Genomic DNA, 112,213 nt, shown 5'->3' on the forward strand with positions numbered 1-112,213 from the left:
GCGGGGTGTGGCCGCCCTGCACCCAGTGCCGGTAGCCGGTGGCACTGCCGCCGTACCACGGGTAGTAGAACAACTGGGTCCGGGACGACAGCGCGGCCGCGTGCGCGACGCCCGGCAAAGTGGCCGCCAGCAGGAGAAGCGCGGCGAAGAACATCGAAATCCGTCGCATGGGGGACCCCTCGGTGGATGCGGAGTGATCCAGACCATACGGACGCGCGCCGAACGAGGGCAAGAGTTCACCGCACATACGCAAACTTGCGTCGGAAACCCACCAATACAGCGAAAACCGCCCCGGGCGCACCCGGGGCGGTTTCCGTTCAGCGGGACTAGCTCACCGAATTGACCAGCACCAGCGAGGAGCCGACCGTGACCCCCGTGTCGGTCTGCACGGTCAGCTGACCGCGCAGGATCCGGCCCGCCGCCGGAGCGGCCGATGCGGTCACCGTCCCCGGCACCGTCCACGAGGTGCCCGACGCCCGCGCCGCGTTCGCGTCGGTCACCGCGACCGAACCGAACGCCGGGTTGGTGAACACGTCGAGGTAGTCGTACTCGGTCGTGCCCGCGGGCACGGCGTACCCGTCGACCAGCGCGACCCAGGTGCCCGCCGCCGGGTTGGCTACGGTCACCGACTCCTCGGAGTCACCGTCCGCGCTCACCGCCGCCTGCACGCAGGAACCGGTCGTGCAGTTGTACAGCACCAGGTCCAGGTCGGCGCCGACGTCGGACGTCTTGCCGATCGTGGCGGTCAGCGACGTCGAGCCCGGCGTCACCGCGATCTGGTACTGCTGCTGCGCGCCCTCGGCGATCGACGGCCGCGAGACCTTCGCGCTGCCCAGCGTGGCGCCGGTCAGCTTGCCGGTGAACGCGCCGAGCGTGTTCTGCACGGTGTAGGACCGCGCGACCGGCTGGCCCAGCGTGGCCGAGGCGATCGTGTCCGGGTTCGGCGTGATCGCCGTGCCCAGCACCGACGCGCTCAGCTTGTACGCCGCATTGTCCACATCGGACGTCCGGCGCGCTTCGACGACGATCTCCCACACACCCGGCAGCGGGTTCGCGAACGTCCGGCTGGTGGGCGTGCCGCCCGGGCAGCCGGCCCCCGCGTCGGGGAGGTAGCAGTACGTCGTCGACGTGCTCGCCTCGGCCGGCACGCCGGTCGGGTCGTAGCGCAGGAACCGCACCTGGCCCTTGCCCGGGGCACCGGCGCCGGCGTCCAGGTCCACCTTCAGCGCGCTGGCGCCCGCGGGCACCCGCACGAAGTAGCTGGTCGCCTGGTTGCGGGCGATCTTGCCGGCCACGTCGACCTGGAAGCCCTTGGCGGCGGTGAACTCCTGCGGCGCGAAGACCGTGTTGAGGGTCTGCACGTCGATGCCGACGGTCAACGGGTTGTCCAGGTTCAGCACCGCCGAGTGGGCGCCCGCCGTCTTCGGGTCGACCTTGACGTCGAACTTCACCGGCGTGTTCAGCGGCAGGACCACTGTGGACTTCGACGAGAACGTGCCGTCGTTGCCGGTCCAGCGCGCGAAGTACGGGACCGGCTGCGCCGAACCCGTGGTGCGGGTGACCGTGTACGTGCGGGTGTAGGACTTGCCCGTGGTCACGCCCTCGCGGTCGTGGATGCCCACGCCGGTGTTCGGGGTGGCCAGCAGGCCCGACAGCGCGGTGTGCACCTCGACCGACGTCGAAACGGTGTCCGGCTTCGGGTTGAGCGACAGCGCGACGAACGCGGCCGGGACGTTGAACAGGCCCGCGCCCTGGGCGTAGGCGCCGATGCCCGGCACGAACCGCGCGGTCGACTTGATGGCCGAGCGCAGCTGCGCGACCGGCGGCCGCTGGCCCTTGTGCGTCGCCTTGTACGCGCTCACCAGCAGTGCCGCCGCGCCGGTCGCCTGCGGCGACGCCATCGACGTGCCCTGCAGCATCGCGTAGCCCGCGGGCAGGCCGTACGTGCCGGCCACCGGGCCTCCCGCTTCCCAGCGCGGAATGGTCGCGATCGCCGCGCCGGGCGCGATGATGTCCGGCTTGAAGCCGCCGTCCTCCCGCGGGCCGCGCGAGGAGAACGGGTGCAGCGACTCGGCGTTCTGGGTGACCGAGCCGTAGTTCGAGAGCCAGGTCTCCTTGGTGATGTACGAGCCGACCGAGATCGCGTCCGTGGCCACCGACGGGTCGCCGACGGTGTTCGCCCCGGCGCCGCTGTTGCCGGCCGAGATGAAGATCTGGACGTTGTACTCGGCGATCGTGCGGTTGTAGAGCTCCGCGCGGGCGTTGTTGCCGTCGTTGAGGGCCGGCAGGCCGCCGATCGAGATGTTGATGACGTCGGCGCCGTGGCTGGCCGCGTAGACGACACCGTCGATCAGGCCCGACGACGTGCAGGCGGTGCCGGTGAGGCAGACCTTGACGGCCAGGAGCTTCGCGCCCGGGGCCGCGCCGTCCATCTTGCCGCCGAAGAGGTCGTTACCGGCGGCGATGCCCGCGACGTGCGAGCCGTGCTCGGCGCCGGCGATGCCGATGCCGACGTAGCCCGGCTTGTCGGTCTGGACCACGAAGGCCATCCGCTCGGCGACGTCGGTCGCCGGGTTGTCCGTGCCGAAGAAGCCGTAGTCGTACTTCTTGGCGTAGTCGGTCATCGGCTTCTCGTCGGTGAAGTCGCCGTTGCCGTTGAGGTCGACCCGGACCTCCTTGGTCGCGCTGTCGAGCAGCACGCCCCACGAGTCGGCGCGGTCGCCGTCGCGGTTGACGTCACCGCCGGTCTCGCTGTCCGCGCCGCCCAGGTCGCCGGCGGTCTCGCTGAAGACGCCGAAGGTGTACGGACCGCCGGTGGCCGGGGCCGTCCAGTTCTTGCCGTTCGCGGTGAAGGCGCCGGTGTAGGTCTGGGTGGACTGCTTGACCCAGGTGCCGTCACCGGAGTTGGTGGCGTTGGCGTTGTACCAGTCGACGATCTTGCGCTCGCCGTGGCTGGTGGTCGCCAGCGCGGGCGAGTCGAGGTCGACGCCGGAGTCGAGCACCGCGACCGTGGTGTCCTTGCCGTCCCAGTTGGGCAGGACCTGGCCGAACTGCGCCGCGTAGGTGTCCCCGGTCGGCAGGTACGGGTTGACGCGCGGGGTGTTCTTGCCCGGGGCCGGCTGCGGCAGCGGGGTGGTCGCGCCGTCGGGCTTCGGGTCGTCGCGGTAGACGAGGCCGTCGACGTCGACGGCGTTGACCGCCTTGAGCTTCGCGGCCTTCTCCGCCTTGTCCGGCGCGATGCTGACCTTGACGTAGTCGAGCTTGGTGTCGGTGGACTGGACGACGCCACCGAGCGCCTTGAGCTGGTCGACGGCCGCGCCGGTCTGGCCCTTCTCCGCCGCGATCAGCAGCGTGACGTCGGGCTTGCCGGCCTTCTCGGCTTCGGCGACGAGCGCGCGGTCGTGCTCGTCGAGGGTCTTGCCGTCGGCCGCGCCCGAAGTCGGCGGGGCGGTCTGGGCGGCGGCCACCGGAACGGCCACGCCGAGGACGGAGGCGCCGAGTGCGGTGGCGAGGACGGTGATCCCGGCCCGCCGTCTCCAGCGCGATCTGAGCTGTGTCACTGAAACGACCCTTCGTGAAGAGATGCGTCCGACAAGAAGACGTCCGAGAAGTACACAACGTGAGATCTTCGGCAGCAATCAGACAGTTAGCCCATCGACCGCAATTGGTTGTGGGCCGAACGGAGCAATGTGATCGCCGGTTAGGCGGCCACCGGAAGCGCTGATTTCCGGTGAAAGGGACTCCTTGCTATACGTGTGTGCAGCGGGCTATATTCACGTGTAGTCAGCTACACGCACGTATAGGACGATCATGAGCACGGAAGACTTCACCGCGCGCGCCCGGATCCGGGACGCCGCCATCCGCCTGTTCACCGAGCGCGGCATGGAGAAGACGTCGATCCTCGACATCGCGGAGGAAGCCGGGGTGTCGGGCGGGCTCATCCGCCACCACTTCGGCTCCAAGGACGGGCTGCGCGAGGCCTGCGACGCGTACGTCTTCGACGAGCTGGTGAAGTTCAAGGAGGACGTGCTGGCGAAGGGCGCCGCGAACCCGGGGTTCCTGCCCGCGTTCGACGCCCGCCAGCTCCTCTACCGCCGGTACATGGGCCGCGCGATGGTCGACGGCTCCGAGGCCGCCGCCGCGCAGTTCGTCGAGATCGTCGACGGCACCGAGCGCTACTTCCGCGAGCAGGGCCTGGACATGCCCGACCCGCGCGGTGTCGCCGCCGCGCTCGCGGCGATGACCGGCGGGCTGATGATCCTGCAGGACCACGTCGCCCGCGCGCTCGGCGAGGAGCCGGGCACGAACGAGGCGATGCTGCGCATGTCCATGGCCGCCGGGCACCTGTTCATGAACCCGCTCGCCACCCCCGAAGTCCTCGAAAAGGCCCGCGAAGCGCTGGCCGCCTACCAACGGAAGGAATGACGATGGCCGAAGCGATCACCGCCGACGGCCTCACCAAGGCGTTCGGTCCGGCGAAGGCCCTCGACGGGCTCGACCTGACCGTCCACACCGGCGAGGTGCACGGGTTCCTCGGACCCAACGGCGCCGGCAAGACCACCACGATCCGCGTCCTGCTGGGGCTGATGCGGGCCGACGGCGGCCGCGCCACCCTGCTCGGCGGCGACCCCTGGACCGACGCCACCGCGCTGCACCGCCGGCTCGCGTACGTCCCCGGCGACGTCACGCTCTGGCCCAACCTCACCGGCGGCGAGGTCATCGACCTGCTCGGCCGGCTGCGCGGCGGGCTCGACGTCAGGCGCCGCGCGGAACTCGTCGAGCGCTTCGACCTCGACCCGCGCAAGAAGGGCCGGACGTACTCGAAGGGCAACCGGCAGAAGGTCGCGCTGGTCGCGGCGCTCGCGTCCGATGTGGAGCTGCTGATCTTCGACGAGCCGACGTCCGGGCTCGACCCGCTGATGGAAGAGGTGTTCCGGCAGGTCGTCGAGGAGGAACGGGAACGCGGCGACCGGACGGTGCTGCTGTCCTCGCACATCCTGTCCGAGGTCGAGGCGCTCTGCGACCGCGTCACGATCATCCGGGCGGGGAAGACCGTCGAGTCCGGGACCCTGGACGAGCTGCGCCACCTGGGCCGGATCACGATCGACGCGTCGCTCGCGCAGGTCCCCGCGGACCTGGCTTCGCTGCCGGGGGTGCACGACCTGAGCTCGTACGGCTCGCACGTCCACCTGTCCGTCGACCAGTCCGCGCTGGACGACGTGATGCGGCACCTGGCCGGCGCCGGGCTGCGGAACCTGGTGACCCGGCCGCCGACGCTCGAGGAGCTGTTCCTGCGCCACTACCGGCACGACGAGCCGGTCGGAGCGGCGCGATGACCGGGACGTGGTCGTTGCTGCGGCTGGTGCTGCGCCGCGACCGGCTGCTGATGCCGCTGTGGATCGCCGGCCTCGCGATCGCGCCGATGGGGTACCTGTCGTCGATCAAGGCGGCCTACCCGGACGCGGCGGCGCGGCAGCACTTCTACGACCTCAACGCGGCCAGCGCGACGTTCGTGGTCCGCAACGGGCCGCTGTACGGCTCGTCGCCCGGCAACCTCCTGGCGTGGCAGTGCGGGTTCGTCCCGGTCGTCGTCGGGCTGATCGCGCTGCTCACGGTGGTCCGGCACACCCGGACCGAGGAGGAGGCCGGTCGTCGGGAGCTGACCGGGGCGACGGTCATCGGCCGGCACGCGGGCTTGGCGGCCGCGGTGATCGCGGCCTGCGGAGCGTGCCTGGTGTTCGGGATCCTGGTCGGGCTCGGCGTCGGCGCGCAGGGCGTCCCGTTCGCCGGGGCGTTCGCCTTGGGGTTCGGGTTTTCCCTGGTGGGCTGGGTGTTCGCCGGGGTCGGCGCGGTCGCGGCCCAGCTGACGTGGGGCGCGAGCGGCGCGCGGGGCATCGGGATCGGCGTGCTGGTGCTGGCGTTCCTGCTGCGGGCCGCGGGCGACAGCGGCCCGGCGGGGTGGCTCGCGTGGCTGTCGCCGATCGGCTGGGCGCACCGGATGCGGCCGTTCGCGGGGGAGCAGTGGTGGGTCTTGCTCTTGGGGGTTTTCGCGACCGGCTTGCTTTCCGTGGCGGCGGTCGCGTTGTCGGCGCGTCGCGACCTCGGCGCGGCGCTGCTCCCGGCCCGGCTGGGGCGTTCCGGCGCGCGGGCGTCGCTGCGGTCGCCGTTGGCGCTGGCGTGGCGGCTGCAGCGGGGGACGCTGCTGGTCTGGACCGTCTGCCTGGCGCTGGTGGGGCTGCTGATGGGCGGGGTCGCGCAGAACGTCGCGGAGATGATGCGCGACAACAAAGCCGTCGCGGACGTGCTGTCCCGGATGGGCGGCGGAGGCGGGGTGATGGACGCGTACCTGGCGGGGACGATGACGCTGTTCGGCCTGGCGGCGGCGGGCTACGCGGTCCAGGCGACGCTGAAGCTGCGCACGGAGGAAGCGGCGGGCCGGGCAGAACCGGTGCTGGCAACGGCGACCGGCCGAATCGGCTGGGCACTCGGGCACCTGGCGATCGCTCTGCTGGGCTCGGCGTTCCTGTTGGCTGTCACCGGTCTGGCAACGGGGCTGGCGTACGGCGCTTCGCTGGTCCCGGCGGCACTGGCCCAGCTGCCGGCGGTGTGGGTGCTGGCAGGGCTGGCGACGTTGCTGATCGGCTTCGTCCCGCGCTTCGCCGCGGCGGCCTGGGGCCTGCTGGGCGCGTTCCTGCTGCTGTCCCTGGTGGGATCGGCTTTGCAGTGGAACGAGGCGGTGCTGGGAATCTCCCCCTTCGCCCATCTGCCACGCCTACCGGGCGGCACGTTCTCGGTGGCGCCAGTGCTTTGGCTGGTCGCGATCGCGCTGGTGGCCGGGATCGGAGGCCTGGCAGCGTTGCGAAGGCGTGACATTCCGGTGGGCTGACAGCCGTGAATGCCACCTCGAGAGGTGGCCTTCACGAACATCGGGCGGCAACCGAGGGAGTCGAACCCTGCGCGGCTTGTGAAGGCGGCGCCCATGGACCGGCCCTGACCCTTCGGCGGGCGACGGCTGCCATCTCTTACAACGGTAGCTAATACCCATCTCATTCCCATCTCACTCTGTGCTTCACCCGGACGAGTCCGCCTGGCAGGGTGGTCCGCATGGATGATCTACTGCTGCGCCGGGTGCGGCCGGGGCTCGGCGGGGAGCTCGCGGACGTCCGGGTCAACGACGGCCGCGTCACGGCGATCACCGAGCCGGGTTCGGCCGGGTTCGCCGCGCGGGTCGTCGACGGGCACGGTGGGACGTTGCTGCCGGGGCTCGTCGACGCGCACGTCCACCTGGTGCAGTGGGCGACTTCCCGCCGCCGGATCCCCTTGGCCGCGGCGCGGTCGGCCGGGGAGGCGATCGAGCTGCTGCTGGCCCACTTGCTGGCGACGCCGGCGCGGCAGTCGGAACTGGTCGTGGGGGCGGGCTTCCGCGACGCGCTCTGGCCGGACAAGCCGCACAAGGACCTGCTGCAGCGGGCGCTGCCCGGCCGGGCGGTGGCGTTGTTCAGCGCGGATCTGCACACGCTGTGGCTGAGCCCGGCGGCGCTGAAGCTGATCGGCCGCGACCACCCGACGGGTGTGCTGCTGGAGAACGACTGCATGAGCGCGACGGCCCAGTTGCCGACGGCCGCGATCGACGTCCAGGACCAGTGGGTGGCGGAGGCGGTGTCCGCGGCGGCCGCGCGCGGGGTGACGCAGATCGTCGACTACGAATACGCGGACACGGTCGCGGACTGGACGCGCCGAGGTGCCCCCGCGGCCCGAATCTCGTGCGTGATCGCGCGGTACCTGCTGGACCAGACCATCGAGCGCGGTCACCGCACGGGCGACGTCCTCCCGGATTCGGACGGGCTGCTGACGGTGGGCCCGTTCAAGCTCTTCGTGGACGGGTCCCTCAACACGCGTACGGCTTATTGCCACGACCCCTACCCCGGCGGGGATTTCCGCGGGCTCCTGGAACTCCCGGTTTCGTCGCTCGTTTCTTTGATGGAACGGGCTTTCGTCCACGGGCTGATCCCCGCGGTCCACGCGATCGGCGACGCGGCCAACACGATCGCGCTGGCCGCGTTCGAGGAGGTCGGCTGTCCCGGCCGGATCGAGCACGCGCAACTGCTCTCGGCTTCCGACGTCAAGCGGTTCGCCGAGCTGGGCGTGATCGCGGCGGTCCAGCCGGCGCACCAGCCGGACGACCGCGACGTCGCCGACCGCCATTGGCACGGGCGGACTTCACGGGCGTTCCCCTACCGCGCACTGCTGGAATCCGGCGCCCGCCTGGAATTCGGGTCGGACGCCCCGGTGGCTCCGCTGGACCCCTGGGACGGCATCGCGTCGGCGGTGTTCCGGACGGACGACGACCGGCCCGCGTGGCACCCGGAGCAGTCCATCCCGTTCCCCGACGCGCTGGCCGCGTCCTCGGGCGGCCGCCGGGGCGTGTCGGTCGGGGACGTGGCGGACTTGATGGTGACGGCGGCGGACCCGTCGGTGCTGTCGGCCGCGGACCTCCGGGCCCTCCCGGTGACGGCGACGATCCTGAACGGCCACGTCACCCACCAGGTCTGACCGGGGCTTGATTTGTCCACCGGACAACGGAAAAGATCTCACCGTGCATGTGACAACGTTGTCAGGAGGACACGGATGAGAGCGCGGACGCGCGTGCTTGCCACCCTGCTCGCCGGGGCCACCGCCGTGGTCCTCGCGACCCCCGCCGAAGCCGCCGGGCCGAGGTTCGCCGACGATCCCACGACCCTCGTCGACACCTCGATCGGCAACAACGGGGACGGCACCACCTTCCCGGGCGCCACCACCCCCTTCGGGATGGTGCAGCTGTCCCCGGACACCCAGCTCAAGAAGTACGCGTCCTACGACTACGCGCAGGACACCACCCTCGGCTTCAGCCACACCCACCTCTCCGGCGTCGGCTGCCAGACGATGGGCAACTTCCGGTTCATGCCGACCACCGGCGCCGTCACGAGCAGCGATCCCGCCCAGTACGGCGCCAAGTTCAGCCACGCCAGTGAGACCCGGCAACCCGGGTACTACGGCGTGAAGCTCGACAACGGCATCGAAGCCGAGTTGACCGCCACCCAGCGCACCGGCCAGCACCGCTACACCTTTCCGGACAAGGCGAGCGAGAACGTCCTCATCGAGGTCGGCGAGAGCAACGGCTACACCTACGCCGGCGACGTCCACGTCGTCGGCGACGACACCGTCGAAGGCTGGCTGCAGGGCGGGAACTTCTGCTGGGAGACGCAGAAGGAGCGCTACAAGGTCTTCTTCAGCGCCAAGTTCGACCGCAAGTTCACGAGCTTCGGCACCTGGACCGACAACAAGCTGACGCCGAACCAGCGTGACGCCAAGCTCGGCGCCCAGCGCACCGGCGCCTGGCTCACCTTCGGCAGCGACAAGAGCCAGGTGGGGGCGTCCGTCGGGCTCTCCTACACCTCGATCGACGGTGCCCGGCTGAACCGCGGCGCCGAGCAGCCCCAGTCGTTCGACAAGGCGCGGAAAGCCGCCCACGACACGTGGGAAGACGAGCTGAACCGCCTGCGCGTCGCCGGCGGGACGGCCGCCGACCAGCGGACCTACTACAGCGCGCTGTACCGGTCGCTGCTGCACCCGTCCGTCGGGTCCGATGTGGACGGTTCCTACCGCGGTTTCGACGATGCCGTCCACCGCAGCCGCGACACGTACTACCAGATGTTCTCGCTGTGGGACACCTACCGGTCGCAGAACCAGCTGGTCGCGCTCCTGCACCCGGACAAGGCCGCGGACATGACCAAGTCGGTCCTGAAGATCTACCAGGACGGCGGCTGGGTCCCGCGCTGGGCGCTGGCCGGCGGCGAGACGAACGTGATGAGCGGCGACCCCGTCACGCCGTGGGTCGTCGACAACTACCGGCGCGGCCTGCTCGACGACCGGACCGCGCGCCGGCTCTTCGACGCGTTGTGGCGCAACGCCAACGAAGTCCCGGCGGACCAGTCGATCTTCCGCGGCCGCGACGGCAACCCGACGTACGTGAAGAACGGCTGGATCGGCTACCAGGACCTGCCGGGCTACACCTACGGCGACACCCGCCAGGCCGGCTCGGCCACCCTCGAGTACGCCCTCGCCGACTGCGCACTGTCCACTATGGCCTCCGGACTGGGCTACCGGGACAAGGCCGCGACGCTTTCCGCCCGCTGCGGCAACTTCGCGAAGCTGTGGGACACCAGCGTCGAATCCCACGGCTTCACCGGCTTCCCGCGCACCCGCGCGGCGGACGGTACCGGCGTCGGCGACCCGGATCCCGCGCAATCGACCGGCTTCCACGAGGGCACGCCGTGGCAGTACCAGTGGCTCGCCCAGCAGGACCCGGCGAAGCTGTTCGGCCTGATGGGCGGCTCGGCGCAGGCCGAAAAGCGGCTTGACACCTTCTTCGACCTGCCGCTGCTGCTCACCGACCCGGCGAAGGCCGCCAAGGACTCCTGGGTCCACGGCGCGTACGACTACCACAACAACTTCGCCTTCAACCCGAACAACGAACCCGACCTGCACGCGCCCTGGATGTACAGCTGGACGGGCGCGCCGTGGAAGACGTCGGCCGTGCTGCGCGCGGCGCGGACGCTCTTCACCGACACGCCTTATGGCATGCCCGGCAACGACGACCTCGGCACCATTTCGTCGTGGCTCGTCTTCGGCATGACGGGCGTCTTCGAAGCCCAGCCCGGCTCCGGGACGTACCTGCTCAGCACGCCGATGTTCGAGAAGGTCGAGATCCGCCCGGCCGGTGGCCGCAAGATCGAGATCGAGGCGCCGGGCGCGAGCGCGTCGAAGCTGCAGTACACAAAGGACGTCCGGATCGGACACCGGACGTACGACCGCAGCTGGATCTCGCATGCGGACCTGCTCCGGGCGGGCAAGATCCGCTTCTCCCTGAGCGACACCCCGACGGCGTGGGGCACTAAGTCGGCCCCACCCGCCATGTGAGCCATGAGGGGCACCTCCACGGCCGTGGAGGTGCCCCTCATGGCTTTCAGGCCCGGCGCAGGGACGGGAGCATCGTGGCCACCCCCAGCGTGGCCACGATCAGCGGGACCACCAGGGCGGCTTGGAGGCCGGTGGTGGCCGTGACCGCGGAGACCACCCCCAAGGTGAGCGCCGGGCCGACCTGGAACGCCGTGTTGACCAGGCCGCCCGCCAAGCCCTGGTCGGCGGCCGGGACGCTGTCCGCCGCGGCCATCGTCAGCGGGCCGTAGGTGAGCGTGAACGCCAGGCCCACCAGCAGGAACGCGGGCAGCATCAATGTCCAGTAGCCGGTCGAGGCGTCCAGGGACAGCAGCAGCGCGTACGCCGCCACCGACGAAGTCAGGCCGGCCAACGCGACGCGTCCCGAGCCGAACCGGCCGACCAGCGGCGCGGCGATCCGCGGCGCCAGCACCGCGACGACCAGCCCGCTCGGGCACACCGCCAGCCCGGTTTCCAGCGCCGACCAGCCGCGGACGTCCTGCAGGTACAGCGTGACGAGGAACAGCGCGCCGACCCAGCCACCCAGCAGTGACATCGCCCCGACGTTCGCCCGCACCAGTGCGCCGGACCGCAGGATCCCGAGCCGCACCAACGGGTTCGCGACCCGGCGTTCGATCGCGGCGAACGCCGTCAGCAGCGCCGCGACGCCCACCAGTGAGCCGAGTGTCCGCACCGACGCCCAGCCCGCGTCCGGCGCCTGGACCAGCGTGAACACCAGGAGCAGCATCGCCGCCGTGACGGTCGCCGACCCCGCGACGTCGAACCCCCGGCCCGGCGCCGGGGCCGAGCGCGGGACGACGGCGAGCGCGCCGGCCAGCGTGGCCAGCGCGACCAGCACCGGCGCGTGGAACACCCACCGCCAGCTGACCTCGGTGAGCAGCCCGCCCGCGACGAGTCCGAGCGAGAACCCGGTGGCGCCGGTCGCGGTGTAGATCGACAGCGCCTTGTTGCGGACGGGTCCTTCGGTGAAGCTCGTCGTGATGATCGAGAAGCCGGCGGGCGCGCTGAAGGCGGCGCTGATCCCGGTGACGAACCGCGCGGCGATCAGCAGCGGGCCGCTGGTGGCGAAGCCGCCGAGCGCGGTCGCGACGGCGAACACCGCCAGCGCGCCGACCAGCATCCGGCGCCGGCCGAGCAGGTCGGCCGCGCGGCCGCCGAGCAGCAGGAACCCGCCGAACCCGAGGACGTACCCGCTGACCACCCACTGCAGGGAGCCGGTGGCCAGGCCGAGTTCGGCGCCGATCGACGGCAGCGCGACGCCCTTCATCGAGACGTCCAGCGCGTCGAGGAACATCGCGCCGCACAGCACGAGCAGCAAGAGCCGGGCGCGCGGCGTGAGGCGGTCGTGGACCGCGGGAGCGGAAATGGTCATCGGAACCCCCAGATGAGTCGGACCGATCGGTCCGGGACCGAACGGTCCGAATCATGACGAGGGTCGGAAGCCGTTGTCAAGCGGGGATTCACGATGTGGACCGTTTGGTCCGGTACGATGGGTTCATGCCGCGCAAGCCGACGCCGGACGCCCGTGAGCGGATCCTCGAGACCGCCACCCGGCTGTTCAACCGCCACGGGGTGCACGCCGTCGGGATGCAGCAGATCATCGACGAGTGCGGCTGCGGCAAGAATCTGCTCTACACCCAGTTCGCCGGCAAGGACGACCTGGTCGTGGCGTACCTGAGGCGCTGCAGCGGCGACTGGGACACGATCGTCGCCGACGCGCGCGCGGCCGCGGGGGACGCCGAGGGGCAGCTGGTGGAGCTGGTGCGCGAGGTGGGCCTGCGGGTGAACGTGCCGGGCACGCGCGGCTGTCCGCTGCGCAACACTTTCGCCGAGTTCCCGGAGCGTGAGCACCCGGCGCACCGCGTGTCGATGGACCACTTCGTGCGGGTGCGGACGCAGCTGCGGGAACTGGCGGCCGAGACGGCGGCGCCGGACGCGCAGCGCCTGGCCGACCGCATCATGTTCATCATCGACGGCCTGTACACGAACGGCCCGATCTTCGGCGAGGAAGGCATGCGGACGGCGGTCGCGTTCGCCGAGGACGTGGTGCGGTCGGAGACCTCAGCGAAGCCGACGAAGAGCCGCTGACCAGGCCTGACGCGAGACGGTGAGCTGACCGGCGGCGGGAGCCTTGCTGTCCCGCACGCCGACGGTGCGCTCGATCGCCACCTCGACGCAGTCGCCCGAATCGCCGCTGTGGGACGACTTGCGCCAGTTCCGGTGCATCCAGGCCCTCCGCTATCTGGTCACCTCCGCGATCAGGCTGCGGGAGGCTTCTTCGCTCAGAGCGCTTCCGGTCACGATTTTAGCAAGGCGGCGGTAGGCGGTGATGTGCCGATCGTCGGAGAGAAAGGCGCTCCCGCCGTGGTGTTCGAGGAAGATGACCGGGGGAAGGTCCTCGTAGTCGTAGATGAGGAAGCTCCCCAGCAGGCCGGGGTGATACCCCTGCCCGGAGGGCAGGATCCGCAGCGAGACGTTCGGCAGCCGGGACATCGCCAGCAGGTGGTCGTACTGGTCGGACATGATGTCCTCGTCCCCGAGCGGCTCGCGGAACGCGGTCTCGTAGATGACCGCGCTCAGCCGGGCCGGGTCGCGGCGGGTGAGGATCTTCTGCCGGTCGAGCCGGACCTTGAGCCGCGCATCGGCCTGTTCGAGGGTGAGGTTCGAATTGCTCAGGAGAGCGCGGGCGTAGTCGGCGGTCTGCAGCAATCCGGGAATGATCCCGAGCGCCCAGTTGGTGACCGTGGTCGCCGACCGTTCGCATTCCAGCAGCCCGCTCAGGGGCTCGGGGATTTCGGGCGAACCGGTCGTGAGCCAGTCCGGCTCGCGTGCGGAGCCCGCCAATTCCAGAAAGTATTTCTGTTTTTCGCCGCGCACTTTGAAGAAACCGAGGATGAGGGCCACGTCCGCCACGGACGGCAGCCTCAGCCCCTTCTCCCACAGTGACAACACTTGCGGCGCGAAGCCGAGTATGCGCGCCAGCTGGCGCAACCCCACTCCGTGCGCTTCGCGCACTTCGCGCAACCCGGCGGCCAACGCGCGTGCGCGCGGCGTGGAAGAAGTCGCTTTCATGGCGTCGATAATACGAACGCCGTCCATCACTCCATCAGCGTGTTGGTGTCTACCGGATCGGACAGATTGAATGGTCCCATGTTGAGGTGGCAGCAAGCGGAGGGAAAGCGCCACGCGCTCGACGGGGTTTTCCCGCCGCGTCCCGAAGAACAGTTCACGACCCTGTGCGGGGAGGAGGTGACCGTCGCGGTGCGCGATGTTCCGCAGCTCGGCGGGCACTGGTTCGACCCGACCTGCGCCGGCTGCCGGGCGGCGTGGCTGGCGCGGTGCTGACCGAGGCTGACCGGGACGTGCGGCTGCTCGACCGCGTCCGGGACCTGCACACGTCGCTCGCGCTGGACGTCGCGTGGCTCGCGCGCACCCTCGACGACGAGGCACCCCGCCCGGACATCCTCCGCGACCTCGGCGAACGGCTCGCCGACCTGGGCGCGGACCTGGTCGCCCGCGCCGACGAGCTGGACGCCCGGGTCCGCGCCACCCTCCCGGACCACGGCTGGCTCCCCGAAGCGGGCGCACGGCGGCGCGCACTGGCCGTCGCCCACCAGGTCGGCCCGCACCCCCTCCGGTGCGGGCCGATCTTCCTGGCCGTCTGCGGCGCGGCGTGCTTCCCGTTCTACGGCACCGACCCGACCGGCCGGACAGCTCGGCACGAACGGTGCGAAAGGTGCCTCCACGTGCGCTGACCTGCCGTTCGTGCTGAGCTGGTGGCATGTCCGACACGAAGACGACCGCGACCGAGAAGTTCTTCCGCGTCGCGATCGCGATCAAGGGCCTCGACGGCGCGCTGCAGGTCGTCGGGGCGTTGATCCTCGCGTTCATCCCCGCCTCGACCGTCAGCGGGTTCACCCACGCGGTCATCACGCGCGACCTGCTGGGTGACCCGTCCGGCACCCTCGCCCGCCACCTCGAATCGGCGACCGAGAACTTCCTCCACGGCGACACGAAGACGTTCGCCGTGGCGTACCTGCTGGCCCACGGCCTGATCAAGCTCGGCCTGGTCTGGGCGCTGGCGCGCAAGATCGTCCGCGCGTACCCGGTCGCGGCGCTGATCCTCGCGGCGTTCGTCGTCTACGAGATCTTCCGGGCCGTCCACACCCACTCGATCGCGCTGCCGTTCTTCGCCGCGCTCGACGTCGTGATCATCGTCCTGGTGCTGCGCGAGTACCGGCAGCTCAAGCGGGACCGCTAGGCGGCGACGGGAAATCGCACCGTCGTGACGGCAGCCTCCAGGGGTTCCACGTAGATGGCGGTCGCGTTGTCCGAGCCCCCACGGGCCAGTGCTGCCTCGACCAGCTCCGCCGCCCCGGTGCCCGGCTGGGCCAGCACCGCGCGGATGCCGCTGCCGGCCAGGGGCTTGTGGACGCCGTCACTGGTCAGCAGCAGGCCCGTGCTCGTCGTCTCCGCCGTGCCGATCTCCTCCGGCTTCGTCGTGCGGACGCTCGTGGTGACGACGTGCTCCATCCGCGGCGTCACCGGCTGGTGGCGGGCGCGGAAGTACTCGGCGAGCGTGTGGTCGGTGGTCAGGCGGCCGAGGGTGGTGCCGTCCCAGGCGTACGCGCGGGCGTCGCCGACCCAGGCGATGCGGTACCCGCCGTGCTCGGCCGGCATGGCGACGACGAGCACGGCGTCCCCGAGCGTCTGCTCGCGCACCGCCTGCTGGGCCGCGAGCACCGCCTCGGCAGGTCCTTTGTGGACCGGAGTGCGCGCGGCGGCCGCGGCGGCGATCCGGGCGGCCCGGGCCGCGGCGGGATCATCGCCGACACCATCGGCGAGCGCGAACACGACGCCGGGCCCACCTGCGGCGGCATAGGCGCCGACGGCATCGGCGTTGAGCGAGCGCGGCCCCTGGGCGCTCGCGGTGTGCCAGCGCGGGTAACCCGGACGTGTCGTGATCATCGCGGCCTCCTCGTCCCCTCTGACCTCCATGATCCGCGCCCAACCTGTGGGCCGTCTGAGACTTTCCTGTGCCGCCGGTGTCGATCCGCGTATCTTGGGAACGGGGTGGGGGACATGGAGTTCCGGATTCTCGGGCCGCTCGCGGTCGCGCGCGCGGACGGGCGGCCGGCCGCGCTCGGCGGCCGCAAACCGCGGACGCTGCTGGCCGCGCTGCTGCTGGCGCGCGGCCGGGTCGTGCCCGACGAACGGCTGATTTCGCTGCTGTGGGAGGGCAACCGGCCGTCGACGGTCGACGCGCAGCTGTGCACGTACGTCTCCCGCCTGCGCAAAGGCCTCGGCGGCCCCGCGCAGCTCGTCCGCTCCGGTGGCGGGTACCTGCTGACGCCCGGCGGGACCGTCGACGCCGAGGAGTTCGAGCGGCTGGCTTCCGTGGGGCACGACGAACTCCGCGCGGGCCGCGCCACCCGGGCGGCGAGCTTGTTCGGCGCCGCGCTGGACCTGTGGCGCGGCCCCGTCCTCGCCGATGTCGCCGAACCGCTCCGCGCCGGGGAATCGGCGCGGTTCGAGGAGCTGCGGCTGGCGGTGCTGGAAGGCCGCATCGAGGCGGACGTGGCAGCGGGCGACCACGTGCGCGCGGTGCCCGACGCGACCGGCCTCGTCCTCGGACACCCGCTGCGGGAACGCGCGCGGGCGCTGCTCATGGCCGCGCTCTGCGCCGGCGGGCGGCCGGCGGACGCCGTCGCCGAGTACCACCGGGGCCGGCGGATCCTCGCCGAGCGGCTGGGGATCGCGCCGGGCCCGGTGCTGCGGGCCGCGTATCAGCGGGTGCTGTCCGGGTAGGGAGTCGCGCGGAAGTCGTGGTCGAGCTCGGCGGGCGACCGCGGCAGCCAGTACCGCGCGAGCGCGCGCACCTGTTCGCGCGGCAGGCCCGGGTTGACGTGCCGGTGATCGGGCCGCGCGATCGACTGCAACGCCCACGCGAACCCGAGCAACGGGTCGATCCGCGCCCACCGGTGCCGGTCGATGCCCAGCAGCATCTGCGCGCGCTGGACGCAGTGCCAGAAGTGGTAGCCCGACGGCGGATCGCCGTCCATCGTGTGCACTTCGGACTCGACGTCGGCCCGTCGCGGGTCGAACAGGATGCCCTGCCCGAAGGCGGCGAAGGCTTTGGTGAGGCCCGCTTCGTCGCCGCGGTAGAAGCGGTCGAAGTTACCGAGCTGCAGGGCCGAAAGCGTCTTCAGCTGAGGTTCGACGGGCTTCATGAACTCGGCGTAGTTGTGCGGGTAATCCGGTTCGAGGCTGAGGGCCCGCCATTTCGCGGGCAGGCCGTCCGGAGCGTTCTGCTGGATGAACGGGAAGAGCACGCCGTAGGCGTCGAGGACTTCCTGGGACGGGTGGTACAGCGCGATTTCGTCGAGCTGGTACCAGAGTTCGTTGGCCTTCCGGTCGCCCAGCATGCCCGGCACCGGTGGCAACGCCGAAGCCTCGGCGGTCCCGCTGAGCAGCCCGGTGCCCGCGACCGCGACGGCCGCCCCCGCCCCGATTCTGAGCAGGCTGCGTCGATCGAGCGTCATGGATTCACCCCCGTCGGCGGCCCCCTGCCGCCGTCGCCCGCCACGGTACGGAAGGTTTCTATACTTTCTCTGTACGCTCGTCCCCGTGAACGATCACCGCGCGCTCGAAAACCTGGTCTACTCCTACGCGTCGCTGGTCGACGCGGGGGACTTCGACGGCGTGGGCGAGCTGTTCGCCGACGGCGCCTTCGTCGGCAGCGGCGGGGTTTTCCGCGGCGCCGAGGTCGCGCGGATGCTGCGCGACACGGTGATCGTGTACGAGGACGGGACCCCGCGCACCAAGCACGTGACGACGAACGTCGCCCTCGAGGTGGCCGGCGACACCGCGTCCGGGCGGGCGTACTTCACGGTGCTGCAGGCGGTGCCCGGGTTGCCGCTGCAGACCATCGCGGCCGGCCGGTACGCGGACCGGTTCACGCGCACCGCCGGCGGGTGGCGATTCACCGAGCGCCGCGCCGCGGTGGATCTCGTCGGGAACGTCGGCCACCACCTGCGGCCCCGGCCGTAACGAGCCGCTGACCTGCGACGATTTCGGTTTAACGACCGAAGGAGCGGCCATGGGCGCAGCGTCGCACGACTCACGGCCGCTGATGGTCTACGGCCTGCGCTTCCCCGGCGCCACAGTGGACGAAGGCGACCTGCTCGCCGTGGTCGAGCTGCAGGCCCAGCTCGGGTCGGCCGTGCGGCTCGTCGAAGCCGAGGCGGTCACCGACAACGAACTGTGCGACGACCTCATCCTGATCGGTGGCAATTCACTCACCGAAAGGGTTCTCGACCGCCTGGACGGCGTGCTCTCGCTCGGGTTCGCCGAGAACGGCTCGTCGGTCTACGACCGCAAGTCCGGCTTCGCGGCCTCGCCGCGCTTCGACGACGCCGGTGAGCCACGCGTCGACTACGGTCTGGTCATCCGCGCGGCGAACCCCTTCGCCCCGGAGACCGCGGAGGTCGTGGTCGTCGCCGGGTGCGGGGGCCACGGGACCGCCGCCGCGGCCGAGGCGTTCGACGAAGCCGAAGCCCTCGGCGGGTACCGGCACTTCGAGGCGCTCGTCGAGACGACCGTCTTCCGCGGTTCGCACCGCGACACGTTCGTCCGCGAAGCGCGCGGGATCGCGTGAAACCGCCCGGGCCTCCGCGAGGAAGCCCGGGCGATGGTCACTTCTGCAGGTCGTAGACCGTCTGGCCGTCGACTGTCGTGGCGGTGAAGTTCGCCGTCACCCACGCGGTGATCTCCGACGAGCCGCCTCCCGGGCCGCTACCGCGGCCGCCGTCGATGTAGTACTCGATCTCGCCGGCCGCGACGTACGCCTTGAACTCGTCGAGCGTCGGCGCCGGGTCGGAGCCGCTCCAGCCGCCGATGCCGATCACGGCCTTGCCACTGGCCAGCTCCAGCGACGCCGCGTTCTGCGAGCCCGTCGTCGCCGCGGCCCACTTCGTCGTCGTCTTCGCCAGCAGTTCGCCGACCGCGTTCGAGGACGACTCGGGGTCGCCGCCGAAGCCGCCGCCCATCGCGCTCGACGTCGGTCCCGAGGTCGGGATCGAGCCGCTGTGCGCGATCGACGCCGTCTCGACGCCGTAGGCCGCCGTCGACACCCCGATCGCAAGCACCACCGCCGCCGCCACGACCGTGGCCGCCTTGCGGACGGTGGGCACGCCCATCACCAGCACCGTCCCGGCGAGGACCCCGAGCACCGCGACGATCCAGCGCAGCGCCGGGAACCAGTCCGGCGTGCGGTCGAGCAGGATGAACGACCACACCGCCGTCGCGACGACCATGCCGGCCAGCGTCGCCCGCGGGCCCGGGTTGGCCCGGCCCTGCCACAGCGCGCGGCCCGAGATCGCGACCAGCGCGGCGATCGCCGGGGCGAGCGCGACCGAGTAGTACGGGTGCACGATGCCGCTCATGTAGCTGAACACCAGCGCAGTGACGACCAGCCAGCCGCCCCACAGCACCAGCGCCAGGCGCGTCCGGTCGGTGCGCGGCGCGCGGCGGGTGAACCACAGCCCGGCGACCAGGCCGATCAGCGCGGCGGGCAGCAGCCACGAGATCTCCGTGCCGAAGCTCGACCCGAACATCCGGAAGAGCCCGGACGCGCCGCCGAAGCCGGTGTTGCCGCCGCCCATGCCGCCGCCACCGCCCGGGCCACCGCCGTCGCCGCCGCCGAAGATGCGCGACAACCCGTTGTAGCCCAACGCGAGTTCGAGCAGGCTGTCCCCTTCGGACCCGCCGATGTAGGGCCGCGACGCCGTCGGCCAGAGGTCGACCAGCGCGATGTACCAGCCCGCCGAGACGACCAGCGCCACGACCGCGCCGCCGAGGTGCAGCAAGCGCTTGCCGAGCGACGTCGGCGCCGCGATCAGGTACACCAGGCCGAACGCCGGCAGCACCAGGAACGCCTGCATCATCTTCGTCAGGAAGCCGAACCCGATCGCGACGCCCGCCAGCGCGAGCCACTTGGGGCTGGCCTTTTCCGTTGCGCGCACGACGAAGTAGGCCCCGGCGACCATGAGGAGCACGAGCAGCGCGTCCGGGTTGTTGAACCGGAACATCAGCGCCGCCACCGGTGTCACGGCCAGCATCGCGCCGGCCATCAGCCCGGCGATCGGGCCGGAGGTCCGTTTCACCGTCAGGTAAAGGATTCCGACGGACGCGACGCCCATCAGCGCCTGCGGGGCGAGCACGGTGAAGCTGGAGAAGCCGAAGATCCGCGCGAAGGCCGTGGCGACCCACAGCGCCGCGGGCGGCTTGTCGACCGTCAGCACGTTGCCCGAGTCGAGCGACCCGAACAGCCACGCCTTCCAGTCCTGCGTCCCGGACTGCACGGCGGCGGCGTAGAAGCTGTTGCCGTAGCCGGAGGCGGTGAGGTTCCAGAAGTAGAGCACGGCGGTCGCGGCCAGCAGCCCGAACACCGACGGGCGGACCCAGCGCGGCGGTGCGTGCGCGCCGGATTCCCTGCGGTGCCGCGGTTCCTGCGTCACGGGGTCGGACAGGACGGCGGTCATCAGAACTCCTTCTGGGTAGCGGCCTGGCGGCGCGGGTTGAAGACCCAGCCGCGCAGGAGCAGGAACCGGAGCACCGTCGCGGCGAGGTTCGCCAGCACGAGCACGGTGATCTCCAGGACCAGGCCGGGGGTGGTGGATCCGTTGAGCAGGGCCAGCGCCCCACTCGTCAGGGCGAGGCCGAGGCCGAAGACGATCAGCCCTTCGAACTGGTGGCGCCCGGCGCCGGAGCGCCCGCGGATGCCGAAGGTGAGCCGCCGGTTCAGCGCGGTGTTCCCGATCGCCGTCACCAGCAGCGAGGTGAAGTTCGCCGCCTGCGCGCCGACGACCGTGCGCAGCAGCAGGAAGAGGACCAGGTAGGCGAGCGTGCTGCTGACGCCGATGGCGGCGAACCGCACGAGCTGCGTCACCAGCCGCGGCGGCACCCCGGGCGCTTCGACGCCGATCGGCTGGCGGCCGAGCTGCTCGCGCAGCCTGCTGATCGGGATCTCGCCGGTGAAGGTGGCCTTCGTGACGCGGGCGATGCCCTTGAGGTCCGCGGTGGCGGTCTTGACGATGTTGACCGACGAGTCGGGGTCGTCGACCCAGTCGACGGGCACCTCGTGGATTCGCAGCCCGGCGCGTTGCGCGAGGACGAGCAGCTCGGTGTCGAAGAACCAGCCGGTGTCCTCGACGTGGGGGAGCAGCTCGCGGGCGACGTCGGCGCGGATGGCCTTGAAGCCGCACTGGGCGTCGCTGAACTTCGCGGCGAGGGTGGACTTGAGGATGAGGTTGTAGGCCCGCGAGATGAACTCGCGCTTCGGCCCCCGCACGACTCGCGCCCCCCGGGCGAGCCTGCTGCCGATGGCGAGGTCCGAGTGCCCCGAGAGCAGCGGGGCGACGAGCGGCCCGAGCGCGGCGAGATCGGTGGAGAGGTCGACGTCCATGTAGGCGAGGACGGCGGCGTCGGAGGCCCGCCAGACGGCGTTGAGCGCGCGGCCGCGGCCTTTTTCGTCGAGGTGGTGGACGGCGACCTCGGGGAACTCGCGGGCGAGTCTTTCCGCCACCCGCAGCGTGGAGTCGGTGCTCGCGTTGTCGGCGACGGTGATCCGGTACGGGTAGGAGACGTGCTCGGCCAGGTGCGCGTGCAGCCGGCGGATGCACGGTTCGAGGTCGGTCTCTTCGTTGTAGACCGGGATGACGACGTCGAGGACGGGCTGCGGGCCGGCCAGATCGACCGGGACGGTCCCGGGCCGTGCTGCGGAGGCGGTGGCTGTCATGCGTACTACGGTCGCGGGCCCCGCTTTGGTGATCGTGTGATCGCCCTGTGCGGTTGCTGTGCGCCGCGCCGGACGGCGGATAAACTGCCGGCGTGGGCCACCGTTCCGCTGATCTTCAGCGCGTACCCGAGTAGTTCGGCCGATGCCGAGTGCGTATCTCCATTCCACATCGACCGCGCCGCGGCCGACAGGTACTGATGTGGTAACGGCCGAGGACGTGGGCGCCGAACTGCGCCGGCTGCGCAAGGCAGCCGGGCAGACGCAGGCGGACGTGGCCAGGAAAGTCGGCGTCAGCCGGGCGAACCTGACCCAGTGGGAGACCGGGCGCTACCTGCCGTCGGCGGAGAACGCCCGGTTGCTCGACGATCACTTCCGCGCGGCGAACGCCCTGGTGGAGCTGGCCGAAGCCGCCCGCTCACCGGCCCCGGCGGCCGCCGGCACCCTGACCACTGCCGGCTCCCTGCTCGAGGTCTTCCGCCGGGCCGGGACCAGTCTCGCCGAGGAGCTGATCCGGGATCCGGACGGCCGCCCCGTCGGCTGGCGGCACAACCTCCAGAAGCGGGGTGCGCACACGACGCTCGCCACCGCCTACGGGATCTCGGCGATGGTCGTGGTAGGCGAGCCCTACATCGACCTACATGCGGTCGTCGAAGATCTCTACGAGAAGCGTTCCGACTTCGGCTGGCGTGGCCGGTCGGAAGGCCGCCGGCCCGAGGTCACGGCCGCGGTCGTGGGCGCCCTGTTCCAGGCCAGCACCGTCCTCACCGCCGAGGACGGGCTGACCTATCTGGAACGCTCACTCGACGAGCGCGCGCGGACGCGACCGTTCCTGCTCGCTGCCGCACTGCGCACCTCGGTCCGGCTCGGGCCGGACGCCCCCCTCACCCGGCGCCTGACCGACGACCTCCTCGCGGCCCGGCTCGACTTCGACGGCGTCCCCCTCTGGGGCGAGAAGAAGGAAGAAGTCCTGTTCTCCCCGGAGCCCTCCACCGCGCACACGGCGAGGGCGGTGGTGGCCCTGCGCGAACTGCTGCGTGCCGGGCGGGGGACCGACGAAGCCCGCGAGGCCGTCGACGTCGGCACCCGGTGGCTCATCGAGCGGGTCCACCCGGACGACGGAGTGTCGGAGGACCTCGCTCTGGCGCAGCCGGGAGGGCGGCCGGACGTGCGGGTCACGATCAAGCACTTCACCTCCGCCTGGGTCCTCCAGGCGCTGGCCGAGGCACCACAAGTGCCGGTGGCCAGGCTGAGCCGCGCGCTGAACTCGTTGTGGGAACGCTACGAACCTTCGCGCGGCCTGTGGGCTTGGGGCAGTGGCGATCTCCCGATCTGGATGACGCTCGACGCCGTGACGGCTCTGCGCGCCGTCGCGTTGGCCTTTCCCGCCCCGCAGTTCCTTCCTCCTGCGTCCGCTGAGTAGTCAGCTGGATCGGCTTCAGTGGTATGGGCTCTTTGAGCTGAACGCGAGTTCGCGAATCGCGCCGAGCGGAATTCCTTCCAGGGTCTGCTCGGTGATTCCAACGTTGCGGAGTACTCGGAAGACGTCGTCTTCGGTCACCTTTTCTTTTTCTGCGGGCAGGCGTATGTCGGTTTTTGCCTTCAGGGTAGGTTTGATGGACTCGAAGCGGATGTCGAAGTTTGCGCGACGTGCGTAGTAGAAGGACAGTTTGTCCTCGCGTCTGGGGAAGATTTCGGCAGGAAAACGCAGGTCCTCGTTCGTCTGAATTACCCAGTCGGATGAGATGTCATAGCGGAACGTGTCGAAGCTGGACTTCAGTCTTATGTCGACGACCAGGAATTCGTGCTGCTGGTGCCAGTAGGCGGCGAAAATCGTCGCAAGGCAGCCGATTTGAACGTGTACTGTCGTCCAGGTTATGTCGGTCGGGCTTTCGCGGCGACGTGAGAGCTTGGCTCGGTAGTCGGCATACTCTTGGCAGCAGTCGATGTTTTGTGGATCCAGTATCTGCAGTTGAACTCGCCAGTGAGCGCCAGTGCTCGTTTCGCGTGCCCGTGCGGCCAGATTGGGCAGTGTCCAAGACCGAGTAAATGAACCGGTGCCACCATCGAACTGCCACATGTTCGTAGTGGTCATTGATTTCTCGAAGGCCTTCTGTTTGTTGGCTGGCGTAGCCAGTAGTAGTCCGGCCGATTCTCGGGTGAGATTGCTTTCGATTCCTTCGACTCCGTCTTTGACTTCTTCTGTCAATCGGGCAATTTTGTCGATGCTCTGATCGTTGATCTCTTGACGCAAGGCTTGTTTAAAATTCGAAAATCCGAGAACGGCCAAAGTTGCGAGAGTTGCGGCGAGGAGTGTTTTCGTGTCGTTCACTACGTCGGTCGCGCCGAGTGCGGCCACTGTCGCGGCCGCGAAGAGAACGACGAGCTGTTCCGGCTCTCGTCGAGCTCCGCGCATCAGTCGAGCTCTTCGGCTGGGAGGAGTTGGCGTGGAGCGTGAGTTGTCGGGGCTCATCGTCATGGTCGCCTCTCGTCGTCGGGATGACAGTCAGTTGGTTGCTTCTCGATGTCCACACTGATGGCCGCTTGACGAAATGCGGGCAGCTGTGGTCCGTGCGGGAAGCGTCGGTTCTGGTCGATGTTGGGGCAGCTATCATGGATGCGCAGCCGGAACGATTCACGCTGAGAGAGTGATCATGGCGAAGAGGTATGACGCTTGCTGTGACAGATGGTGCGGGTGACGGTGTCCGGGTCGCAGCCACACGTAGCGTCCACGCAGGGAGCCGGTCAGCCGGTTGCCGCGGCGCAGAAACGAGTCTCGGATGTGGCCGGTTCGTGGTTCGCGTCCGGTCTTGTCTCCGTGTTGACCGAGGCCGCTCCCGATGTGCCGCAACTAGTTGCGGCTGCTGAGTTGGTGCGAGACGACCCGCACGCCTTCGGCTGCTGGCTGAAGGAGGCAACCCGAGACTCGCGGGAACTGAAGGCAATGGCCGCGCGTTCGTACTGGCATTCCAACGGCTTCGCGAAACTTGTGCTTCATACTTCGGTCGAGCCCGAGTTCAAGATTCGCATGCACGTCTGGCCCAGGTCAGGGGCTTCGAGGCGGGGAGAGCCGAACCCGCACAGTCACCGTTGGGAGTTCGCGTCGACTGTGCTGGCCGGCCGAGGCGTCGTCGTACCTGAGTACCGCGAGGCGTCGGAAGGAGGAGATCTGTTCGGCCGCTATCGCTACGGCACGGACCCGGATGCGCCGGAGGCACTCGTCGCCGACGGGTCCGTCCGGCTGGTCAAGGTCAAGTCGCCACGCGTGTTTCGAGGCGACGTCTACTCGTGTGGCACCGATGTGATCCACACTCTTGAGCCGTTGGGAACGGATTTGACGGCGACGTTAGTCATCCAGGGGTCGCATCGCGAATCAACGACTGTCGTGTTCCGTGCCCGGGGTCGTAGCGGGGAGCAGCCCAACCGTCGGTTGTCGGAAGCGGAGTTCCGGCAGATCGTGGCCGAAGTCGTGACTGAGGTCTGCGGATGTTCCTCTCCTCGATAAACCGGTTCTCGCGCTTTAGGCGCCGCGGTGTCCTGACCGATCGCGCCATCCGGCGCGCTTATGCCGAGGGGGAACTCTTCGTCGAACCGTTCGAGCCGGCCCTGGTCCGCCCGGCCGCGCTCAGCCTTCGGCTCGGTCACGAGGCGTTCTCCCTCGTGACCGAGGGGCCGGTCGACGTCGCGGACCGAGCGACGCACCCCAGCCTGGTGCCGAAGGCCCTGGACGCGAACGGCCGGCTGGCCGTCGAGCCCGGCGAGGTCGTCCTCGCGCCGACACTGGAGAAGATCGGCCTCTCCAAGAATTTGGCCGGTCTCGTCGACGGCACCAGCGATTACGCACGGCTCGGCATCGGTGTCGTGCTGTGCGGTCAAGTGAGCCCCGGGTTCGGCTGGGACACCGGGGCTGTGCTGACTCTGGAAATCGTGAACCACCTGCGGCACCCCGTGCTGCTGTATCCGAGCGCCCGGGTTTGCAACTTGATGCTGTTCGCTTCGACGGGAAGCGAGCGGTTGTACGGCGCCACGCCGCACAACTATTCCGGCGATCACGCGGTCGTGGCGTCCCGATTGGCGGATCATGTCCGGCGCCCCTGAGACTCTCGGCGACCTCGGTGAGCAGCTGATCCAGCGGAAAATCCTCCAGCCGAGGTACGGCGGCACGGAAGGCTTCGGCGACGACAGCGCCTTCCTGGCGCGAATCGAAGCGCCGAGCGAACTCGTCGCGACCACCGACAGCTGCCCGAGTCCCGTGGTCGACCTCCTCGCCGAACCCGACTTCTTCCACGCGGGCTGGCTGCTGGCCACGATCAACCTCTCCGATCTGGCCGCCGCCGGGGCGGAGCCGCTGGGGCTCGTCGTCAACTACACGTTGCCCAAGTCGACCACCGTCCGCGAGTTCGAGCGGCTGCTCGACGGTGTGGACGCCTGCTGCGCCGAGCACCGCACGAAAGTCGTCGGCGGCGATATCCGCGACGGTGCCGCGAAGCAGTTGACGGCGACAGCGATCGGCCGGTGCGCTCCGGGCCGCCGGCTCCGGCGGTCCGGAGCCAAGGCCGGGGACAGCTTGCTGCTGGTCGGTTCCCCGGGCTACCTCTGGGCCGCGGTCCTGCTGGAAACCGGGCGGGCGACTCTGCCCGAGCCGGTGCGGTCCGAGGTGTGGCGCCGGGCGTCCCGCCCGGTGGCGCAACTGGCGGCGGGGCGGCTCCTGGCGGCCACCGGGCACGCGCGGGCCGCGATGGATGTTTCCGATGGCCTGTTCGCCACCGTCCGCACCCTGTGCGAGGCGAACGGGCTCGGTGCGAGGATCACCGGCGACTTCGTGCTCGACGAGCCGGTGGCGGAGGTCGCCGCCCAGTGTGGGCTCCGGCCGTTCGACCTCGCGCAGACGTGGGGCGACTGGGGGCTGGTGGTCGCGGTCCGGGACGCCGGCCAGGCCACGAAGGCGTTGGCCGAAGAAGGCATCCCGGCTCAGGAACTCGGGGTGCTCACCGTGGACCCCGCCATCACGCGGGGAACCGCTCCCTGGCGGGGGATCGCCCAGGAGCGGTTCTCGACGAATTCGTGGCACGGTGGTGAACTGTCCACATTGCTCACCGAGGTGCTCGGCCGCTAGCTGTGTGCCCGCAACGGAACCACGTTGCTCGGCAGGACCGTCCGCTCGCGCGGGGCCTCGGTCGGGCTGATCGTCAGCGTCACCAGGCTCGCGTACTTCGGGTGGCGGTCGACGTACACCTGCGGGACCGCGCACGCCGCCGCGAGGACCGCGCGGTGGCGGTGCAGGTGCTCGAACGCCTCGTGGCCGAACAGCGACACCACGATGTCGCCGCCGCGGGGGCGGGACCACAGGATCGCCGGCCGGCGCCCGCCGGGGAGGCGCAGCAGCGGGAACGCCGCGCGCAGCCGGTGCTGCAGGCGGATCGCGCCGAGCCGGGCCCGCACCTGGCGGCGGCGCAGCAGGGCCACGCCGAGCGCGCCGGCGAGGACCGCCGTCGCCCACAGCGGGCCGGCCCACAGCGCGAACGTCACCAGGGCGTACGGCAGCAGCGTCACCGCCAGGATTTCCCACCGCCAGTGGTAGAGCCGGGCGGGGAACGACGCTTGCCTGCTGGTCATTTCCGTGCTCCTTCCGGTGAACCGGCGGCGCAGGAGGCCGCCGAGGTGGCGCGAGAGGCGTCCGGCGGCGACGCCGAGCACGAGGGCCGCGACGATCACCGTCCCGGACGTCATGTCGGGATCCGGGTCTTCGCGGCGGGCTCGGGCCGGCGGTCGCGGTCCCGGCCGAGCTGCCAGGTCCAGCGCCACGCCGCCCAGATCGCGACGACGGAACCCAGCAGGATCAGCACGAACGCCTGGCCGACGAGCCCGTCGAGCGGCGCGAGCCGCAACAGCACCAGCAGCGCCCACAGCTGGGTCGCGGTGAACGGGATGACGAGCCCGGCCGCGTAGACGCCCCGGCGCCAGCGGCTGCGGCCCGGTGGGTTGGTGTAGGGGTCCATGACAATGCCCTCCTCTGCCCGTGGATCCAGGAAACCTCCGGCTCGCCGCTGCTTCTGTGTCAGCTGACACAGAAGGCGGGATTCAGCTCGCCAGCCGCCGAAGTTCGGCCATGCGGTGGATCGTCACCTGTCTTCTGCCGGTGCTGATGACGCCTTGACGCCGCAGGTCGCGCGTCACGCGTGCCCAGGACTCGCGGGAGATGGCCGCCGTCATCGCCAGTTCGGCCTGGGTGGCCGGGACGGCGATCTCGATGTCCCGGCCGCGCGGCACGCCGTGCTGGACGGCGAGCTGCATCAGCTGCGCGGCCACCCGCCGGGCCGCGGCGCCGCCCCCGAGTTCGAGCCACTGCCGGCCGACCGACCGCAGTCGCGTCGACAGCACCTGCAGCAGCGCCCAGGAGATCCGCGACCGCGTCCGGCACAGCGAGGCGAACCGGTCGCCGGGAACTTCCAGGACTTCGACGTCGTCGAGCGCTTCGACGGTCGCCGAGCGCGGCTGCGCGTCGATCGCGGCCAGCTCGCCGATGACGTCCCCGGTGCCGCGCACCCCCACGACGACCTCGCGCCCGTCCGGCGTCCCGTGCACGATCCGCACGTGCCCGGCCAGCAGCACCACCACGACGCTGGACCGGTCGCCTTCCCGGCAGAGGGTTCCGCCGCGCGGGTAGGACCGCCGCGTCGCGGACTCCGCCAGCACCCGGCGATCGGCCGGCCCCAGCCCGGCCCAGAATCCCGTCGGTTCCACATCCCCACCTCGCTTCCGGTCCCTACGCGGTCAGCCCCTCCTCCGGCGCGCCGGCTTCGGGCGTGTGGAGCCAGCCCCGGAGCCGTTCTTCGCCGATCTTGATGTGGACGGCCTGGGTGAACGCCGTGCGGTCGATGCCGGCGTAGCCGTGCCGCACGACCGCGCGGTGGATCTCCTGGGAAATGGCGAGCGCGAGCGGCCCGGAGGTCTCCTTCAGCCGCCGCTTCAGCTCGGGGGCGTCGAGCAGCCGGCAGGTGATGTCGACGTCTTCGCCGTACAGCCCGCGGCTGTCCCGGTGCACCTCGCCGGCGTGGATCGCGACGCGGAGCCGGAAGGCGAGGTCCGGAAGGTCCTGGGCGTGCTTCTCCAGCAGATCGGCGAGTGCCGGGACGAAGGTGGCGAGCAGCAGCGTCTTGGGCACCTGGTCGAAGGGCCGCACGAGGCACAGCGCGCCGTCGCCGCGGTCGACGAAGGCGTCCCGGTGCTTGCGGCCGATCCCGGCGATCGTGAATGCCTCTTCGAGCAGCTGGTAGAGGACGTTCCGGAGCAGGGCTCGCACCGAGTTCGGGTGTTTGGTCGACCCCTCGATGTCGACCGCCACGATGGCCCGGTGCCGGGGTATGTCCGCTGGAGTACTCATTGGCCCGCTCCTGCCTTCAGGTATGAACTGAAGTTCAGTCAAGTTCACTGTAACGGGTGGAGTACCCTGGAACAACGGGGTTGAAGCGGCGTTACCTGTTCGCTGCGAGGAAGTTTGGGTATGCGTAACGTTTCAGTCTTCGGTTCGACAGGTTGCCCAGTGTGACTTTAGGTCGAGGTAGTACGATCAGCCCACTTTCCGCTCTGCTGAAATTTACTGAAGGGTGGCGGAGGCCGTGTCCCCAGCTGCGCCGCGCGCGCTCGCTCACCGGCTCAAAGAGTTGCGCGAGGAGCAGTGGCCGGCCGCCGGTTTGACGCAGGCCCAGCTGGCCCAGGCTCTCGGCGGTGTGAGCATCTCGCTCATCTCGTCGTGGGAGAACGTCGAGAAGCCGGTTCGTCCGCCCGTCAGGCGGCTCGAGGCCTACGCGACCCTCTTCTCGACGGAACGCTCGCTCGACGAGGGTGTTGTTCAAGTACTCCCGCTTGACGACCTGACGGACGAGGAGCACGTCCGGCGCAAGGAGCTCCTGGAAGAATTGTTGCGGCTTCGCGAGGGCAAGGAGCCCGTCAGGTCGCTGCCGACCGACGTCTGGACGTTCCCCGAGGGGCAGGACGTCGTCATCGTCTGCGCCGAACTACCGCCTGAACTGCGCAGTCACCTGAGTTACGCGGACCCGGAGAGTGCCGACTTCGTCACTCTCTACACTTACGCGGACCCGGATGCCCTGATCGAACTGTACGGGCACATCCGGGCGCGCAATCCCGACAACCGCGTCAGCTTCCACACGACCGAGGAGCTGACGCCCGACGATTACACGACGCACCTGGTACTCCTCGGTGGCGTCGACTGGAACACCGTCACCGCTGCCGTGATCGAGCGGGTGGACTTGCCGGTGGAACAGGTCGTTCGTGCCGAGGACGCCCCGACCAGCGAACCTGGCGGCTTCCGAGTGCAGCGTGACGGCGGGAGCGTGCTCTTCCCGCCACTTCTTGACGACGAAGGTCACCTCATGGAAGACGTCGCACATTTTTACCGGGGCAAAAGTCCCTTCAACCGAAAGCGCACCGTGACCGTATGCAATGGTATGTACGGTCGTGGCACGCTGGGCGCGGTTCGGGCACTCACGGACATCCGTTTCCGTGACCGCAACGAGGCCTACCTGCGAGAGCGCTTCGGCGATGCAGAGGCGTTCAGCATTATCAGCCGGGTGCCAGTGGTCCAGGGGCAGGGCTTGACCCCTGACTGGACCATCGCCGCGAACCGGCTGCACGAATGGCCCGAGGCCGGATGAACGCGCGTCAGCACACCTCGCACAGGGGTCTGCTTACCCCCCTCGACGGTCCCCGTGCCGACGCGTCGATCGACGCGATCATCGTTCCCAACGGCCGGCCGGCCCGATATCTCGAACAGGCGATAACCGCGGCGAAGCGGCAGGAAGCACTGCTGGTCGTGCTGTGCAGCAAGCTGGCGACTGCCTCCAACGCGGCCGTCGAGGCCAGGCGAGCCGGTGCGGAGGTGGTCGCCATCGATACCGACTCGCTCCCTCCCAATCTCGTCCCCCAGCTCGCCACCGACCGGCTGCTCAAGTCCAGCCGGTACAACCGGAATACCGATACCGGCTTCAAACGCAACCTCGGTTTGCTCCTCGCTGTGCTCGCGGGGTGGGAGCGGATTTTTTTCCTCGACGACGACATCGAGCTACCCGAGCCGGAAGATCTGACGAAAGCAGCCGGCCTGCTCGACGATCATTTGCCGATCGTGGGCTTGGCGAATGCGGGGATGCCCGACAACTCGGTCGTCTGCCACGCGCTCCGGGAGGTGGGCGAGGCCCAGGACACCTTCATCGGAGGTGGCGCCCTCGCGGTGGGTGCGGCCGCGTTCGAATCGTTCTTCCCGGACATCTACAACGAAGACTGGTTCTTCCTCCTCGACGGCGTGCGGCTGCGCCCGGCCGCCGTTACGGGTCGGGCGTTCCAGCGGGACTACGACCCGTACCAGAGCGTGGTGCGTGCCCGGGGTGAAGAGCTGGGCGATACGTTGGCCGAAGGGATCTTCGGGTTGCTCGACAGCGGACGTGGGCTGACGGACGCCGGCGAACAGTACTGGGCGGAGTTCCTCCACAATCGCCGCCAGATCATCCGCGACGTGATCAAGCAGGTCCGGGCATCCGCGATCGACCCGGCTCGGCAGATGCGCATGGTGGCCGCTTTGGACGCGGGGTTCCGGCGGAGCCAGCTGATCAGTCCCGAATTCTGCGTACGCTACATCCGTGCGTGGCAGGCGGACTGCGTCCGCTGGGGCGGCCACCTCGACGAATTGCGCCGCCGGCACAGTGGTGGGCCGGGCGTGGAAAAGGCGCTCGCCACCCTGGGGATCGCGCACCTCGCCCAGTGGGGCGTCGACGTCACCGGCGCGACACCTCGATCTTCGGCTCCCCGCGCGGTTCCGGCGTGACCACCGTGAGGTCCTTGACCAGCACGTAGCAGCGTTCCGGGACCTGCAGGACGTTGCCGTTCGGCAGGGTCAGCTGCGCGTAGCAGGTGACCCTGCCGTGGCCCCAGTCCCCGTAGCCGAGGCGGTCGTACAGCCGGGCCGCCGCCGGGTTGTCCGTGCGGACCGCCAGCGCGACCCGCTCGTGGCCCAGGCCGGTCAGGTGCCGCTCCACCGCTTCCACCAGCGCCGCGCCGACGCCCCGGTTGCGCAGTTCGGGGTGAACCTGCAGGTGGGTGAGCAGCGCGACGCCCGGCAGGTGCCGGCGGATCGGCGGCTCTTCGGCTTCTTCGAGCCACAGGTAGACCGCGCCGGCCGGGCGGGCGCCCAGCCACGCGAAGAACAGCACGCCCTGGTCGTTCCGCTGGCGGATCCAGCGATCGATGAGGAATCCGCCGTCGCCGAGGGCCGCGGCGAACGGAAACAGGTCTGCGGAGCGGGCCCGCCCTACGTTGGGCTCGGTCATCTGCAGAAGCCTCCGTCCTCCCGGTACTTCCATAGTGCAGGAGGCGGCCCGGAGTTGACCAGGTCGTGCGGTACTGACCCTGCTTTCGTCGGTTCCCGGTCAGCCGGCGGCGGTGAGGTCGTACACCGTCACGCCGTCCACGGTGGACGACTGGTACGTCGAAGCCACCCACTCGGCGATCCGCTGGGCCGCGTCCGAACCGGTCGAGCCCTGCATCGTCATGCCGTCGCCGAGGAAGTAGTGGATCCGTCCGCTCGCGACGTACTGCTGGAACTGTTCCAGCGTCGGGTACGGGTCCGTCCCGTTGAAACCGCCGACCGCCATGACCGGGGCGCCGCCGGCGAGCTGGTAGCCGGCCGCCGCGTTCGAGAGGACCGTCGCCGCCGTCCAGGTGTACTTCGCCGCGTCCTGCCGGAGCAACGCCGTCAGCTCGGCGCCCGGCAGCGTCGTGCTCAGCAACGAACCGGGGCCGCCGCCGCGACCACCGCCGAAACCACCGCCCCGGAAGCCGCCGCCGAAGCCGGACGAGGGGCCCGCCGACGGGATCGCCCCGCTGTGCGTCGTCGCCGCGGTCGCCAGCGTGTACGCGCCGCTGCCGGACAGCAGCACGACCAGCGCGAAGACGGCCACCAGCGAGGCCGCCCACCGCGTCAGGTGGGCCGCGAAGAACAGCGCCACCGCCGCCAGCAGCCCGCCGACGAGCACTGTCGGCGCCAGCCACGGCTGCCACGACGACCCGGACAGCAGCAGGTACGTCGTCACCGCGGTCAGCGCCACCCCGCCGCTGAGCAGGCCGGACGCCACCGGGCGCGAGCGCAGCAGCCACAGCTGGACCGCCGCCGTGCCCACCAGCGCCGCGATCGCCGGGGCCAGCGCGACCGTGTAGTACGGGTGGATGATCCCGCCCATGTAGCTGAACACCAGCGCCGTCACCAGGAGCCAGCCGCCCCACAGCAGCAGGGCCGCCCGCGACCGGTCGGTGCGCGGCGCCCGGCGCGTGAACCACAGGCCGGCGCCCAGGGCGAGCAGGGCCGCGGGGATCAGCCACGCGATGCCGCCCGCCATCTCGCTCCCGAAGAGCCGCGTCAGGCCGGTCGAACCCCAGCCGCGGCCGCCTCCGCCGCCGACGCTGCCGACCTCGTCGCCGGTGATGCGGCCGAAGCCGTTGTAGCCGAAGACCAGTTCCCACAACGAGTTCGTCTGCGAACCGCCGATGTACGGCCGGTCCGCGGCCGGCCACAGCGCGACGACGACGAGGTACCAGCCCGCCGCGACCACGGTCGCCGCGAACGCGCCGAGCAGGTGCAGCAGCCGCTTGCCGAGCGACACCGGCGCCGCGACGAGGTACGCCACCGCGAACGCGGGCAGCACGAGGAACGCCTGCAGCATCTTCGCGAGAAAGCCGAACCCGACGGCGACACCGGCCAAGGCGAGCCACTTCGGGCTCGCCTTCTCGAGCGCGCGGACCACGCAGTACGCGCCGGCGACCAGGAGCAGCACGAGCAGCGCGTCCGGGTTGTTGAACCGGAACATCAGCGCCGCCGCCGGGGTCAGCGCGAGCACCAGGCCCGCCACCAGCCCGGCGGCCGGGCCGGAGGTCCGCTTGACCGTCGCGTGCAGCAGCCACACCGAACCGACGCCCATCAGCGCCTGCGGCACGAGGACGCTCCACGCGTTGACGCCGAACAGCCGGGCCGACAGGCCCATCACCCAGAGCGCGGCCGGGGTCTTGTCCACGGTGATCGCGTTCGCCGCGTCGCTCGACCCGAAGAACAGCGCCTTCCAGCTCTGCGAACCGGCTTGCGCGGCGGCGGAGTAGAAGGCGTTGGCCCAGCCCGAGGCGCCGAGGCCCCACAGGTAGAGCACCGCGGTGCCGAGCAGCAGCGCGGCCAGCGCCGGCCCGTGCCACGTCCGGCGAGCGGGTACTGCGGGCGTCACAACGGTTTCGCGTGATGCGAGAGCGGTCATGTGATCAGCTTCCGGTTTCCAGCTGGGGCCGGGTTGTGCCGATGCTGTGCACTCGCTGTGCGGGCACGGCCACGGGCAGGCGCACCGCGAACTCCGTCCGGCCGGGGCGGCTGTGCACCTCGATCGTGCCGTGGTGGGCGACCACGACGGCGCACGCGATCGCCAGCCCGAGCCCGGTGCTGCCGGCCGTGCGGGAGCGAGAGGAGTCGCCGCGGGCGAAGCGTTCGAAGACGTCCGGTAGCAGGTCCGGGGCGATGCCGGGACCGTTGTCGGTCACGGTGATCACGGCGCTGCCGTCGGCCGAGCGGGCGAGCGACGTCGCGACCGTCGTGCCGGGCGGGGTGTGCGTGCGCGCGTTGGCCAGCAGGTTCGCCAGGACCTGGTGCAGCCGCTGGACGTCGCCGAGCGCGAGCACCGGGTCCGGGGGCAGTTCCAGCAGCCACCGGTGGTCGCGCCCGGCGACCTGGGCGTCGCCGACGGCGTCGGCGACCAGCCGGGTGAGGTCGACGTCGCGCAGGTCGAGCGGGCGGCCCGCGTCGAGCCGGGCGAGCAGCAGGAGGTCTTCGACGAGCGCGCTCATCCGGACGGCCTCGGACTGGATCCGGCCCATCGAGTGCGCGACGTCGGGGGGCACCAGCGCGCTGCCGCGGGCGGCCAGCTCGGCGTACCCGCGGATCGCGGCCAGCGGCGTCCGCAGCTCGTGGCTGGCGTCGGCGACGAACTGGCGGACGCGCAGCTCGCTGTCGTGCCGGGCTTCTAGGGCTTGGGAGACGTGGCTGAGCATCAGGTTCAGCGCCGAGCCGACCTGGCCGACCTCGGTGCGCGGGTCGGTGTCGGAATCCGGCACACGGATCGACAGCGCCACCTGCCCGCGGTCGAGCGGCAGCTCGGTGACGCGCCCGGCGGTGGCCGCGACTCGCTCGAGCGGCCGCAGCGTCCGGCGGACCGCGAAGGCGCCGAGGAAGGCCGCGCCGAGCACGCCGGCGGCGGCGACACCGAAGAGGATGAGCGCGACGGTGAGCAGCGTGTCGGTGACCGGTTTCATCGGCAGGCCGGTGACCACGACCTCGGACGTCCCGGGCACCCGCAGGGCCATCAGCCGGTACTCGCCGAGGTCGTCGAAGGACACCGTGTGCGGCTTGCCGTCGGTGGGCACCGAAAGCATCACGGCCTGCTGCGCCGCGCTGAGGCTCATGCCCTCGCCGTGCTCGGAGATGCTGTCGTCGTGGACCTTCACCCGCCCGTCGAAGGTGGCGCTCACCGTGCCGACGTTCTGGCCGAGGGGGTGCTCGCCGCCCTGGTCGTCCGGCGGCCCGCCGTCCTGGCGGCCGGGGTTGCTCGCGAAGACCAGCGAGCGCGTCGCCGCGGCGGAGAGCTGCTGGTCGATCTGGCGGGTGAGGAACACGTCGAGCGCGAACTCGCTGACCACCCCGACGATCAGGCACACCACGGTGAGCAGCACGACCATCGACCCGGTCAGCTTCGCGCGCAGCGAAAAGCGCCCCCGGCGGGGGTGCGGTGCAACGGATCGCGCGGCCATGGGTAAAGCGTCCGTCGACGCCGTGTGTGCGGGTTGTGTGCTGCCTGTGAGGCGGCTGTGCGGTGACCGGCCTGTCGCGGAAGTCCGGTTCCTCCGGTCACAGGAACGGCTGACGGCAGGCACAGTCCGCACACAGCCGGTCCCGCCACCGTGGATCGCACACCTCGTTAAGGAGCAACAGATGACGACACCGCAGGCACCGTCCACTCCGGATCAGACGTGGGGCGCGGCCCCCGCCCCGGGCACCCCGCCGCGACCGGCTTGGTCCCCGGGCAAGAAGATCGCGGCGGGCGCCGTCGCGGTCGCCATCGTGGCCGGCGGGGGAGCGGCGATCTGGGCCGCTTCGTCGTCATCCGCGGCGACGGACTCGGCGACCGGCCCGGGCGGGATGCCGGGCGGGATGCAGGGCGGCCTGGGCGGCATGGGTGGCTTGGGGTCGGCGTTGCACGGGGAGTACGTGGCGTCGGACGGAAACGGCGGCTACGTCACGAAGATCACCCAGACCGGCGAGGTGACGGCGCTGAGCGCGACCTCGCTGACGGCGAAGAGCGAGGACGGGTTCTCGAAGACGTACACGATCACCTCGGACCAGGCGACGGGCTTGGCAACGGGCGACACGGTGACGGTGGTGGCCACGGAGTCGGGCGACACGGCAACGGCGACGTCGGTGAGCGACGGCGCCACGGGCGGCCAGGGCCAGCCTCCGGGCGGCGGCCAGGGAACCCCGCCGACCCAGACCGGCTGACGGCGCGGCGGCCCCGGGGTCAGCGGCGGTCGTAGTCGACCGCGACCTCCGGGGTCGTCGCTCGCGCCCGGCACGTCAGGATCCGGTTCGCCGCCACGTCGTCCTCCGTCAGCGCGTAGCGGACGTCCATGTCGACCTGCCCGTGCCGCAGCGTCGCCCGGCACGTCCCGCACGCGCCGCCCGTGCACGAGTACGGCACCTCGAAGCCCGCCCGCATCGCCGCGTCCAGCACCGTTTCGCCGGCTTCCGCGCGGACGCACGTCGTCGTCCCGCCCAGCGTCACCGCCACGTTCGCCGGGGTGCCCGCCGGGTCGCGCAGGGGGGCCGCGCCGCGGAACAGTTCGAAGTGGACGTTCTCCTCGGGGACGTCCGCGTCGGCCAGCGTGCCGCGGACCAGCTCCATCAAGCCGCGCGGGCCGCACAGGAACCACTCGTCGACCTTCGCCGGGTGCAGGCGGTTCTGCAGCAGCGCCCGCAGGCGCGTCCCGTCGAGGCGGCCGCGCTGGTAGCGCTCGTGGGAAATCGCCAGCGCCTCGCCGAGCGTGTCGAACTGGCGGGGCCGGTGCGCGTGCAGGTCCGGGTCGCGCTCGTCGGTCCGGTAGTGGACGACGTGCAGCCGTCCCCCGAACCCCTCGGCGAGCGCGCTCAGCTCCTTCGCGAACAGCGTCGTCGCGCCGGAAGTGTTGACGTACAACAACGTCGCGCGGCTGTGTGGCTCCGCGGACAGCGCGCTGACCACGATGGACAGCACCGGCGTGATGCCGCTGCCCGCCGCCAGCGCGACGTAGTGCGCGGTCCGGGACGGGTCCGGTGTGAGCGTGAACCCTCCGGACGGCGGCAGGACGTCCAGAAAGTCGCCGACGGACAGCGTCGTCGTCGCGAAGCCGGAGAACGCGCCGCCCGGACGGCGTTTCACCGCGATCCGCAGCTCGCCCGCGTCCGCCGGCGCGCAGATCGAGTACGTCCGGCGGACCGGCTGCCCGTCGAGCACCGCGCGGACCGCGACGTGCTGGCCCGGCGTGAACCGGAACTCCTCCGCCAGCTGCGGCGGGACGTAGAAGGTGATCGCGACGGCGTCCGCGGTCAACGGCCGGATCTCGCGGACCCGCAGCCGGTGGAACCGGCTCGGCCCGAGCGGCGGCGAGGCCGGTGCGGGCACGGACACCTCCGGGGAGCAGTCGAGGCCGGCCGCCGCCCGGTACTCCGCCGCAGTCAGGTCCCGGCCGCCGGCGGTGCGGATCGGGACGTCGCGGGCCAGGTACGCCTCGCGGTTCTCCAGCCAGACCCGGCGGTACCGGTGGAACGGGACGGCGGGGTGCAGGTGGTGCACCAGGTGCAGGTTCTGGGCCAGCAGCACTGGCGTGAGCAGCCAGTCGAGGCCGACGCGCACGCGGGTGGCGCCGAACCGGTCCGCGGCGGGCAGGCCGTGGTGCGGCAGCCAGGCGAACGACCACGCGAGCAGGGCCATGCCGAGCCGCTGCGGCAGCAGGTAGACGAACAGCAGCTCGACGCCGTGCCCGGCCGCGATGAGCGCGACCGCCGCCGACAGCGCCGCGGTGAGCACCACCAGCGTCTCGGTCAGCTCGTGCGTGGGCCGCGACCGCAGCCGGGAGAAGTAGCAGCGCGCGTACGCGAAGTCGAGGGTCAGCCAGCGCAGCGGCAGCTGCCAGCGCGGGCCCCGCGACGTCCAGGCGTCCGGGTCGGCGGGCACCGACGCGTTCGTGTGGCGGTGGTGCTCGCCGTGGGCGAACCGCAGCGAGGGGAACGACGCGTACGCCGCGACGAACGGGACGGCCAGCCGGCCGAGCACCTCGTTGACCCAGGTCAGTTTCCCCGCCGAGTGGTGGGCCGACTCGTGCACGACCGTGTACATGGCGAAGGTGACGAAGGTGTTCAGCACGACGGTGACCACCGGCGGCACGAGCCCCGCCAGCAGCAGCCAGGTCGAGGTGATCCCCAGCGCCAGGCCGCCGGCGAAGAGCAGGAGGACGGGCAGGGAGACGGCGGGCAGGCTGATCCGCGGCGCGGGCAAGCCACGGGCGGTCGTCTCACCGATCGCCGGCACGACGGCAGGGCCGTGCTGCTGGGTGAGGGCGACGGGCATCGAGCGGTCTCCTCGGTCGAGAAGCTCCTGGCCAGGCGGGAGTCACCGTAGACAACTGATCGGGGTTTGTAAACGTTACAGCAGAGCCCGAAAAAAGGTGTCGGCCAGCGGGACGCAACCGGCGGGTAAGCTCGCCGTGTGAAGGCGGTCACCCACCCGGCGCCGGCGCGGACCCGGGAGAAGCTGCTGGCCGTGGCGGCCGACGTCATCGAGGCCGACGGCTGGGCCGCCGTCACCATGGGCAAGCTGGCCGCGCGGGTCGGCGTGAGCAGGCAGACCGTCTACAACGAACTGGGCTCCAAGGCCGAGCTGGCCAAGGCGCTGATGCTGCGCGAGACGGACCGCTTCGTCGAGCGCGTGACGGACGACGTCGCGGCGCACCCGGACGATCCGGTCGAGGGCGTGACGGCAGCGTTCCGGCACACGCTCGAAGCGGCCCGGGCGAACCCCCTGCTGGAGATTGCGCTGGGCGTCCAGCAGGGCGGCCGCGACGACTTCCTCCCGCTGCTGACGTCCCAGCCCGAGGCGGTGCTGGGCCGCGCGGTCGACGCGGTCGCGGCGGTCTTCGCCGGTGCTTACCCCAGGGTCCGGCTGACGGCGTCGGAGTGGGCGGTGGCGGTCGAGGCGTTCATGCGGTTGCTGCTGTCGCACCTGGTTCAGCCCAGCGGGTCGGCCGAGCACGCGGTGGGCCAGATGCGCTGGGTGATCGGCCGGATGCTGGGGTAGCGACGCCGTCGGGTGCGCCGGTGACGCCGGTCCGTGCATCGGCCGTGACGCCGCAGGTGGCCCCCGCCCCGGCGGCGCGGGCCACTGGCCTAGACTCGGACGTCCCGGTCTGCAGGTGACCTGGGGCCATTTCCGCAGGATTGTCCTACACAATCGTTACCGCTCGAGGAGAAGACCTTGAAGAGCACCGTCGAGCAGCTGAGCCCGACGCGAGTCAAGATCAATGTCGAGGTGCCGTTCGACGAGTTGAAGCCGAACTTCGACCGCGCCTACCGCAAGATCGCCCAGCAGGTGCGCATCCCGGGCTTCCGGCCCGGCAAGGCGCCCGCTCGCGTCCTGGAAAGCCGGATCGGGCGCGGCCCGGTGCTCGACGAGGTCGTCAACGAGGCCATCCCGGCCAAGTACATCGAGGCCGTTCGCGAGAACGAGGTCCGCACGCTCGGCAACCCCGAGTTCGACGTGACCAAGCTCGAAGACCGCGACGTCCTCGAGTTCACCGCCGAGGTCGACGTGCGCCCGGAGATCGAGCTGCCCGACCTGGACGGCTTCGCGGTCACCGTCGACGACGTCGAGCTGACCGACGCCGAGGTCGACGAGCAGCTCGACGAGCTGCGCGCCCGCTTCGGCACGCTGACCGGCGTCGAGCGCCCGGCCGAGACCGGCGACTTCGTCTCGATCGACCTGTCCGCCACCGTCGACGGCGAGGCCGTCGAGGAGGCGAGCACCACCGGGCTGTCCTACGAGATCGGCTCCGGCCAGCTCGTCGACGGCATCGACGAGGCGATCGTCGGCGCCAACGCCGGCGAGACCAAGACGTTCACCACCCAGCTCGTCGCCGGGGAGCACGCCGGCAAGGACGCCGAGGTGACCGTGACCGTCCAGTCGGTCAAGCAGCGCGAGCTGCCCGAGGCCGACGACGAGTTCGCCCAGATGGCCAGCGAGTTCGACACGATCGAAGAGCTCAAGGGCGACCTGCGCGAGCGCCTGGGCCGCGTCAAGAAGATGCAGCAGGGCGTCCAGGCCCGCGACAAGGTGCTCGACGAGCTCCTGGAGCGCACCGAGGTGCCGATCCCGGAGAAGGTCCTCGACGCCGAGATCGAGAACCGCAAGCACGACGCGATCCACCCGTTCGACCACGACGAGGCCCAGTTCGCGCAGGCCCTCGAGGCCGAAGGCCGCACGCTCGAGGAGTTCGACGCGGAGACCCGCACCGAGTCGGAGAAGGCCGTCCGCACGCAGCTGCTGCTGGACACCATCGCCGACAAGGAAGAGGTGTCGGTCAACGACGGCGAGCTCACCGAGCGGATCATCTACCAGGCCCAGCGCTTCGGGATCAGCCCGGACGAGTACGTCCAGCGCGCCCAGCAGTCCGGCCAGCTGACCGCCATCTACGCCGACGTCCGGCGCGGCAAGGCCCTCGCCTCGGTGGTCCGCAAGACCACCGTGACCGACGGCTCCGGCGCCGAGGTCGACCTCACCGAGCTGTTCGGCTCCGAAGAGCCGGCCGGCGACGAGGCAACCCAGGAGACGCAGGTCACCGACGAGGCGGCGAAGACTCCGGCGGAGTGAAGCTGTGAGCGAACTTGGGCGGTGTCAGGCATTCTGCACCGCCCGAGTTCGTTAGGGTCGGATACAAGATCTCAAGCATCTGAAACGACAGCGGCGGCCGTCAGCACCGGGCCGCCGCCGGCGAAAAGGCAGGCAGACGTGACGCAGCACACGCCCGAGGCGCGGTCCGGCACCGCGGGACTCACCCTCACCGACTCGGTGTTCGAGCGGTTGCTCCAGGAGCGCATCGTCGTCCTCGGTTCCGAGGTCAACGACGAGGTCGCCAACCGGATCACCGCGCAGCTGTTGCTGCTCGACGCCGACGACGCCGAGTCCGACATCCGCTTCTACATCAACTCGCCGGGCGGTTCGGTCACCGCCGGCTTCGCGATCTACGACACCATGCAGCTCATCCGCCCGGACGTCGCGACCTACGCGATGGGCATGGCGGCCTCGATGGGGCAGTTCCTGCTGTCCTCGGGCACGCCGGGCAAGCGCTACGCGCTCCCGCACGCGCGCATCCTGATGCACCAGCCGTCGGCGGGTGTCGGCGGCACGGCGTCGGACATCGCGATCCAGGCCGACCTGTTCAACAAGTGGAAGCAGGAGCTGGCCCGGATCACCGCGGACCAGACCGGCCAGACGGTCGAGCAGATCATCAAGGACGGGGACCGCGACCGCTGGTTCACCGCGCAGGAGGCGAAGGACTACGGGTTCGTGGACCACGTCCTCACCGCCGACATCGCCCGTCCGGGCTCGAACTGAGCGCGAAGCACACAGGAGACTCGATCATGAGCAACTTCCGGCTCCCGGGTGACTTCCAGGCCCCGAGCACGCCCCAGTCGCGGTACATCCTGCCGTCGTACGTGGAGCGGACCAGCTACGGCGTCAAGGAGTCGAACCCGTACAACAAGCTCTACGAAGAGCGGGTCATCTTCCTCGGCGTGCAGGTGGACGACGCGTCGGCCAACGACGTGATGGCCCAGCTGCTGCACCTCGAGCACGAGGACCCGGACCGCGACATCCTGGTCTACATCAACTCGCCGGGTGGCTCCTTCACCTCGCTGATGGCGATCTACGACACCATGCAGTTCGTCCGCCCGGACATCCAGACGTACTGCCTCGGCCAGGCCGCCTCGGCCGCCGCGGTGCTGCTGTCGGCCGGCACGCCGGGCAAGCGCTACGCGCTGCCGAACTCGCGCGTGCTGATCCACCAGCCGGCCACCGAGGGCACCTACGGCCAGGTCTCCGACCTGGAGATCCAGGCGAACGAGATCCAGCGGGTGCGGCGCCAGATGGAGGTCATCCTGGCGAAGCACACTAACAAGGACCCGGACCAGATCCGGACCGACATCGAGCGCGACAAGATCCTGACGGCCGAGGAGGCCAAGGCGTACGGCATCATCGACGAGGTGCTGCCGTACCGGAAGGCGTCGGCTCTGTAGATCCGCCAGGCCGGTGTGTGTCGAGGAGACGACATACACCGGCACTCTGGTTTAGGGTCGTCCTCTGACGTGCTCCCGGCGCCTGTGGGTGTTCCCGCCCACGGCATCGGACGGGTACCGTCAGTGGCAATGCGTGAGGCTCCACTCGGTCGTCCGTGACCGGGGGTCGCACCGTCGCAACACACGTCAGGCGCGCCCACCGCGCGCCGGAGGGGACGAGGTCAACGGCCATGGCACGGATCGGTGACGGCGGAGACCTGCTGAAGTGTTCTTTCTGCGGGAAGAGCCAGAAGCAGGTGAAGAAGCTCATTGCCGGCCCCGGGGTCTACATCTGCGATGAGTGCATCGACCTCTGCAATGAGATCATCGAGGAGGAGCTGGCCGAGGCCGGCGACGTCAAGCTCGACGAGCTGCCCAAGCCCGCCGACATCCACGAGTTCCTCGAGCAGTACATCATCGGTCAGGACGACGCCAAGCGGACGCTCGCGGTAGCGGTCTACAACCACTACAAGCGGATCCAGGCGGACGACAAGGCCGGGCCGAAGGACTCCAAGGAGGAGTCGGTCGAGCTGGCCAAGTCGAACATTCTGATGCTCGGCCCCACCGGGTGCGGCAAGACCTACCTCGCGCAGACGCTGGCGAAGCTGCTCAACGTGCCGTTCGCGATCGCGGACGCCACGGCGCTGACCGAGGCCGGGTACGTCGGCGAGGACGTCGAGAACATCCTGCTCAAGCTCATCCAGGCGGCGGACTACGACGTCAAGCGGGCCGAGACCGGGATCATCTACATCGACGAGGTCGACAAGATCGCCCGGAAGAGCGAAAACCCGTCGATCACGCGGGACGTCTCCGGCGAGGGCGTGCAGCAGGCCCTGCTGAAGATCCTCGAGGGCACCACCGCCTCGGTCCCGCCGCAGGGCGGCCGCAAGCACCCGCACCAGGAGTTCATCCAGATCGACACGACGAACGTGCTGTTCATCGTGGCCGGCGCGTTCGCCGGGCTGGAGAAGATCATCAACGAGCGGGTCGGCAAGCGCGGCCTCGGCTTCGGCGCGGAGATCCGCACCAAGTCCGAGATCGAGGAGAGCGACGTCTTCTCCGACACCATGCCCGAGGACCTGATCAAGTTCGGGCTGATCCCGGAGTTCATCGGCCGGCTCCCGGTCGTGGCGACGGTCAACCACCTGGACAAGGACTCGCTGGTCAACATCCTGACCCAGCCGCGCAACGCCCTGGTGAAGCAGTACAAGAAGCTCTTCGAGATGGACAACGTCGAGCTCGAGTTCACCAAGACCGCGCTCGAGGCCATCGCCGACCAGGCGGTCCTGCGCGGGACCGGTGCCCGCGGGCTGCGCGCCATCATGGAAGAAGTGCTCCAGCCGGTGATGTACGACATCCCGAGCCGCGACGACGTGGCGAAGGTCGTCATCACCGAGCAGACCGTCCGGGAGAACGTGAACCCGACGATCGTCGCCCGGCAGCCGACGCGGCGCACGCGCAGCGAGCGCGGCGAGAAGTCGGCCTGAGGCCGGGCGTCTCCGGGCCGGCCGGCCCGGAGACCCGACAGGAAAGCTGAATGACTGCAGACTCTGTGCCGGTCACCGGTGGGGGCGCCGCCCCCGCCGGTGGCGTGCAGGCACCGCCGCCTCCGGAACCGGCGCCGGTGGCCGCCGGGCCGGCCCTCGGGTTCCGTGAGCTGAGCGAACGCGTCATCGCGTCCGCGGTCGAGCGGTACCCGTGGCTGAACCGGGTGCTGATGGGCGTGCTGGCCGTGTGCGCGGGCTCGTGCGTCGTGGCCGTGGTGTCCCGGCTGTCGCCGTTGCCGCTGATCCCGGTGCCGCTGTTCCTCGTCGCGGGTTACGGCCTCTGGCGGGCCCGTGGCGTGACCGACCGGCGCGCGCTGGGCAACTGGGTGCTGCTGTTCGCCGTCGCGGCCATGGTCGGCTTCTGGCTGATCTCGGTCGTCGGTCGCTGGGTCGAGTAACCCGCCGTTTGAACTCTCCGGGCGCTGGGTAAGACAGTCCCGTGGTAGATGCCCTCAGACCGTTCCGGCATCCCGCACTCTTCTACCGCGGTGACACCGAGTACCTGGACGCTGTCGTTGCGTACTTGCTCGAAGGCCTCGATCGAGGCGAACCCGTGGCCGCCGCCGTGCCCGGGCGCAATCTGCTGCTCATCGAGAAAGCCCTGGAAGACCGCGCCCACGAAGTCCGGCTGACCGACATGTGCCGGGTGGGCCGCAACCCCGGGGCGATCCTGCCGTCGGTCCTGCTCGCCTTCGCCGGCGACCACGCGGGCCCGGTGCGGATCGTGGCGGAGCCGGTGTGGGGTGACCGGACCGGCGCCGAGTACCCGGCGTGCGTGCTGCACGAGGCGCTCCTCAACAACGCGCTGGCGGGCCGCGACCTGGCGGTGCTGTGCCCGTACGACACCGCGGCGCTGCCGCCGGAGGTCCTGGCCGACGCCGAGCGCACCCACCCGGAGGTCTGGGGGCCGGCAGGGCCGTGCACCAGCGCCCGCTTCGACCCCGACGGCGTGCGCGCGGACTTCACGCGGCCGCTGGTCCCGCCGCCGGCCGCGGTCGAGCGGAAGTTCGACATCGGGCAGCTCGCCTCGCTGCGCGGGTTCGCCGAGATCTGGGCCGCCCGCCACGGCTTGCGCCGCCCCCGCCGCGACGACTTCGCGCTGGCGATCGCGGAGCTGACGACGAACAGCGTCCTGTACGGCGGCGGCACGGGGGTGTTGCGCCTGTGGGCGGAAGAGCGCCAGGTGGTGGGCGAGGTGACGGACGCGGGCACGATCACCGAGCCCCTGGCCGGCCGCATCCCCCCGGCGGCGACCACCCCGGGCGGTCGCGGGCTGCTGCTGGTGAACCGGCTGGCGGACCTGGTCCGCACGTACTGGGTCCCGGGCCGCACGACGACCCGGGTCCACTTCAGCTGCTGAGACGCGGGGTCAGTCCTTGCGGGGCACGTGCTTGCCGAGGAAGCTGATCAAGCTCGGCACCACCGTCCGGTTGAACGAGTCGCCGTGCTTGCCGTGGGCCGTGTGGGCCACCGCCGGGTGGGCCGCGTCGATGTAGCGGCGGACTCCCGTGATGAACGGGTCCTCCGTGCCGCACCAGATGCCGTTGGCCACGCTCTTCGTCTCGTCGATGTGGCGCAGCGGGTCCAGGGCCGTCCAGTCGTTGAGGCCGGTGAAGATGTGCCGCTTGGCCATCTCCTGCCAGGACAGGATCAGCGCCGGGGCCAGCGTCGCGACCGCGGCCGGCGGCTGGCGGCGCTCCACCCGGCGGCGCGTGTACACCAGCGCGCCGAACCCGCCCATCGAGACGCCCGTGCAGGCGAACGGCTGCCCGGTGTCGCCGCCGAAGCCGCGGGCCCGCAGCCATTGCGGGACCTCTTCGAGGATCATCGCCATCGGGTCGTCGCCGGGGTGCACCTCGTGCCAGTAGTTGTCGCCGCCGTCGACGGCCACGAAGCCGAACGCCGGGACCGCCTTGCGGGCGACGTCGCTGGCCAGCTGCTTGAGCGTGCCGGTCGGGGCCGCGCTGCGGGCGTTGCCGTGCAGGCCGTGCAGCATGAGCGACATCGGCAGCCCCTTCGGCGGGGTCTTCGACGGCAGGATGAACACCAGGTCGACCATCCGGCCGCGGGCCTGGGAGTAGACGCGCTCGACGCGGGTGCTGCCCAGCTGGGTCGTCGGGTTCGACGACGTCACGCCCAGCGTGCGCTGCAGCGCCTGGCTGAAGGGCAGCTTGCCGGTGGCGGTGCCGAGAGCCAGGCCGCCCACGGCCAGCCCGGACGCGCCCGCGATGAGCACGGACCGGCGCGACAGCCACCGCCGGGCGTCCCGGACCGCGGCCGCCCCGACCGTCTCCGGGATCAAGGGCTCGCCCGGAGGTCGCTCCCCGTTTTCGTCGTTCACCTGTCTCCGTCCCCCGCCTGCTGTTCGTAGGACGCCGCGCACCTGCTCCGCGTTCCCCTCACGTCCCTGCTCGCCGGGTTAGTCGTTCCCACCCTGCCCGGCGTTTCGGTTTCTCGCGCGCCAAGCCGCCTTCGCTGCCTCGGTCGAGCGTTCCGCCTGCTCCACAGTGTCCCCGAGACCCACCGCGAGGGTGATCCCCAGGGGTATCAAAATGTGGTCGATGCCCTGCTCGGCGGCCCCGAAGTGGCCCGAAGCCTCGAGCGTGACGAAGCCGTGCAGCGCGCTCCACAGCTGGGCGGCGGCCTGGTACTTGTCCACGGGCCGGAACCGGCCGGCCTCGATGGCCCGCTCGGTCGCCCGGACGATGTGGTCGAACGCCTCCAGGCCCTCCTGAGCGGCTTCGCGGCCCTCCTCGGTGGTGAGGTCGGACAGCGTCGCCCGTTTGCCGCCGGGCGCGGACTGCCCGAACGTCACCGCGAACAGCTGCGGCTGCTCGGCGACCGCCTGCCGGTAGGTGCGGGCCAGGCTGAAGATGTCGGCGACCGGGTCGTCGGTCTCGCCGACCCCGGCCAGCCACGTGCTCAGCCGCAGGAACCCCGTGCGCGCGACCTCGTCGACCAGCGCGGCCATGCCCCCGAAGTGCGTGTACACGGCCATCGTCGAGACGCCGACCTCCGCCGCCAGCTTGCGGGCCTGCAGGGCTTCGGGGCCGCCCTCGTCGAGCAGCCGGATGGCGGCCCGGACGAGCCGCTCCTTGACGTCGTTCGCGCGCGGTTTGGGGCTCATGCTTGCCAGTATCTCATAACCCTGTTATAAATGGCGTCATAACCGAGTTATGGCAACTCTGGAAGGGTCGGCATGGGCAACAAGTTCCTCGAAGGCAACTTCGCCCCGGTGAGCCGGGAGCACACGATCACCGAGCTGGCCGTCACGGGGGCGATCCCGGACTTCCTCGACGGCCGCTACCTGCGCAACGGGCCCAACCCGCTGTCCGAAGTGGACCCGGCGGCCTACCACTGGTTCATGGGCGACGGCATGGTCCACGGCGTGCGCCTGCGCGACGGCAAGGCCGAGTGGTACCGCAACCGCTGGGTCCGCAACCCGGCCGTCGCGGCGACGCTGAACGGCGAGGACCCGAGCCGCTTCTGCGGGCTCGACGCGCTGGGCGCCAACACCAACGTGATCGGCCACGCCGGCAAGACCCTCGCCCTGGTCGAGGCGGGCGCGCCGATCTACGAGCTGACCGACGAGCTCGACACGGTCGGCCGCTGCGACTTCGAGGGCACGCTGCCCGGCGGCTACACCGCTCACCCCAAGCGCGACCCGCGCACCGGCGAGCTGCACGCCGTCTCGTACTTCTTCGGCATGGGCAACAAGGTCCAGTACTCGGTGATCGACGCGGAAGGCCGCGCGCGCCGCACGGTCGACGTCGAGGTCACCGGGTCGCCGATGATGCACGACTTCTCCCTGACCGAGAAGCACGTCGTGTTCTACGACCTGCCGGTGACGTTCAACGCCGAGATGGCGGTGGCCGCCAGCGTGCCGAGCGCACTGCGGACGCCGGCGAAGCTGGTCGTGTCGGCCATGGTCGGCAAGGTCCGCGTGCCGGACCCGGTGACGGCGATGATGACGCGCAAGATCGGCGCGAACGGCGGCCTGCCCTACCGCTGGGACCCGAAGTACCCGGCGCGGATCGGCGTGATGCCCCGCGAGGGCGGCAACGGCGACGTCCGCTGGTTCGACGTCGAGCCGTGCTACGTCTTCCACCCGCTCAACGCCTACGACGACGGCGACTCGATCGTGCTGGACGTCGTCCGCCACCCGCGGATGTTCGACCGCGAGCTGCACGGCCCGGACGAGGGCGGCCCGACGCTGGACCGCTGGACGGTCGACCTGACCGCGGGCAAGGTCATCGAGGAGCGTCTCGACGACCGCGGCCAGGAGTTCCCGCGCGTGGACGAGCGCCTGGTCGGCCGCAAGCACCGCTACGGCTACTCGATGTCGGCCGACGGCGGCGCGAACCCGGGCGGGTCACTGTTCAAGCACGACTTCCGGACGGGTGGCCGCCAGGAACGCGCGTTCGGAGCGGGACGGCAGCCGGGCGAGTTCGTCTTCGCACCGTCCCATGAGGACGCGGCGGAGGACGACGGCGTGCTGATGGGCTTCGTCTTCGACCCGGCGACCCAGCGCAGCGACCTGACGCTGCTGGACGCGGGCACGCTGGAGACGGTCGCGGCGATCCACCTGCCGGACCGCGTGCCCAACGGCTTCCACGGCAACTGGGTCGAGTCGGCCTAGGTCAGGACGCGGTGGTCGCCGGTGTAGAGGTTCATCGAGTCGCCGCGGAGGAAGCCGATCAGGGTCATCCCGTTCTCCTCCGCCAGCTCGACCGCCAGTGACGACGGTGCCGACACCGCGGCCAGCAACCCGATCCCCGCCATCGCGGCCTTCTGCACCAGCTCGAACGACGCGCGCCCGGACACCAGCAAGCCGTGTCCGGGTGCGGGGATCCGGTTCTCCAGCACCGCCCAGCCCAGCACCTTGTCCACCGCGTTGTGCCGGCCGACGTCCTCGCGGACCACGGCGAGCTCACCGTCCGGGGTGAACAGTCCCGCCGCGTGCAGGCCGCCGGTGCTGGCGAACACCTTCTGCCGGGCGCGCAACGCGTCCGGCAGGCCGGCCAGCGTCTCGCTCTTCACCGCGAAGGCGGCCGAAGCAGGGGAGAAGCGGGTCTTGAGCTTGACCGCGTCGAGCGCCGCCTTGCCGCAGACCCCGCACGACGACGTCGTGTAGAAGTTGCGCTCGACCCCGGTGTCCGGCGGCGGCACGCCGTCGGCGAGCGCGATGTCCAGGACGTTGTAGGTGTTGCGGCCCTGGTCGTCGACGCCGTCGCAGTAGCGGGCGACCGCGATGTCCTCCCGGCCGCCGATCACCCCTTCGGACAGCAGGAAGCCGTGGGCCAGCTCGACGTCGTGCCCGGGCGTGCGCATCGTGACGGCCAGCGCCTTGCCGCCGACGCGCAGCTCCAGGGGTTCTTCGGCGGCCAGCGCGTCGGGGCGGCGCCGGTCTCCGGTCGCGGAGATCCGCCGCACCGGCCTGCGCACGGTCACCCTGCCCATGACCCACACCCTTCTCCGCCGGAAAGTTTGACACCCGCATGGTGCAACACCGGGTATTTAGTAATACATTCCCTCCATCATCCCCACTCTAGGAGAGGGATCCGATGGCTCTCGGTTTCCTGGACCGTTCCCGGATCGTCGCACCACCGGGCTGGACGCGCTGGCTGGTGCCGCCGGCGGCCCTTTCGGTACACCTGTCGATCGGGCAGGCCTACGCGTGGAGCGTCTTCAAGACGCCGCTCGAGAAGACGCTGCACCTCAACGGGACGCAGAGCTCGCTGCCGTTCCAGCTGGGCATCGTCATGCTCGGGCTGTCCGCCGCGTTCGGCGGCACCCTCGTCGAGAAGAACGGCCCGCGCTGGGCGATGTTCGTGTCGATGTGCTGCTTCGCCAGCGGATTCCTCATCTCCGCCCTCGGCGTCGCGACCGGCCAGTTCTGGCTGGTGGTCGTCGGCTACGGCGGGATCGGCGGCATCGGGCTCGGCATCGGCTACATCTCGCCGGTGTCCACGCTCATCAAGTGGTTCCCGGACCGGCCGGGCATGGCCACCGGCATCGCGATCATGGGCTTCGGCGGCGGCGCGCTGATCGCCTCGCCGTGGTCGTCGTCGATGCTCGGCACCGCGCCCACCACGGGCACCATCGCGACGGCGTTCCTCGTCCACGGCATCGTCTACGCCGTGTTCATGTCGATGGGCTGGCTGCTCGTGCGGGTGCCGGCCGACGACTGGAAGCCGGCGGGCTGGGAGCCCAAGACCGACCACGGCCGGGCGATGATCAGCACCGCGAACGTCTCAGCGGCCAACGCCATCAAGACGCCGCAGTTCTGGTGCCTGTGGGTCGTGCTCTGCTTCAACGTCACCGCGGGCATCGGCATCCTGGAGAAGGCGTCGCCGATGATCGTGGACTTCTTCAAGAGCACGTCCACGCCGGTCGGCACGGCCGCGGCGGCCGGGTTCGTCGCGCTGCTGTCACTGTGCAACATGCTCGGCCGGTTCGTCTGGTCGTCCACTTCGGACCTGGTGGGGCGCAAGAACATCTACCGCACCTACCTCGGCGTCGGCGCGGTGCTGTACCTGGTGATCGCGCTGACGCAGAACTCGTCGAAGCTCGTGTTCATCCTGTGCGCGATGGTGATCCTGTCCTTCTACGGCGGCGGGTTCGCGACGGTCCCGGCGTACCTGAAGGACCTCTTCGGCACCTACCAGGTCGGCGCGATCCACGGCCGGCTGCTCACCGCGTGGTCGGTGGCCGGCGTGCTCGGCCCGCTGATCGTCAACCGGATCGCCGACAGCGAGAAGGCGGCGGGCAAGTCCGGCCCGGACCTGTACACGACGTCGTTCTACATCATGATCGGCCTGCTCGTGGTCGGCTTCGTGGCCAACGAGCTGGTCCGCCCGGTCAAGGAGAAGTACCACGAGCCCGTCGCCGCGGGCGCGGCCGCGAGGAGTGAGGCGTGATGACCGAGCCGGCGACGAAACCCAACCGGGTACCGCTGATCGTGCTGGCGTGGGCGTGGGTGGTCCTGCCCTTCGGCTACGGCGTGTACCAGCTGTTCCTGAAGCTGGTGCAGCTCTTCGGCTGAGCCGTGTGACCTGCCTCACCCGTGCAGCGGAGGGCGGCCCGGCGGCGTCGGTAGGGCGTGCACCTACTGGGGAAGATCGCCGTCGCCGGGCTCGCCTTCACGGTCCTGTGCGGGACCGGGTACGGCTACGCGAACCTCCGCGCGCTCGACGACGTCACGCGCGACAGCGTGATCGGCGAAGACGGCACGGCGCCCGGCGAGCAGCCCGCCGACGGGTCGCTCGACATCCTGCTCGTCGGCCGGGACTCCCGGACCGACCAGCAGGAGAACCCGCTCCCCGCGGACGTCCTGCGCGAGCTGCGGGCCGGGGCGAACGGCGACGACCTCACCGACACGCTGATCGTGCTGCGGATCCCGAACGGGACGCACGAGGTGAAAGCGTTTTCCATCCCGCGCGACAGCTATGTGTCGATGCCCGGCGGCAAGGGCAAGATCAACGCCGCGTTCGGCCGCGCGAAGGCCACCGAAGCGAAACGGCAGCGTGACGCGGGGGAGACCGACAAGACCAAGATCACCAAGGCCGCCCTCACTGCCGGGCGGCGCGGGACGCGGCAGGCGGTCGAAGACCTCACCGGCGTCAAGATCGACCACTACGCCGAGGTCAACCTGCTCAGCTTCTACGAGATCAGCAAGGCGGTCGGCGGCGTCGACGTCTGCCTCAAGGAAGCCACGAAGGACCAGAACTCCGGCGCGGACTTCCCCGCCGGGCCGCAGAAGGTCCAGGGCGCCGAGGCGCTGGCCTTCGTCCGGCAGCGCGACGGGCTCCCGGGCACCGACTTCGCCCGCGTCCGGCGCCAGCAGGTGTTCCTCGCCGGGCTGGCGCGGCAGGTGTTGTCGGCGGGGACGCTGACCAGCCCCGGGAAGCTGTCCGACCTCATCGACGCTGTCAAGCGGTCGGTCGTGCTCGACGACTCGTGGAACCTGCTCGACTTCGTCGCCCAGATGCGTGGGGTCAGCGGCGGGGGCATCCGGTTCGAAACGATCCCGGTAGTAAACCGCGACTACCGGTACAACCCGGACAAGCCGAGCGCCACGGCGGTGCAGGTCGACCCGGCCGCCGTGAAAGCCTTCGCGGCGAGCCTCATCGGGACTCCGTCGTCGTCGACGCAGGCCGCCCCGGTCACCGTCGACGTCACCAACGCGAGCCCCAAGGGCGGCCTCGCGGCCCGCGTGTCGGGGTTCCTGGGCGAGCACGGCTTCGCCAAGGGCGCGACCGGGAACGCCGGCGCGCGCCGGACGTCGCTGGTCCGCTTCGGCGCGGACCTCGCGACGCAGGGCGCGGAGGTCGCGAAGCTGCTGGGCGGGCTGGCGACGCAGGAGTCCGCGGCGGTGCCGGCGGGCCACATCGAGGTCGTGCTCGGCACGGTCTACTCCGGACCCGGCACGACCGGCGGGGGCGGCGCCCCGGCCGCCGGTGACGAGCCGATCACGTCCGACGGCGTCGTCTGCGTGAATTGACCGGAGCTTTTCCGCGGGAAACTGCTGAACCCCGGGAAGAATTTGCGCGGATCCGCGCAAGAGCGTTTTCCGCCGACCGGACCACGGCGGACCACGCGGGTGACTGGTCTTGACGCTGCCTCCCTGGTGAGGCAGGGTGCGATGACCGTCGGCGGCAGGCCCGCCGGGCGGACCGGAAAAGATCACCGGACCGGTGACGACCCGGAAAGTCAATTTCCAGAAATACGGAAAGTCCGGAACCTATGCGTATCAGCGTTGCCCGCGGAGGGTGGCTCCTTCCGGTGCTCGCTTCCGCCGTTCTGTGCGCCGGGTGCCAGTCGGCGTCCGCCGCGGCGCACTACCCCGAATCGATCGACGCCTGCAAGCTGCCCGGGCCGAACGCGCACAACCAGCTCGCCCCCGGCACCGTCGAAGTCCCGGCCGCCTCGGTGAAGACCGCCGACGCGAAGGTCATCCCCCAGGACCGCTCGACCGAGGGCAACGACCTCACCAGCTGCAAGCGCGTGTTCGCCCGCGACCTCGGCGGCGGCAAGCCCAACCTGCAGGACTACCGGCTGGTGACGATCGCCGTGGTCCGGTTCACCGACTCCGACGCGGACGACGGAGCGACCAAGGCGAGCCAGCTGCTGACCGACGCGCTCGGCGACCACTCGGGCGTCCGGCTGGCCACCGACGTCGGCGACGAGGCCGGGTTCTCCGAGCAGTGGGCCGCGGTCCGCACGGGCAACGTGGTGCTGGGCATGGCGATCGCCGACGGCGGCACGGAAGCGGCGCTGATCCCCCCGGCGACGCTCGACAACGTCCAGGCGGTGGTCACCGACATGACCAACACCCTGCAGCGCGACTACAAGGGCTGAGGTTCCGCCGGTCGCGAAACCCGCTGACAGCCGCGCGCGGTGCGCGGCATCCTCCCGGAAGATCGGGAGGGGGCCGGGTGACCGGACGACGTGGTGGCCTGTGGCGGCACCGGGACTTCCGCCTGCTGTGGGCGGGCGGGCCGACCGGCAAGCTCGGCAGCTGTGACATCCGGGGCTTCGCCCCGGGCCGGGGGCTCCGCCACCCGGAGCCCCCGAAAGACGTGGTGTCACGACCGTCGCCTTGCCGCTGGTGGCTGTGCTCGTGACGCACGCCGGCCCGTTCACCGTGGGCTTGATCGCGGCCGCGTCCTGGGCGCCGTGTGCTGTTCAGCAGTGCGCCGGGAGATCGCCGACGGCCTGCGGTGGGTGGCCCGTGACCGGAACCTGCGCTCGCTGGCGGTGTTCAGCGCGGTCGCCAACGTCGCGCTGACCGGTTACCAGGCGATCCAGGTCGTCTTCTTCGTGCAGGAGGTGGGCGTTCCGCCCGGCGCCGTGGGCGTCCTGGTGGCGGCTCCGGGGGCCGGCGGGGTCGCCGTCGGCGCGGCGGTGGTGGCCGCGAACGTGCTCGCCGCGGGCTTCCGCCAGACGTACCCGCCGCCGGGCGTGCGCGGCCGGGTCGTCGCGACGAGCAGCCTGCTGGCCAACGGCTCGAGCGCCGCCGGCGCCCTGCTCGCCGGGGCCCTCGGCTCGCTGGCCGGACCGCGCGCGGCGGTGTGGGCGGTCATGGCCGTGCTGGTCGCGGCGACGGGGATCGCCGCCGCCGGTCCGATCCGGACCGGACGCGACCTCCCCGCCGCCGCGACGGAACCGGCTCGTCAGGCCTGAGGCTCGAGGCGCACCACGATCGCCTTCGACACCGGCGTGTTCGACTTCTCGGCCACCGAGTCCAGCGGCACCAGCGCGTTGGCCTCCGGGAAGTACGCCGCCGCGCAGCCCGGGGCCGTCGGGTAGGACACCACGCGGAACGCCGGTGCCCGGCGGTCGCCGTCGCGCCACTCCGAGACCAGGTCGACCAGCGCGCCGTCGGTCAGGCCGAGCGCCGTGATGTCGGCCGGGTTCACCAGCACCACCCGGCGGGCGTTCTCGATGCCGCGGTAGCGGTCGGACAGCCCGTAGATCGTGGTGTTGTACTGGTCGTGGCTGCGCATGGTCTGCAGCAGCAGCCGGCCCTCGGGCACGGCCGGGTACTCCAGTTCGGACACCGTGAAGTTGCCCTTGCCGTTGGCCGTCCCGGTGAACTCCCGCGAATCGCGCGGCGCGTGCGGCAGCACGAACCCGTCCGGCTCGCGGACGCGGCGGTTGTAGTCCTGGCAGCCCGGCACGACCCGGGAGATGCGGTCGCGGATCAGGTCGTAGTCGGTCTCGAACGTCCGCCACGGCACGGCGTGCCCGGCCCCGAACAGCGTCTCGCCCAGCCGGCAGACGATGGCGACCTCCGACAGCAGGTGCTCGCTGGCCGGCTTCAAGCGGCCGCGCGAGGTGTGCACCTGCGACATCGAGTCCTCGACCGTGACGAACTGCTCGCCGCTCGCCTGGACGTCCCGCTCGGTGCGGCCGAGCGTCGGCAGGACCAGCGCGGTGCGGCCGTGCACGACGTGCGACCGGTTCAGCTTCGTCGAGACGTGCACGGTGAGCGAGCACGACTCGAGCGCCTTCTCGGTCGCCTCCGTGTCCGGCGTCGCGGACGCGAAGTTGCCGCCCACGGCGAAGAACACCTTGCCGCGGCCGTCGCGCATCGCCCGGATCGCGTCGACGGTGTCGAAGCCGTGTTCGCGCGGGACCTCGACGCCGAATTCGGCGGCCAGCGCGTCCATGAAGGACTGCGGCATCTTCTCCCAGATGCCCATGGTCCGGTCGCCCTGGACGTTCGAGTGGCCGCGCACCGGGCACAGGCCCGCGCCCGGCTTGCCGATCATCCCGCGCATCAGCGCCAGGTTCGCGATCTCGGAGATGGTCGGGACGGCGTGCTTGTGCTGCGTCAGGCCCATCGCCCAGCAGTAGATCGTCCGCTCCGACGACGCGATCATCCGCGCGACGCGCTCGATCTGCTCGCGCGGCAGCCCGGTGGCGCGCTCGACCTCGGTCCAGTCGATCTCGCGCAGGTGCTTGGCGTAGTCGTCGAAGCCCTCGGTGACGCGCTCGACGAAGTCGCGGTCGACGATCGCGCCGGGCGCCTCCTCGTCCCAGGCCAGCAGCAGGTGCCCGACGGCCTGGAACAGCGCGAGGTCGCCGCCGAGGCGGATCTGCGCGAACTCGTCGGCCAGCGGCGTGCCCTTGCCGACGACGCCGCGGACGTTCTGCGGGTTCTTGAAGCGCATCAGCCCGGCTTCGGGCAGCGGGTTGACGGCGATGATCTTCGCGCCGTTCCCCTTGGCCTCTTCGAGCGCCGAGAGCATCCGCGGGTGGTTGGTGCCCGGGTTCTGCCCGACGACGACGATGAGGTCGGCCTTGTGGATGTCGGCGAGGCTGACCGAGCCCTTGCCGACGCCGGTCGTCGCGGCCAGCGCCGCGCCCGAGGACTCGTGGCACATGTTGGAGCAGTCGGGAAGGTTGTTGGTGCCGAAGGAACGCACCAGGAGCTGGTAGAGGAACGCGGCTTCGTTGCTGGTGCGGCCCGAGGTGTAGAAGATCGCCTCGTTCGGGTCGGTCAGCGCTTTCAGCTCGCCGGCGACCAGCTCGAACGCGTCGGCCCAGGAGATCGGTTCGTAGTGCGTCGCGCCTTCGCGGAGCACGAACGGCTCGGTGATCCGGCCCTGCTGGCCGAGCCAGTAGTCGGTCTTCGACCGGAGGTCCTCGACCGGGTGCTTCGCGAAGAACTCGCGGTCCACGCGCCGTTTCGTGGCTTCCTCGGCGACGGCCTTGGCGCCGTTCTCGCAGAACTCGGCCAGCTTGCGCTTCTCGCCGTCGACCTCGCGCGGTTCCGGCCACGCGCAGCCCGGGCAGTCGAAGCCTTCGCGCTGGTTCAGCAGCCGCAGCGCCTTGACCGTCCGGCCGGTGCCCATCTGCTCGACGCTGCGCGCGAGCGACACGGCCACGCCCGGTATCCCGGCCGCCCAGCCCTTCGGCTTGCCCACCTCGAGGCGGTTCTCGTCGACGTCCTGCACCGGCGCTTCACGGGTCATGCGTTCATCGTGCGCCTCGATGATCCGGAACGCGAACACGGGTCACGCTTCGGCGGCGCGCAGCCCCCGGTCGGCGACGGTGACGACGAGCAGCAGGACGCTGACGACGACCAGCGCGAAAGCCAGCCGGTGCAGCCCGGCCGAGTCCGCGTGCGGGCCATAGCAGAGCGCGATGAGCGTCGACGCCACGATCGCGCCGAAGTACTGCGCCGTGCGGAACAGGCCGCTCGCCGTGCCCATCTGCTCGGCCGGTGCCTCGCGGTAGAGCGTTGTCTGGTTCGCGACGCTGGTCAGCCCCTGTGCCAGCCCGAACAACGCCGCCAGCGCCAGCAGCGCGCCGACCCACGTGCCGTCGTGGACGAGCAGCAGCAGCGCCGAGCCGCCGACCAGGGCCACCGCGACCGTGATCAGCCGCGCGCGGATCCCGGACGCGCGGCCCGAAAACGCGGCCGCGCACATCGCCGTGCCCGACATCGGCAGCAGCATCAGCCCGGCGGCCTCCTCGGACAGCTGCCGCGTCGTCTCGAGCCACTGGACGTAGCCGAACATGATCGCGTAGATGGCCATGAAGCTCAGGGCCTGGCGCAGGTAGGTGCGCAGGATCGCGCGGTTGGCCGCGAGCATCCGCAGGTCGAGGAACGGGTCGTGGCGGCGCAGCTCGACCAGCGTGAACGCGGTGCCGAAGACCGCGACGAGGGCGAGCACCCAGCTGTCGGTGCCGGGGTCCATCAGGAAGAACAGCAGCGCCAGCAGGGTCGCCGAGAACAGCGCGATGCCCAGGACGTCGATCCGCTTCGCCGTGCGCTCGCCGCGGTCGCTCTTCGGCACCCACAGCAGCGCCAGCACCAGCGACAGCCCGGCCAGCGGAATGTTGACGGCGAAGATCGCCGGCCAGCCGAACAGGGCGATCAGCACGCCGCCGAGCGTCGGGCCGATCACCATCACCGTCTGCGCGGACATCGACAGCAGCGCGAGCACGCGGGCCGGCACGCCCTGGCCGGTGGCTTCCGCGTGGTGGCGCAGCACGGCCATCGCGGCCGGGAACCCGGCGCACGTGCCCAGGCCCAGCACGACCCGCACACCCGTCAGCCAGCCGACGGAAATCGGGATCAGGCCGGCGATCCCGGCGATGATCACCAGCGTGGCGCCGCCGAGGAGGACGCGGCGGGCGCCGTAGCGGTCGACGAGCAGGCCGACCACCGGCTGCCCGACCGCGGTGGCCAGGTAGAGCGCCGAGATCAGCCACGCGGTCTGGCCGGGGCCGGCGCCGAAGCTCTGGCCGATCGGCACGAGCGCGACGGCGATGAGGGTGGAGTTGATCGGGTTGAGCACCGCGCCGGCCACCAGCGGGGAGACCAGGCGGGCGCCGAACTTCGCGGGAGCGGTGAGGGTGGTCGTGAGGACTCCTTCTAGTGCTGAGCTACGCGTTGCAAGAGCGGCAGCGCTCGGGTGACGATCTCGAGTTCGGCGGGGGACAGGGCGTCGGCCAGCGCCTGGGCGAGCCACTCCTCGCGGTGCTGGAGGATGCCGCGCACGGTGTCGCGGCCGGCCTCGGACAGGCTGATCACGACGCGGCGCCGGTCGGCCGGGTCGGGGGTGCGGGCGAGGTAGCCGAGCTCGTCGAGGACCCCGAGGGTGGCGGCCATCGACTGCTGCCGCACGTGCTCGGCGGCGGCCAGCTCACCTTGCGTGGCGGGGCCTTCGCGGTGCAGCCGGTTGAGCACGGCGGACTGCGACGGCGTCAGGATCCCGGCGTTGTCGACGTGGCGCAGCCGCCGGTGCAGCTGCGCGACGACGCCGCGGAGCCAGCCGGCGCTTTCGGCCACGTGTGCGGGTACTTCGCCCATGCACACAGGTTAACTGTACAGTCCAGGCTGTGCATCCGGATGTGACGGACTTCTAGTCGTGGCAGCCGTCGAGGGTCGGCACGGGGTACTTCGGGTCGTAGTAGCCGGGCGCGTCCTGGTCCGCGCCGGTGCCCGGACCGGGGGCCGGCGGGTTCGCGTAGCCGGGGGCGAGGAAGCCCTCCCTGGCGGCGGCGCAGCCGACCGACGAGAACGCGCTGTGGACGTTCTCGAGCCAGAGCCCGTTGCTGCTCTTGGCGAAGCTCTTGCCGCTGCGGAGCACGTACGTCTCGTCCACGCGCAGGAAGCTGACGATCTCGTGCGGGCTGGTCAGCCCCTCGGGGTGGACGTTGTCGAAGGCGTAGGCGATGACGTACTTGGCGTCGACGGCCAGCTCCCCGGGCTTGGCGCCGGGGTGCGCGGCGAGGGTGCCGAACGAGCGCGGCCCGGCGTCGAGCAGGTGGTAGCCGTCGGCGATTTCGGTCACGTAGGAGTCGAAGCTCGCGACGTCCTTCGCCGGCTTGCGGGCGAACACCTCGGCCAGGTGCGCGCGCATGTCCGGCGCGACCAGGGCGAGGAAGGCCTTCGGGTCGTGCCCGGTCAGCACCGCGGGATCGAGCCGGGCCGCGGAGATGACCTGCTTGACCTTGGCGTAAGCGTCGGCTTCGGTGGGGCCGGCCGGGGCCGCGGTGATGCCGTCGAGGCCCTTCGGCCAGTTCTGCGCGGGGGTGTCGTTGTACGGCCGGGCCAGGTCGACGTGGGCGTACTGCGGCACGCCCGTCGGGTTCGGGATCTCCGGGACGGCCTCCCGGGCCGGTCCCGATCGCCTGCCGACGTACACGATCGCGGCGGTCGTCACAGCCAGGATCAGCACGAACACACCGAAGATCCACCAGCGCCGCCGGGGTTTCCGCGAGGCGCGTTTCTGCTGCTTGCGGAACTGCCTGCGGTCCTTCTTGGCGCCCAGCCAGGCGTCCGTCTGCGCGTGCTTGCGCCACTCCGGGTCCATCAGGTCCGGGTGGGAATCGAGCAGGTTGTCGTCGTCCACGTGATCTTTCCCCCAAGGTCGATGCCTGAACATCGACGGCGGGGGCCGGGCGTTACGACCCGAAGAAGAGGAACGAGGCTTCGTTGACGCCGACGCCCTGGATCTGGTGCACGACGATGGCCGCTGCGACCAGGACCACGACCAGCAGCAGCGCGAGCACGCCCGGCCACCGGCTGTGCCCGGGCTGCTGGTAGCCGCCCGTGCGGCGCTCGTGTTTCCGCCGCTTCTTGAGCTCCTTCTTCGCGCCCAGCCAGGCGTCCCGCTCGGCGTACTTCTGCCAGTCCGGGTTCATCAGGTCCGGGTGCGTCTCGAGGCGCCGGTCGTCCGGATCCTGCGGCTGCTGAGGCTGTGCCATCCCGAGTGCCTTCCCCCTGGGTGACCCGCCGTGACGGGTTCGTAGACTTGTCCATTGTGACCGAGAACGCTCCGCAGCAGACCACCGACCTTCCGGGTGCCTGGGACCCGGCCGCCGAGGAAGCACCGATGTACGACCGCTGGGTAGCGGCCGGGTACTTCACGGCCGACGCCTCGTCGGGGAAGCCGCCGTTCTCGATCGTACTGCCGCCGCCGAACGTCACCGGTTCGCTGCACATGGGCCACGCCCTCAACCACACCCTGATGGACGCGATGAGCCGCCGCCGTCGCATGCAGGGCTACGAGGTGCTGTGGCTGCCGGGCATGGACCACGCGGGCATCGCGACGCAGAACGTCGTCGAGCGCCAGCTGGCCGGCGAGGGGCTTTCCCGCCACGACCTGGGCCGCGAGAAGTTCGTCGAGCGCGTCTGGGAGTGGAAGGCCGAGTACGGCGGCAAGATCCTCGGCCAGATGAAGCGCCTCGGCGACGGCGTCGACTGGTCGCGCGAGCGCTTCACCATGGACGAGAACCTGTCGAAGGCCGTCCAGACGGTGTTCAAGAACTTCTTCGACGAGGGCCTGATCTACCGCGCCGAGCGGATCATCAACTGGTGCCCGCGCTGCCAGACGGCGCTGTCGGACATCGAGGTCGACCACAACGAAGACGACGGCGAGCTCGTCTCGATCCGCTACGGCGACGGCGCCGACGCGATCGTGGTGGCGACGACCCGCGCGGAGACGATGCTGGGCGACACCGCGGTCGCCGTCCACCCGGACGACGAGCGGTACGCGCACCTGGTCGGCACCGAGGTCGAGCTGCCGCTGACCGGCCGCCGCATCCCGATCGTGGCCGACAAGCACGTCGACCCGGAGTTCGGCACGGGTGCGGTGAAGGTCACCCCGGCGCACGACCCGAACGACTTCGAGATCGGCCGCCGCCACGACCTGCCGATGCTCACGGTGATGAACGAGCGCGCCGAGATCACGGTCCCGGGCCCGTTCCAGGGTCTCGACCGCTTCGAGGCGCGGCCGGCGGTGGTCGCGGCGCTGCGCGAGATGGGCCGGATCGTCGCGGAAAAGCGGCCGTACGTGCACGCGGTCGGGCACTGCTCCCGGTGCGACACGGTCGTCGAGCCGCGGCTGTCGCTGCAGTGGTGGGTCAAGGTCGAGGAGCTGGCCAAGCTGGCCGGCGACGCGGTCCGCGACGGCCGCACCAAGATCCACCCGCCGGAGCTGGGCAAGCGGTACTTCGACTGGGTCGACAACATGCACGACTGGACGATCTCGCGCCAGCTGTGGTGGGGCCACCGCATCCCGGTCTGGTACGGCCCGGACGGTGAAGTGGTGTGCGTCGGCCCGGACGAGCAGCCGCCGTCCGGTGCGGGCTGGACGCAGGACCCGGACGTCCTGGACACGTGGTTCTCGTCGGGCTTGTGGCCGATGTCGACGCTGGGATGGCCTTCGTCTTCCGAAGACCTGGCCAAGTTCTACCCGACCAGCGTGCTCTCGACGGGCTACGACATCCTGTTCTTCTGGGTCGTCCGGATGATGATGTTCGGCGTCCACCAGATGCAGGGGAAGCAGCCGTTCGACCACGTGTACCTGCACGGCCTGATCCGCGACGCGAACGGCAAGAAGATGTCGAAGTCGCGCGGCAACGTGATCGACCCGCTGGAGTGGATGGACGCGTACGGCGCGGACGCGACCAGGTTCACCCTGGCCCGCGGCGCGAACCCGGGCGCGGACATGGCGTTGGCCGACGAGTGGGCGGCGGGGTCGCGCAACTTCTGCACGAAGCTGTGGAACGCGACGAAGTTCGCGATGATGAACGGGGCTTCGGTCGCTTCGCCGTTGCCTGATGCTGCTTCGTTGACGGAGGCGGACCGCTGGATCCTCGGCCGCCTGGGCGCGCTGGTGTCCGAAGTGGACGGCCTGTTCGAGGACTTCCAGTTCGCGAAGGTGGCGGGCGCGCTTTACCAGTTCACGTGGAACGAGCTGTGCGACTGGTACCTGGAGCTGGCGAAGGTCCAGCTGTACCAGGGGGATTCCTCGCGGGTTTCCTCGACTCGCGCTGTCCTCGGGCACGTGCTGGACACGGTGCTGCGGTTGCTGCACCCGTTCATCCCGTTCATCACGGAGAAGCTGTGGACGGCGTTGACGGGCGGTGCGTCGTTGGTCGTCGCCGCTTGGCCCTCGGCTGACGTGTCTTTCTCGGATCCGCTCGCGGACGCCCGAATCGCGGACGTCCAGAAGCTGGTGACGGAGATCCGCCGCTTCCGCGCGGACCAGGGCCTGAAGCCGGGCCAGAAGGTGGCGGCGCGCCTCGCGGGTTACGAGGGCGGCCACGAAGAGGCGGTCCGCTCGCTGGTCCGCCTGACGGCGCCTTCTCCCGAGTTCGCGGCGAGCGCATCGCTCGAGGTGGCCCTGGCCGACGGCGTGGTGACGGTGGAGCTGGACCTGTCGGGCACGGTCGACGTGGCGGCGGAGCGCAAGCGGCTGGAGAAGGACCTGGCGGCGGCGCAGAAGGAGCTGACCCAGACGGAGGGCAAGCTGGGCAACGAGGCGTTCATCGCGAAGGCCCCGGAGCACGTGGTGGACAAGATCAAGACCCGTCGCGAGACGGCGGTGGCGGACATCGACCGCATCACGGCCCGGTTGGCCACCCTGCCGGCTTCCTGAGTCGACGGCGGCGCTTTCCCGTGAAGGTGCCGCCAGGGCAAAGCCCGGTTCCCCCTGCAGGAGGAGCCGGGCTTTGTCGTACCTCTTCGGTAGCGTGGAAAACGGGGGCTGCTCAGCCCGCGTCGATGGTTCGGGCCGCTTCGATCAACGCCACCACCTCCGGGGTCACCCGGCGCTCCGCCGGCGTCGCCAAATACGTCTGCATCCGCGGCGTCGGCTCCCGAAGCGGCCGGAACACCACCCCCGGCACCGGCAGCAAATTGGCGTGCGCCCGGTAGAAGACCGTCCAGTGTGGACGGCCGAACCCCAGCGTCCCCAACGTGTCCTGCGCCGTCGTGAAGTCGGGGCCCAGTACCGGCTCGAACCCCGCCGAACGGCAACACGACACCACCAGCTCGAACAACGGCCGGTTCCGCGAAGGCGGGCTCAACCGAACGGGAAGCGAAGCCAGCGAAGCAAAAGAGACCTCGGCAGAAGAAGCCAAAGGATGCGAAGCAGGCAACGCCACCAAAACCTCGTCCATCCACAAAGGAGTGAAGTCGAGACCGGAAGAGGGCCAAGACCCCCGCACGATGGTCGCGTCCAGGGAACCGTCCCGAACCCGCTCCAACCGCTGGGAAGTCGGCGCATGCACCAACTCCAACGAAACCGAAGGCGCCAGCCGCGCGAACGCCCCCAAGAGGAGATCCAGCCGATCACCCAGCCCCTCGCTGGTCCCGAGCCGGACCGACGAACCGGACGTTCGGAACTCCACCACCGAATCCGCCGCCCGGTCGGCCGCCGACAGCACCGCCCGCGCGTGCGGCGGAAACCGCTGCCCGGCCTCCGACAACACCACCGACCGCGTCGTGCGCAGGAACAGCGCCACCCCCAGCGAACGCTCCAGCCGCCGGACCTGCTGGCTCACCGCCGGCTGGACGATGTGCAGCCGCTCCGCCGCGCGGCCGAAGTGCAGCTCCTCCGCCACCGCCACGAAGTACCTGAGCTGCCGCAGCTCCACCGCTCCCACCCCATTCATCAGCTTTCGTGATGAGTGTACGAGCGGACTGGCCATCGATGACCGCGGAAAAGAGCACCAAGCTCGAGGCATGCCTTACCTGAACGTCAACGACACCCGCCTCTACTACGAAGACGCCGGCACCGGCCCGGCCCTGCTGCTCCTGCACGGCTGGGGCGCCAGCGGCCGCGTCTGGCAGGCCTGCCTGCCCGATCTCGTGCGCGACCACCGCGTCATCACGCTCGATTGGCGCGGTTGCGGCCGCTCGGACCGGCCGCTCGACGGCAACTCCATCGCCGGAGTCGTCGGCGACCTCGCCGCGGTGATCGAAACGCTGGAAGCAGAACCGACTGTCGTCGGTTCCAGCATCGCCGGTGTCTTCGCCACCGAACTCGCCCTCGCCCGGCCCGAACTCGTGCGCCACGCGGTCGCCGTGGACAGTCCCGGGTACTGGCCGAGCACCGGCATGCGCGAAACCGTGCAGGACCTCCTGGCGAAGCTCGTCGACGACCGCTTCGGCACCGTCGCCGGCTGGGTGCCCGGCTGGTTCGGCCCGAAGGCCTCGCCCGCGCTCGTCGACTGGACCGTCCGCCAGCTGCTCGACTCCGGCGTCTACATCGACGCCCACTTCACCGAGATCACCACCTACGACCCGCGGCCCCGGCTGAAGGACCTGAAGGTGCCGATCACCTACCTGCACGGCGAACTGGACACCCAGATCCCCCTCGAAGTCTCACGCGAGTGCGCGGCGGAGACGCCCGGCGCGAAGGTGCGCGTCCTCGAGAACTGCGGCCACATCCCGCACCAGGAAGACCCGCGCGCGTTCACCGCCGCCCTCCGAGAGATCGCCTGAACGATGCCGAAAGTGACGCTCGACGACGCCGTCGTCCACTACGACCGGACCGGCGACGGCCCCGCGCTGCTCCTGCTGCACGGCACCGCCGCCTCCCGCGAGCAATGGGCACCGCTCACCGCACAGGCACGAGACCGAACCGTCCTCGCCCCCGACTTCCCCGGCTCCGGCCTCACCACCGACGACGGCGGGCCGATCACCGTCGAAGCCCTCGCCGCCCAGGCCGAAGCCGTACTCGAGCACGCCGGAGTACGAGAGGCCCAGGTCGTCGGCCACTCGCTCGGCGCGGTCGTGGCGGCCCACCTCGCCGGAACCCGTCCGGACCGGGTCCGGAAAGCGGTCCTGCACGCCGCCTGGCCCGCGACCGACACCCGGCAGGACGCCGAGTTCCGCTACTGGCTGGACCTGCTCGAAACCGGGACCTTCGCCCGCATGCTGCCGCTGATGGCGTTCGGCCCGCGCTACTGGGACCAGGCGACCGCCGAGAGCAACGAACAGCTCGTCAAGACGCTCGAGACGGCGATCCAGCCCGGGACCGCCCGTCAGATCGAGGCCGACCGCATGGTCGACATCCGAAGAGTCCTGCCGGGAATCACCGCGCGCGTCCTGGTCCTCGGCAGCGCGCACGACCGGCTGGTCACGGCGGAGCAGCAGCGTGAGCTGGTCGCCGCGATCCCGGACGCACGCGCCGCCGAGATCGACGCGGGGCACGGTGCCCCGGCCGAGCTGCCGGACGAGTTCGCCCGGCTCGTGCTGGAGTTCCTCAGCGCAACGCCTTGAGCACCACCGCTGCCACGCCCGCCATGCCCGCCTTGAGCGGGTGGTAGGCGGCCGCCTCGAAGATGTTCTGGTCCTTCCCGTTGATCCACGCCGAGCCGCCGCGCGCGCACGCGTCGTGGCCGCGGGACGGGCCGAACGTGTCGACGAACTCCGTCTCGCCGTCCGCGTCCGCCGCGTCCGACAGCGTCAGGTTCAGCTTCTCCTCGACGCTGTTCAGCCACGCGTAGTCGCCGTCGGCGAACGGCAGCACGTCCGGGCAGTACCCCTTCTCCGGCGCGATCCGCGGGTAGCCGACCAGCAGGACCCGCGCCTTCGGCGAACGCTCGTGGATCGTGGCGAGCACCGCCTCGACCCGCGGCCCGATGTTGTCGATCGTCGTCGTGACGGAGTCGCCGAAGTGCTCCTCGCACGGGCTGCCCGTCGGGTCGCTCGCCCGCAGGCCCGGGCACGTCGAGGTCAGGCTGCCGAAGATGCCGTAGTCGTTGCCGCCGATGCCGAGGGTGACGAGGTCGGTGTCGATCCGCAGCGCGCCCAGCTGGGGCGGGTTGGTGCCGTTGAACGGCACGCCCTGCGGCCGGGTCATGTTCGTCGTGTCCGCGCCGGCGCAGCTGACGTCGGTGAACTGCTTCGGGTGCAGCGCCGCGGCCACCACCGACGGGTAGTTCGCCGTCGAGCGGCCGCAGCCCAGCGGGTCGACCCGCTGGACCGGGATGAAGGGCCCGGAGGTGTAGGAGTCGCCGAGGGCGACGTAGCTGCCGATGCTCGCCGCGGAGGCGGCGGTGGCCGACGCCGGCAGCAGGATGGCTGCCGAGACGACGGCGGTGAGCAGCCGGGTGATGCGCATGAAGAAGACCCCGTTCTCGCTGGTGGAAACGCTGCCTCCACATCTAGCGAGCCGCGGGCGGCGACGGGGATGAACTTCACCCCGCAGTGGGGTCACCGTCGCCGTGCTCACGGTAAGTGATCAACGTCCGCCAGAACAGCAACGGCCGGACCGTGCTCCCGGGCAGCAGCCGGGCCGACTCGCGCCGCACTTCGGCGAGCGTCGGGTAGTCGTCGACGACCGGGGCTTTCGGGCCGTCCTCGGCGCCGCCGTTCAGCCGCTCGCCGGCGTAGACGACGAGCCGTGCGAGCGCGTTCACCGGCACCGCCGCCACGGCCCGCGCCCAGTCCACCGGCGTGCTGGGCCTGGCCAGGCCCAGCACCACCAGCACCCCACCCGGCACCAAAGCGCGGCGCAGCTTGGCGAGCGTCTCGAACGGCATGTGGTGCAGCGACGCCAGGCACGAGATGAAGTCGTAGTGAGCCTCGGGCAGGGGATCGGTCGTGACGTCGGCCTGCCGGTAGACGATCTCGCCCGGGCCGGGGGACCCGAGGCCCGCCGCCGCCTCGACCATCGCCGCGGAGACGTCGACCGCCTCCACCGCCATGCCGGTCGCGGCCAGCCGCCGCGCGAAGCGGCCCGTGCCGCACCCGACGTCCAGCGCGATCCCCGGGCCCGGCGGCAGGTGGTCCAGCAGCAGCGGGTGGTAGTGGTCGTTGTGGTTGAACGGCATGCGTCGAGAGTGCCACCGCGCCCGCACGTAGACTCGCAAGGCAAGCCGAAACCCCAGGCCGGAGGAGATTCAGTGCCGCAGGATGAGACAGGTCGCAAGCCGGACCTGTCGGATCTCGACAGCTTCGCGGGCGTCGACGAACTGGGGACGTCGGGGTACGAGGAGTCCGACGACCACGACCCGGAGCTGGACGTCCGCGACACCGCGTTCGAAGCGGGCGGCGGCGCGCGCGGCGGCATCGGCGGCGTCGGCCAGCTGGGCGACAACCTCGCCACCGGCCCGGTGCCCGACCTGACGGTGCCCGAGGACGCCGAGCTGCACGAACTCGACGACCAGGGCGAAGCCGCGGTCTTCGGCGACCCGGACGGGCCCGAAGCGCGGCGCGAGCTGCTGGCCGTCGAGGCCGAGCTGAACCAGCGCTGGCCCGAGACGAAGATCGAGCCGTCGCTGACCCGGATCTCCGCGCTGACGCAGCTGCTGGGCGAGCCGAACAAGGGCTACCCGGTGCTGCACGTCGCCGGCACGAACGGCAAGGGCTCCACGGCCCGGATGATCGACGCGCTGCTGACCCGGATGGGCCTGCGCGTCGGCCGCTACACGAGCCCGCACCTGCAGCTGGTCACCGAGCGGATCGCGCTCGACGGGCAGCCGATCTCCGCCGCGCGCTACGCCGAGCTGTGGCACGACATCGCGCCGTACGTGTCCATGGTGGACGGTGCCGCCGCGGACGGCGTCGCGATGAGCAAGTTCGAGATCCTCACCGGGATGGCGTTCGCCGCGTTCGCCGACGCGCCGGTGGAGGCCGCCGTGCTCGAAGCGGGCCTGGGCGGCGCCTGGGACGCCACGAACGTCGCGGACGCCGACGTCGCGGTCATCACGCCGATCGGCCTCGACCACGTCGAATACCTGGGGCCCGACGCGGTCAGCGCGGCACGCGAAAAGGCGGGCATCATCAAGCCCGGCTCGGTCGCGGTCATCGCCGAGCAGGACCCCGAGGTCCTGAAGGTGCTGCTGGCCCGAGCCGTCGAGGTCGACGCGGCGGTCGCCCGCGCGGGCAGCGAGTTCGGGGTGCTCGAGAAGGAGATCGCCGTCGGCGGGCAGCTGCTCAAGCTGCAGGGCCTCGGCGGGGTCTACGACGACATCTTCCTGCCGCTGCACGGCGCCCACCAGGCCGCGAACGCCGCGCTGGCGCTGGCCGCGGTCGAGGCGTTCTTCGGCGCGGGCAAGGACAAGCAGCTGGTCGTCGAGGCCGTCCGCGAGGCGTTCGCGGAAGTCGAGACGCCGGGGCGGCTCGAGCGGGTCCGGGCCGCGCCGGCGGTCATGATCGACGCCGCGCACAACCCGCACGGCGCCCGCGCGCTGGCCACGACCGTGGCCGAGGAGTTCGCCTTCCGCCGCCTGGTCGCGGTGGTCGGCGTGATGGCCGAGAAGGACGCGCACGGCATCCTCGACGCCCTGGAGCCGGTGGTGTCCGACATCGTCGTGACCCGCAACTCGTCACCGCGCGCGATGCCGCTGGACGAGCTGAACCAGCTGGCGATCTCGATCTTCGGCGAGGAGCGCGTGGTCGCCGAAACCGACCTGGAGACGGCGATCGAGACGGCGATCGCGCTGGTGGAGACCAGCGACGACCCCGAAGAGCCGCTGTCCGGCGGCGGCGTCCTCGTCACCGGCTCGGTCGTCACCGCCGGCGAGGCGCGCACCCTGTTCGGGAAGGAGCCGGCGTGAGCGAGCCGACCGAAGCCCCCAAGCCGAAGGACCCGATGAAGGGCTTCCGCGGTGTGATGTCGGGGACGCTGATCATGGAGGCGATCACGGTCGCCCTCGCGCTGCCGGTCGTCAACAAGCTCGGCGGCGGGATCAGCACGGGCACCGGCTGGACGGTCATCGCGGTGGCGGTCCTGCTGGTCGTGACCTGCGGGTTCGTCAAGCGCCCGTGGGCGGTGCCGGTCATCCTCGGCCTGCAGGTCGTGCTGATCGCGCTGGTGTTCTGGCTGCCTGCGGTCGCCGTGCTGGGCGTGCTGTTCCTGGCGGTCTGGCTGTGGCTGCTGTGGCTGCGCAAGGACGTCGCCCGCCGGATGGCGGCCGGCACCCTGGCGAGCCAGCAGCAGCCCCAGCCCTGACCTCCTACAGGTAGTCGCCGTCCGCGACGTCCTCGAGCAGTGCCGGGTGGCGGGGTGACCAGCCGAGCAGCTCCCGCGTGGCCGCGCTGGAGACAGGCGCGTCGATGCCGTAGGCCCGGGCGATGAACGGGCTGACGAAGTGCCCGGCGGCCTCCTCCGGCGTCAGGGAGACGACGGGCAGGCCGAGACCGCGTCCGATCGTCTCCGCGATGCTTCGGAACGGCACGTTTTCGGCCGTCGCGTGCAGGATGCTGCCCGATGGGGCTTCTTCCAGGGCGAGGCGGAACACGACCGCCGCGTCGAGCCGGTGCACCGCGGGCCAGCGGTTGGCGCCGTCGCCGACGTAGGCCGACTGCCCGGTCTTGCGCGCGGTGTCCACGAGCCAGGCGATGAACCCGTGGTCACCGGGGCCGTGGACGGTCGGGGCGAGCCGGACCACGCTCGCGCGCACGCCCTTCCCGGCGAAGTCCAGGCAGGCCCGTTCGCCGGCGATCCGGAAGGCGGCGAGCCCCGAGGTGTCGGGCTCGTCCCGCTCGGTGGTTTCGCGGCCCGCGGGCATGACCAGCGTGCCGGACGTGCTCACGAACGGCTTGCCCGAACCGGCGAGGACCTGCCCGAGCGTCTCGATCGCGGTGCGGTCGCGGCGCGTCATGTCGGCCAGGTCGGTGAAGTCGCCGCCGAAGGCCATGTGCAGGACGCCGTCGGCGGCTTCGGCGCCGGCGCGGAGGCTGTCGAGGTCGTCGAGCGAGCCGGGGTGCGGGGTGGCGCCGAGCGCCTCGAGCCGGGCGGCGGCCGCGTCCGACCGGGCCAGGCCGGTGACGGTGTGCCCGGCCGCGATCAGCTCGGTGACGACGGCGGGTCCGGTCTGGCCGGACCCGCCGGTGATGAAGACGTGCATGGGACTCTCCCGCGTAGTGACAGTGACTGACGCTACGAACTGTACCTCGTAGTGTCAGTCACTGTCACAACAGGTAAGCTGACGGGGTGCCACGCAGCGGAGAAGAAGCGCGTCGCCGCCTTCAGCAGGCGGCGTTGGAGCTGTACGTCGAGCGGGGCTTCGACCGGACCACCACCGCCGAGATCGCGGCCCGGGCCGGCGTCACCGAACGCACGTTCTTCCGGCACTTCCCGGACAAGCGCGAAGTGCTGTTCGACGGCGAAGCGACCCTGCGCGCGGATCTGACCGAGTCGGTGGCCGGCGCGCCCGATGGCCTGCCGCCGCTCGAAGTCCTGCTCCGCGCGTTCCGGAAGGCCGCGCGGATCCTCGAAGGCAACCGGTCGTTCGCCGAACCGCGGCTGGCGGTCATCGCCGCGACCCCGGCGCTGCGCGAACGCGACCTGGCCAAGGCCGCGACGATGACCGACGCACTGGCGGCGGCCCTGCGCGCCCGCGGCGTCACCGACCGGCTCGCCGCGCTGGCCGCCCACGTCGGCTGGGTGACCTTCCACCACGCGGCCGGCACCTGGATCGAGGAGTCCGGCCGCGGTTTCGACGAGCACCTCGACGAGGCCTTCGCCGAGTTGCGCACGCTGGCGGCGGAGACGGGCGGCTGAGCGCCCGCCTCCGCCGGGACGTCAGCGCAGGACGACCACCCGCAACGCCGGGGAGCGCAGGATGTCCGCTTCGCAGAAGCGTCCCTTCACCCATTCACCCCGGCTGTAGAGCTTCGTCTGGTCGCTGAAGTACGGCGACTTCGGGTTCGCCGACTGCGAGTACGTCAGCAACGTCGAGGAGTCCGGGCACGCGTTCCCGCGGAACCCGACCACCTGGAGGTAGCTCGACCCGTGCGCCACCTCGACGTTCCCGCGCGCCGGGTCCCACTCCGGCGTCATCACGTTGAGCACGCCGAGGAAGCCCTGGGCGCCGTGGATCGGGATGCGTTCGCCGTTGCGCGTCACCGCTTGCCCGTCCCGCAGCCGCGCGTCGGGGGCCAGCCCGGCTGTGCGCAGTTCCACGAGGGCGTCGCCGAACGCCTTCTGCACGTCCGCGTTGCCGGCGTTGAGCGTGTTCGGCGTGGTCAGCGGCGCCTTCGGGTCGAACGGGACGGTGAACCGGTCCGCGGTGCCGAGCCGCGCCGCGAACCGCTGGAACAGCAGCGAACCCCGGCTGTCGAGGGAGTACGTGTGGTCCCACTTCGCCAGCGCGTCGCAGGCCGGCCCGACCGGCACCGGGCCGGTCGACGACGGTGCCTGCCCGCCCGGGAAGGACGCGCACAGCTTCGCCAGGTCCGCCGCCGTCAGGTCGGCGAACAGGCTGTGGTCGGTGAAGAGCATCTTCTTCATCGAGTCCGTCGTGAAGCCGCCCTTTTCGGCCGTCAGCAACGCTTCCCGCGTGCGCGGCGAGCGTTCGGTGCCGATGTCGCCGACGATGTGCGGGTACCCCGTGATGGGTGCTTTCGCGTTCGCCAGCCAGGCGCTGTCGTTGGCGTTCAGCTCGTAGCCACGGCTTTGCTGCTGCGGCAGCCGCGCCGGCGCGAAGATGCCCGGCTCGACGGCACCCGGGTCGGAACCCCACTGGCACGAGGACTTCGAACCGTCCAAAATGGCCAGTCCGACCAGCTCGAACGTTTCCCGGCCCGTGACGGTGCTGCACGCGTCCGCCAGCTCGTCGGTGACGTGCGGGACGACCTGGATGTCGGCGTAGAGCGCGTTGCCCGCCCGGTCGGTGGCGATGGTGTTGACCCACGGGACGCCCTGTGTGCGGCTCAGCGCCCGCACGATGTCACCGGTGCTGCGGGCCTGGTCCAGTTCGAACCACGTGTTGAGCCCGCGCAGGTTCGTCGCGTTGGCGTCGCGGACCGCGTACGCCGACTTCGCCGTCCACGGCAGCGGAATGCCCTGGAAGTCGGCCATCACCGGCCCGTACCGCGTCGACCAGAACGTCTGGCTGACCGGCTTCAGCGAGCCGTCGGCCTGACGCACCTGGACCGTGACGGCGCGGGACGTCATCTTCTCCGGCTTGCCGTCGACCACGTACGTCGTCGGGTCGCCCGCCTGCAGCGGCACCTCGAAGAGGCCGAACGTGACCGGCGTGGACACCGTGTGCGTCCAGGCCGCGTCGGCGGTGTGCCCGATCTGGACGAACGGCATGCCCAGCAGGCTCGCGCCGGCGACGTCGAACCGGCCGGGGATGGTCAGCTGGCTCTGCCAGAACCGGCGCCCGGCCTGCCACGGGTAGTGCGGGTTGCCGAGCAGGACGCTGCCCTGGCCCGCCGCGGTGGAGTCGGCGCCGATCGCGATGCCGTTGCTGCCCAGCCCGCTGCCGCTCAGCGCCTTCTTGACCTGGTCGGACAGCTGCGCGGCCGTGCCCGGCGCCGGTGTCGCGCCGGAAGGTGGTGCGGCGAACAGGCTTTCGGTCACCACGCCCTGGCCGCCGGTGATCGCGATGGCGTAGAAGTGCCGGTAGAAGTCCTGTTCGGTGATCGGCCGGACCCAGCCGGCGCCGCGGCAGGCCGGGTCGGAGATCCCGGACCGGCCGGTGCGGGCGAGGTAGGCGTTGAACCCCTTGACGTACCCCGAAACGATCTGCCGGACCTCGGGCCGCGGCCCCTGCGGCGCGGGTTGCGCGGCCAGCCGGTCGACGACGCCCGAGTCGTTGATCCGCTGGAAGAACAGGTCGCTGTGCAGGTTGCTCTCGGCATCCGAAAGCGACGGGTAGCCGCCGCCGTCCGGGCCGAGGTACTCCGACCGCTGCGCGCTCACCGTGAGGTAGATGTTCGCGAGCTCGCAGATGTTGTCGGTCGCCGCCGCGTAGCCGTACCCGTAGCCGAGGCCGGCGAAGTCCTTCGCGACGATGTGCGGGATGCCGTGTTCGGTGTAGCGGAGGACGGCTTTCCCGCCGCCTTCTTCACCGGCTTCCGCGATGCCGGTCCCCAGTGTGGTGATGGTGAGTGCCGCTGTCAGAACCGCCAGGGTTTTCCTGAATGGTCTCATCTGACCCCCTTGTCGTGATCGCCACGCTACCGATGGCGACGACGCGCGGACATGGGGGAAAACCCGGGGATTCGTTCACCCGCGCGCAAACCGGCGTTGGCCGGGGCGGGATAGAAACCGCGCATGACCCACTCTCGCCGTTCCCTGCTCAAGGCCGGTCTCACCGGCGCCGCCGCCAGCCTGGTGCTGCCCTCGACGGCGTTCGCCGCGACGCCGCTCGTGCGCGGCGACCGGCCCGTGCTCACCCACGGCGTCTCCTCCGGCGACGTCACGCCCGGTTCGGCGATCGTCTGGTCGCGGGCCGACCGGCCGTCGCGGCTGTGCGTCGAAATCGCGCGCGACCCGTCGTTCCGGCACGCGCGCCGGGTGCCGGGCCCGCTCGCCGGACCGGCCACCGGCGGGACCGGGCAGGTCCGCGTCGCCGGCCTCGCGCCCGGCACCGAGTACCACTACCGCGTCACGGCGGAGTCCCTCGACGGGCGCGCCACGAGCGAGCCGCTGACCGGCCGGTTCGCCACCGCGCCGGTGGGCCGCCGCGACACCCGGATCGTGTGGTCGGGCGACGTCGTCGGCCAGAACTGGGGCATCAACCCGGGCCTGGGCGGCATGACGATCTTCTCGGCGATGGCGGCCCGCCGCCCGGACCTGTTCCTGCACAGCGGCGACACGGTGTACTCCGACGGCCCGCTGACGGAAACGGTCGCCCTGCCCGGCGGCCGCACGTGGCGCAACGTCGTCACGGCGGAGAAGTCCAAGGTCGCCGAGACCCTCGACGAGTTCCGCGGCCAGCACGCGTACAACCGGCTCGACGAGAACTTCCGCCGGTTCGCCGCGCAGGTGCCCTCCTACGTCCAGTGGGACGACCACGAGGTCCTGAACAACTGGTACCCGGGCAAGATCCTCGACAACCCGGCGTACACCGAGAAGCGCGTCGACGTCCTCGCGCCGCGGGCGTACCAGGCGTTCCACGAGTGGCACCCGATCGACTCGCGCGCCGCGGTCGACGGCCGCGTCTACCGCAGCTTCAAGTACGGCTCGCGCGCCGAGATCTTCGTACTGGACATGCGGACCTACCGCAACGCCAACACCGCGGACCAGACGAAGCCGGGCTACATCCTCGGCGACGCGCAGGCCCGCTGGCTGGCCGACGCGCTCGGCCGCAGCACGGCGACGTGGAAGATCGTCCAGGCGGACATGCCGCTGGGCCTGGTCGTCCCGGACGGCGCCGCGATCGAAGCGGTGGCGAACAACCTGCCGGGCGCGCCGGGCGGCCGCGAGACGGAGCTGGCGTGGGTGCTGCGCGAGATCCAGCGCCGCCGCGTCCGCAACGTGGTCTGGCTGACGGCGGACGTCCACTACACGGCGGCGCACCACTATTCCCCCGACCGGGCGGCGTTCCAGGACTTCGACCCGTTCTGGGAGTTCGTGTCGGGACCGCTGAACGCGGGCGCGTTCGGGCCCAACCAGCTGGACCCGACGTTCGGCCCGGAGGCGGTGTTCGTCCACGCCCCACCGGTCGCGAACACGGCCCCGATCGACGGCTTCCAGCACTTCGGCGAGCTGAACATCGACGGCGGCAGCGGTGACCTGACGGTGGACCTGCGGGACGCCACCGGGACGTCGCTGTGGTCGAAGAAGCTGCACCCGCAGGGCCGCTGACCGGGTCGGCTACGCTCACGCGCACCGACCCAAACCGCAACAAGGAGAAACACCGTCGTGACTGAACGCACGCTGGTCCTCGTCAAGCCCGATGGCGTCGCGCGCGGCCTCGTCGGCGAGGTCGTCTCGCGGATCGAGCGCAAGGGCCTGAAGCTCGCCGCCCTAGAGCTGCGGACCGTTCCGCAGGCGCTGGCCGAGGAGCACTACGCCGAGCACAAGGAGCGTCCGTTCTTCGGCGACCTGCTCGAGTTCATCACGTCGGGCCCGCTGGTCGCGCTCGCCGTGGAGGGGCCGCGCGCCATCGCCGCGTTCCGGCAGCTGGCCGGCGGCACCGACCCGGTCGAGAAGGCCACCCCGGGCACCATCCGCGGCGACTTCGCGCTGGAGACCCAGTACAACCTGGTGCACGGCTCGGACTCCCCGGAGTCGGCCGAGCGCGAGCTGAAGCTCTGGTTCCCCGACCTGTGACCGGCACCGGGGCCGCGCCCGCCGCGCGGCCCCGGTTTCCTGGGGGAGACCCGATGACGACGATGCCGTTCCCGGCCCGCGAGTACCTGCCGGTGCTGCGCGAGCTGACCAGCGCGTTCGCCGAGCGGCTGCACACCGCCGACCCGGCCGCCGCGGTGCCCGACTGCGCCGGCTGGACGCTCGCCGACCTCGGCACGCACCTCGGGAACGTGCACCGCTGGGCCGCCACCGTCGTCACCACCGGCGAAGTGCAGCCGCAGGACTTCGAGCAGACTCCGGGCACCGACCTGGCCACCTGGTACGCCGAAAGCGCCGCCATCCTGCTCGACGCGCTTTCCGAAGTCACCCCCGAAGACCGGTGCTGGCACTTCGGCGGCACCGAGAAGACCAAGGCGTTCTGGTTCCGCCGCCAGGTCCACGAAACCGCCGTCCACCTCGCCGACTCGGGTAGCGACCACGTGCTCGACCCCGCCGTGGCCGCGGACGGCGTCGACGAGCTCCTGACCGCCTGGCTCCCGCGCGTGACGCGCTGGCACGCCGCGCCGTCGCTGACCGCGCCCCTCGCGTTGCGCGCCACCGACACCGGCGACGTCTGGACGCTGCACCCGGGCGAACCGCCCGCGCTCGGCCCGGCGACCGAACCCGCCGCGACCGCCGAGGCGCCGGCCCGGGACCTCCTGCTGCACCTGTGGAAGCGGACGGCGACCCCGCCGGGCGTCAGCGGTGACACCGCGATCGCCGATCAGCTCCTCAAGGCCCCTTTCACCGCCTGACCCGGGAGCTGTTCTAGACCATTCAGGCGGCGTTCACCGGGAAGCCTTCCCCCGGCCGTGCCACTGCGCTGTGCTGGTCCGGCTCACTCTCACTCGATACTGGGGTACCTGGTGAAGAAGTCACGCACAGCGTTGCCGCTCGCTGCCTTGTTCGCGACGGCGTTCGTCGTCCCCGCCCACGCCGACCCGCTGAAAGCGCCGCTCGGCACGCCGCCCGTCGAAGCCGCGCCCGCCGCGTCGTCGGCCCGCGAAGGCGTGACCACCTTCGCCGCCGCGGACCCCGACGACGGGCTCGTCACCGGCAGCGCGACCACCGAAGTCGCGCCCGGGCTGAACCTCACCCAGTTCGACCGGTTCGACCCGGCGGGCTGGATCCGCGGCGACACGCTTTCCGTCGACCTGGGCAGCAAGACCCTGAAGCCGACGTACCTGAGCCCCGGCACGGTTTCCGCGCGCACGCCGCTTTCGCAGCAGGTCGCGCGCACCGGCGCGGTCGCCGGCGTGAACGGCGACTTCTTCGACATCAACGCCACCGGCGCGCCGATCGGCGTCGGCATCGACCGCGGCGAGCTGCAGACCGCGCCCGCCGCCGGCCACAACCTCACCGCGTCGATCACCGACGAAGGCAAGGCACAGCTGGCTTCCGTCTTCCTCGAAGCGGCCGTGACGCTGCCCGGCGGCACGGTGAAGGCCACGAACTTCAACAGCCCGGTCCTCGGTACCGATGCGATCGGCGTCTACACGCCGTTGTGGGGTGCCGCCGGTCGCGCGACTTCGGTGGCCGGAGCCTCCCGGGTGCGCGAGGTCGAGCTGCGCGACGGCGTCGTGACCGCCACGCGCGAGCAGCCCGCGGCCGGCCCGATCGCGGCGGGCACGACGCTGCTCCTGGCCCGTGAAGCCGGCGCGGACGCCCTGGCGGCGCTCAAGCCGGGTGACCGGGTGGGCGTCACGTACGCGCCGCGTTCGGACGCCGGCAAGATCGCGGTCGCCGTGGGCGGCAACGAGGTCCTGCTCCGCGACGGCGTCGTGCAGCCGGTCGACAACGTGGCCATGCACCCGCGGACCGCGGTCGGCTTCTCCGCCGACGGCCGGAAGATGTGGCTGGCCACTGTGGACGGACGCCAGGCCGACAGCCGCGGGATGACCGAGCTGGAGCTGGCCCGGCACCTGAAGAGCCTCGGCGCCGACGACGCGATCAACCTCGACGGCGGCGGCTCGTCGACGCTCCTGGCGCGCAACGAGGGCGAGGCCGCGCCGAGTGTCCGCAACGCGCCGTCCGACGGCGGGGAACGCCTGGTGCCCAACGGGATCGGCTTCGCGACCGTGCCGGGCAGCGGCAAGCTCACAGCGTTCTCCCCGGCGCCGGCCGTGGCGACCGGCGACGCGAACCGCGTGCTGACCGGCCTGACCCGGCACCTGGTCGCCGACGGCCACGACGAAACGGGCGCCGCCGTCGCCGCCGACCCGCGCTGGACCACGTCCGACCCGCGGCGGGCCACCGCGACCCACGGGGTCGTCACCGGCCACGGCACCGGCAGCGTCGACGTCGTCGCGAAGTCCGGCCGCGCGTTCGGCAAGACGACGCTTTCGGTGCTGGGCAAGGCGGTCCGGCTCGGCACGAGCACCGAGCAGGTCGCGCTGTCGGCGGCGGGTGCGAAGAGCACGTTCAAGGTCTACGGCTACGACGCCGACGGCTACGGCACGTGGCTCGAACCCGACGACGTCAAGCTCGACTACGACCACTCGGTCGTGCAGGTCGAGCCCTCGGGCGACGGCTATGAGGTGACCGCGCTGACCGCGTCCGGCGCGTCGGCGATCACCGCCTCGGCCGCGGGCCTGACCACGCACCTGGCCGCGTCGGTCGGCACGGTGCCGCAGGTCGCGGCCCCGCTGGACGGGCCGGCCGGCTGGACGGCGACGGTGTTCCCGGCGGTCGTCGGCGCGGCGCTGTCCGCGGCGCCCGGGCGGGACGGGGGCGCCGGGCTCGCGCTGGACTACCGGCTCACCGGCACGACCGCGACGCGCGCCGCGTACGTGACGCCGGCCGCGGCCCTGCCCGTCCCGGCGGGCACGCAGAAGATCGGGCTGTGGGTCAACGGCGACGGCAAGGGCGCCTGGCTGCGCGCCGAGCTGCGCGACGCCGCCAACGTGGCGTCCATTGTGGACCTTTCGCTGAGCGTCGACTGGACGGGCTGGCGGTACGTCACCGCCGCGGTCCCGGCCGGGCTGCCCGACGGCCAGCGCCTGACGCGGTTCTACGCCGTCGAGAACGTCCCGGACCAGCAGTACGAGGGACACCTGGTCTTCGACGATTTGACCTTCGAGGTGGCGCCGACGACGACCGTGCCCGCCGACCCGGCCCCGCGCGACCCGGCCCTGGTCACCGACGGTGTGTTGGCCGGCGGCCTGCGCGTCGCGGTCGTCAGCGACGCGCAGTTCACCGCGGACGACCCGGCCGGCCCGCTGGTCGCGCAGGCGCGGCGGGCACTGCGGGAAGCCGTCGCGGCGAAACCGGACCTGGTGCTGATCAACGGCGACTTCGTCGACCGCGGCACCGCGCCCGACTTCGTGCTGGCGAAGCAGGTCATCGCCGAAGAGCTGGACGGCAAGGTGCCCTGGTACTACGTGCCGGGCAACCACGAGGCCGAGGGCGGCAACGGCCTGGCCAATTTCCAGGCCGCGTTCGGCGTGACCCACCAGGTCGTCGACGTGCACGGCATCCGGCTGGTGCTCCTCGATTCCTCGCGCGGCTCGTTGCGGGCGGGCGGGTTCGACCAGGTCCGGATGCTGCGCACCGCGCTGGACTCCGCGGCCGCCGACCGGTCGATCCGCGGGGTCGTCGTCGCGATGCACCACCCGGTGAAGGACCCGAGCCCGACCGGGAACTCCCAGCTCGGCGACCGGAAGGAAGCCACGCTGCTGACCCAGTGGCTGACCGGGTTCGAGCAGGCGTCCGGCAAACCGGCCGCTTCGGTGGCTTCGCACGCGGGCGTGTTCTCGCTGTCGCGCGTCGACGGCGTGCCGTACCTGGTCAACGGCAACTCGGGCAAGGCGCCCGCGGCCGCGCCCGGCGACGGCGGGTTCGTCGGCTGGACGCTGCTGCGCGTCGACCCGGCCGACCGGGCCCAGCCGGTGCGGTTCGAGACGCGGCCGAACGTCGACTCGCTGACCGTTTCGGGGCCGTCCTCGATGGTCCGCGGTGAGCGCGCGATCGTGCGCGCTTCCCTGCGGCAGGGCACCCGGGACGTGCCGGTGTCGTACCCGGTGAGCGCGGATTGGACGGTCGGCTGGGGCGTCCTGTCGTTCGACCCCGCTTCCGGTGTCCTGACGGCGTTGCGGCCGGGGGTCGCGCGGCTTTCGGTGACGGTCAACGGCGTGACGCGGACGCTGGTCGTGACCGTCCGCGGCTAATCCGTTCGGTTTTTGTCGGTGCCCGCTCGTATGGTCGGGGGGTGGACGAATCGGAGGACCGGGAACCGGCGCTGGTGCAGGCCAAAGCACTGGTGAAGCGCTTCGGCGAGTTCGAGGCCGTGCGCGGGATCGATGTCGAGGTGCGGCGCGGGGAGGCGTTCGGCTTCCTCGGCCCGAACGGCGCCGGCAAGTCGTCGACGATGCGGATGATCGCGTGCGTGTCACCCCGCACCGACGGCGACCTGCGCGTGCTGGGGCTGGATCCGGAGGCGGCCGGGCCGCGGATCCGGGCGCGCCTGGGTGTCGTGCCGCAGCAGGACAACCTGGACGTCGAGCTGACGGTCCGGGAGAACCTGCTGATCTACGGCCGCTACTTCGGCCTGTCGCGGGCGGCGGCCCGCCGCAAGGCCGACGAGCTGCTGGAGTTCGCGCAGCTGGGCGACCGCGCGGCCGACAAGGTCGACCCGCTGTCGGGCGGCATGAAACGCCGGCTGACGATCGCCCGCTCGCTGGTCAACGACCCGGAGCTGCTGCTGCTCGACGAGCCGACGACCGGGCTCGACCCGCAGGCCCGGCACCTGCTGTGGGACCGCCTGTTCCGGCTGAAGGCCCAGGGCACGACGCTGATCGTGACCACCCACTACATGGATGAGGCGGAGCAGCTGTGCGACCGGCTGGTCGTGATGGACCACGGCCGCATCGCCGCGGAGGGCTCACCGGCGGACCTGATCAAGCGGTACTCGACGCGCGAAGTCGTCGAGCTGCGGTTCCCGTCGGGGGAGCAGGCCTTGGCGGCCGAGCAGGTCGACGGGCTGGCCGACCGCGTGGAGATCCTCCCGGACCGGGTGCTGTTGTACAGCGACGACGGCGAGGCCGCCCTCGAACACGTGCACGCCCGCGGCGTGCGGCCGCTGTCGAGCCTGGTGCGGCGCAGTTCGCTGGAGGACGTGTTCCTGCGGTTGACCGGCCGGACGTTGGTGGACTGACTCGGGATGGGGAAGAACCATGCTCGCGGAGAGCGCTCGCCGATGACCCTCGTCAGTGTGTTCGGTGGGGGCGCAGCCCCCACAGCCCGCCCGGGGGCAAGCCCCCGGACCCCCGGTCTGCCGCGGCTCGGCAGGTCGGGTTCGGGGAGGCGGCCGTGACCACCGTCGAATCCACCGGCCGCGTGGTCGGCACGTGGCACGGCGCCTGGCTGCGCGTCGAGGGGTACTGGACCTGGTACCGCCGGCACTGGGTGTCCACTTTGTACTCCACCGGGCTCCAGCCCGTCCTCTTCCTCGCCGCGATGGGCCTCGGCTTCGGCTCCCAGGTCCGTCCCGGCGCGGTCACCGGCGGCCTGTCCTACCTCCAGTACATCGCGCCCGCGCTGCTCGCCGCCGGTGGCGCGCAGCTGGCCGTCGGCGACTCCAGCTACCCCGTGCTGTCCGGGTTCAAGTGGCAGAAGGACTACCTCGCCGTCACGGCTACCCCCGTGTCGCCGGGCCAGGTGCTCGGCGGCCACCTGATCTGGACGGCCATGCGGCTGACGCTCGCCGGCGCGATCTACGCGTTCGTTGCGCTGTTCTTCGGCGCCTGGGCCGGGCCCGGCGTGCTGCTGGTGATCCTCGTCGGCACGGTCACCGGCCTCGCCTGCGCCACGCCGATCACGGCGCTGGCGGCCCGGACGTACGACGAGGGCCAGCGGTTCGGGATCATCTTCCGGTTCGTCGTGATGCCGATGACGTTGTTCTCCGGCACGTTCTTCCCGATCGCCCAGCTGCCGGGCGCGATCCGCTGGCTGGCCTGGCTGTCGCCGCTGTGGCACGGCACCCAGCTGGCGCGCGGCGTGAGCCTCGGCGGGGTCGGCGGCTGGGCGATGCTCGGCCACCTCGCGGTGCTCGCGGCGTTGTTCGCGGCCGGGTGGGCGTTCGCGCACCGGGCCTTCTACCGGAGGCTGGTGGTCTGATGGTGAGCGTCCAAGCCCCGCCGGCGCGGGCCGGGCTGCTGCTGCGGATCCTGCCGCCCGGGCTGTACGCGGGCCGGGCCCGCATGCTCGTCGAGCGGTCGGTGCGGGTGAGCTGGAACAGCTGGCTGATGTTCCTCTCCGGCGCGGCCGAGCCGTTCCTCTACCTGCTGGCGTTCCAGCTCGGGTTCGGCAAGCTCGTCACCGAGGTGGCCGGCCCGGACGGCCGCCCGATGGGCTACGTCGCGTTCGTGGCGCCGGCGCTGCTGGCGACGTCGGCGATGAACGGCGCCGTCTTCGAATCGACGTACAACCTGTTCTTCAAGCTGCGGTACGCGAAGCTGTACGACGCGATGCTGGCCACCCCGATCGGCCCGCTGGACATCGCGCTGGGCGAGATCGGCTGGGCGATGACCCGCGGTGGCGTCTACGCGGTGGCGTTCCTGGCGATCGCGGCGGGGATGGGGCTGCTGGCGTCGTGGTGGGCGCTGCTGATGGTCCCGGCGGCCCTGCTGGTGGGCCTGGCCTTTTCGGCGATCGGCATGGCACTGGTGACGTACCTGAAGTCGACGGCCCAGTTCGACTACATCGCGCTGGGCCTGATGCCGATGTTCCTGTTCGCGACGACGTTCTTCCCGCTGTCGGTGTACCCGGAGCCGCTGCAGTGGCTGGTCCGCTGCCTCCCGCTGTACCACGCGATCGAGCTGATGCGCGGCCTGGCGACGGGCCTGCTGTCCGGCAGCATGCTGGTCAACCTGGCGTACCTGCTGGTCCTGGGCGCGGTGGGCCTGTGGGCGTCCACGAGGAGGATCGCCAAGCTCCTGCTGACGTGAGCCTCAGCGGGCCGGGTCGGGCTTGCCCCGCGGCACGGCGGCGGCCAGCGCGTCCACCATCCCGTGGCCGTAGAAGCCGTTGAACCCCTCGTACCCCGCGCAGTAGGCGTCCTGGGTGCCGTCGCCGGTGAGGTCGTAGTCGGCCGGGCAGGGCATCGGCATCGCCTGGGCGTCCAGCGTCCGGCGCAGCTGCCGCGGCCCCGCGTTCGGCAGGGCGGACGCCAGCAGCGCCAGCACGCCGGTGACGTGCGGCGCGGCCATCGACGTCCCGCACAGCGGCGCGTACCCGCCCGGAACCGTCGAAAGCACGCACTCGCCGGTCTCCCCGCCGGGGGCGGTGACGTCGATCACGCCCAGCCCGTACGAGCTGTAGCCCGCCTTCACCCGGTCCGAGCCGACGGCGGACACCGCGACGACGTCCCGCAGCCCGGCCGGCAGTGCTTCGCACCCGGACCCGGCCCCGGCGGAGCCCGAGCGCGCCGACGGCGTGAGGTCGACGGCCTCGTTCGTCGCCGCCGCGACGTTCAGCGTCCCGGCGGACGTGCTGTACTCCACCGCCCGCGCCAGCACCTCGTGCACCACGCCGCGGTCGTCGCCCCGGATGCACGACAGCGTCCACGGGTTCACGAAGAAGCTGCTGTTCGTCAGCCGCAGGTGCCGCGAGGCCGCCCACATCAGGCCGCACACCGCGGCCTCCGGGTCGGCGTAGCCACGGTCGTCGATCACCTTCACCGACGCCACGCGGACCCCGGGCGCCACACCCGTCACGCCGCGCCCGTCATCGGCCGCCGCGATGATCCCCGCCACGTGCGTGCCGTGCACCGACGTCGTCGGCGCCCAGGCGGCCGGCGACCGGTCGGGCTCCCCGGTCAGGCAGCCCGCGGAGTCGTCGCGGTCGAGGGCGCCGGTCAGGTCGGGGTGGTTCGGGTCGATGCCCGAGTCGAGGACGCCGACGACGACGTCGCGGCTGCCGTCCGACGCGCCCGGCGCGCGGCCCGCGTTGATCATCCGCATGTCCCACTGCTGCCCGCTCAGGTCCGCGGTGGGCACGCGGGCCGGATCGGTGACGGGCAGCGTGGCCCGCGCGGGCTGCGGCCGGACTTCGGTGGCGCGCTGCGCGGCCAGCCGCTCGGCCTGGGCGCTGAACGCCCGGTCGAGCCCGATCCGGGCGCCGAACGACGGGTCGCCGGAGGTGGCGACGGCCACGGCGATCTGCGGGTAGTAGACGGTGGTGGCGCCACAGCCCGCGGTGACCTGCGCGCGGGCGGCGGGCTCGGCGGTGCCGCGGTCGAACGCGACGACGTAGCGCAGGGCCCGGCCGTGACCGCAGGCGGGCGCGTCGGCCGCCGCCGGACCGGCGGTGACGCATCCCGAAAGCACCAGTACGGTGCACACGGCCGCTCGCAGCGGCCGCGCCAGCAGGGACACCGGACCTCCCACCGGATGCAGGAACCGCGGGTGCCGGCGCGCGAGATCCCGGTCACCCCGAGCCGCACGGTAGCCACCCCGTGCCCGCCGGACAAGCGATCCGGCCAAGTTCCCCCGGCCGGTGGGCGTGCGGCGCGCCCGGCGGCGTGGGCGGAGGTACCGAGTACACCGGAGCAGTCACCCGGTGTGGGATACTCGGGGTGGCCGCTGGGCCGCGGGGCGCACGTGAGAGGTGCTGCCTGCGGCGTTGTGGCCCGGTGATGTGCACGAATCAGCACGACGCGCGTCGCCGCCCGCGAGCCGGGCGGCTGGACGACGTGGCGGGCGGCCCGGGGGCCGCGAGTGCCGCGCACAGCGCCGAGCAGACCTTTGACCGGGTCGCGCGTCACCGGATGCGGTGGTGTGCGGCGCCCGGTCGTCGGGCAAGGATTCCCGTCGCTGGTGACCACCACGGCGGAACGAACAGAAAGGGGCCCCTGCGCGGCCGCGTCCCTGCCGGTGCGAACCGGCAGACGCGCCCGGGGGCGGAGGAGACACATGTCGAACGCGGAAACACCCGCCGAGCACACCGGCGGGAATCCCGCCACACCCACGAGCGGCCCGCTGGCCGAACTGCCGCCCCGGATCCGGGTGCACGCGCTGGCGAAGCTGCTCCAGAAGCACAGCCGGGACATCCTCGCCCAGCTCGCCGAGCTGGGGGAAAGCGTGCGCAGCGCGCAGTCGAGCGTGACCAGGGACATGGCGCTCAAGGTGGCCGAGGCCCTCGCTCCCGCGGAGGGTGAGCAGGACCAGGCCACCGCCGGCCAGGACCAGCCCGCCGGCCGGAGTGGCGCCGGGCAGCCGTTCGCGCAGCAGCCCGGCCAGGTGCCCACCCAGGACCAGCCCGCCGGCCGGGGCAGCGCCGGCCAGCCGTTCACGCAGCCGTCCACCGGTCAGGCCCCCGCCGACAGCGCCACTGGTCAGGCCGCCACCGACCAGGCGCCGGCCCCCGAGGCCGAGAAGCCGCGCCCGCGGCAGAAGACCCGCGCGCACCTGCCGGTGTTCGCCGCGCCGTCGCCGGTCTTCCTGCCGCCGGAGCCCGCCGAGCCCGCGGCCAAGCCGGCCCGCAAGCCCGCCGACCCGTTCGCCGAGCCGGAAGCCCGCCCGGAGCCCCGCCAGGAGCGCACCCGCCCCGAGCCCGAGGTCGCCGACGAAGAGGCCGAAGAAACCACTCCGGCCACCGAGACCGACGAAGACGACGACGCCGGCAGCCGCCGCCGTCGCCGCCGGGGCCGTCGCGGCCGTGGCCGCGGCAAGGGCGCCGACGGTGGCGACGAGACCGCCGAGAACGACGACCAGGCCGAAGAGCAGCCGCGCCGGAAGTCGCGCAACGGGGACGAAAAGCCCGAAGCGGACGCCGAAGAGGCCGAGGAAGCCGCCGCTGACGATGCGGACTCCGACGGCGAGGAGGGTGAAGGTGGCAGCAAGCGCCGTCGCCGCCGCCGTCGCCGCAAGGGCTCGGACGGCGACGACGCCGAGACCACCGACGACCCGCCCAACACCGTCACGCACGTCCGCCAGGCGAAGGCCGAGCAGCCCGAGCGCCCGGCGCGCGACGAGGTGCGCAGCGTCCGCGGGTCGACCCGCCTGGAGGCCAAGCGCCAGCGCCGCCGCGACGGCCGCGAGGCGGGCCGTCGCCGCGCCCCGATCCTGTCCGAGGCCGAGTTCCTGGCCCGCCGCGAAGCGGTCGAGCGCACGATGGTCGTCGCCGAGCACGGCGACTCCACCCAGATCGCGGTGCTCGAGGACGGCGTCCTCGTCGAGCACTTCGTGACGCAGTCGGGTTCCGGCTCGATCGTCGGCAACGTCTACCTCGGCCGCGTCCAGAACGTGCTGCCGAGCATGGAAGCCGCGTTCATCGACATCGGCCGCGGCCGCAACGCCGTGCTGTACGCCGGCGAGGTCGACTGGGACGCCGCCGGTCTCGAGGGCAAGGCCCGCAAGATCGAGCAGGCGCTCTCGACCGGCGACTCCGTGCTGGTCCAGGTCACGAAGGACCCGGTCGGGCACAAGGGCGCCCGGCTGACCACGCAGATCTCACTGCCCGGCCGCTTCCTCGTCTACGTGCCCGCGGGCGGCGCCACCGGCATCTCCCGCAAGCTGCCGGAGAACGAGCGCCGCCGGCTCAAGGACATCCTCAAGCGGATCGTCCCGGAGGACGCGGGCGTCATCATCCGCACCGCCTCCGAGGGCATCGGCGAGGAGGAGCTGGGCCGCGACGTCGACCGCCTGAAGGCGCAGTGGGACGTCATCAAGGAGAAGGCCGCCGCCGGTTCCGGCAAGAAGGGCGGCGCGCCGACCATGCTCTACGAAGAGCCGGACCTGCTGGTCAAGGTCGTGCGTGACCTCTTCACCGAGGACTTCGCCAAGCTGGAGATCCAGGGCAACCGGTCGTGGGAGACCATCAACGGCTACGTCAGCCACGTCGCGCCGGAGCTGACCGAGCGGGTCAAGCGCTACACCGGCACCGGTGACGTGTTCGCCGACCACCGGATCGACGAGCAGATCACCAAGGCCCTCGACCGCAAGGTCTGGCTGCCCAGCGGCGGTTACCTGGTCATCGACCGCACCGAGGCGATGACGGTGATCGACGTCAACACCGGCAAGTTCACCGGATCGGGTGGCAACCTCGAGGAGACGGTGACCCGCAACAACCTGGAGTCGGCGGAGGAGATCGTCCGCCAGCTCCGGCTGCGGGACATCGGCGGCATCATCGTGATCGACTTCATCGACATGGTGCTCGAGTCCAACCGCGAGCTGGTGCTGCGCCGCCTCACCGAGTGCCTCGGCCGCGACCGCACGCGCCACCAGGTCGCCGAGGTCACCTCGCTCGGCCTGGTGCAGATGACCCGCAAGAAGATCGGCACCGGCCTGCTGGAGGCGTTCTCGACGCCGTGCGAGCACTGCAAGGGCCGGGGCGTGCTCGTCTCGACCGAGCTGCAGCGCACCGGCGGTGGCTCGCACTCCCACGGCGGGAACGGCAACGGCAACGGCGGCGGTAACAACGGCGGCGGGGAGAAGAGCTCCCGCCGGTCGCGGGGCCGCGGCAAGGGCGAGGAGGCCGCCAAGGAGCAGGCCGAAGCCGCCAAGGCCGAGGTGCACGCGGTTCCGCCGCCGGAGCGGCGCGAGTCGATCGCGTCCGCGGTGGCGGCGGTGGCCAACGCCGCCAAGGCCGCCAAGGACCACGACCAGGGCGCCGTGAACGGCACCGGGCCCGCCCGGGAGCTCGCGGACGTCCCGGCGACCACGGAGGCGGACGAGGCGCCGGTGGTGGCCGAGCCGCCCGCCGAACCCGCCCAGGAGGTCGCCGGCACCCCGGTGACCACCGAAGCGGACGAGGCACCGGTGCCGCAGGACGAGGAGCCCGAGGTCGAGCGGACCCCGGCTCCGGAACCCGCGGAAGAGCCGGTCACGGCGTCTTCGGAGGCCGTGGAGCCGGTCGCCGAGCCCGAGGTCAGCGTGCCCGAACCGGCCGCGCGCTCCACCCGGCGCCGTCCGCGCCGGGCCGCGTCGCGCCCGGCGGGCCCGCCGGTGCACGCCTCCGACCAGAGCAAGTGAACGACTAGGGGGACCCCGGTGGTAACGCACCGGGGCACCCCACGTAACCTGTAGTACGGCCTGCCACCAGAGCAGGTCGCTGCGCGAGTCCAGGACCGCCGTCTCCACCAGGCGGGCCGGTCGCGCGGGCCCCCACCCATTGTCGAGTAATGCAGGAGACTTCCGTGTCGGCGTACGCGATCGTCAAGACCGGCGGCAAGCAGTACAAGGTGGCCGTCGGCGACGTCGTCGAGGTCGAGAAGCTCGAGGGCGAGCCGGGCACCGAGCACATCCTCCCCGCCGTTTTGTACGTCGACGGTGGCGAGGTCACCACGGACGCCGACGCGCTGGCGAAGGTCTCGGTCACCGGCAAGGTCGTCGAGCAGACCAAGGGTCCGAAGATCCGGATCCACAAGTTCAAGAACAAGACGGGCTACCACAAGCGCCAGGGTCACCGGCAGAAGCTGACCCGCGTCGAGGTCACCGCCATCTCCCTGTAAGGGCTTCTCCGGATCTTCGTTTCAGAAAGAGGACTGAGCTATGGCTCACAAGAAGGGTGCGTCCAGCTCCCGCAACGGTCGTGACTCGAACGCGCAGCGCCTCGGCGTCAAGCGCTTCGGCGGCCAGGAAGTCAACGCCGGCGAGATCCTGATCCGCCAGCGCGGCACCAAGTTCCACCCCGGCGTCAACGTCGGCCGCGGCGGCGACGACACGCTGTTCGCGCTGGCCGCCGGTGCGGTCCAGTTCGGCGAGAAGCGTGGCCGCAAGACGGTCAACATCGTGCCGGCCGAGGCCTGAGCCTTCGGTCGTCGTTAGACCTCTGACGAGGGGTGGGGCCGGAATATCCGGTGCCACCCCTCGTTTGTTTGTGTATCCCCTTTGTCGTGAGTGAAGTGAGGCAATGTCATGGCGTCCCGGTTCGTGGACCGCGCGGTCATCCACCTGACCGCCGGTGACGGGGGCAACGGCTGCGCCTCGGTGCACCGCGAGAAGTTCAAGCCCCTCGGCGGCCCGGACGGCGGCAACGGCGGCAACGGCGGCGACGTCCTGCTGGTCGTCGACCCGAACGTGCACACGCTGCTGGACTTCCACTTCCGCCCGCACGCCAAGGCGGGCAGCGGCAAGATGGGTCAGGGCGGCAACCGCGCCGGCGCGGCGGGGGAGACGCTGGTGATGAAGGTGCCGTCCGGCACCGTCGTGTTCACCGAGGACGGCGAGATGGTCGCCGACCTGATCGGCCCCGGCACCACGTTCGTCGCGGCGCAGGGCGGCCGCGGCGGCCTCGGCAACGCGGCGCTCGCGTCGAAGGCCCGCAAGGCCCCCGGGTTCGCGCTGCTGGGCGAGCCGGGCGAGGCCCGCAACCTGGTGCTGGAGCTGCGTTCGGTCGCCGACGTCGGCCTGCTCGGGTTCCCGTCCGCCGGCAAGTCGTCGCTGATCTCGGTGCTGTCCGCGGCCAAGCCGAAGATCGCCGACTACCCGTTCACCACGCTGGTGCCGAACCTCGGCGTCATCACCGGCGGCGAGACGGTGTTCACGATGGCCGACGTGCCCGGCCTGATCCCCGGCGCGTCCGAGGGCAAGGGGCTGGGCCTCGACTTCCTCCGCCACATCGAGCGCTGCGCGGTGCTGGTGCACGTCGTCGACTGCGCCACCCTCGAGCCGGGCCGCGACCCGGTGTCCGATGTGGACGCTCTGGAGGAGGAGCTGGCCAAGTACACCCCGGGTCTCGGCGGCAAGCTCGAGGAACGTCCCCGAGTGGTCGTGCTCAACAAGATCGACATCCCGGAAGCCGCCGAGCTCGCCGAGTTCGTCCGGCCGGAGTTCGAGGCCCGCGGCCTCCGCGTCTTCGAGGTTTCGACCGCTTCCCGCAAGGGGCTGCGCGAGCTGACGTTCGCGTTGGCCGCGGTCGTCGAGGAGTACCGCGAGGCGCAGCCGGTGCTGGAGCCGGAGAAGATCGTCCTGCGGCCGCTCGCCGTCGACGACTCCGGGTTCACCGTCGAGGTCGACCCCGAAGAGGAGGGCGCGTTCATCGTGCGCGGCTCCCGTCCGGAGCGGTGGATCCGCCAGACGAACTTCGGCAACGACGAGGCCGTCGGCTACCTCGCCGACCGCCTCAACCGCCTCGGCGTCGAGGACGAGCTGGCGAAGCTCGGCGCGAAGCCGGGCAGCCCGGTCACGATCGGCGACGTCCAGTTCGAGTGGGAGCCGTCGACGCCGTCGGTGGCGGTCCACCTGTCCGGGCGCGGCACCGACGTCCGGCTGGAGCGCACCGACCGCGTCGGCGCGGCCGAGCGCAAGGAGGCCCGCCGGATCCGCCGTGACGGCACCGGTGAGGACGACGACCTGGACCTCGACGCGTGAGCGGCACGCGCGAAGCGATCGCCGCGGCCCGGCGCCTGGTCGTCAAGGTCGGTTCGTCGGCCCTGACGACGGCGGGCAGCGGCCTCGACGTGGCCCGCCTGGACGCGCTGGTCGACGCGATCGCCGAGCGCGTGTCCCGCGACGCGCAGATCGTCCTGGTGTCCTCGGGCGCGATCGGCGCCGGCCTCGCCCCGCTGTCCCTGGGCAAGCGGCCCCGCGACCTGGCGACCCAGCAGGCGGCGGCGAGCGTCGGGCAGCTGGCGCTGGCGCACGCGTACGCGGAGTCGTTCGGCCGGTATTCGCTGACGGTCGGCCAGGTGCTGCTGACTTCGGACGACGTCGTCCGCCGGTCGCACTACCGCAACGCGCAGCGCACGTTCTCGCGGCTGCTGGCGCTGGGCGCGGTCCCGGTGGTCAACGAGAACGACACGGTGGCAACGGAAGAGATCCGCTTCGGCGACAACGACCGCCTGGCGGCCCTGGTGGCCCACCTGATCGGCGCGGACGCGCTGGTGCTGTTGTCCGATGTGGACGGTTTGTACGACGGAGACCCCCGCGACGGCGCCACCCGCAAGCTGACGGAGGTCCTGTCGGAGTCCGATGTGGACGGAATCTCGGTCGGCATGTCCAGCTCGGGCTTGGGCACGGGCGGCATGGTGTCCAAGCTGGCAGCGGCCCGAACGGCGGCGGGAGCAGGCATCCCGGTGCTGCTGGCGGCAGCGTCGGAGGCCTCGGCGGCGTTGACGTCGGCATCCCCGGGAACAGCGTTCGCCCCGGCGGACACGCGCTTGTCGGCCCGCAGGTTCTGGCTGGGCTACGCGGCGGACACAACGGGAACGCTCCGCCTGGACGACGGCGCGGTGACGGCGGTGGTCCGCCGCCGCAGGTCCCTGCTGGCCGCGGGGATAACGGGCGTCTCAGGCGACTTCCAGGCCGGGGACGTGGTGGACCTGGTGGACGCGAAGGACCGCCCGGTGGCCCGCGGAGTGGTGGCGTTCGACGCGACGGAGCTCCCGGAGCTGATCGGCAGGTCATCGCACGAGCTCCCGGAGGAGCAGCGGCGAGAGGTCGTCCACGCTGACGACCTGGTCCCGCTACGCCGCTAGAAGCCGCTGCCGACGCCAACTCCGCCCCGCTGCCCCTCGCTCGGCTGATGCCGCGCCGCCGCGGCGCGGCAGCAGCCGACTGCGCGCCCGCCGGTGGACCCGCCGCTCCGCGGCTTCGGCGGCGCCCGCCGCAGGTCGCGCGGGCTGACTGCGCTCCGCTCGGATCCCTCGCATGGCCGACTCCGCGCCGAAGCCTCGCGCAAAGCCGAATCCCTGCCGCCAATGGCCCGGCACGCCATCGGCTCCGTGCTCGCCGGCAGGCCCGCGCCCCGCCGCCCTACCCGGCACTTTCGCGTGAAAGTGCCGCCCGACCTCACCCCAGCGAAACCAGCCGGGCACCGCCGTCGGCTTCCAGCACCGTCCCAGTCAGATTCCGGTTCGTCGCCGCCAGCGTCACCACCTCCGCGACATCATCCGCCGTTGCCACGCGCCGCGACGGGATCGAAGCCGCCGTCTGGGCGAAGAACCCCTCCCGCACCTCCGCCGGGAACCCGCTCCACCACGCCGTGTCCACCACCCCCGGCGACACCGCGTTCACCCGCCGCGGCGCCAGCTCCACCGCCAGCGGCTTGACCAGCGCCTCGATCGCCGCGTTCAGGGCGCCGATCCCGGCCGTGCCCGCCATCGCCGCCCGGGCCGTGATCGCGCTCAGCAGCGTGATCGACCCCTCCGAGGCCAAGTACGGCAGCACCGCCTGGACCGTGGTCAGGTGCGCCCAGAACTTCGCGTCGAAAGCGCGCCGCAGCATCGCCAGGTCCAGCGAATCGATCGGCCCCATGCCTTCCGCGCCGGACAGGCTCACCACCAGCACGTCGACCGTCCCCAACGACGACGCCAGCGCGCCCATCGCCGTCGCGTCGCCGCCGTCCGCTTGGTGCCCGGTCAGCGATGGGTCGCTCGCGGCCACGTCGTCCAAGCGCTCCTTGCCCCGTCCGGTGACGTGAACGGTGTACCCCCGCTCGTGCAGCCGCCGCGCGGTCGCCAGGCCGATGCCCGAAGTGCCGCCGGCGACGAGTGCGATGCTCATGCTTGTTCCCCATTTCGAACCGGTACGTCTCGTTTCGAAATCGACGCTACCATCGGATCCCATGACCGACCAGTCCCGCCCCGGCCGCAAGCGCAGTGAGCAGAGCCGGCTGGCGATCCTCGCCGCGACGCTCGACCTCGTCGCGGAGGCGGGCTACGGCACGCTGACCGTCGAAGGCATCGCCGCGCGCTCCGGCGTCGGCAAGCAGACGATCTACCGCTGGTGGCCGTCGAAGGCCGACGTCCTCCTCGACGCGCTCGCGACGAAGGCCGACCTGCAGATCCCGATCCCCGACGAGGGGTCGTTCCGCGCCGACCTCGAGCACTTCCTGGGCAGCACGTTCGAACTGGGGGAGAAGAACCAGGTCGCGGACACGCTCCGGGCGCTGATGGCGCAGGCGCAGCTCGACCCGGAGTTCGGCAAACGCTTCCGCGAGGACTTCCTGTACCGCCGCCGCGAGGCGCTGGGCACGATCGTCGACCGGGCCCGCGAGCGCGGCGAACTGCCTGCGGGCGTCGCGCCCGGCACGGTCATCGACGTCGTGTTCGGCACGCTCTGGTACCGGCTCCTCGCGACGCGGGAGCCGATCGGCCGCGGCCTGGCCGGTGAACTGGTGACGCTGCTAGCGGATCACGGCGCCTCGACCGCCGAAATCCGGTAGCGCGCCACCGAAGCGTCGAGAATTTGCGCGGACTGCTCGTCCGACGGCCCGGACCCGCGGAACCGCTCGAGGTCCTCATCGGACTCCCAGCGCTCGTACACGCTGATCCGGCCGGGGTCGAGCAGGTCTGCACCCAGCGCGTACTCCAGGCAGCCGGGTGCGTCGCGCGCGAGCCGGACGGCTTCGGCGCACCCGTCGAGGTAGGCGTCACGCTCTTCGGGCGCGACGGCGAGCCACCCGGCGACGATGATCACGACGCGATCCGATCCGCTTTGATCGTGAGCAGCAGCCGCGTCTGGTCGCGCCCGCCCCACCAAGGGTACGGGCCGCCGAGGTAGCGCTGCGACAGCTTTTCGATGTGCTCGACGGCGCCGTCCTCGGTCATGTCGAGCACGCGCCCGCGGATCGCGAAGTAGCGCGACGGCCGTTCGCGGTCGGCGACGTTGAGCGCCACCCGCGGGTCGCGCGCGATGTTGCGCTGCTTCTGGTGTCCCAGCACGGTGTTGACGAGGATGTGCGTCCCGTCGGTGTCGACCCAGGTCTGGGTGAGCTGCGGCGAGCCGTCCGGCATCAGCGTCGACAGGAAGCAGAGGCTGGGCTCGCGAAGGAGAGCGAGCAGGTCGCCGGGCAGTTCCACAGTGGTCTCCCGCTAGAGCTGGTCTGGCGCTTCGATGCCGAGCAGGGAAAGCCCGAGCGCGAGCGTGTGCGACGTCAGCGTAGTCAACCTCAGCCGCGACGCGCGCAGTGACGGCGAAGGCGCTTTCAAGACCGGACATTCCTCGAAGAACCGGGAGAACACGACCGCCGTCTCGTACAGGTACGTACACAGCTTGTGTGGTGCGTACGCGCTCGTAGCAGCCTTCAGTGCGTCGCCGAACCTGAGCAGCTTCAAGGCCAACGCCCGTTCCGCCGGCGCTTCCAGCAGGATTTCCGCGCCGTCGGGCACGCCGCCCGCCTTGCGGAGGATCGACCGCGTCCGCGCGTGCGCGTACTGCAGGTACACCGAGGTGTTGCCCTCCTTGGCGAGCATCCGGTCCCACGCGAAGACGTAGTCGCGCTCGCGGTCACCGGACAGGTCGGCATACTTGACGGCGCCGATGCCGACCGCCCGCGCGACTTCGGCCTGCCCGGCCGCGTCGAGCTCGCTGCGTTCGGCGACGACCGCCGCGGCCTGCGAGACGGCCTCGGTGAGCAGGTCGGCCAGCTTGACCGTGTCGCCGGACCGGGTCCGCATGGTCTTGCCGTCGGCGCCCAGGACCGTGCCGAAGCCGATGTGCTCGGCGTGCCCGGTCAGCCAGCCGGCGGCGCGGCAGACGGCGAACACCATCGCGAAGTGCTGTGCTTGCGGGGCCCCGACGACGTAGAGCAGGTCGGTCGCACCGCGTTCGGCCGTCCAGTACCGGGCGGTGGCCAGGTCGGTCGCCGCGTAGCCGTAGCCGCCGTCGCGTTTCCGGACGATCAGCGGCAGCCGGTCGCCTTCGCGGTTGCGGAACCCGTCGGGGAACACGCAGACCGCGCCGTCGCTGATCTCGGTCAGCCCGGCTTTCTCGAGGTCGTCGACCACCGCGGCGAGGTACGGGTTGTAGAAGCTCTCGCCGTAGATGTCCTCGTCCGTCAGCGAAATCCCGAGCAGCGCGTAGACCTCGTTGAAATGCCGCGTCGACTCGGCGATCAGCTCCCGCCAGACGCCGAGCGTCTCTTCGTCGCCGCTTTGCAGCAGCACCACCCGCTCGCGCGCACGAGTGGCGAACGCGTCGTCGGTGTCGAACTTCCGGCGCGCTTCGCGGTAGAAGGCGTCGAGGTCGGCGATGGCGCTTCGGCCGGCCGAGACGTCGAGCAGGTGCTCGATGAGCATGCCGAACGGCGTGCCCCAGTCACCGAGGTGGTTGTGCGGCAGCACTTCGTGCCCGGCGAACCGCAGCAGGCGTGCGAGCGCGTCGCCGATGACCGTCGTGCGCACGTGCCCGACGTGCATCTCCTTGGCGACGTTCGGGCTGCTGTAGTCCAGCGCGATCCGCCGCGGCGCCGGGGTTTCCGGCACCCCGAGGCGCGGGTCGCCGAGCAGCGCGGCGGTCCGGCCTTCGAGCCATTCTCTGCGCAGCACGAAGTTGAGGAACCCGGGCCCGGCGACCTCGGGCGGCTCGGCCAGGCCGTCGACCTCCAGCGCCCCGGCGATCAGCCCGGCGACTTCACGCGGCGGACGGCCGAGCCGTTTGCCCAGGCTCATCGCGAGGTTGGCCTGGTAGTCGACGCACTCGCGCGGCGACGCCTGGACCAGCGCCTGCTCCGGCGTCAGTTCGACGTCCAGTGCCCGGCCGGCGGCGGTCACCACGCGGCGCGCCAGCTCCTCGGTAACGTCGGCGGTCTGCTGCACGGTGTCCCTCCTTCGCCTCGGTCTCGGAGCACGCAGCGTAGCGAGCGTGACCGGCCGGTGACGAAGGGTTTACCGCAGCTCGCTTCCCTTCGTTTCGGGCAGCGTGAGGATGACGGCGAACGCGATCGCCGCGCCCACGGCGACGTACCAGAAGTAGAGCGTCTGCGAGACCGTGCCGAAGAGCGTGATGAGCAACGGCGCGGTACCACCGAAGATCGCGACGGTCAGGTTGTACCAGGCACCGATCCCCAGCCCGCGCAGTTCGGTCGGGAACAGCTCGCTCATGATGGCCGGCGCGATCGACGTCATCGCCGTGTACAGCCCGAGCCCGACGCAGAACACCACGAGCAGCCCGCCGACGTTCGGGCCGATCAAAGTGGACAGCGGCACGACGACCACCGCGGTCACCCCGGACCACACCAGCAGCTGCGGCTTCCGCCCGACCCGGTCGGCGAGCGCCCCCATGGGGTACTGCAACGCGATGAACAACGCCGTGCCGACCGACAGCGCGAGGAAGACCGCGTCGGCGTCCGCGTGCCGGTTCTTCACCGCGAACGACGTCAGCGCGCTGAAGAACGTGTAGTAGCAAAGCGTCGAGAGCATCGTGAAGCCGACGAGCCTGCCGACGGCCTTGGGGTGGTGCGTCAGTGTCGTCAGCAGCGGCCGCTCGAGCTTGCGCGCCTTGGTCTTCGTCTGCTCGAACAGCTCGGTCTCGGCGAGACTCCGGCGCAGCCACAACCCGACCAGGCCGAAGACACCGCCCAGCAGGAACGGTAGCCGCCAGCCCCAGGACGCGAGCTGCGCCTTGTCCAGCGCGCGGGCCAGGACGAACCCCAGCACGGTCGCGACCAGCACGGCCGACCCGGTCGAGATGTAGAAGAACGCCGAGTACCGGCCGCGACGCTCCGGCGGCGCGATCTCGCCCAGGTAGGCCGACGCGTTCGACACCTCGCCGCCGAGCGACAGCCCCTGCGCGATGCGCGCGAGCAGCAGCAGGATCGGTGCGAGCCAGCCGACTTGCGAGAACGTCGGCAGCAGCCCGATCGCCACCGACCCGCCCGCCATGAGCAGGATGGTGAGGATCATGGCCGGCTTCCGGCCGCGCGTGTCCGCGAAGCGCCCGAGCAGGACCCCGCCCAGCGGGCGGAAGAAGAACGCGAGCGCGTAGGTGGCGAACGTGTTGATCAGGGCCAGGGTGTCGTTCCCGGCGGGGAAGAACGCGCCGGCGAAGTAGATGCTGAACGTCGCGTAGATCGTCCAGTCGAACCACTCCAGCGCGTTGCCCGCGCTCGCCGCGAACAGCTTGCGCACCGGCAACCGGTGCCGCTGGGTTGCCTGAACGGCGGACTCGGTCATGGCGGCCTCCACGTCACCCGAAGGTGGAACGGGACTTTGCCACATCCGTTCGCAGTTCGAAAGGTTCTGACCGCCCTCCCGTCTCCTAAGCCGTGCTGGCCAGCGCGAACGGCAGGACCGCGGGCGCCCCGGCCCGCCGCAGCAGGCGCGCGGCCAGCGTCATCGTCCAGCCCGTGTCGATGACGTCGTCGACGAGCAGCACCGGCCCGGCCGGCAGGATCCCCGCGAGGTCGGCCGGCATGCTCAGCCGCCGCCACAGGTCCGCCAGCCGTTGCGCGCTGTTCGCCTGTCGCGGTGGTGGCCCCTCGGCGTCGAGCGCGCCGAGGAAGTCCAGCTTGCCGATCTCGGCCAGCCGCGTCGCGAGGCTGTACACGAGCTGCGGCCGCGTCTCCGACGGGACGGCGACCACTGCCACCGGCCGCTCGGCCCACTGCCATCCGGCGAGCACCTGCACGCACGCCTTGAACACGGAGTCCGGCACTTCCGTGTCCTTCGCCTGGGGGCCGACCAGTTCCCGCAGCCGGTTGCCCCAGCCGACGTCGGTGAGCCGCCCCAGCACCTGGCCCGGCTCGGCCTGGTCGTCGGCCCCGATCCGGCCGGAGACCGGAACGTCCAAAGAGGACATCCCGGTGGGCCACTGCTTCCGGGGCGCGACCTCGACACCGGGACGCTGCAGCCGTTCGCGGGTCGCCTCGGCGACGTCGTCGGACACCGACGTGTCCCAGTGCTGCCCGGTGCAGTTGTCGCACCGCCCGCACGGCGCCGCCTCGGGGTCGTCGAGCTGGCGCCGCAGGTATTCCATCCGGCAGCCGTCCGTCGCCAGGTAGCCGAGCATCGCGTCCTGCTCGCGTTCGCGCGCTTCCGCGACCCGCCGGTACCGCCCGCGGTCGTACTCCCAGTTCTCGCCCGTGCTCGTCCAGCCGCCCTTGACGCGCCGCACCGCGCCGTCGACGTCCAGCACCTTGAGCACCATTTCCAGCCGGGACCGGGAAAGCTCGACCGACGGCTCGAGCGCCGCGGTCGACAGTGGACGGTCGGCGTAGGCGAGCGTGTTCAGCACCTGCGTCACCCGCAGCTCGTCCGGGAAGGCGAGCGAGCCGAAGTACGCCCAGATCGCCCGGTCCTCCTCGCCGGGCAGCAGCACGACCTCGGCGCGTTCCACACCGCGGCCGGCACGGCCGACCTGCTGGTAGTACGCGATCGGCGACGACGGCGCCCCGAGGTGCACGACGAACCCGAGGTCCGGCTTGTCGAACCCCATGCCCAGCGCCGACGTCGCGACCAGGGCCTTGACGCGGTTGCCGAGCAGGTCGTCCTCGGCCGCCTGCCGGTCGGCCGGGTCCGTCTTGCCGGTGTAGGCCGCGACCGGGTAGCCGCGGTCCTTCAGCAGCGACGCGACGTCGTGCGCCGCCGCCACGGTCAGGCAGTAGATGATCCCCGAGCCCGGCAGCTCGGCCAGGTGGTCGGCGAGCCACGCCAGCCGCGCCTGCGACGTCGGCAGCCGGCACACCGACAGCCGCAGGCTCTCCCGGTCGAGGGTGCCGCGCAGCACGAGCGTGTCGGTGCCCGTGCCGAGGCCCAGCTGTTCGGCGACGTCGGTGACCACGCGGTCGTTCGCGGTCGCCGTGGTCGCCAGCACCGGCACGCCCTCGGGCAGGTCGCCCAGCAGCGTGCGCAGGCGCCGGTAGTCCGGCCGGAAGTCGTGCCCCCAGTCGGAGATGCAGTGCGCTTCGTCGACCACCAGCAGCCCGGTGCTCGCGGTCAGCTTCGGCAGCACGTTGTCGCGGAAGTCCGGGTTGTTCAGCCGTTCGGGGCTGACCAGGAGGACGTCGATCTCGCCGGCCGCGACCGCCGCCTGGACCTGGTCCCACTCCTGCGGGTTCGCGGAGTTCATCGTCGCCGCGTGGATCCCGGCCCGCGCCGCCGCCGCGATCTGGTTGCGCATCAGGGCGAGCAGGGGCGAGACGATGACCGTCGGCCCGCTGCCCTGTTCGCGCAGCAACGCCGTGGCCAGGAAGTACACCGCCGACTTGCCCCAGCCGGTGCGTTGCACGACCAGCGCGCGGCGCCGCTGCGCGACGAGGGCCTCGATGGCCGTCCACTGGTCTTCGCGCAGCTTCGCCGAGTCGCCGGCCAGTGCCCGGAGGAGGGTCTCGGCGCGGTCGCGGAGGGCTGGGGTGGTGCTGGTCGTGTCCACGTCCCCACGTCTACCCCATGGCACCGACGAACCGGGAATCGGCGGCGTCGCGAACGGACCGTTCGCGACGAATACGGGCCGTTATGTGACCTGAATCACAACTCTTGCCCGGTCGGGCGAGGTGTCCCACAGCGGCCGGTCCCGCGGCCCGCGGCTGTATAGGCTCTCCGGTCATGTCACCACGGCGGATCGGGGTCATGGGCGGCACGTTCGACCCCGTGCACCACGGCCACCTCGTCGCGGCCAGCGAGGTCCAGTCCCGGTTCGGGCTCGACGAAGTGATCTTCGTCCCCACCGGCCAGCCCTGGCAGAAGACCAGCCGGCAGGTGACCAAGGCCGAGGACCGCTACCTGATGACGGTCATCGCGACCGCGTCCAACCCGGTGTTCTCGGTCAGCCGCGTCGACATCGACCGCGGCGGCCAGACCTACACCGTCGACACGCTGCGCGACCTCCACGCCGAGTACCCCGACGACCAGCTCTTCTTCATCACCGGCGCCGACGCGCTCGAGCAGATCCTCACCTGGCACAAGGCCGACGAGCTGTTCGACTTCGCGCACTTCATCGGCGTCACGCGGCCCGGCTACCGGCTCAATTCGCACCACCTGCCCAGCGGCAAGGTGAGCCTCGTCGAGGTCACCGCGATGGCGATCTCCTCGACCGGCTGCCGCGACCGCGTCGAACGCGGGGAGCCGGTCTGGTACCTCGTGCCCGACGGCGTCGTCCGCTACATCGCGAAGAAGGATCTCTACCGGAAGAGCGACTGAAGGGCCCCTGGTCGCGGCGGGTACTCTTCTCGGGCGAACCCGATCTGAGAAGGAGCACTGTGGCAGCCACGTCCGAGGCACGAGAGCTGGCCGTAGCGGCCGCACACGCGGCGGCGGACAAGAAGGCCAGCGACGTCGTCGTGCTGGACGTGTCCGAGCAGCTCGTCATCACCGACGCCTTCGTCATCGCCTCCGCGTCCAACGAGCGGCTGGTCGGCGCCATCGTCGACAACGTCGAGGAGAAGCTGCGGGAGAGCGGGCACAAGCCGGTCCGCCGCGAAGGCGCCCGCGAAGGGCGCTGGGTCCTGCTCGACTACGTCGACGTCGTCGTGCACGTCCAGCACGTCGAAGAGCGCTCGTTCTACGGCCTCGAGCGGCTGTGGAAGGACTGCCCGCGCATCGAGGTGGCCGGACTCGAGGAGCCACCCGCCGACGAGGACCCGGACGTCCCGTGAGCCCGCGGCGGCTCGTGCTCTGGCGCCACGGCGAGACGGACTACAACGCCGCCGGGCGGATGCAAGGCCACCTGGACTCGGCGCTGACCCCGCGGGGCTGGAACCAGGCCCGGTTCGCCGTCCCCGCGCTGGCCCGGTTCTCCCCGGACCTCGTCATCGCGTCCGACCTGCGCCGCGCCACCGACACGGCCACCGTGCTCACCGACGCGATCGGCGTCCCGCTGCGGATCGACAAGCGGCTGCGCGAGACGCACCTCGGCGAGTGGCAGGGCATGACCGGCGCCGAGGTCGACGAGGCCTACCCCGGTGAGCGCGCCCGCTGGCGCCGCGACGCCACCTGGGCGCCGCCGGGTGGCGAGAACCGCCTCGACGTCGCCGACCGCGCGAGCGAAGTCGTCACCGACCTGCAGCAAGCCAACTCCGATGCGGGCGAGACCGTGCTGCTGGCCGCCCACGGCGGGCTGATCACCGCGCTCACCGCGCACCTGCTGAACCTGCCGGTGGAGACCTGGCCGTCGCTGGGCGGGATCTCGAACTGCCACTGGGTCGAGCTGGGCGCACGCGACGGGAAGTGGCGGCTGCTGGCCTACAACGCGGGGATGCACGGCTAGCCGATGGGGCCGCGCCTGCTCGTGTTCGGCGATTCGCTGAGCTTTCACGGTCCCGAAGGACCCTGCGCCGCCGACGAACCGCGGCTGTGGCCCAACGTCGCCGCCGCCGCGCTGGGCGGCACCGCCGACCTGGTCGCCGGGATCGGCTGGACCGCGCGCGACGTCTGGTGGTCGCTGACCGGCGACCCGCGCGTGTGGGCCGACCTGCACCACGTCGACGCGGTCGTGCTGGCGATCGGCAGCATGGACACGCTGCCCTCGCCGTTGCCGACCTACCTGCGCACCGGGTTGAAGTACCTGAGGCCCGACCCCGTGCGCCGCGTGGTGCGCAAGGCCTACCTCGCCGCGCAGCCCCGGCTGTCCGTCGCCTTCCGCGGCCGGCCCGTGGTGCTGCCGGCCAAGCTCACCGTGCAGTACCTCGACACGGCCGTCGGCGCGCTGCGCGTCCTGCGGCCCGAGCTGCCGATCTACGGGTGGCTGCCGTCGGTGCACCGGGCCGCGGCCTACGGCGGCGTGCACACCGCGCGGCCGGCCGCGGAGGCCGCCATGAAGGCCTGGGGCGCACGCGCGGGTGTTCCGTTGCTGGACCTGGAAGCCGTCGTCGGGGAGCACGTCCTGAGCGGCGAGGGCAACCCGGACGGCATGCACTGGGGCTGGAAGGGGCACGCCGCGGTGGGCGACGCGATGTCCGTGTTGCTGGCGCCGGAGCCGGCCCCCGGCCACGTAGGCTGACGGCGTGTCGGTCGCCGTAGTCACGGATTCCACCGCCCACCTGCCGGAGGGCTTCGCCGAACGGCACGCGGTCCGGGTGGTGCCGCTGCACGTCCTGGTCGACGGTGTGGTCTCCCTCGACGGCATCGAGACGGGCCCGGCGGCGGTCGCCGAAGCGATGAGCCAGCGCAAGATCGTCACGACGTCGCGGCCGACCCCCACCGAGTTCGTGAAGGAGTACCGCGCGGCGCTGGCCGACGGTGCCGACGCGATCGTTTCCGTGCACCTCTCGCGCGAGCTGTCGGGCACCTGGGAAGCGGCGGTGCTGGCCGCGCAGGAAGTCGGCCCGGACCGGGTCCGCGTGGTCGACTCGCGCACCACCGCGATGGGCCTGGGGTTCGCCGCGCTGCACGCCGCTTCGGCCGCCGCGGAAGGGGCTGCGGCGGCGGACGTCGAGGCCGCCGCGGTGACCGCCGCCGGCTGCTCGTCGACGCTGTTCGTCGTGGAAACCCTGGACCACCTGCGCCGCGGCGGCCGGATCGGCCCCGCGGCGGCGCTGCTCGGCACGGCGCTCGCGGTGAAGCCGGTGCTGCACATGTCGGACGGCCGGATCCTGCCGCTGGAGAAGGTCCGCACCATGAACCGCGCGCTCGCGCGGCTGGTCGAGCTGGCCGCCAAGGCCGCCGAGGACGACGACGTCGAGCTCGCCGTCCACCACCTCGCGTCGCCGGAGCGGGCGGTCGAGCTGGCGAACCGGCTGGAAGAGGCCGTGCCGCGCTCGGCGGGGTGCGTGGTCTCCGAGCTGGGCGCGGTGATCGGGGCGCACACCGGGCCTGGCGTGCTCGGGGTGGTCGTCCAGCGGACGGTCCCGTCCCGGCGCTAGCCGCCGAACCCTCCAGCATGCCACCCGGGTACGACGGAAACGGCTGTTCCCGGGCCGGGCCGGGTGGATCCGTCCACATCACCCCGGTTGTCCACAGGACGCGGCGGCACCCCTGTCGGACGCCTCCCCGCGGGCCCTAACGTCGATCGTGTGTTCGAGCAGCCCGCCCGGGATCCGGGCCCTCCCGTCAACGACCGGCTCGCCTGGCTGGCCGACCAGCTCTCGCCCGACGAGAGCACGGTCGGGCCCGGCGGCCGGCTGGTCCGGCGCTGGCTACCGGGCGGTTCGGCCGGTCCCGGCCGCCGCCGGTGGGCGCTCGCCGGCGTCCTCGCGGCGGTCGTGGTGATCGTCCTCGGCTCGGTCGCGCTCCTCGGCGGGCGTCCGGCGCCCGAGCCGCCACCGGCGTTGCCGAGCGCGAAACCGGCGAGCGAGGCCTCGGCCCGGGCCGCACCCCAGGCCGGTCTCGTCGTCAGCGTGATCGGCCGCGTCCGGTCGCCCGGCCTGGTCACCGTGGTCCAGGGCGCCCGCGTCGCGGACGTGCTGCGGGCCGCCGGCGGCGCCGACCCCGGCGCCGACCTGAGCTCGCTGAACCTCGCCCGCCGCGTGACCGACGGGGAGCAGCTCGCGGTCGGGATCCCGGCACCCGCCGCGGCGACCGCCGGTTCCCCGGCGGGGGCCAAGGTCGACCTCAACGCGGCGAGCGCCGATCAGCTGGACACGTTGCCCGGTGTCGGCGCGGTGACAGCCCAGCGGATCGTCCAGTGGCGCACCGAGCACGGCGGCTTCACGAAGGTGGAGCAACTGCGCGACGTGTCGGGCATCGGCGAAAGCAAGTTCGAGAAGCTGCGTGAGCAGGTGATGGTCGGATGAGCGCCCTGCCCACGGCCGACACCCGGCAGGACATGCGGCTGGTGCCGGCGGCGCTGGCGTGCTGGCTCGCCGCACTCGGCGGCCTCCTGCTGGGCTGGTGGACGGCGGTCGCCGTCGGCCTCGCTTCGGCGGTGGTCGCCGGGCTGGTGCTCTGGCGGGCCCGCGACCGTCCGCGGGCGCTCGCCGCGGCCGCAGCCCTGCTGGTGCTGGGACTGGTCGCCGCGGGGCCGGTCGCCTGGCGGATCCGGGACGCCCAGCGGGACGAGCTCCGCGCCGCCGCGGCCGACGGGCTGCCCGCGGCACTGCGGGTCGTCGTCGCCGAACGCCCGAAGCCCGTGCGCGGCGCGGGCTACGCCGACCAGCAGGCCGGTGCCCGGTCGGTGGTGCTGACGGCCGACGTCCGCACGGCGTCGGTCGACGGCCGGCCGGTCACGTCGTCCGGGCGGGTCCTGCTGCTGGCCCCGGTCGCGCAGTGGGCGGCGCTGCTGCCGGGGCAGGACGTGACGGCGGCGGGCCTGCTGATGCCGCCGCGCGGTGCGGACCTGAGCGTCGCGGTGCTGTCCGTGCGCGGCCCGCCGGGCGATCCGGGCCCGGCGCCGTGGTGGCAGCGGACCGCGGCCGGGCTGCGTGCCGGGCTCCACGACCTGTGCCAGGTCCTGCCGGAGGAACCCGCCGGCTTGCTGCCGGGCTTGGTCCTGGGCGACACGAGCGGGCTGTCGCCGCGGGTCGAGCAGGAGTTCGTCACCGCCGGCCTCGCCCACCTGACGGCGGTCAGCGGCGGCAACCTCGCCGTGGCGTGCGGCGCGGTCCTGCTCTTGCTGCGTCTGCTTCGGTGCGGGCCGCGGACTTCGGCGGTGGCCGCGGGCGGGTGCCTGGCGGGGTTCCTCGTCCTGGTCGGCCCGGAGCCGAGCGTGCTGCGGGCCGGTGTGATGGCGGCGGTCGCGTTGCTGGCGTTGGCGTTGGGCCGGCGAGGGTCGGCGCTGCCGGCGTTGGCGTTCGCGGTGTGCGTGCTGGTGGTGACGGATCCGGCGATGGCCACGGACTTCGGGTTCGCGCTGTCGGTGTTCGCCACCGCCGGGCTGGTCCTGATCGCGCCCCGCTGGGCCGCCGCGCTGGTGCGCCGCGGCGTCCCGCCGGGGTTCGCCGAAGGGCTGGCGATCCCGTTGGCGGCGTTCCTGGTGACGGCGCCGGTCCTCGCGGGCATGGCGGGCACGGTGAGCCTGGTTTCGGTGCTCACCAACGTCCTCGCCGCGCCCGTGGTGGCCCCGGCGACGGTGCTCGGCGTGCTGGCGACGGTGGTCGGCCCCTGGTGGCCGGGTGCCGGGAAGGTCCTGGTGCACCTGGCCGACCCGGAGGCCCGGTGGCTGATCACGGTGGCGCGGCACGGCGCGCGGGCGCCCGGCGCGGTCGTCGCCTGGCCCGGCGGCTGGGCGGGCGGGCTGCTGGCCGCCGGGGTGCTCGTAGTGCTGGTGCTGGCCGCCCGGCACCGGCGCGTGCGGCTGGTGCTGGCGGTGCTGGTGGCCGGTGCGCTGCTGGTGTTCGTACCGGTCCGGGTGGTCGCGCCGGCGTGGCCCCCGCGCGACTGGGCGATGGTCGAGTGCGACGTCGGCCAAGGCGACGCGGTCGTGCTGGCGACGGCGGAGCCGGGACGGGCCGTCGTCATCGACACCGGGCCCGAGCCGGGGCCGGTGGACGAGTGCCTGCACCGGCTGGCCGTCGAGCGGATCCCGTTGCTGGTGCTGAGCCACCTGCACGCGGACCACATCGGCGGGCTCGCGTCGGTGTTCGACGGCCGGTCGGTCGGCGCGGTCGCCGTCGGCCCGGGGCGGGCGCCGGAGTGGGCGTGGCGCCAGGTCGCGGCGGAGGCGAGGGAACAGGAGGTGCCGTTGGTGGAGCTGAACCCGGGGGAGCGGATGGACTGGCCCGGCCTGACGCTCGATGTGCTCGGCCCGCGTTACGTACCGGCCCGAGCGGCAGGCCCGCAGGACGGCACGACGATCAACAACAGCTCGGTGGTCCTGCGAGCGCAAACCCCGGCCGGCCGGGTGCTCCTGACCGGCGACGTCGAGCTGGCGGCCCAGTCGGACCTGCTGGCCGGCATCGGTGATCTGAAAGCGGAGGTGCTGAAGGTGCCACACCACGGTTCGCGCTACTCGTCGCCGGCGTTCCTCGCGGCGGTGGCGCCGCGGGTGGCGTTGGTCAGCGTGGGCGCGGGCAACACGTACGGCCACCCGAGCAAGTCCACAATGGACACATTGGGTGCGCTGGGTGCGCTGGTCACCCGAACCGACGTGGACGGCGACACGGCGGTGGTGACCGGAACGGCGATCGTCCGCCGAGGCGAGCCACGAGGTCCGCCCCGGCGGTGAGCGGGTCACTCCACGGCGGTGTTCCGGGCGCGTTCGTCGGTCTGGTCGCGTTCGAAGGTGATCCGGCGGCGAGCCCACTGTTGCCCGCCCTCTTCGGCCAGGGTTTCCACTCGCGCGACCAGCACCCGGACGGCGTCCTCGCCCTCGTACGGCGGTGCGGAATGGAGGAACAACGCGGCTTCCCGCTCGATCGCGTAGCCGATCTGGCTGTGCTCCACCCAGTTCTGGTGCATGCCGAAGGTGGTCCGGATCCCGGTCGCGACCAGGACGACGGCCCCGAGCGCGGCGATGACGACCGAGTCGAGGTGAGCGGCGGCCGCGACCGGGATCGCGGCGGAACCGGTGAGGGCGACGACTTCCACGACGCCGTACCGCAACCGGTCTCGCCGGGCGCCCTTCTTGTACCAGCGCCACTTCGCGACGACCGTCGTCGGCAAGGCTTCGCCGTCGCGGTCCGCGGTGACCATCCAGTGCTTGCGGAGATTCCGCATTCCGAACCTCCCGGACCGAGCCGACACCTGGCGGGTGTCGACCTTAGCGGCCCGGGGAAACGCGAAAGGAGGTACTCACCGGGGGCAGCCGAGCGGCCGCCCCCGGCGGGGACGTCAGTACCCGAGCGCCTCGTTCACCGCGGCGGCGGACGGCGGCACGATCGCCTTCGGGCCGAGGTGGTTCTCGACCGCGTCGAGGGTCTTGAGGCCGTCGCCGGTGATCAGGAGGACCGTCTCGGCGTCGGGGTCGAGCTTGCCCGTCTCCACCAGCTTCTTCGCCGTGGCCACGGTGACCCCGCCGGCCGTCTCGGTGAAGATGCCCTCGGTGCGGGCCAGCAGCCGGATGCCTTCGACGACCTCTTCGTCGGTGACGTCCTCGATCGCGCCGCCGGTGCGGTTGACGATGTCGAGGACGTACGGGCCGTCGGCCGGGTTGCCGATCGCCAGCGACTTGGCGATCGTGTCCGGCTTCACCGGCTGGACCACGTCCTGGCCGGCGCGGAACGCGGCCGACACCGGCGAGCAGCCGGTCGCCTGCGCGCCGAACACCTTGTACGGGCTGGCGTCCACGAGACCGAGCTGGCCCAGCTCGCGGAAACCCTTGTCCACCTTCGTCAACTGCGAACCGGAGGCGATCGGCACGACGATCTGCGGCGGGATGCGCCAGCCGAGCTGCTCGGCGACCTCGTAGGCCAGCGTCTTCGAGCCCTCCGAGTAGTACGGCCGGACGTTCACGTTCACGAACGCCCACTTCGGGTGCTCGCCGGCCAGCTCGGTGGCGAGGCGGTTGACGTCGTCGTAGTTGCCGTCGACGGCGATCAGGTCGCCGTCGTACACCGCGGTGGTGAGGATCTTGGCGCGCTCGAGGGTCTTGGGGATCAGCACGACCGACCGCCAGCCGGCGCGGGCCGCGGCGGCGGCCGTCGCGTTGGCCAGGTTGCCGGTCGACGGACACGCGAGCACCTCGAAGCCGAACTCGCGGGCCGCGGCCAGCGCGACCGCGACGACGCGGTCCTTGAACGAGTGCGTCGGGTTGCCGGTGTCGTCCTTGACCCACACGCGCTTGAGGCCGAGTTCCTTGGCGAGGCGGTCGGCGCGGATCAGCCGGGTCGCGCCGGGCTCGGTGTTCGGGATCTCTTCGACGTTGGACGGAACCGGGAGGAGCTTCTTGTAGCGCCAGATGTTCTTGGGGCCGGCCTCGATGTCTTCGCGGCGGACGCGGCCGAAGTCGTAGGCGACCTCGAGCGGCGAGAAGTCTTCGGCGGAGACGAACTCGGGGGCGAGCGGCTGCCGGTGACCCTCTTCCTTCGACACCAGTTCGACGGCGGGACCGAGATCCGGGGTCTTCGTGGTGGAGGTCGTGCCGAGGGTTGCGGTCATCGCGAGGTTCCTTTCCTCATCTGCCCCGCCGAAGCGGGCCGGAATTGGCACCGTGGTCGTCAGCTATCCCGCGATCGCGGGATGACGGGCTGTACGCCGGTTGCCGGGGCTTCGTCGGGCCGTTCCCTCTGCCCCTCTGGATGAGCGGTATTCGGTTGTCGGTGCGCGCGAGCGAGCGCGCCGCCTCGAGGACACCGTACGACATGGCGGTCACGCTGTGCCATGCCGCCCGCCCGACATCACCGGAGCGGGCGCACGGCACCGCAAGTGAGAGGATCCTCGGGTGACCGCGCAAGCCACCGCCCCCGCCCCGCTGCACCTGGTGCTGGGCGAGGAAGAACTGCTGATCGAACGGGCCGTTCGCGAGACGCTCGCCGCCGCCCGCGCGATCGACGCCACGGCCGAGCTGACCCGGGTCCGGGTGTCCGATCTCACAGCCCCTGAGCTGGCCGAACTCGTCAGCCCGTCGCTGTTCAGCGAGGGGCGCGTGATCGTCCTGGAGTCGGCGCAGGACATCTCGCAGGAGCTGGCCGACGCCGTGGCGTCGTACCTGAAGGACCCGGCGGACGGCGTCGTGCTGGTCGTCGTGCACACCGGCGGTGGCCGGAGCAAGGCGGGCAAGTCGCTCCCGGTGGCGCTGAAGAAGGCCGGCGCCGAGGTCACGGAGTGCCCGAAGCTGACCAAGCCGGCCGAACGCGAGCAGTTCGTGCGGCACGAGATCCGCCGGGCGGGCGGCAAGATCGACCCGGCGGGGGTGGCCGCGCTGATCGACGCGGTGGGCTCCGACCTGCGCGAACTCTCCTCGGCGGCCAGCCAGCTGGTGGCCGACACGGGCGGGACGGTCGACGCCGACGCCGTCCGCCGGTACCACCGCGGCCGCGCCGACGTGACGGGCTTCGCCGTCGCGGAGAAGGCGGTCAGCGGCGACCGGTCGGCGGCGCTGGAGTCGCTGCGCTGGGCGATGCAGCTGGGCGTCCCGCACGTGCTGGTGGCGGACGCCCTGGCCGACGCCGTCCGCACGATCGCCCGGGTCTCGGGCGCGGGCCGCGGCAACCCGAACCAGATGGCCGGCGAGCTGGGCATGCCGCCGTGGAAGATCCGCAAGGCCCAGGGGCAGTCGCGAGGCTGGAACCAGGACGGCCTGGCCACGGCGATGCGCGTGGTCGCGCGCCTGAACGCCGAGGTCAAGGGCGTGGCGGCCGACCCCGGCTATGCGCTCGAGCGCGCGGTCCTCGAAGTGGCGGCCGCCAAGGGCTGACCCCGGACATGAAGAAAGCCCCGGCCGGAGCCGGGGCTTTCTCGGAAATCAGCCTCAGAGCGCGTTGACGCGCTTCGCCAGCGCCGACTTCTTGTTGGCGGCCTGGTTGGCGTGGATGACGCCCTTCGAGACGGCCTTGTCCAGCTTCTGGGCGGCGTCGCGCTGCAGCTCGACGGCCTTGGCCTTGTCGCCGGCCTCGGCGGCTTCGCGGACCTTGCGGATCGCGGTCTTCACCGAGGACCGGATCGCCTGGTTGCGCTGACGCGCCTTCTCGTTCGTCGTGATGCGCTTGATCTGCGACTTGATGTTGGCCATAGGGCAACTCCTGTTTCACTCGGTGAGATCGCCGCCGCGCTGAAGTGGCCCCGCGGAAAGCGGGTTTCCTCCATGACGGAATGCCGCACGGGCAGCGAGCGACCACTTTAACAGCCGGGCCGCGGGCGTCCGGCACCGGGAGTACGGTGGGTGACGGCAGTGCCTAGGGTTCCGTCGCCGGCCCGCGCAGCCGACACACAACCAGGGCCGGCGGGCCTGGTCCGAGCGGCACCATCGGCGGGCCCGGACGGCCGGTCGTTCATCTGACGGGGCAAAAGCCTGGAGGACCCGGTTTTCGCGCGCGCGAAAACCCGAAAGGGTCCCATGAACGCCACCGCCCTGTCCCTCGTCCTCGTCGCGGCCGTCGTGCACGCCGTCTGGAACCTGGCCGCCAAGCGGATCTCCTCCGGTGGCACCCAGTTCGTCTGGCTCTACTACACGGTTTCCGCCGTCCTCCTGCTGCCGGTGACCGTCGTACTGCTGGTCGTCGAGCCCGAACGTCCACAGTGGAGCTGGCTGCTCGCCGCCGTGGTGACGTCGGTGCTGCACGTCGCCTACGGCGTCGTCCTGCAGCGCGGGTACCGGGTCGGGGACCTGTCCGTCGTCTACCCCGTCGCGCGGGGCACCGGGCCGCTGCTGTCGGTGCTGGCCGCCGTCCTCGTGCTCGGCGAGCGACCCGGCGTCCTCGGCCTGGTCGGCGCGTTCCTGGTCATCGCCGGCGTGCTGGTGATCAGCACCGGCCGTCAGGCGGACAACCCTCAGGCGGTCAAGGCGGGGATCCTCTACGGCCTGCTGACCGGCGCCACCATCGCCGGCTACACCCTCTGGGACGCGCACTCCGTGACCGGCCTCGGCGTGCCGCCGGTCGTCTACTTCGGCCTCGGCTCGATCCTGCAGAGCGCGATGCTCCTGCCCGGTGCGCTGGCCGGCCGCGCCGAAGTCCGCCGCATCTGGCGCGAGCAGCGCCGGGAGGTGCTGCTGGTCGCCGTGCTGTCGCCGGTCGCCTACATCCTCGTGCTGTTCGCCCTCACGATGGCGCCGGTCAGCCTGGTCGCGCCGGCGCGGGAGCTGAGCATCGTGCTCGGCGGCCTCGCCGCGTGGCTGGTGCTGGGCGAAAGCAACGCCGTCCGGCGGCTCGCCGGGTCGGTGATCGTGCTGTCCGGCATCGCCGCGATTGCGGCCGCCTGAGCGCGTCCGGTAGGGATGGTCGGATGGAAGTCCTGAAGAGCAGGCTGATCGTCCGCGCCCGCGACGCCGCCGCGACGACGGCGTTCTACCGCGACACCCTCGGCCTGGCCGTGGAGCGCGAGTTCCCCGGCGGCACCGTGTTCTTCCTCGGCCACGGCTCCCTGGAGGTCTCCGGCCGGGGCGAGGCGGGTGCGTCGCCCGACCTGGTGCTCTGGCTGCAGGTCCGGGACCTCGCCGGGACGCTGGCCGACCTCAAGGCGCGGGGCTTGGAGCCGGTGCGGGACGCCCAGCGCGAGCCCTGGGGCCTCGACGAGGCCTGGATCGCCGACCCGGACGGCACGCGCATCGTGCTGGTTGAGGTGCCCGAGGGACACCCGATCCGCACGGACACCCGCTAGGCGGGCTTGACGGCACGCAGCTGCGCGGCCAGCGCGGCGAAGCCGGGCGGGTCCCAGGTCCAGGTCTGCAGGTCGGCGAAACCCGCTTCGGCGGCTTCGTCGGCCAAGACGTGCCTGCTCACGGGCAGCCACTTCTCGTGTGCCGACAGCAGCAGCCGCCCGCCGGGACGCAGCACCCGGAACAGCTCGGCGAACCCGGCCTCGCGGTCGTCCCAGAGCATGACGTTGTTCACGCTCAGCACGACGTCGACGGAGCCGTCGGGCTCGCCGGTGCGCGCCGCCGACCCTTCGCGCAGCTCGGCACGGTCGCCGCAGCGCTCGTGGCAGAGCGCCAGCATCTCGGGGGAGGGGTCGACGCCGATGGCGCGCCCGGCCAGCCGCGCGGCGGCGTCCAGGCCGACGCCGGGGCCGGGCCCGACGACGAGGACGGTGTCGTCCGGTTCGAGCCGGGCCAGGTCGACGACGCGGTGTTCGGTGGCGGCGTTGCCCCGCGCCATCACCCAGCCGCCGAGGCGGCCGAGCGGGCCGGAGGGGTGACCGAACGCACGGTCGAGAACTCGGGCGAAGCCGCTGGTCTCCGGCTGGGGAGGGGGTGCCGGCTGGTGCGAAGTGCTCATACTTCGAGGGCACCACGGATCGCGGAACCCCGCATCGGGGATGACCCCCACCCGCACCCGGAGGGCCATGGGAACATAGAGGTGGCCATCCCCGACTTTCCGAGGACTCATTCGAGTGACGACGTTCGCCGACACCACCTTCACGCCGCCGGAGCTCATCCGGAACTTCTGCATCATCGCGCACATCGACCACGGCAAGTCCACCCTGGCCGACCGCATGCTGCAGCTCACCGGCGTCGTGGAAGAGCGGGCCATGCGCGCTCAGTACCTCGACCGGATGGACATCGAACGCGAGCGCGGCATCACGATCAAGGCGCAGAACGTCCGGCTGCCCTGGCAGGTCGACGGGCAGGACCACGTCCTGCACATGATCGACACCCCGGGCCACGTCGACTTCACCTACGAGGTCTCCCGGGCGCTGGAGGCGTGCGAAGGCGCGATCCTGCTGGTCGACGCCGCACAGGGGATCGAGGCCCAGACGCTGGCCAACCTCTACCTCGCGCTGGAGAACAACCTCCAGATCATTCCGGTGCTCAACAAGATCGACCTGCCCTCGGCCGACCCCGACAAGTACGCGGGTGAGCTGGCCCACATCATCGGCTGCGAGCCGGAAGACGTGCTGCGGGTCTCGGCCAAGACCGGCATGGGGGTCGGCGAGCTGCTCGACGAGGTCGTCAAGACGGTCCCGGCACCGCAGGGCGACGCCGACGCACCGGCCCGCGCGATGATCTTCGACTCGGTGTACGACACCTACCGCGGCGTCGTCACCTACATCCGCGTCGTCGACGGCAAGATCACGCCGCGCGAGAAGATCAAGATGATGTCGACCGGCGCGATGCACGAGCTCCTCGAGGTCGGCATCATCTCGCCGGAACCCAAGCCCAGCAAGGGACTCGGCGTCGGCGAGGTCGGCTACCTGATCACCGGTGTGAAGGACGTCCGGCAGTCGAAGGTCGGCGACACCGTGACGTCCGAGCGCCACGGCGCCAAGGAAGCGCTGGCGGGCTACCGCGAGCCGAAGCCGATGGTCTACTCCGGGCTGTACCCGGTGGACGGCTCGGACTACCCCGAGCTGCGCGAGGCCCTGGACAAGCTCCAGCTGAACGACGCCGCGCTCGACTACGAGCCGGAGACGTCGGTGGCGCTGGGCTTCGGCTTCCGCTGCGGCTTCCTCGGCCTGCTGCACCTGGAGATCACGCGCGACCGGCTGGAGCGCGAGTTCGGCCTCGACCTGATCTCGACGGCGCCGAACGTCATCTACCGCGTGGTGCTCGAAGACCGCAGCGAGGTGGTCGTGACGAACCCGTCGGACTGGCCGACCGGGTTGAAGATCGCCGAGGTGCACGAGCCGGTGTCGAAGGTGAGCATCCTCGCGCCGTCGGAGTTCGTCGGCACGATCATGGAGCTGTGCCAGACGAAGCGCGGCACCCTGCTGGGGATGGACTACCTGTCCGAGGACCGCGTCGAGCTGCGCTACAACATCCCGCTCGCGGAAATCATCTTTGACTTCTTCGACACGCTGAAGTCGCGTACGCGCGGCTACGCGTCCCTCGATTACGAAGAGGCCGGCGAGCAGATCGCGGATCTGGTCAAGGTGGACATCCTGCTGCAGGGCGAAACGGTCGACGCGTTCTCGGCGATCGTCCACAAGGATGCGGCGTACGGCTACGGCAACCGGATGGCGACCCGGCTGCGCGAGCTGATCCCGCGCCAGCAGTTCGAGGTCCCGATCCAGGCGGCGGTCGGTTCCCGGATCATCGCCCGCGAAACGATCCGCGCGATCCGCAAGGACGTTTTGGCCAAGTGCTACGGCGGTGACATTTCGCGGAAGCGCAAGCTGCTGGAGAAGCAGAAGGAGGGCAAGAAGCGGATGAAGACCGTCGGCCGGGTCGAGGTTCCGCAGGAGGCCTTCGTCGCCGCTCTGTCCACTGAGGACTCGGGCAAGAACAAGAAGTAACTGTTCCATTGATGTGACACCGGCGCCCATATTCACGCGGAGGTGTGAATATGGGCGCCGAACCGGTGTTCGAGGCCGTTCTTGTCGGTGCTGTCTGGTTCGCTCTGGTGTGAAGAGCGAAAGGAGGGCACCATGACTCTCATGATGGACTTCCAGTATCCGGCCGGGTCGGGCCCCATGACGGTGCGCGACCTGGAGGGGATGCCGGATGACGGCCGAAGACACGAACTCATCGACGGGGCGCTGCTCGTGACGCCGGCGCCCGGGTTCGGCCACCAGAAGATCGCCTACCGCCTCTACGGCGTGCTGGAAGCGGCTTGCCCA

The 112,213-nt window shown here is 71.3% G+C and carries 105 protein-coding genes and 1 riboswitch (2 of these 106 only partly in view); of the genes, 63 read left to right on the forward strand and 42 right to left on the reverse strand.

All coding sequences use genetic code 11. From position 1 onward, the window contains the following. Together ACERZO_RS21790 and ACERZO_RS21795 are read right to left on the reverse strand one after the other, a co-directional pair. Positions 1-169 carry the 5' end (the start) of a discoidin domain-containing protein gene (locus tag ACERZO_RS21790; RefSeq protein ID WP_372666568.1) on the reverse strand. 1,229 nt of this gene lie to the left of the window's left edge, so the window shows 169 of its 1,398 coding nt (coding positions 1-169); it begins with the start codon at positions 167-169; the stop codon falls past the left edge of the window. A gap of 157 nt (positions 170-326) precedes the next feature. Continuing rightward, positions 327-3,560, reverse strand: a complete 3,234-nt coding sequence (locus tag ACERZO_RS21795; protein ID WP_372666569.1) for a S8 family serine peptidase — start codon at positions 3,558-3,560, stop codon at positions 327-329. Between the two features lie 250 nt (positions 3,561-3,810). Between ACERZO_RS21795 and ACERZO_RS21800 the strand changes: the two genes are divergently transcribed. The 5 genes from ACERZO_RS21800 (at position 3,811) to ACERZO_RS21820 (ending at position 10,959) form a co-directional block, all read left to right on the forward strand. Then, a complete protein-coding gene (locus ACERZO_RS21800; RefSeq protein WP_372666570.1) occupies positions 3,811-4,425 on the forward strand; it encodes a TetR/AcrR family transcriptional regulator in 615 nt (204 codons plus the stop codon). 2 nt (positions 4,426-4,427) lie between these two features. Next, a complete protein-coding gene (locus tag ACERZO_RS21805; RefSeq protein WP_372666571.1) occupies positions 4,428-5,336 on the forward strand; it encodes an ABC transporter ATP-binding protein in 909 nt (302 codons plus the stop codon). Further along, positions 5,333-6,886 carry an ABC transporter permease gene (locus tag ACERZO_RS21810; protein WP_372666572.1) on the forward strand — a complete coding sequence of 518 codons (1,554 nt, stop codon included), beginning with the start codon at positions 5,333-5,335 and terminating at the stop codon, positions 6,884-6,886. The genes ACERZO_RS21805 and ACERZO_RS21810 overlap by 4 nt, the downstream gene beginning before the upstream one ends. Positions 6,887-7,104: 218 nt before the next feature. After that, positions 7,105-8,553 (forward strand): amidohydrolase, encoded by a 1,449-nt coding sequence (locus tag ACERZO_RS21815; protein WP_372666573.1) that lies wholly within the window; start codon positions 7,105-7,107, stop codon positions 8,551-8,553. Between the two features lie 75 nt (positions 8,554-8,628). Then, entirely contained in the window at positions 8,629-10,959 is a 2,331-nt protein-coding gene (locus tag ACERZO_RS21820) for a GH92 family glycosyl hydrolase (protein ID WP_372666574.1), read from the forward strand. A 46-nt stretch (positions 10,960-11,005) separates the two neighbouring features. Here the strand turns inward: ACERZO_RS21820 and ACERZO_RS21825 are convergent, their stop codons facing one another. Beyond that, positions 11,006-12,370, reverse strand: a complete 1,365-nt coding sequence (locus tag ACERZO_RS21825; RefSeq protein WP_372666575.1) for an MFS transporter — start codon at positions 12,368-12,370, stop codon at positions 11,006-11,008. Positions 12,371-12,495: 125 nt separating this feature from the next. Between ACERZO_RS21825 and ACERZO_RS21830 the strand changes: the two genes are divergently transcribed. Beyond that, on the forward strand, positions 12,496-13,086 hold the full coding sequence (locus ACERZO_RS21830; protein ID WP_372666576.1) for a TetR/AcrR family transcriptional regulator: 591 nt from the start codon (positions 12,496-12,498) through the stop codon (positions 13,084-13,086). On the opposite strand, the gene ACERZO_RS21835 is transcribed toward ACERZO_RS21830, so the two are convergent. Together ACERZO_RS21835 and ACERZO_RS21840 are read right to left on the reverse strand one after the other, a co-directional pair. Next, positions 13,060-13,224, reverse strand: coding sequence for a DUF397 domain-containing protein (locus ACERZO_RS21835; RefSeq protein WP_372666577.1), 165 nt, complete (start codon positions 13,222-13,224; stop codon positions 13,060-13,062). The genes ACERZO_RS21830 and ACERZO_RS21835 overlap by 27 nt on opposite strands. Positions 13,225-13,236: 12 nt before the next feature. Next, on the reverse strand, positions 13,237-14,097 hold the full coding sequence (locus tag ACERZO_RS21840; protein WP_372667204.1) for a helix-turn-helix domain-containing protein: 861 nt from the start codon (positions 14,095-14,097) through the stop codon (positions 13,237-13,239). Positions 14,098-14,148: 51 nt separating this feature from the next. On the opposite strand from ACERZO_RS21840, the gene ACERZO_RS21845 reads away from it, so the two are divergent. From ACERZO_RS21845 to ACERZO_RS21855, 3 genes are read left to right on the forward strand one after another with little or no spacing between them, the layout of a single operon-like run. Then, a complete protein-coding gene (locus ACERZO_RS21845; protein WP_372666578.1) occupies positions 14,149-14,343 on the forward strand; it encodes a zinc finger protein in 195 nt (64 codons plus the stop codon). Further along, on the forward strand, positions 14,337-14,753 hold the full coding sequence (locus ACERZO_RS21850; RefSeq protein ID WP_372666579.1) for a hypothetical protein: 417 nt from the start codon (positions 14,337-14,339) through the stop codon (positions 14,751-14,753). Before ACERZO_RS21845 ends, ACERZO_RS21850 begins: the two co-directional genes overlap by 7 nt. A gap of 26 nt (positions 14,754-14,779) precedes the next feature. Then, positions 14,780-15,259, forward strand: a complete 480-nt coding sequence (locus tag ACERZO_RS21855; RefSeq protein WP_372666581.1) for a DUF2127 domain-containing protein — start codon at positions 14,780-14,782, stop codon at positions 15,257-15,259. Here ACERZO_RS21855 and ACERZO_RS21860 read toward each other — a convergent pair. Then, positions 15,256-15,966, reverse strand: a complete 711-nt coding sequence (locus ACERZO_RS21860; protein WP_372666582.1) for a PP2C family protein-serine/threonine phosphatase — start codon at positions 15,964-15,966, stop codon at positions 15,256-15,258. The two genes, ACERZO_RS21855 and ACERZO_RS21860, sit on opposite strands and share 4 nt — an antisense overlap. A gap of 114 nt (positions 15,967-16,080) precedes the next feature. On the opposite strand from ACERZO_RS21860, the gene ACERZO_RS21865 reads away from it, so the two are divergent. Next, positions 16,081-16,806: an AfsR/SARP family transcriptional regulator gene (locus ACERZO_RS21865; RefSeq protein WP_372666583.1), complete on the forward strand. Its 726-nt coding sequence runs from the start codon at positions 16,081-16,083 to the stop codon at positions 16,804-16,806. On the opposite strand, the gene ACERZO_RS21870 is transcribed toward ACERZO_RS21865, so the two are convergent. Further along, on the reverse strand, positions 16,785-17,540 hold the full coding sequence (locus ACERZO_RS21870) for a hypothetical protein (RefSeq protein ID WP_372666584.1): 756 nt from the start codon (positions 17,538-17,540) through the stop codon (positions 16,785-16,787). The genes ACERZO_RS21865 and ACERZO_RS21870 overlap by 22 nt on opposite strands. Positions 17,541-17,625: 85 nt before the next feature. On the opposite strand from ACERZO_RS21870, the gene ACERZO_RS21875 reads away from it, so the two are divergent. After that, entirely contained in the window at positions 17,626-18,048 is a 423-nt protein-coding gene (locus ACERZO_RS21875) for a nuclear transport factor 2 family protein (protein ID WP_372666585.1), read from the forward strand. 49 nt (positions 18,049-18,097) lie between these two features. Next, on the forward strand, positions 18,098-18,655 hold the full coding sequence (locus ACERZO_RS21880) for a hypothetical protein (RefSeq protein WP_372666586.1): 558 nt from the start codon (positions 18,098-18,100) through the stop codon (positions 18,653-18,655). Between the two features lie 37 nt (positions 18,656-18,692). Here the strand turns inward: ACERZO_RS21880 and ACERZO_RS21885 are convergent, their stop codons facing one another. Next, the gene (locus tag ACERZO_RS21885; RefSeq protein ID WP_372666587.1) at positions 18,693-20,540 is read right to left on the reverse strand and encodes a glycosyltransferase family 39 protein; all 1,848 of its coding nucleotides are present in this window, start codon (positions 20,538-20,540) and stop codon (positions 18,693-18,695) included. Next, positions 20,540-21,796 carry a glycosyltransferase gene (locus tag ACERZO_RS21890; RefSeq protein WP_372666588.1) on the reverse strand — a complete coding sequence of 419 codons (1,257 nt, stop codon included), beginning with the start codon at positions 21,794-21,796 and terminating at the stop codon, positions 20,540-20,542. Before ACERZO_RS21890 ends, ACERZO_RS21885 begins: the two co-directional genes overlap by 1 nt. A gap of 142 nt (positions 21,797-21,938) precedes the next feature. Between ACERZO_RS21890 and ACERZO_RS21895 the strand changes: the two genes are divergently transcribed. Continuing rightward, positions 21,939-23,216 carry a helix-turn-helix domain-containing protein gene (locus ACERZO_RS21895; RefSeq protein WP_372666589.1) on the forward strand — a complete coding sequence of 426 codons (1,278 nt, stop codon included), beginning with the start codon at positions 21,939-21,941 and terminating at the stop codon, positions 23,214-23,216. 15 nt (positions 23,217-23,231) lie between these two features. On the opposite strand, the gene ACERZO_RS21900 is transcribed toward ACERZO_RS21895, so the two are convergent. After that, positions 23,232-24,209: a hypothetical protein gene (locus ACERZO_RS21900; RefSeq protein WP_372666590.1), complete on the reverse strand. Its 978-nt coding sequence runs from the start codon at positions 24,207-24,209 to the stop codon at positions 23,232-23,234. A 270-nt stretch (positions 24,210-24,479) separates the two neighbouring features. Here ACERZO_RS21900 and ACERZO_RS21905 point away from each other — a divergent pair, with 270 nt between their 5' ends. From ACERZO_RS21905 to ACERZO_RS21915, 3 genes are read left to right on the forward strand one after another with little or no spacing between them, the layout of a single operon-like run. Further along, a complete protein-coding gene (locus ACERZO_RS21905; protein WP_372666591.1) occupies positions 24,480-25,298 on the forward strand; it encodes a hypothetical protein in 819 nt (272 codons plus the stop codon). Beyond that, positions 25,280-25,891: a dCTP deaminase gene (dcd, locus tag ACERZO_RS21910; protein WP_372666592.1), complete on the forward strand. Its 612-nt coding sequence runs from the start codon at positions 25,280-25,282 to the stop codon at positions 25,889-25,891. Before ACERZO_RS21905 ends, dcd begins: the two co-directional genes overlap by 19 nt. Further along, on the forward strand, positions 25,875-26,909 hold the full coding sequence (locus ACERZO_RS21915; RefSeq protein WP_372666593.1) for a thiamine-phosphate kinase: 1,035 nt from the start codon (positions 25,875-25,877) through the stop codon (positions 26,907-26,909). The genes dcd and ACERZO_RS21915 overlap by 17 nt, the downstream gene beginning before the upstream one ends. On the opposite strand, the gene ACERZO_RS21920 is transcribed toward ACERZO_RS21915, so the two are convergent. From ACERZO_RS21920 to ACERZO_RS21935, 4 genes are all read right to left on the reverse strand, one after another. After that, positions 26,906-27,523 (reverse strand): hypothetical protein, encoded by a 618-nt coding sequence (locus tag ACERZO_RS21920; protein WP_372666594.1) that lies wholly within the window; start codon positions 27,521-27,523, stop codon positions 26,906-26,908. The two genes, ACERZO_RS21915 and ACERZO_RS21920, sit on opposite strands and share 4 nt — an antisense overlap. After that, positions 27,520-27,792 carry a hypothetical protein gene (locus ACERZO_RS21925; RefSeq protein ID WP_372666595.1) on the reverse strand — a complete coding sequence of 91 codons (273 nt, stop codon included), beginning with the start codon at positions 27,790-27,792 and terminating at the stop codon, positions 27,520-27,522. The genes ACERZO_RS21920 and ACERZO_RS21925 overlap by 4 nt, the downstream gene beginning before the upstream one ends. Positions 27,793-27,874: 82 nt before the next feature. Next, a complete protein-coding gene (locus ACERZO_RS21930; RefSeq protein WP_372666596.1) occupies positions 27,875-28,537 on the reverse strand; it encodes a Crp/Fnr family transcriptional regulator in 663 nt (220 codons plus the stop codon). 22 nt (positions 28,538-28,559) lie between these two features. After that, positions 28,560-29,177, reverse strand: a complete 618-nt coding sequence (locus ACERZO_RS21935; protein WP_372666597.1) for a hypothetical protein — start codon at positions 29,175-29,177, stop codon at positions 28,560-28,562. A gap of 235 nt (positions 29,178-29,412) precedes the next feature. On the opposite strand from ACERZO_RS21935, the gene ACERZO_RS21940 reads away from it, so the two are divergent. Beyond that, positions 29,413-30,468, forward strand: coding sequence for a helix-turn-helix domain-containing protein (locus tag ACERZO_RS21940; RefSeq protein WP_372666598.1), 1,056 nt, complete (start codon positions 29,413-29,415; stop codon positions 30,466-30,468). Further along, complete coding sequence (locus ACERZO_RS21945) at positions 30,465-31,631, forward strand: hypothetical protein (RefSeq protein WP_372666599.1); 1,167 nt, start codon at positions 30,465-30,467, stop codon at positions 31,629-31,631. The genes ACERZO_RS21940 and ACERZO_RS21945 overlap by 4 nt, the downstream gene beginning before the upstream one ends. On the opposite strand, the gene ACERZO_RS21950 is transcribed toward ACERZO_RS21945, so the two are convergent. The 3 genes from ACERZO_RS21950 to ACERZO_RS21960 form a co-directional block, all read right to left on the reverse strand. Next, on the reverse strand, positions 31,582-32,133 hold the full coding sequence (locus tag ACERZO_RS21950; RefSeq protein ID WP_372666600.1) for a GNAT family N-acetyltransferase: 552 nt from the start codon (positions 32,131-32,133) through the stop codon (positions 31,582-31,584). The genes ACERZO_RS21945 and ACERZO_RS21950 overlap by 50 nt on opposite strands. 99 nt (positions 32,134-32,232) lie before the next feature. Then, the gene (locus ACERZO_RS21955; RefSeq protein WP_372666601.1) at positions 32,233-34,101 is read right to left on the reverse strand and encodes a glycosyltransferase family 39 protein; all 1,869 of its coding nucleotides are present in this window, start codon (positions 34,099-34,101) and stop codon (positions 32,233-32,235) included. Between the two features lie 4 nt (positions 34,102-34,105). Beyond that, positions 34,106-35,641 carry a sensor histidine kinase gene (locus ACERZO_RS21960; protein ID WP_372666602.1) on the reverse strand — a complete coding sequence of 512 codons (1,536 nt, stop codon included), beginning with the start codon at positions 35,639-35,641 and terminating at the stop codon, positions 34,106-34,108. 181 nt (positions 35,642-35,822) lie between these two features. On the opposite strand from ACERZO_RS21960, the gene ACERZO_RS21965 reads away from it, so the two are divergent. Continuing rightward, positions 35,823-36,386: a hypothetical protein gene (locus ACERZO_RS21965; protein ID WP_372666603.1), complete on the forward strand. Its 564-nt coding sequence runs from the start codon at positions 35,823-35,825 to the stop codon at positions 36,384-36,386. Positions 36,387-36,405: 19 nt separating this feature from the next. Here ACERZO_RS21965 and ACERZO_RS21970 read toward each other — a convergent pair whose 3' ends face one another. After that, positions 36,406-38,490: a fatty acid desaturase gene (locus tag ACERZO_RS21970; protein WP_372666604.1), complete on the reverse strand. Its 2,085-nt coding sequence runs from the start codon at positions 38,488-38,490 to the stop codon at positions 36,406-36,408. 138 nt (positions 38,491-38,628) lie between these two features. On the opposite strand from ACERZO_RS21970, the gene ACERZO_RS21975 reads away from it, so the two are divergent. The 7 genes from ACERZO_RS21975 to ACERZO_RS22005 all read left to right on the forward strand — a co-directional run bounded on the left by ACERZO_RS21975 (position 38,629) and on the right by ACERZO_RS22005 (position 45,155). After that, the gene (locus ACERZO_RS21975; protein ID WP_372666605.1) at positions 38,629-39,216 is read left to right on the forward strand and encodes a TetR/AcrR family transcriptional regulator; all 588 of its coding nucleotides are present in this window, start codon (positions 38,629-38,631) and stop codon (positions 39,214-39,216) included. A 177-nt stretch (positions 39,217-39,393) separates the two neighbouring features. Beyond that, positions 39,394-40,785: a trigger factor gene (gene tig / locus ACERZO_RS21980; protein WP_372666606.1), complete on the forward strand. Its 1,392-nt coding sequence runs from the start codon at positions 39,394-39,396 to the stop codon at positions 40,783-40,785. Between the two features lie 138 nt (positions 40,786-40,923). Beyond that, complete coding sequence (locus ACERZO_RS21985) at positions 40,924-41,529, forward strand: ClpP family protease (protein ID WP_372666607.1); 606 nt, start codon at positions 40,924-40,926, stop codon at positions 41,527-41,529. Between the two features lie 26 nt (positions 41,530-41,555). Next, positions 41,556-42,209, forward strand: coding sequence for an ATP-dependent Clp protease proteolytic subunit (locus ACERZO_RS21990; RefSeq protein WP_372666608.1), 654 nt, complete (start codon positions 41,556-41,558; stop codon positions 42,207-42,209). Positions 42,210-42,439: 230 nt separating this feature from the next. Continuing rightward, positions 42,440-43,735, forward strand: a complete 1,296-nt coding sequence (gene clpX / locus ACERZO_RS21995) for an ATP-dependent Clp protease ATP-binding subunit ClpX (protein ID WP_364455901.1) — start codon at positions 42,440-42,442, stop codon at positions 43,733-43,735. Between the two features lie 50 nt (positions 43,736-43,785). Beyond that, positions 43,786-44,193: a hypothetical protein gene (locus ACERZO_RS22000; RefSeq protein ID WP_372666609.1), complete on the forward strand. Its 408-nt coding sequence runs from the start codon at positions 43,786-43,788 to the stop codon at positions 44,191-44,193. A 41-nt stretch (positions 44,194-44,234) separates the two neighbouring features. Further along, on the forward strand, positions 44,235-45,155 hold the full coding sequence (locus ACERZO_RS22005) for an anti-sigma factor RsbA family regulatory protein (RefSeq protein WP_372666610.1): 921 nt from the start codon (positions 44,235-44,237) through the stop codon (positions 45,153-45,155). A gap of 9 nt (positions 45,156-45,164) precedes the next feature. Here ACERZO_RS22005 and ACERZO_RS22010 read toward each other — a convergent pair whose 3' ends face one another. Both ACERZO_RS22010 and ACERZO_RS22015 read right to left on the reverse strand, forming a co-directional pair. Continuing rightward, positions 45,165-46,097: an alpha/beta hydrolase gene (locus ACERZO_RS22010; protein ID WP_372667205.1), complete on the reverse strand. Its 933-nt coding sequence runs from the start codon at positions 46,095-46,097 to the stop codon at positions 45,165-45,167. Between the two features lie 117 nt (positions 46,098-46,214). Next, a complete protein-coding gene (locus tag ACERZO_RS22015) occupies positions 46,215-46,922 on the reverse strand; it encodes a TetR/AcrR family transcriptional regulator (RefSeq protein ID WP_372666611.1) in 708 nt (235 codons plus the stop codon). Positions 46,923-46,994: 72 nt separating this feature from the next. Between ACERZO_RS22015 and ACERZO_RS22020 the strand changes: the two genes are divergently transcribed. Then, positions 46,995-48,434, forward strand: coding sequence for a carotenoid oxygenase family protein (locus ACERZO_RS22020; RefSeq protein ID WP_372666612.1), 1,440 nt, complete (start codon positions 46,995-46,997; stop codon positions 48,432-48,434). Here the strand turns inward: ACERZO_RS22020 and fdhD are convergent. Beyond that, positions 48,431-49,255: a formate dehydrogenase accessory sulfurtransferase FdhD gene (gene fdhD, locus ACERZO_RS22025; RefSeq protein WP_372666613.1), complete on the reverse strand. Its 825-nt coding sequence runs from the start codon at positions 49,253-49,255 to the stop codon at positions 48,431-48,433. The two genes, ACERZO_RS22020 and fdhD, sit on opposite strands and share 4 nt — an antisense overlap. A gap of 104 nt (positions 49,256-49,359) precedes the next feature. On the opposite strand from fdhD, the gene ACERZO_RS22030 reads away from it, so the two are divergent. The 5 genes from ACERZO_RS22030 to ACERZO_RS22050 all read left to right on the forward strand — a co-directional run bounded on the left by ACERZO_RS22030 (position 49,360) and on the right by ACERZO_RS22050 (position 53,980). Next, complete coding sequence (locus tag ACERZO_RS22030; protein ID WP_372666614.1) at positions 49,360-50,715, forward strand: L-lactate MFS transporter; 1,356 nt, start codon at positions 49,360-49,362, stop codon at positions 50,713-50,715. Further along, positions 50,715-50,840, forward strand: a complete 126-nt coding sequence (locus ACERZO_RS22035) for an MFS transporter small subunit (protein WP_436387787.1) — start codon at positions 50,715-50,717, stop codon at positions 50,838-50,840. The genes ACERZO_RS22030 and ACERZO_RS22035 overlap by 1 nt, the downstream gene beginning before the upstream one ends. A gap of 57 nt (positions 50,841-50,897) precedes the next feature. Continuing rightward, positions 50,898-52,298 carry an LCP family protein gene (locus ACERZO_RS22040; protein ID WP_372666615.1) on the forward strand — a complete coding sequence of 467 codons (1,401 nt, stop codon included), beginning with the start codon at positions 50,898-50,900 and terminating at the stop codon, positions 52,296-52,298. Between the two features lie 281 nt (positions 52,299-52,579). Further along, positions 52,580-53,155 (forward strand): hypothetical protein, encoded by a 576-nt coding sequence (locus tag ACERZO_RS22045; protein ID WP_372666616.1) that lies wholly within the window; start codon positions 52,580-52,582, stop codon positions 53,153-53,155. Between the two features lie 333 nt (positions 53,156-53,488). Continuing rightward, a complete protein-coding gene (locus ACERZO_RS22050; RefSeq protein WP_372666617.1) occupies positions 53,489-53,980 on the forward strand; it encodes a hypothetical protein in 492 nt (163 codons plus the stop codon). Here the strand turns inward: ACERZO_RS22050 and ACERZO_RS22055 are convergent. The 5 genes from ACERZO_RS22055 to ACERZO_RS22075 all read right to left on the reverse strand — a co-directional run bounded on the left by ACERZO_RS22055 (position 53,971) and on the right by ACERZO_RS22075 (position 59,524). Beyond that, a complete protein-coding gene (locus ACERZO_RS22055) occupies positions 53,971-56,277 on the reverse strand; it encodes an FdhF/YdeP family oxidoreductase (protein ID WP_372666618.1) in 2,307 nt (768 codons plus the stop codon). The two genes, ACERZO_RS22050 and ACERZO_RS22055, sit on opposite strands and share 10 nt — an antisense overlap. Positions 56,278-56,319: 42 nt before the next feature. After that, the gene (locus tag ACERZO_RS22060) at positions 56,320-57,621 is read right to left on the reverse strand and encodes an MFS transporter (RefSeq protein WP_372666619.1); all 1,302 of its coding nucleotides are present in this window, start codon (positions 57,619-57,621) and stop codon (positions 56,320-56,322) included. Positions 57,622-57,686: 65 nt separating this feature from the next. Further along, entirely contained in the window at positions 57,687-58,124 is a 438-nt protein-coding gene (locus ACERZO_RS22065; protein WP_372666620.1) for a MarR family winged helix-turn-helix transcriptional regulator, read from the reverse strand. 52 nt (positions 58,125-58,176) lie between these two features. Then, on the reverse strand, positions 58,177-59,169 hold the full coding sequence (locus ACERZO_RS22070; protein ID WP_372666621.1) for a hypothetical protein: 993 nt from the start codon (positions 59,167-59,169) through the stop codon (positions 58,177-58,179). 52 nt (positions 59,170-59,221) lie between these two features. Beyond that, positions 59,222-59,524, reverse strand: a complete 303-nt coding sequence (locus ACERZO_RS22075; RefSeq protein WP_372666622.1) for a hypothetical protein — start codon at positions 59,522-59,524, stop codon at positions 59,222-59,224. A 56-nt stretch (positions 59,525-59,580) separates the two neighbouring features. Here ACERZO_RS22075 and ACERZO_RS22080 point away from each other — a divergent pair, with 56 nt between their 5' ends. Next, a complete protein-coding gene (locus ACERZO_RS22080; RefSeq protein WP_372666623.1) occupies positions 59,581-62,202 on the forward strand; it encodes a valine--tRNA ligase in 2,622 nt (873 codons plus the stop codon). 112 nt (positions 62,203-62,314) lie between these two features. Here the strand turns inward: ACERZO_RS22080 and ACERZO_RS22085 are convergent, their stop codons facing one another. After that, on the reverse strand, positions 62,315-63,202 hold the full coding sequence (locus ACERZO_RS22085; protein ID WP_372666624.1) for a LysR family transcriptional regulator: 888 nt from the start codon (positions 63,200-63,202) through the stop codon (positions 62,315-62,317). Positions 63,203-63,290: 88 nt separating this feature from the next. Here ACERZO_RS22085 and ACERZO_RS22090 point away from each other — a divergent pair, with 88 nt between their 5' ends. Further along, positions 63,291-64,052 carry an alpha/beta fold hydrolase gene (locus ACERZO_RS22090; RefSeq protein WP_372666625.1) on the forward strand — a complete coding sequence of 254 codons (762 nt, stop codon included), beginning with the start codon at positions 63,291-63,293 and terminating at the stop codon, positions 64,050-64,052. 3 nt (positions 64,053-64,055) lie between these two features. Further along, positions 64,056-64,832 (forward strand): alpha/beta fold hydrolase, encoded by a 777-nt coding sequence (locus ACERZO_RS22095; protein ID WP_372666626.1) that lies wholly within the window; start codon positions 64,056-64,058, stop codon positions 64,830-64,832. Here the strand turns inward: ACERZO_RS22095 and ACERZO_RS22100 are convergent. Further along, a complete protein-coding gene (locus ACERZO_RS22100) occupies positions 64,816-65,676 on the reverse strand; it encodes an SGNH/GDSL hydrolase family protein (protein WP_372666627.1) in 861 nt (286 codons plus the stop codon). The two genes, ACERZO_RS22095 and ACERZO_RS22100, sit on opposite strands and share 17 nt — an antisense overlap. A gap of 76 nt (positions 65,677-65,752) precedes the next feature. Next, positions 65,753-66,388 carry a class I SAM-dependent methyltransferase gene (locus tag ACERZO_RS22105; RefSeq protein ID WP_372666628.1) on the reverse strand — a complete coding sequence of 212 codons (636 nt, stop codon included), beginning with the start codon at positions 66,386-66,388 and terminating at the stop codon, positions 65,753-65,755. A gap of 72 nt (positions 66,389-66,460) precedes the next feature. On the opposite strand from ACERZO_RS22105, the gene folC reads away from it, so the two are divergent. Further along, positions 66,461-68,116 carry a bifunctional tetrahydrofolate synthase/dihydrofolate synthase gene (gene folC / locus ACERZO_RS22110; RefSeq protein WP_372666629.1) on the forward strand — a complete coding sequence of 552 codons (1,656 nt, stop codon included), beginning with the start codon at positions 66,461-66,463 and terminating at the stop codon, positions 68,114-68,116. Between the two features lie 35 nt (positions 68,117-68,151). Continuing rightward, a complete protein-coding gene (locus ACERZO_RS22115; protein ID WP_372667206.1) occupies positions 68,152-68,511 on the forward strand; it encodes a DUF4233 domain-containing protein in 360 nt (119 codons plus the stop codon). 4 nt (positions 68,512-68,515) lie between these two features. On the opposite strand, the gene ACERZO_RS22120 is transcribed toward ACERZO_RS22115, so the two are convergent. Then, complete coding sequence (locus ACERZO_RS22120) at positions 68,516-69,409, reverse strand: SDR family oxidoreductase (protein ID WP_372666630.1); 894 nt, start codon at positions 69,407-69,409, stop codon at positions 68,516-68,518. 86 nt (positions 69,410-69,495) lie between these two features. Here ACERZO_RS22120 and ACERZO_RS22125 point away from each other — a divergent pair, with 86 nt between their 5' ends. Further along, complete coding sequence (locus tag ACERZO_RS22125) at positions 69,496-70,065, forward strand: TetR/AcrR family transcriptional regulator (RefSeq protein WP_372666631.1); 570 nt, start codon at positions 69,496-69,498, stop codon at positions 70,063-70,065. A 21-nt stretch (positions 70,066-70,086) separates the two neighbouring features. Here the strand turns inward: ACERZO_RS22125 and ACERZO_RS22130 are convergent, their stop codons facing one another. After that, positions 70,087-72,444: a penicillin acylase family protein gene (locus tag ACERZO_RS22130; protein ID WP_372666632.1), complete on the reverse strand. Its 2,358-nt coding sequence runs from the start codon at positions 72,442-72,444 to the stop codon at positions 70,087-70,089. A 123-nt stretch (positions 72,445-72,567) separates the two neighbouring features. Between ACERZO_RS22130 and ACERZO_RS22135 the strand changes: the two genes are divergently transcribed. The 7 genes from ACERZO_RS22135 (at position 72,568) to ACERZO_RS22165 (ending at position 81,533) form a co-directional block, all read left to right on the forward strand. Beyond that, entirely contained in the window at positions 72,568-74,103 is a 1,536-nt protein-coding gene (locus ACERZO_RS22135; protein ID WP_372666633.1) for an alkaline phosphatase D family protein, read from the forward strand. Between the two features lie 57 nt (positions 74,104-74,160). Continuing rightward, entirely contained in the window at positions 74,161-74,571 is a 411-nt protein-coding gene (ndk, locus tag ACERZO_RS22140) for a nucleoside-diphosphate kinase (RefSeq protein ID WP_043777641.1), read from the forward strand. A gap of 53 nt (positions 74,572-74,624) precedes the next feature. Then, a complete protein-coding gene (locus ACERZO_RS22145) occupies positions 74,625-75,344 on the forward strand; it encodes a maleylpyruvate isomerase family mycothiol-dependent enzyme (protein ID WP_372666634.1) in 720 nt (239 codons plus the stop codon). A 132-nt stretch (positions 75,345-75,476) separates the two neighbouring features. Beyond that, on the forward strand, positions 75,477-78,755 hold the full coding sequence (locus tag ACERZO_RS22150; RefSeq protein ID WP_372667207.1) for a phosphodiester glycosidase family protein: 3,279 nt from the start codon (positions 75,477-75,479) through the stop codon (positions 78,753-78,755). 41 nt (positions 78,756-78,796) lie between these two features. Beyond that, entirely contained in the window at positions 78,797-79,741 is a 945-nt protein-coding gene (locus ACERZO_RS22155) for an ABC transporter ATP-binding protein (protein WP_372666635.1), read from the forward strand. Between the two features lie 155 nt (positions 79,742-79,896). Continuing rightward, a complete protein-coding gene (locus ACERZO_RS22160) occupies positions 79,897-80,703 on the forward strand; it encodes an ABC transporter permease (RefSeq protein WP_372666636.1) in 807 nt (268 codons plus the stop codon). After that, entirely contained in the window at positions 80,703-81,533 is an 831-nt protein-coding gene (locus ACERZO_RS22165) for an ABC transporter permease (RefSeq protein ID WP_372666637.1), read from the forward strand. Before ACERZO_RS22160 ends, ACERZO_RS22165 begins: the two co-directional genes overlap by 1 nt. 3 nt (positions 81,534-81,536) lie before the next feature. Here ACERZO_RS22165 and ACERZO_RS22170 read toward each other — a convergent pair whose 3' ends face one another. Beyond that, on the reverse strand, positions 81,537-82,961 hold the full coding sequence (locus tag ACERZO_RS22170) for a S8 family peptidase (protein ID WP_372666638.1): 1,425 nt from the start codon (positions 82,959-82,961) through the stop codon (positions 81,537-81,539). A 537-nt stretch (positions 82,962-83,498) separates the two neighbouring features. Here ACERZO_RS22170 and ACERZO_RS22175 point away from each other — a divergent pair. The 5 genes from ACERZO_RS22175 (at position 83,499) to proB (ending at position 90,004) form a co-directional block, all read left to right on the forward strand. Then, a complete protein-coding gene (locus ACERZO_RS22175; RefSeq protein ID WP_372666639.1) occupies positions 83,499-86,558 on the forward strand; it encodes a translation initiation factor IF-2 N-terminal domain-containing protein in 3,060 nt (1,019 codons plus the stop codon). Between the two features lie 164 nt (positions 86,559-86,722). Then, entirely contained in the window at positions 86,723-87,037 is a 315-nt protein-coding gene (gene rplU / locus ACERZO_RS22180) for a 50S ribosomal protein L21 (protein ID WP_086678418.1), read from the forward strand. A gap of 40 nt (positions 87,038-87,077) precedes the next feature. Continuing rightward, positions 87,078-87,335, forward strand: a complete 258-nt coding sequence (rpmA, locus tag ACERZO_RS22185) for a 50S ribosomal protein L27 (protein WP_160696238.1) — start codon at positions 87,078-87,080, stop codon at positions 87,333-87,335. Positions 87,336-87,443: 108 nt separating this feature from the next. Next, positions 87,444-88,898 (forward strand): GTPase ObgE, encoded by a 1,455-nt coding sequence (obgE, locus tag ACERZO_RS22190; RefSeq protein ID WP_372666640.1) that lies wholly within the window; start codon positions 87,444-87,446, stop codon positions 88,896-88,898. Further along, positions 88,895-90,004: a glutamate 5-kinase gene (proB, locus tag ACERZO_RS22195; protein ID WP_372666641.1), complete on the forward strand. Its 1,110-nt coding sequence runs from the start codon at positions 88,895-88,897 to the stop codon at positions 90,002-90,004. The genes obgE and proB overlap by 4 nt, the downstream gene beginning before the upstream one ends. 313 nt (positions 90,005-90,317) lie before the next feature. On the opposite strand, the gene ACERZO_RS22200 is transcribed toward proB, so the two are convergent. Further along, positions 90,318-91,031: an SDR family oxidoreductase gene (locus tag ACERZO_RS22200; RefSeq protein ID WP_372666642.1), complete on the reverse strand. Its 714-nt coding sequence runs from the start codon at positions 91,029-91,031 to the stop codon at positions 90,318-90,320. A 61-nt stretch (positions 91,032-91,092) separates the two neighbouring features. Between ACERZO_RS22200 and ACERZO_RS22205 the strand changes: the two genes are divergently transcribed. Continuing rightward, a complete protein-coding gene (locus ACERZO_RS22205; protein ID WP_372666643.1) occupies positions 91,093-91,692 on the forward strand; it encodes a TetR/AcrR family transcriptional regulator in 600 nt (199 codons plus the stop codon). Here ACERZO_RS22205 and ACERZO_RS22210 read toward each other — a convergent pair. The 5 genes from ACERZO_RS22210 to ACERZO_RS22230 all read right to left on the reverse strand — a co-directional run bounded on the left by ACERZO_RS22210 (position 91,662) and on the right by ACERZO_RS22230 (position 97,619). Beyond that, positions 91,662-91,946, reverse strand: coding sequence for a putative quinol monooxygenase (locus tag ACERZO_RS22210; RefSeq protein WP_372666644.1), 285 nt, complete (start codon positions 91,944-91,946; stop codon positions 91,662-91,664). The two genes, ACERZO_RS22205 and ACERZO_RS22210, sit on opposite strands and share 31 nt — an antisense overlap. After that, complete coding sequence (locus ACERZO_RS22215; RefSeq protein ID WP_372666645.1) at positions 91,943-92,329, reverse strand: PPOX class F420-dependent oxidoreductase; 387 nt, start codon at positions 92,327-92,329, stop codon at positions 91,943-91,945. Before ACERZO_RS22215 ends, ACERZO_RS22210 begins: the two co-directional genes overlap by 4 nt. A 12-nt stretch (positions 92,330-92,341) precedes the next feature. Further along, positions 92,342-94,066 carry an arginine--tRNA ligase gene (argS, locus tag ACERZO_RS22220; RefSeq protein ID WP_372666646.1) on the reverse strand — a complete coding sequence of 575 codons (1,725 nt, stop codon included), beginning with the start codon at positions 94,064-94,066 and terminating at the stop codon, positions 92,342-92,344. Between the two features lie 69 nt (positions 94,067-94,135). Beyond that, a complete protein-coding gene (locus ACERZO_RS22225; protein ID WP_372666647.1) occupies positions 94,136-95,422 on the reverse strand; it encodes an MFS transporter in 1,287 nt (428 codons plus the stop codon). Between the two features lie 85 nt (positions 95,423-95,507). Then, positions 95,508-97,619 (reverse strand): RecQ family ATP-dependent DNA helicase, encoded by a 2,112-nt coding sequence (locus ACERZO_RS22230; RefSeq protein ID WP_372666648.1) that lies wholly within the window; start codon positions 97,617-97,619, stop codon positions 95,508-95,510. Between the two features lie 197 nt (positions 97,620-97,816). Between ACERZO_RS22230 and nadD the strand changes: the two genes are divergently transcribed. The 7 genes from nadD to ACERZO_RS22265 all read left to right on the forward strand — a co-directional run bounded on the left by nadD (position 97,817) and on the right by ACERZO_RS22265 (position 104,285). After that, a complete protein-coding gene (gene nadD / locus ACERZO_RS22235; protein WP_372667208.1) occupies positions 97,817-98,386 on the forward strand; it encodes a nicotinate-nucleotide adenylyltransferase in 570 nt (189 codons plus the stop codon). Positions 98,387-98,445: 59 nt separating this feature from the next. Further along, on the forward strand, positions 98,446-98,841 hold the full coding sequence (gene rsfS / locus ACERZO_RS22240; protein ID WP_091316176.1) for a ribosome silencing factor: 396 nt from the start codon (positions 98,446-98,448) through the stop codon (positions 98,839-98,841). Then, entirely contained in the window at positions 98,838-99,452 is a 615-nt protein-coding gene (locus tag ACERZO_RS22245) for a histidine phosphatase family protein (RefSeq protein ID WP_372666649.1), read from the forward strand. Before rsfS ends, ACERZO_RS22245 begins: the two co-directional genes overlap by 4 nt. Positions 99,453-99,455: 3 nt before the next feature. Beyond that, entirely contained in the window at positions 99,456-100,184 is a 729-nt protein-coding gene (gene octT / locus ACERZO_RS22250) for a diglucosylglycerate octanoyltransferase (RefSeq protein WP_372666650.1), read from the forward strand. A 4-nt stretch (positions 100,185-100,188) separates the two neighbouring features. Beyond that, positions 100,189-101,046, forward strand: coding sequence for a DegV family protein (locus tag ACERZO_RS22255; RefSeq protein WP_372666651.1), 858 nt, complete (start codon positions 100,189-100,191; stop codon positions 101,044-101,046). A gap of 150 nt (positions 101,047-101,196) precedes the next feature. After that, positions 101,197-101,916: a helix-hairpin-helix domain-containing protein gene (locus ACERZO_RS22260; RefSeq protein WP_372666652.1), complete on the forward strand. Its 720-nt coding sequence runs from the start codon at positions 101,197-101,199 to the stop codon at positions 101,914-101,916. Further along, entirely contained in the window at positions 101,913-104,285 is a 2,373-nt protein-coding gene (locus ACERZO_RS22265) for a ComEC/Rec2 family competence protein (protein ID WP_372666653.1), read from the forward strand. The genes ACERZO_RS22260 and ACERZO_RS22265 overlap by 4 nt, the downstream gene beginning before the upstream one ends. A gap of 5 nt (positions 104,286-104,290) precedes the next feature. Here the strand turns inward: ACERZO_RS22265 and ACERZO_RS22270 are convergent, their stop codons facing one another. Together ACERZO_RS22270 and thrC are read right to left on the reverse strand one after the other, a co-directional pair. Further along, on the reverse strand, positions 104,291-104,776 hold the full coding sequence (locus tag ACERZO_RS22270) for a DUF4231 domain-containing protein (protein ID WP_372666654.1): 486 nt from the start codon (positions 104,774-104,776) through the stop codon (positions 104,291-104,293). 114 nt (positions 104,777-104,890) lie between these two features. Next, positions 104,891-106,156, reverse strand: a complete 1,266-nt coding sequence (gene thrC, locus ACERZO_RS22275) for a threonine synthase (RefSeq protein ID WP_372666655.1) — start codon at positions 106,154-106,156, stop codon at positions 104,891-104,893. A gap of 13 nt (positions 106,157-106,169) precedes the next feature. Next, positions 106,170-106,303: riboswitch (SAM riboswitch) on the reverse strand. 136 nt (positions 106,304-106,439) lie between these two features. On the opposite strand from thrC, the gene holA reads away from it, so the two are divergent. After that, positions 106,440-107,414: a DNA polymerase III subunit delta gene (holA, locus tag ACERZO_RS22280; protein ID WP_372666656.1), complete on the forward strand. Its 975-nt coding sequence runs from the start codon at positions 106,440-106,442 to the stop codon at positions 107,412-107,414. 54 nt (positions 107,415-107,468) lie between these two features. On the opposite strand, the gene rpsT is transcribed toward holA, so the two are convergent. Continuing rightward, the gene (gene rpsT / locus ACERZO_RS22285; RefSeq protein WP_013228460.1) at positions 107,469-107,729 is read right to left on the reverse strand and encodes a 30S ribosomal protein S20; all 261 of its coding nucleotides are present in this window, start codon (positions 107,727-107,729) and stop codon (positions 107,469-107,471) included. Positions 107,730-108,053: 324 nt separating this feature from the next. Between rpsT and ACERZO_RS22290 the strand changes: the two genes are divergently transcribed. Further along, the gene (locus ACERZO_RS22290; protein WP_372666657.1) at positions 108,054-108,917 is read left to right on the forward strand and encodes a DMT family transporter; all 864 of its coding nucleotides are present in this window, start codon (positions 108,054-108,056) and stop codon (positions 108,915-108,917) included. A gap of 23 nt (positions 108,918-108,940) precedes the next feature. Beyond that, positions 108,941-109,315: a VOC family protein gene (locus ACERZO_RS22295; protein WP_372666658.1), complete on the forward strand. Its 375-nt coding sequence runs from the start codon at positions 108,941-108,943 to the stop codon at positions 109,313-109,315. On the opposite strand, the gene ACERZO_RS22300 is transcribed toward ACERZO_RS22295, so the two are convergent. Next, entirely contained in the window at positions 109,312-109,932 is a 621-nt protein-coding gene (locus ACERZO_RS22300) for a class I SAM-dependent methyltransferase (RefSeq protein WP_372666659.1), read from the reverse strand. The two genes, ACERZO_RS22295 and ACERZO_RS22300, sit on opposite strands and share 4 nt — an antisense overlap. A gap of 115 nt (positions 109,933-110,047) precedes the next feature. On the opposite strand from ACERZO_RS22300, the gene lepA reads away from it, so the two are divergent. Together lepA and ACERZO_RS22310 are read left to right on the forward strand one after the other, a co-directional pair. Continuing rightward, a complete protein-coding gene (lepA, locus tag ACERZO_RS22305) occupies positions 110,048-111,889 on the forward strand; it encodes a translation elongation factor 4 (RefSeq protein WP_372666660.1) in 1,842 nt (613 codons plus the stop codon). A gap of 132 nt (positions 111,890-112,021) precedes the next feature. Continuing rightward, a protein-coding gene (locus tag ACERZO_RS22310; RefSeq protein ID WP_372666661.1) for a Uma2 family endonuclease crosses the window boundary here: on the forward strand, positions 112,022-112,213 show its 5' portion. It continues 378 nt past the right edge of the window; the window shows 192 of its 570 coding nt (coding positions 1-192); its start codon is at positions 112,022-112,024; the stop codon falls past the right edge of the window.

Origin of the sequence: Amycolatopsis kentuckyensis, from assembly GCF_041679295.1 — a bacterium.
GTDB lineage: Bacteria > Actinomycetota > Actinomycetes > Mycobacteriales > Pseudonocardiaceae > Amycolatopsis > Amycolatopsis kentuckyensis_A.

Bases quoted from the DNA above. Each gene is read 5' to 3' on its own strand.
- ACERZO_RS22290 (WP_372666657.1), top strand. From the start codon at position 108,054: ATGAACGCCACCGCCCTGTCCCTCGTCCTCGTCGCGGCCGTCGTGCAC.
- ACERZO_RS21825 (WP_372666575.1), bottom strand. From the start codon at position 12,370: ATGACCATTTCCGCTCCCGCGGTCCACGACCGCCTCACGCCGCGCGCC.
- ACERZO_RS22145 (WP_372666634.1), top strand. From the start codon at position 74,625: ATGACGACGATGCCGTTCCCGGCCCGCGAGTACCTGCCGGTGCTGCGC.
- octT (WP_372666650.1), top strand. From the start codon at position 99,456: ATGGGGCCGCGCCTGCTCGTGTTCGGCGATTCGCTGAGCTTTCACGGT.
- ACERZO_RS22095 (WP_372666626.1), top strand. From the start codon at position 64,056: ATGCCGAAAGTGACGCTCGACGACGCCGTCGTCCACTACGACCGGACC.
- ACERZO_RS22030 (WP_372666614.1), top strand. From the start codon at position 49,360: ATGGCTCTCGGTTTCCTGGACCGTTCCCGGATCGTCGCACCACCGGGC.
- ACERZO_RS22120 (WP_372666630.1), bottom strand. From the start codon at position 69,409: ATGCACGTCTTCATCACCGGCGGGTCCGGCCAGACCGGACCCGCCGTC.
- ACERZO_RS21990 (WP_372666608.1), top strand. From the start codon at position 41,556: ATGAGCAACTTCCGGCTCCCGGGTGACTTCCAGGCCCCGAGCACGCCC.
- ACERZO_RS21960 (WP_372666602.1), bottom strand. From the start codon at position 35,641: ATGGCCGCGCGATCCGTTGCACCGCACCCCCGCCGGGGGCGCTTTTCG.
- ACERZO_RS22205 (WP_372666643.1), top strand. From the start codon at position 91,093: ATGACCGACCAGTCCCGCCCCGGCCGCAAGCGCAGTGAGCAGAGCCGG.
- ACERZO_RS21845 (WP_372666578.1), top strand. From the start codon at position 14,149: ATGTTGAGGTGGCAGCAAGCGGAGGGAAAGCGCCACGCGCTCGACGGG.
- ACERZO_RS21890 (WP_372666588.1), bottom strand. From the start codon at position 21,796: ATGACAGCCACCGCCTCCGCAGCACGGCCCGGGACCGTCCCGGTCGAT.
- ACERZO_RS21805 (WP_372666571.1), top strand. From the start codon at position 4,428: ATGGCCGAAGCGATCACCGCCGACGGCCTCACCAAGGCGTTCGGTCCG.
- ACERZO_RS21900 (WP_372666590.1), bottom strand. From the start codon at position 24,209: ATGCGCGGAGCTCGACGAGAGCCGGAACAGCTCGTCGTTCTCTTCGCG.
- ACERZO_RS21800 (WP_372666570.1), top strand. From the start codon at position 3,811: ATGAGCACGGAAGACTTCACCGCGCGCGCCCGGATCCGGGACGCCGCC.
- ACERZO_RS21925 (WP_372666595.1), bottom strand. From the start codon at position 27,792: ATGGACCCCTACACCAACCCACCGGGCCGCAGCCGCTGGCGCCGGGGC.
- rpmA (WP_160696238.1), top strand. From the start codon at position 87,078: ATGGCTCACAAGAAGGGTGCGTCCAGCTCCCGCAACGGTCGTGACTCG.
- ACERZO_RS21915 (WP_372666593.1), top strand. From the start codon at position 25,875: ATGTCCGGCGCCCCTGAGACTCTCGGCGACCTCGGTGAGCAGCTGATC.
- rpsT (WP_013228460.1), bottom strand. From the start codon at position 107,729: ATGGCCAACATCAAGTCGCAGATCAAGCGCATCACGACGAACGAGAAG.
- ACERZO_RS22200 (WP_372666642.1), bottom strand. From the start codon at position 91,031: ATGAGCATCGCACTCGTCGCCGGCGGCACTTCGGGCATCGGCCTGGCG.
- ACERZO_RS22130 (WP_372666632.1), bottom strand. From the start codon at position 72,444: ATGAGACCATTCAGGAAAACCCTGGCGGTTCTGACAGCGGCACTCACC.
- ACERZO_RS22115 (WP_372667206.1), top strand. From the start codon at position 68,152: ATGAAGGGCTTCCGCGGTGTGATGTCGGGGACGCTGATCATGGAGGCG.
- ACERZO_RS21870 (WP_372666584.1), bottom strand. From the start codon at position 17,540: ATGACGCTCGATCGACGCAGCCTGCTCAGAATCGGGGCGGGGGCGGCC.
- ACERZO_RS22020 (WP_372666612.1), top strand. From the start codon at position 46,995: ATGGGCAACAAGTTCCTCGAAGGCAACTTCGCCCCGGTGAGCCGGGAG.
- ACERZO_RS22175 (WP_372666639.1), top strand. From the start codon at position 83,499: ATGTCGAACGCGGAAACACCCGCCGAGCACACCGGCGGGAATCCCGCC.
- ACERZO_RS21945 (WP_372666599.1), top strand. From the start codon at position 30,465: ATGAACGCGCGTCAGCACACCTCGCACAGGGGTCTGCTTACCCCCCTC.
- nadD (WP_372667208.1), top strand. From the start codon at position 97,817: ATGGGCGGCACGTTCGACCCCGTGCACCACGGCCACCTCGTCGCGGCC.
- ACERZO_RS21920 (WP_372666594.1), bottom strand. From the start codon at position 27,523: ATGACGTCCGGGACGGTGATCGTCGCGGCCCTCGTGCTCGGCGTCGCC.
- obgE (WP_372666640.1), top strand. From the start codon at position 87,444: ATGGCGTCCCGGTTCGTGGACCGCGCGGTCATCCACCTGACCGCCGGT.
- ACERZO_RS21885 (WP_372666587.1), bottom strand. From the start codon at position 20,540: ATGACCGCCGTCCTGTCCGACCCCGTGACGCAGGAACCGCGGCACCGC.
- ACERZO_RS22075 (WP_372666622.1), bottom strand. From the start codon at position 59,524: ATGGCACAGCCTCAGCAGCCGCAGGATCCGGACGACCGGCGCCTCGAG.
- ACERZO_RS22295 (WP_372666658.1), top strand. From the start codon at position 108,941: ATGGAAGTCCTGAAGAGCAGGCTGATCGTCCGCGCCCGCGACGCCGCC.
- ACERZO_RS21970 (WP_372666604.1), bottom strand. From the start codon at position 38,490: ATGCCCGTCGCCCTCACCCAGCAGCACGGCCCTGCCGTCGTGCCGGCG.
- ACERZO_RS22105 (WP_372666628.1), bottom strand. From the start codon at position 66,388: ATGCCGTTCAACCACAACGACCACTACCACCCGCTGCTGCTGGACCAC.
- ACERZO_RS21840 (WP_372667204.1), bottom strand. From the start codon at position 14,097: ATGGACGGCGTTCGTATTATCGACGCCATGAAAGCGACTTCTTCCACG.
- ACERZO_RS22055 (WP_372666618.1), bottom strand. From the start codon at position 56,277: ATGACCCGTGAAGCGCCGGTGCAGGACGTCGACGAGAACCGCCTCGAG.
- ACERZO_RS21815 (WP_372666573.1), top strand. From the start codon at position 7,105: ATGGATGATCTACTGCTGCGCCGGGTGCGGCCGGGGCTCGGCGGGGAG.
- thrC (WP_372666655.1), bottom strand. From the start codon at position 106,156: ATGACCGCAACCCTCGGCACGACCTCCACCACGAAGACCCCGGATCTC.
- ACERZO_RS21860 (WP_372666582.1), bottom strand. From the start codon at position 15,966: ATGATCACGACACGTCCGGGTTACCCGCGCTGGCACACCGCGAGCGCC.
- ACERZO_RS21855 (WP_372666581.1), top strand. From the start codon at position 14,780: ATGTCCGACACGAAGACGACCGCGACCGAGAAGTTCTTCCGCGTCGCG.
- clpX (WP_364455901.1), top strand. From the start codon at position 42,440: ATGGCACGGATCGGTGACGGCGGAGACCTGCTGAAGTGTTCTTTCTGC.
- ACERZO_RS21830 (WP_372666576.1), top strand. From the start codon at position 12,496: ATGCCGCGCAAGCCGACGCCGGACGCCCGTGAGCGGATCCTCGAGACC.
- ACERZO_RS21965 (WP_372666603.1), top strand. From the start codon at position 35,823: ATGACGACACCGCAGGCACCGTCCACTCCGGATCAGACGTGGGGCGCG.
- ACERZO_RS21835 (WP_372666577.1), bottom strand. From the start codon at position 13,224: ATGCACCGGAACTGGCGCAAGTCGTCCCACAGCGGCGATTCGGGCGAC.
- ACERZO_RS21880 (WP_372666586.1), top strand. From the start codon at position 18,098: ATGGGCGCAGCGTCGCACGACTCACGGCCGCTGATGGTCTACGGCCTG.
- ACERZO_RS22300 (WP_372666659.1), bottom strand. From the start codon at position 109,932: ATGAGCACTTCGCACCAGCCGGCACCCCCTCCCCAGCCGGAGACCAGC.
- dcd (WP_372666592.1), top strand. From the start codon at position 25,280: ATGTTCCTCTCCTCGATAAACCGGTTCTCGCGCTTTAGGCGCCGCGGT.
- ACERZO_RS21895 (WP_372666589.1), top strand. From the start codon at position 21,939: ATGCCGAGTGCGTATCTCCATTCCACATCGACCGCGCCGCGGCCGACA.
- ACERZO_RS22135 (WP_372666633.1), top strand. From the start codon at position 72,568: ATGACCCACTCTCGCCGTTCCCTGCTCAAGGCCGGTCTCACCGGCGCC.
- ACERZO_RS22090 (WP_372666625.1), top strand. From the start codon at position 63,291: ATGCCTTACCTGAACGTCAACGACACCCGCCTCTACTACGAAGACGCC.
- ACERZO_RS21950 (WP_372666600.1), bottom strand. From the start codon at position 32,133: ATGACCGAGCCCAACGTAGGGCGGGCCCGCTCCGCAGACCTGTTTCCG.
- fdhD (WP_372666613.1), bottom strand. From the start codon at position 49,255: ATGGGCAGGGTGACCGTGCGCAGGCCGGTGCGGCGGATCTCCGCGACC.
- ACERZO_RS21865 (WP_372666583.1), top strand. From the start codon at position 16,081: ATGGAGTTCCGGATTCTCGGGCCGCTCGCGGTCGCGCGCGCGGACGGG.
- ACERZO_RS22000 (WP_372666609.1), top strand. From the start codon at position 43,786: ATGACTGCAGACTCTGTGCCGGTCACCGGTGGGGGCGCCGCCCCCGCC.
- ACERZO_RS22015 (WP_372666611.1), bottom strand. From the start codon at position 46,922: ATGAGCCCCAAACCGCGCGCGAACGACGTCAAGGAGCGGCTCGTCCGG.
- ACERZO_RS22065 (WP_372666620.1), bottom strand. From the start codon at position 58,124: ATGGGCGAAGTACCCGCACACGTGGCCGAAAGCGCCGGCTGGCTCCGC.
- ACERZO_RS21905 (WP_372666591.1), top strand. From the start codon at position 24,480: ATGGTGCGGGTGACGGTGTCCGGGTCGCAGCCACACGTAGCGTCCACG.
- ACERZO_RS21955 (WP_372666601.1), bottom strand. From the start codon at position 34,101: ATGACCGCTCTCGCATCACGCGAAACCGTTGTGACGCCCGCAGTACCC.
- ACERZO_RS21810 (WP_372666572.1), top strand. From the start codon at position 5,333: ATGACCGGGACGTGGTCGTTGCTGCGGCTGGTGCTGCGCCGCGACCGG.
- ACERZO_RS22035 (WP_436387787.1), top strand. From the start codon at position 50,715: ATGACCGAGCCGGCGACGAAACCCAACCGGGTACCGCTGATCGTGCTG.
- ACERZO_RS22265 (WP_372666653.1), top strand. From the start codon at position 101,913: ATGAGCGCCCTGCCCACGGCCGACACCCGGCAGGACATGCGGCTGGTG.
- ACERZO_RS22225 (WP_372666647.1), bottom strand. From the start codon at position 95,422: ATGACCGAGTCCGCCGTTCAGGCAACCCAGCGGCACCGGTTGCCGGTG.
- ACERZO_RS21820 (WP_372666574.1), top strand. From the start codon at position 8,629: ATGAGAGCGCGGACGCGCGTGCTTGCCACCCTGCTCGCCGGGGCCACC.
- ACERZO_RS22270 (WP_372666654.1), bottom strand. From the start codon at position 104,776: ATGCGGAATCTCCGCAAGCACTGGATGGTCACCGCGGACCGCGACGGC.
- ACERZO_RS22100 (WP_372666627.1), bottom strand. From the start codon at position 65,676: ATGCGCATCACCCGGCTGCTCACCGCCGTCGTCTCGGCAGCCATCCTG.
- ACERZO_RS21935 (WP_372666597.1), bottom strand. From the start codon at position 29,177: ATGAGTACTCCAGCGGACATACCCCGGCACCGGGCCATCGTGGCGGTC.
- ACERZO_RS22165 (WP_372666637.1), top strand. From the start codon at position 80,703: ATGGTGAGCGTCCAAGCCCCGCCGGCGCGGGCCGGGCTGCTGCTGCGG.